Origin of the sequence: Streptomyces sp. NPDC051172 (assembly GCF_040682555.1) — a bacterium.
In the GTDB taxonomy this organism is placed as follows: Bacteria; Actinomycetota; Actinomycetes; order Streptomycetales; family Streptomycetaceae; genus Streptomyces.
Genome location: NZ_JBFBBE010000026.1, coordinates 1 through 110,256, shown reverse-complemented (window position 1 = coordinate 110,256; position 110,256 = coordinate 1). Strand labels below are relative to the sequence as shown.

Annotated in this window: 65 protein-coding genes and 2 pseudogenes; 35 read left to right on the top strand and 32 right to left on the bottom strand. The window is 72.2% G+C overall.

All coding sequences use genetic code 11. The annotated features are described in order from the left end of the window. Positions 1 to 222 precede the first annotated feature (222 nt). On the top strand, positions 223 to 2,028 hold the full coding sequence (locus AB0N07_RS18250) for an ABC transporter ATP-binding protein (protein WP_365836082.1): 1,806 nt from the start codon (positions 223 to 225) through the stop codon (positions 2,026 to 2,028). Further along, complete coding sequence (locus AB0N07_RS18245; RefSeq protein ID WP_365836079.1) at positions 2,025 to 3,806, top strand: ABC transporter ATP-binding protein; 1,782 nt, start codon at positions 2,025 to 2,027, stop codon at positions 3,804 to 3,806. The genes AB0N07_RS18250 and AB0N07_RS18245 overlap by 4 nt, the downstream gene beginning before the upstream one ends. 46 nt (positions 3,807 to 3,852) lie before the next feature. On the opposite strand, the gene AB0N07_RS18240 is transcribed toward AB0N07_RS18245, so the two are convergent. Next, the gene (locus AB0N07_RS18240) at positions 3,853 to 4,362 is read right to left on the bottom strand and encodes a hypothetical protein (protein ID WP_365836077.1); all 510 of its coding nucleotides are present in this window, start codon (positions 4,360 to 4,362) and stop codon (positions 3,853 to 3,855) included. Between the two features lie 114 nt (positions 4,363 to 4,476). Between AB0N07_RS18240 and AB0N07_RS18235 the strand changes: the two genes are divergently transcribed. From AB0N07_RS18235 to AB0N07_RS18215, 5 genes are all read left to right on the top strand, one after another. Next, positions 4,477 to 5,076: a sigma-70 family RNA polymerase sigma factor gene (locus tag AB0N07_RS18235; RefSeq protein ID WP_365836075.1), complete on the top strand. Its 600-nt coding sequence runs from the start codon at positions 4,477 to 4,479 to the stop codon at positions 5,074 to 5,076. Further along, positions 5,063 to 5,707: a hypothetical protein gene (locus AB0N07_RS18230; protein ID WP_365836073.1), complete on the top strand. Its 645-nt coding sequence runs from the start codon at positions 5,063 to 5,065 to the stop codon at positions 5,705 to 5,707. Before AB0N07_RS18235 ends, AB0N07_RS18230 begins: the two co-directional genes overlap by 14 nt. A 245-nt stretch (positions 5,708 to 5,952) precedes the next feature. Continuing rightward, positions 5,953 to 6,423: a DUF5709 domain-containing protein gene (locus AB0N07_RS18225; RefSeq protein WP_365836070.1), complete on the top strand. Its 471-nt coding sequence runs from the start codon at positions 5,953 to 5,955 to the stop codon at positions 6,421 to 6,423. A 29-nt stretch (positions 6,424 to 6,452) separates the two neighbouring features. Further along, complete coding sequence (locus tag AB0N07_RS18220) at positions 6,453 to 6,707, top strand: type B 50S ribosomal protein L31 (RefSeq protein WP_115914243.1); 255 nt, start codon at positions 6,453 to 6,455, stop codon at positions 6,705 to 6,707. A 97-nt stretch (positions 6,708 to 6,804) separates the two neighbouring features. Further along, positions 6,805 to 7,284: a carboxymuconolactone decarboxylase family protein gene (locus AB0N07_RS18215; RefSeq protein ID WP_365836068.1), complete on the top strand. Its 480-nt coding sequence runs from the start codon at positions 6,805 to 6,807 to the stop codon at positions 7,282 to 7,284. Positions 7,285 to 7,346: 62 nt separating this feature from the next. Here AB0N07_RS18215 and AB0N07_RS18210 read toward each other — a convergent pair whose 3' ends face one another. Further along, positions 7,347 to 8,141, bottom strand: coding sequence for a metal-dependent hydrolase (locus AB0N07_RS18210; protein ID WP_365836066.1), 795 nt, complete (start codon positions 8,139 to 8,141; stop codon positions 7,347 to 7,349). Between the two features lie 145 nt (positions 8,142 to 8,286). Between AB0N07_RS18210 and AB0N07_RS18205 the strand changes: the two genes are divergently transcribed. After that, positions 8,287 to 10,800, top strand: coding sequence for a DUF3516 domain-containing protein (locus tag AB0N07_RS18205; RefSeq protein ID WP_365836064.1), 2,514 nt, complete (start codon positions 8,287 to 8,289; stop codon positions 10,798 to 10,800). Between the two features lie 31 nt (positions 10,801 to 10,831). Then, positions 10,832 to 11,698: an acyl-CoA thioesterase II gene (locus tag AB0N07_RS18200; RefSeq protein WP_099926902.1), complete on the top strand. Its 867-nt coding sequence runs from the start codon at positions 10,832 to 10,834 to the stop codon at positions 11,696 to 11,698. A gap of 364 nt (positions 11,699 to 12,062) precedes the next feature. Here AB0N07_RS18200 and AB0N07_RS18195 read toward each other — a convergent pair. Continuing rightward, positions 12,063 to 12,848, bottom strand: a pseudogene (locus AB0N07_RS18195) (DUF6397 family protein); the annotation flags it as partial. 126 nt (positions 12,849 to 12,974) lie between these two features. Further along, positions 12,975 to 13,388 (bottom strand): roadblock/LC7 domain-containing protein, encoded by a 414-nt coding sequence (locus tag AB0N07_RS18190; RefSeq protein WP_344398966.1) that lies wholly within the window; start codon positions 13,386 to 13,388, stop codon positions 12,975 to 12,977. 93 nt (positions 13,389 to 13,481) lie between these two features. Between AB0N07_RS18190 and AB0N07_RS18185 the strand changes: the two genes are divergently transcribed. Beyond that, a complete protein-coding gene (locus tag AB0N07_RS18185; protein ID WP_365836061.1) occupies positions 13,482 to 13,910 on the top strand; it encodes a PPOX class F420-dependent oxidoreductase in 429 nt (142 codons plus the stop codon). 23 nt (positions 13,911 to 13,933) lie between these two features. On the opposite strand, the gene AB0N07_RS18180 is transcribed toward AB0N07_RS18185, so the two are convergent. The 5 genes from AB0N07_RS18180 to AB0N07_RS18160 all read right to left on the bottom strand — a co-directional run bounded on the left by AB0N07_RS18180 (position 13,934) and on the right by AB0N07_RS18160 (position 18,816). Then, entirely contained in the window at positions 13,934 to 14,539 is a 606-nt protein-coding gene (locus tag AB0N07_RS18180; protein WP_365836059.1) for an ATP/GTP-binding protein, read from the bottom strand. A gap of 63 nt (positions 14,540 to 14,602) precedes the next feature. Beyond that, positions 14,603 to 15,016, bottom strand: coding sequence for a DUF742 domain-containing protein (locus AB0N07_RS18175; RefSeq protein ID WP_365836057.1), 414 nt, complete (start codon positions 15,014 to 15,016; stop codon positions 14,603 to 14,605). A gap of 34 nt (positions 15,017 to 15,050) precedes the next feature. After that, on the bottom strand, positions 15,051 to 15,476 hold the full coding sequence (locus tag AB0N07_RS18170; protein ID WP_365836055.1) for a roadblock/LC7 domain-containing protein: 426 nt from the start codon (positions 15,474 to 15,476) through the stop codon (positions 15,051 to 15,053). After that, the gene (locus tag AB0N07_RS18165) at positions 15,473 to 17,995 is read right to left on the bottom strand and encodes a nitrate- and nitrite sensing domain-containing protein (protein WP_365836053.1); all 2,523 of its coding nucleotides are present in this window, start codon (positions 17,993 to 17,995) and stop codon (positions 15,473 to 15,475) included. Before AB0N07_RS18165 ends, AB0N07_RS18170 begins: the two co-directional genes overlap by 4 nt. A gap of 44 nt (positions 17,996 to 18,039) precedes the next feature. Then, positions 18,040 to 18,816, bottom strand: coding sequence for an MHYT domain-containing protein (locus tag AB0N07_RS18160; RefSeq protein ID WP_365836050.1), 777 nt, complete (start codon positions 18,814 to 18,816; stop codon positions 18,040 to 18,042). A gap of 152 nt (positions 18,817 to 18,968) precedes the next feature. Here AB0N07_RS18160 and AB0N07_RS18155 point away from each other — a divergent pair, with 152 nt between their 5' ends. Continuing rightward, entirely contained in the window at positions 18,969 to 19,568 is a 600-nt protein-coding gene (locus tag AB0N07_RS18155; protein WP_365836048.1) for a methyltransferase domain-containing protein, read from the top strand. Positions 19,569 to 19,571: 3 nt separating this feature from the next. Here the strand turns inward: AB0N07_RS18155 and AB0N07_RS18150 are convergent, their stop codons facing one another. After that, entirely contained in the window at positions 19,572 to 20,327 is a 756-nt protein-coding gene (locus AB0N07_RS18150) for an alpha/beta hydrolase (RefSeq protein WP_365836046.1), read from the bottom strand. Between the two features lie 123 nt (positions 20,328 to 20,450). Here AB0N07_RS18150 and AB0N07_RS18145 point away from each other — a divergent pair, with 123 nt between their 5' ends. Then, on the top strand, positions 20,451 to 20,975 hold the full coding sequence (locus AB0N07_RS18145; protein ID WP_365836043.1) for a PadR family transcriptional regulator: 525 nt from the start codon (positions 20,451 to 20,453) through the stop codon (positions 20,973 to 20,975). Here AB0N07_RS18145 and AB0N07_RS18140 read toward each other — a convergent pair. Next, positions 20,961 to 21,857: an oxygenase MpaB family protein gene (locus AB0N07_RS18140; RefSeq protein ID WP_365836084.1), complete on the bottom strand. Its 897-nt coding sequence runs from the start codon at positions 21,855 to 21,857 to the stop codon at positions 20,961 to 20,963. The two genes, AB0N07_RS18145 and AB0N07_RS18140, sit on opposite strands and share 15 nt — an antisense overlap. A gap of 99 nt (positions 21,858 to 21,956) precedes the next feature. Here AB0N07_RS18140 and AB0N07_RS18135 point away from each other — a divergent pair, with 99 nt between their 5' ends. From AB0N07_RS18135 to AB0N07_RS18125, 3 genes are all read left to right on the top strand, one after another. Further along, a complete protein-coding gene (locus tag AB0N07_RS18135; protein ID WP_365836042.1) occupies positions 21,957 to 22,253 on the top strand; it encodes a hypothetical protein in 297 nt (98 codons plus the stop codon). A 136-nt stretch (positions 22,254 to 22,389) separates the two neighbouring features. Next, positions 22,390 to 23,232: a hypothetical protein gene (locus AB0N07_RS18130; RefSeq protein ID WP_365836040.1), complete on the top strand. Its 843-nt coding sequence runs from the start codon at positions 22,390 to 22,392 to the stop codon at positions 23,230 to 23,232. Between the two features lie 420 nt (positions 23,233 to 23,652). Continuing rightward, on the top strand, positions 23,653 to 25,044 hold the full coding sequence (locus AB0N07_RS18125; RefSeq protein ID WP_365836038.1) for a tannase/feruloyl esterase family alpha/beta hydrolase: 1,392 nt from the start codon (positions 23,653 to 23,655) through the stop codon (positions 25,042 to 25,044). A 4-nt stretch (positions 25,045 to 25,048) separates the two neighbouring features. Here the strand turns inward: AB0N07_RS18125 and AB0N07_RS18120 are convergent, their stop codons facing one another. Then, positions 25,049 to 25,231 (bottom strand): hypothetical protein, encoded by a 183-nt coding sequence (locus tag AB0N07_RS18120; RefSeq protein ID WP_030931554.1) that lies wholly within the window; start codon positions 25,229 to 25,231, stop codon positions 25,049 to 25,051. 131 nt (positions 25,232 to 25,362) lie between these two features. Beyond that, a complete protein-coding gene (locus AB0N07_RS18115; protein WP_365836036.1) occupies positions 25,363 to 26,418 on the bottom strand; it encodes an acyl-CoA desaturase in 1,056 nt (351 codons plus the stop codon). 242 nt (positions 26,419 to 26,660) lie between these two features. Between AB0N07_RS18115 and AB0N07_RS18110 the strand changes: the two genes are divergently transcribed. From AB0N07_RS18110 to AB0N07_RS18100, 3 genes are all read left to right on the top strand, one after another. Further along, positions 26,661 to 29,528, top strand: coding sequence for a DEAD/DEAH box helicase (locus tag AB0N07_RS18110; RefSeq protein WP_365836034.1), 2,868 nt, complete (start codon positions 26,661 to 26,663; stop codon positions 29,526 to 29,528). After that, on the top strand, positions 29,525 to 30,859 hold the full coding sequence (locus tag AB0N07_RS18105) for an SWF or SNF family helicase (RefSeq protein WP_365836032.1): 1,335 nt from the start codon (positions 29,525 to 29,527) through the stop codon (positions 30,857 to 30,859). The genes AB0N07_RS18110 and AB0N07_RS18105 overlap by 4 nt, the downstream gene beginning before the upstream one ends. 135 nt (positions 30,860 to 30,994) lie before the next feature. Next, complete coding sequence (locus AB0N07_RS18100) at positions 30,995 to 32,350, top strand: esterase-like activity of phytase family protein (protein WP_365836029.1); 1,356 nt, start codon at positions 30,995 to 30,997, stop codon at positions 32,348 to 32,350. 80 nt (positions 32,351 to 32,430) lie between these two features. Here the strand turns inward: AB0N07_RS18100 and AB0N07_RS18095 are convergent, their stop codons facing one another. The 4 genes and pseudogenes from AB0N07_RS18095 to AB0N07_RS18080 all read right to left on the bottom strand — a co-directional run bounded on the left by AB0N07_RS18095 (position 32,431) and on the right by AB0N07_RS18080 (position 37,109). Next, a complete protein-coding gene (locus AB0N07_RS18095) occupies positions 32,431 to 34,155 on the bottom strand; it encodes an acyl-CoA dehydrogenase family protein (RefSeq protein WP_365836026.1) in 1,725 nt (574 codons plus the stop codon). A gap of 135 nt (positions 34,156 to 34,290) precedes the next feature. Then, complete coding sequence (locus tag AB0N07_RS18090; protein WP_365836024.1) at positions 34,291 to 34,860, bottom strand: PadR family transcriptional regulator; 570 nt, start codon at positions 34,858 to 34,860, stop codon at positions 34,291 to 34,293. A 226-nt stretch (positions 34,861 to 35,086) separates the two neighbouring features. After that, a pseudogene (locus AB0N07_RS18085) lies at positions 35,087 to 35,541 on the bottom strand (IS5/IS1182 family transposase); the annotation flags it as partial. A gap of 98 nt (positions 35,542 to 35,639) precedes the next feature. Next, positions 35,640 to 37,109: an MDR family MFS transporter gene (locus AB0N07_RS18080; RefSeq protein ID WP_365836022.1), complete on the bottom strand. Its 1,470-nt coding sequence runs from the start codon at positions 37,107 to 37,109 to the stop codon at positions 35,640 to 35,642. Positions 37,110 to 37,204: 95 nt separating this feature from the next. Between AB0N07_RS18080 and AB0N07_RS18075 the strand changes: the two genes are divergently transcribed. Then, a complete protein-coding gene (locus tag AB0N07_RS18075; protein ID WP_365836020.1) occupies positions 37,205 to 37,774 on the top strand; it encodes a TetR/AcrR family transcriptional regulator in 570 nt (189 codons plus the stop codon). 160 nt (positions 37,775 to 37,934) lie between these two features. On the opposite strand, the gene AB0N07_RS18070 is transcribed toward AB0N07_RS18075, so the two are convergent. From AB0N07_RS18070 to AB0N07_RS18060, 3 genes are all read right to left on the bottom strand, one after another. Next, positions 37,935 to 39,587, bottom strand: a complete 1,653-nt coding sequence (locus tag AB0N07_RS18070; RefSeq protein WP_365836018.1) for a hypothetical protein — start codon at positions 39,585 to 39,587, stop codon at positions 37,935 to 37,937. Positions 39,588 to 39,651: 64 nt separating this feature from the next. After that, positions 39,652 to 41,217, bottom strand: a complete 1,566-nt coding sequence (locus tag AB0N07_RS18065; RefSeq protein WP_365836016.1) for a protein kinase — start codon at positions 41,215 to 41,217, stop codon at positions 39,652 to 39,654. Then, on the bottom strand, positions 41,214 to 42,980 hold the full coding sequence (locus tag AB0N07_RS18060) for an FHA domain-containing protein (protein ID WP_365836014.1): 1,767 nt from the start codon (positions 42,978 to 42,980) through the stop codon (positions 41,214 to 41,216). Before AB0N07_RS18060 ends, AB0N07_RS18065 begins: the two co-directional genes overlap by 4 nt. 89 nt (positions 42,981 to 43,069) lie before the next feature. Here AB0N07_RS18060 and AB0N07_RS18055 point away from each other — a divergent pair, with 89 nt between their 5' ends. Together AB0N07_RS18055 and AB0N07_RS18050 are read left to right on the top strand one after the other, a co-directional pair. Then, the gene (locus AB0N07_RS18055; RefSeq protein WP_365836012.1) at positions 43,070 to 43,939 is read left to right on the top strand and encodes a hypothetical protein; all 870 of its coding nucleotides are present in this window, start codon (positions 43,070 to 43,072) and stop codon (positions 43,937 to 43,939) included. A 93-nt stretch (positions 43,940 to 44,032) separates the two neighbouring features. After that, positions 44,033 to 44,221: a hypothetical protein gene (locus tag AB0N07_RS18050; RefSeq protein WP_365836010.1), complete on the top strand. Its 189-nt coding sequence runs from the start codon at positions 44,033 to 44,035 to the stop codon at positions 44,219 to 44,221. A 424-nt stretch (positions 44,222 to 44,645) separates the two neighbouring features. Here the strand turns inward: AB0N07_RS18050 and AB0N07_RS18045 are convergent, their stop codons facing one another. From AB0N07_RS18045 to xylA, 4 genes are all read right to left on the bottom strand, one after another. After that, positions 44,646 to 45,176 (bottom strand): hypothetical protein, encoded by a 531-nt coding sequence (locus AB0N07_RS18045; RefSeq protein WP_365836008.1) that lies wholly within the window; start codon positions 45,174 to 45,176, stop codon positions 44,646 to 44,648. Positions 45,177 to 45,411: 235 nt separating this feature from the next. Continuing rightward, on the bottom strand, positions 45,412 to 45,732 hold the full coding sequence (locus tag AB0N07_RS18040; RefSeq protein WP_365836006.1) for a DUF6191 domain-containing protein: 321 nt from the start codon (positions 45,730 to 45,732) through the stop codon (positions 45,412 to 45,414). A gap of 105 nt (positions 45,733 to 45,837) precedes the next feature. Continuing rightward, on the bottom strand, positions 45,838 to 46,248 hold the full coding sequence (locus AB0N07_RS18035) for a hypothetical protein (RefSeq protein ID WP_365836004.1): 411 nt from the start codon (positions 46,246 to 46,248) through the stop codon (positions 45,838 to 45,840). 168 nt (positions 46,249 to 46,416) lie between these two features. Further along, entirely contained in the window at positions 46,417 to 47,583 is a 1,167-nt protein-coding gene (gene xylA, locus AB0N07_RS18030; protein ID WP_365836002.1) for a xylose isomerase, read from the bottom strand. A 195-nt stretch (positions 47,584 to 47,778) separates the two neighbouring features. On the opposite strand from xylA, the gene xylB reads away from it, so the two are divergent. From xylB to AB0N07_RS17960, 14 genes are all read left to right on the top strand, one after another. Further along, positions 47,779 to 49,221 (top strand): xylulokinase, encoded by a 1,443-nt coding sequence (gene xylB, locus AB0N07_RS18025; protein ID WP_365836000.1) that lies wholly within the window; start codon positions 47,779 to 47,781, stop codon positions 49,219 to 49,221. Between the two features lie 10 nt (positions 49,222 to 49,231). Then, complete coding sequence (locus AB0N07_RS18020) at positions 49,232 to 50,440, top strand: ROK family transcriptional regulator (RefSeq protein WP_365835998.1); 1,209 nt, start codon at positions 49,232 to 49,234, stop codon at positions 50,438 to 50,440. 122 nt (positions 50,441 to 50,562) lie between these two features. Then, the gene (locus AB0N07_RS18015; RefSeq protein WP_365835996.1) at positions 50,563 to 51,105 is read left to right on the top strand and encodes an FABP family protein; all 543 of its coding nucleotides are present in this window, start codon (positions 50,563 to 50,565) and stop codon (positions 51,103 to 51,105) included. Between the two features lie 180 nt (positions 51,106 to 51,285). After that, positions 51,286 to 52,776 (top strand): APC family permease, encoded by a 1,491-nt coding sequence (locus AB0N07_RS18010; RefSeq protein WP_365835994.1) that lies wholly within the window; start codon positions 51,286 to 51,288, stop codon positions 52,774 to 52,776. Further along, positions 52,773 to 53,786 (top strand): acetamidase/formamidase family protein, encoded by a 1,014-nt coding sequence (locus AB0N07_RS18005; RefSeq protein ID WP_365835992.1) that lies wholly within the window; start codon positions 52,773 to 52,775, stop codon positions 53,784 to 53,786. The genes AB0N07_RS18010 and AB0N07_RS18005 overlap by 4 nt, the downstream gene beginning before the upstream one ends. Before the next feature lie 30 nt (positions 53,787 to 53,816). Further along, on the top strand, positions 53,817 to 54,416 hold the full coding sequence (locus AB0N07_RS18000; protein WP_365835990.1) for an N-acetylmuramoyl-L-alanine amidase: 600 nt from the start codon (positions 53,817 to 53,819) through the stop codon (positions 54,414 to 54,416). A gap of 146 nt (positions 54,417 to 54,562) precedes the next feature. Beyond that, positions 54,563 to 55,858 (top strand): GAF domain-containing protein, encoded by a 1,296-nt coding sequence (locus tag AB0N07_RS17995; protein WP_365835988.1) that lies wholly within the window; start codon positions 54,563 to 54,565, stop codon positions 55,856 to 55,858. Between the two features lie 312 nt (positions 55,859 to 56,170). After that, entirely contained in the window at positions 56,171 to 57,694 is a 1,524-nt protein-coding gene (locus AB0N07_RS17990) for an aldehyde dehydrogenase family protein (RefSeq protein WP_365835986.1), read from the top strand. A gap of 142 nt (positions 57,695 to 57,836) precedes the next feature. After that, positions 57,837 to 58,949, top strand: a complete 1,113-nt coding sequence (locus AB0N07_RS17985) for an integrase core domain-containing protein (protein WP_365835984.1) — start codon at positions 57,837 to 57,839, stop codon at positions 58,947 to 58,949. 240 nt (positions 58,950 to 59,189) lie between these two features. Then, a complete protein-coding gene (locus AB0N07_RS17980; protein WP_365835982.1) occupies positions 59,190 to 59,648 on the top strand; it encodes a nitroreductase family deazaflavin-dependent oxidoreductase in 459 nt (152 codons plus the stop codon). 2 nt (positions 59,649 to 59,650) lie between these two features. Continuing rightward, positions 59,651 to 60,112: a cupin domain-containing protein gene (locus AB0N07_RS17975; protein WP_365835980.1), complete on the top strand. Its 462-nt coding sequence runs from the start codon at positions 59,651 to 59,653 to the stop codon at positions 60,110 to 60,112. A 55-nt stretch (positions 60,113 to 60,167) separates the two neighbouring features. Then, on the top strand, positions 60,168 to 61,121 hold the full coding sequence (locus AB0N07_RS17970) for an alpha/beta hydrolase (RefSeq protein ID WP_365835978.1): 954 nt from the start codon (positions 60,168 to 60,170) through the stop codon (positions 61,119 to 61,121). A gap of 46 nt (positions 61,122 to 61,167) precedes the next feature. Then, positions 61,168 to 62,796 carry a CocE/NonD family hydrolase gene (locus AB0N07_RS17965; RefSeq protein ID WP_365835976.1) on the top strand — a complete coding sequence of 543 codons (1,629 nt, stop codon included), beginning with the start codon at positions 61,168 to 61,170 and terminating at the stop codon, positions 62,794 to 62,796. A 105-nt stretch (positions 62,797 to 62,901) separates the two neighbouring features. Further along, positions 62,902 to 63,747 carry a helix-turn-helix transcriptional regulator gene (locus AB0N07_RS17960; RefSeq protein ID WP_365835974.1) on the top strand — a complete coding sequence of 282 codons (846 nt, stop codon included), beginning with the start codon at positions 62,902 to 62,904 and terminating at the stop codon, positions 63,745 to 63,747. Between the two features lie 905 nt (positions 63,748 to 64,652). Here the strand turns inward: AB0N07_RS17960 and AB0N07_RS17955 are convergent. The 8 genes from AB0N07_RS17955 to AB0N07_RS17920 form a co-directional block, all read right to left on the bottom strand. Continuing rightward, complete coding sequence (locus AB0N07_RS17955) at positions 64,653 to 65,159, bottom strand: GNAT family N-acetyltransferase (RefSeq protein WP_365835972.1); 507 nt, start codon at positions 65,157 to 65,159, stop codon at positions 64,653 to 64,655. A gap of 174 nt (positions 65,160 to 65,333) precedes the next feature. Continuing rightward, positions 65,334 to 65,537 (bottom strand): MbtH family NRPS accessory protein, encoded by a 204-nt coding sequence (locus AB0N07_RS17950; RefSeq protein WP_115912809.1) that lies wholly within the window; start codon positions 65,535 to 65,537, stop codon positions 65,334 to 65,336. A gap of 111 nt (positions 65,538 to 65,648) precedes the next feature. After that, complete coding sequence (locus AB0N07_RS17945; RefSeq protein WP_365835970.1) at positions 65,649 to 85,646, bottom strand: non-ribosomal peptide synthase/polyketide synthase; 19,998 nt, start codon at positions 85,644 to 85,646, stop codon at positions 65,649 to 65,651. 13 nt (positions 85,647 to 85,659) lie between these two features. Beyond that, positions 85,660 to 104,337 carry a non-ribosomal peptide synthase/polyketide synthase gene (locus AB0N07_RS17940; protein ID WP_365835968.1) on the bottom strand — a complete coding sequence of 6,226 codons (18,678 nt, stop codon included), beginning with the start codon at positions 104,335 to 104,337 and terminating at the stop codon, positions 85,660 to 85,662. A gap of 156 nt (positions 104,338 to 104,493) precedes the next feature. Then, positions 104,494 to 105,843, bottom strand: coding sequence for a serine hydrolase domain-containing protein (locus tag AB0N07_RS17935; protein WP_365835966.1), 1,350 nt, complete (start codon positions 105,841 to 105,843; stop codon positions 104,494 to 104,496). A gap of 101 nt (positions 105,844 to 105,944) precedes the next feature. Beyond that, on the bottom strand, positions 105,945 to 107,153 hold the full coding sequence (locus AB0N07_RS17930; protein WP_365835964.1) for a cytochrome P450: 1,209 nt from the start codon (positions 107,151 to 107,153) through the stop codon (positions 105,945 to 105,947). Between the two features lie 1,680 nt (positions 107,154 to 108,833). Further along, positions 108,834 to 109,571: a thioesterase domain-containing protein gene (locus tag AB0N07_RS17925; protein WP_365835962.1), complete on the bottom strand. Its 738-nt coding sequence runs from the start codon at positions 109,569 to 109,571 to the stop codon at positions 108,834 to 108,836. Positions 109,572 to 109,927: 356 nt separating this feature from the next. Next, positions 109,928 to 110,256 (bottom strand): hypothetical protein (locus tag AB0N07_RS17920; protein WP_365835960.1); only part of this gene is annotated, 329 nt, incomplete at its 5' end.

Genomic DNA, 110,256 nt, shown 5'->3' with positions numbered 1-110,256 from the left:
CCTGATCCACAAGACCGGCCCCGCCACCTACGCCCTCGCCTGCTGACCCGACACGCTCGACACCGACCAGAAGATCCTTAACTTCCCGGCCTTGCATTTTGTACGGCGCCACGGAAAACCGTTTGCCTCCGACCACGCTGCGACGCGAGCCTGTCACGGTTTGCTGCCGCCGTTCGCGGCTCCCCCCACCCCCTGACACGAGCCACTGGGACGTCAGTCGTCATGCAGATTCAAGACCTTCCGTATCCCGACCCGGGCGTGCCGGACGCACGCTCCGGTCCCCGATTCCTGTGGTGGCTGGGCCGCAATCAACTGGGCGGTCAGTTCAAGTCACTGGCCTGGGGCCTGCTGCACTTCGTGTCGGTCTCCGCGCTGCCGTTCTGCGTCGGCACGGCCATCCAGGCCGTCGTCGAACGCTCGGGCAGCCGACTGGCTCTCGCGGGCGCCCTGCTGGCGCTGGCGGGCCTCGGCACCGCACTCGGTGACACGTTCCTGCACCGGGCCGCGGTCACCAACTGGATCACGGCCGCCGCCCGCGTCCAGCAGCTGCTCGCCCGCAAGGCCGCGGTGCTGGGCTCGGCGCTGACGCGGCGCGTCGCGGCCGGCGAGGTCGTGGCCGTCTCCACCGGTGACGTCGAGAAGATCGGCTGGTTCGTGGAGGCCGTCTCCCGGTTCACCGCGGCAGCCCTCACCGTCGTGCTGGTCTGTGTCGCCCTGCTCGTGTACCAGCCGGCGCTCGGCGTGGTCGTCGCCGCGGGCCTGCCTCTGCTGGCGATCGCGGTGCTGCCGCTGCTGCCACGGGCGACGCGACGCGCAGACCTCCAGCGCGAGAAGGCGGGACGGGCCACCGAACTGGCCTCGGACACCGTCGCAGGACTGCGCGTGCTGCGCGGCATCGGCGGCGAGGAGCTGTTCCTCGACCGCTACCGCCGCGCCTCCCAGGAGGTCCGGCACGCGGCCGTGCGCAGCGCCCGCATGTGGTCCCTGATCTCCGCGATCCAGGTGCTGCTGCCGGGCCTGCTGATGGTCGTGGTCGTCTGGTACGGCGTGCACCTGGCCGGGCAGGGCCGCATCACCGTCGGCGAACTGGTCACCGTCTACAGCTCGGTGATGGTCCTGACGTATCCACTGCGCCACTTCGAAGAAATCGCCATGGCCTACTCCTTCTCGCGGCCCTCCGCCAAGCGGGCGGCGCGGGTGCTGTCGCTGGAACGGGCCACGGACACCGAGGGCTCACGCACGGACGATGTCCCCTCGGGGGACCTGTACGACCCGACGACGGGTCTGCTCGCCCCCGCGGGCCGGCTGACCGCGGTGGTGTGCGGCGACCCGGACGCGGCGGGCCTGCTCGCCGAACGGCTGGGCGGACACCCCGCCGAGCAGGGCACCTCCGTCCTGCTGGGCGGCGTACCCCTCGACGAGCTGCCGCTGGGCACCGCGCGTGAGGCGGTGCTCGTCCAGGACAAGGATCCGGTCCTGCTGTCCGGTTCGCTGCGCGAGCTGCTCGACGTGCCCGCTTCCGGCCACGTCGGCGCGCGCGAGGCGCTGGCGGCCGCGCAGTGCGAGGACGTCCTGGAGGCGCTCTCCCAGGGGTCGTTGGACGCCGCGGACCCGATGGACACGCGGATCACCGAACGCGGGCGGTCGCTGTCCGGCGGACAGCGACAGCGGCTCGCGCTGGCCCGATCGCTGATCACGGACCCGGAGGTGCTCGTCCTGGACGAGCCGACCTCTGCTGTCGACTCGCACACCGAGGCACGGATCGCGGAAGGGGTGCGCGCCCTTCGCGAGGGGCGCACGACGGTGGTGTTCACCTCCTCGCCGCTGCTCCTTGATCGCGCGGACCGGGTCGTGCTCGTCCACGAGGGCCAGGTCGCCGCGGTCGGCGTGCACCGCGAACTGGTGCACACCGAACCCCGCTACCGGGCCGTGGTGACCCGGGAGACCGAGGAAGAGGCCGCCCCGAGCGGCGTACTCGAAGACGACGACGTTCTGAAGGAACTGGAAGAGATCGAGGAGACAGCATGATCGGCGTGGCGCCACCGGCGTACGACCCGGCGGCCCCGACGACGGCGCACACGCTGCCCGTCGGCGCCCCCGCGACCGTACGCGCCTATGTGGCCGAGCTGTTCCGCCGGCACCGCGGTGCCTTCCTGCTCCTGATCGCCGTCAACACCGCAGCCGTGCTCGCCTCGATGGCGGGCCCATGGCTGCTGGGCGACCTGGTCCAGCGGGTGTCGGACGGTGCACGGGAGCTTCATCTGCCGCTCACCGTCTCGCTGTTCGTCCTCGCGCTGCTCGTCCAGGCCGTCTTCGTGCGGCAGGTGCGGCTGCGCGGGGCGATGCTCGGCGAGCGGATGCTTGCCGATCTGCGCGAGGACTTCCTCGTACGATCGGTGGGGCTGCCGCCGGGCGTCCTGGAGCGGGCCGGCACGGGCGACCTGCTGTCCCGGATCACCACGGACATCGACCGGCTCGCCAACGCGATGCGCGAGGCTGTGCCGCAGCTGGCGATCGGCGTGGTGTGGGCGGTGCTGCTGCTCGGCGGTCTCGTCGTGACGGTGCCGCCGCTGGCGCCCGCCGTGCTGGTCGCCGTGCCGCTGCTGGTGGCCGGCTGCCGCTGGTACTTCAGACGGGCGCCGTCCGGCTACCGCTCGGAGGCCGCCGGGTACGCCGCCGTGGCCGCCGCCCTGGCGGAGACGGTCGATGCCGGGCGCACCGTGGAGGCCCACCGCCTCGGCGAGCGCCGGATCGAACTGTCCGAGCGCCGGGTGAAGGAATGGACTGCCTGGGAGAACTACACGCTCTGGCTGCGATCCGTGCTCTTCCCCGTCATCAACCTCACCCATGTGACGGTGCTCGCCTCGGTGCTGATGATCGGCGGCGTGTTCGTCCTGCAGGGCTGGATCGGGGTGGGCCAGCTGACGACGGGCGCGCTGATCGCGCAGATGCTCGTCGACCCGGTGAACCTGATCCTGCGCTGGTACGACGAGCTGCAGGTGGCCCAGGTGTCACTGGCCCGGCTGGTCGGCGTGCGGGACATCGAGCCCGACGCCGGTGAGGACTCGCTGGCCCCGGACGGCCGCGACGTGCACGCGGACCGGGTGCACTTCGGCTACCGCGAGGGCGTGGACGTGCTGCGCAAGGTGTCCCTCCAGGTCGCGCCCGGCACTCGGCTGGCGCTGGTCGGCCCCTCCGGCGCGGGCAAGTCCACACTGGGCAGGCTGCTCGCCGGCATCTACGCGCCGCGGGAGGGCCGCATCACCCTCGGCGGCGCCGAGCTGTCCCGGATGCCCGCCGAACGCGTCCGCTCCCATGTGGCCCTCGTCAACCAGGAGCACCACGTCTTCGTGGGCTCCCTGCGCGACAACCTCCTGCTGGCCCGGACTGACGCCGCGGACGTCGAGCTGTGGGCGGCGCTGGGCGCGGTCGACGCCGAGGGGTGGGCGCGTGCGCTGGACGACGGTCTGGACACCGAGGTCGGCTCGGGCGGGCTGGCGCTCACACCGGCGCAGGCCCAGCAGATCGCGTTGGCCCGGCTGGTGCTGGCGGACCCGCACACGCTGGTCCTGGACGAGGCGACCTCGCTGCTGGACCCGCGTGCGGCACGCCATCTGGAGCGCTCCCTCGCCCGCGTCCTCGACGGCCGCACGGTGGTCGCCATCGCCCACCGGCTGCACACCGCACACGACGCGGATGTGATCGCCGTCGTCGAGAACGGCCGCATCAGCGAGCTCGGCAGCCACGACGAGCTGGTCGCGGCGCAGGGGGCGTATGCGGCGCTGTGGCGGTCCTGGCACGGGTGAGCGTTCGGCCCGGTCGGAGGCTGCCGCACGGCGGCTCCCGACCGGGTCAGTACCCATATCCACCACCACCGCTGCTGCTCGGCGCCGGGACCGCCTTCTCTACAGCGGTGCCCTTGGCGTTCACGACGTACCAGACCTTGTCGATGCCCTGGCCCTTCAGATCGCCGGCCTTCCGATCCTTGGCGTAGTAGTACAACGGGTGCCCGGCATAGGTGACCTGGACCTTCCCCGACCCCTTCGTGTGGCCGATGAGGTTCGCTCCGACGCCTGCGCCCGCGTGCGGCTTGCCCTCCATGTGCGGCCACAGCTTCATGCACGCGGCGTCACAGTTCATCGAGTTGGTGTTCTTGCCGTCCTCGGTGAACAGGTACAGCGTGCGCCCGCTGCCGTCGACGAGGATGTCGCCGACCGGTGAGTGGCTCGCCTTGATGGCCGAGGTGTCCATGGTGGCCGCTGCCGTGCGGGCGCCGTGGGCGCTGCCGCCCCCTGCGCCGCAGCCGGCGAGCGCCAGACCCGCGAGTGCAATCCCCGCCACGGTGATCCTGCTTCGCCTCATGGCCTCTCCGTCCCTTCTGACAGAGGTTGTACGGGGTTGTACGGGCGGGCGATGTGGACGGATTGGGTGGGACTGCGGTCAATCCTTTCGATGCTTCCGTGCGTACATTTGAACGTGGAGCTGTTCCCGCGTGCCGACCGGGCCGACGACGCCTCGCTCGTCGCCGGATTCGCGCTGGGCGACGAACAGGCTGCGGTCGCCTTCGTGCGCCGCTTCCAGGACGCGGTCTACGGGCTGGCGCTGTCGGTGACCCGTGATCGGGTCCTCGCCGAGGACGTGAGCCAGGAGGTGTTCGTACGGGCCTGGCGGGCCGCGGGGAACTACGACCCCCGGCGGGCATCGGCGCTCACCTGGCTGCTGACCATCACCCGCAACGCCGCGATAGACGCCGTGCGGGCGCGGCGCTCCACTCCCGTCCTCGCCGGGACCCTGGAACGGCTCCTGGACGTGACCCTGCGCGCCGACAACAACGACGCCGACACGGAACGGCTGGCCCTGATCGCCCTGGAGAGCGAGCGTGCCCTCGACCGGCTGCGGGCCCTGCCGGTCGAGCAGGCCCGCGCGGTGGCGCTCGCCGTGCTCGGCGGCTGCACCGCCGCCGAAGTGGGCCGGCACGAGCACATCCCCCTGGGCACCGCCAAGACCCGCATCCGCACCGGCCTGCGCAGGCTGCGCGACGTGCTGAAGGAGGGAAGCCGCGATGGAGCACCCTGACGAGGACGAACTGACCGCACTGGCCCTCGGAACCCTCCCCGGCACACCGGCGCAGCTGCTGCGCCACCTCACCGTCTGCGCCACCTGCCGCACGGCCTACGACGACCTGTCAGCGGCCGTCGACGCGGTGCTGCCCGCGGCTCCTGCGGTCGCGGCCCCGCCCGGCTTCGATGCCCGGGTCCTCGACCGCCTGACACTGCGCCGCCCCTCCCCGGCCCGCCGGCGCCGCCGCACCCCGCTGCTGCTCGCCGCGGCAGCCGCGGCCGGACTGTGTCTGGGCACGGCCGGCACCGCACTCCTGCACCACGACTCGGCCCCGGCCCAGGTGTCCGCGAGCGACCACGGAGGCCTGCTGCTCACCGGCTCGGGGGCGCGGGTGGGCACCGTCGTTCCGAGCCGGGTCGGGACCGAGCGCGTCGTGGTCATGCAGATCACGGCCGGCCGACCCGGCACCCACTACACCTGCCGGCTCTTCCTCAAGGACGGTTCCACCCGCGACGCCGGCCAGTGGTGGATGCCGCCCTCCGGCCGGGCCACCTGGATCGCCTACGGGTCGGCTCGCGCCATCGACCGCGTCGATCTGGTGACGGACGACGGCCACATCTGGTCGTCGGCGGTGCTGCGCGGCTGACGTCGGCCCCGTCCCCGCGGCACACCGACACGCTTCCGCGGCCGCTTCCCCCTGCACCGCGTACCTCCTGCTGCCGTGCCGTTGCGCAGTTCCGAAAGGGGGTGGAAGTCTGGATATCGGCACCGGCTCGGGGAGCGCCCTGGGAACCGATGGTTCCTCGCGGGCGCAGCCTGTGCTCCGCGTCACGGCTCACTGATGCCCCGCGCGGTGAGCAACGGGCCCGTCCCCACCACCTGGAGGTACCCGTGAACAGCGCCGACGGATGGGGAGACGACGTCTACCAGCCCGACGGATCCGAGATCCAGGAGGACTCCGGGCTGCTCGACGTGGAGGACACCCTGGTCGACGACGGTGTCGACGACCCCCTCGACCGGGGCTGGTCCCCTCCGGACCGACCATGGGCGGTGGAGCGCCGCGATGTGACGGCGGCGGAGCGGCAGCGCGGGGAGACCTTGGACCAGCGGCTCGCCGAGGAACTGCCGGACCTCGTGATGCCCGACACCGACGGCATCGGCGACTGCGAGGGCACCGACGGCGAACTCCTGGACAACGAGGTCGGCGCCGTCCGCTCCGGCCGTCTCGTGGCACCGGACGAGGGCGCGCACGAGGACGAGGAGAGCGCCCTGGTCGCCCGGGACGTCGGCATCGACGGCGCAGCCGCCTCCGCCGAGGAGGCGGCCATGCACATCGTCGACGAGGACGCCCTGTCCGGCTGACCAGCCGCCGACCAGCCAAGGAGCACCGTATGCAGCAGGACAAGCACCCCGACTACCACCAGGTCGTCTTCCGCGACCGCGCCGCAGGCTACGCCTTCCTGACCCGGTCCACCGCGACCAGCGACCAGACCATCGAGTGGGACGACGGCGAGACATATCCGGTGGTGGACGTGGAGATCTCCTCCGAGAGCCACCCCTTCTACACCGGCAAGGCCCGGACCGTGGACACGGAGGGGCGCATCGCCCAGTTCGAGCGGCGCTACGGCGGCGGGAAGGACGCCTGAGGTCCGCGCGGACATTCATGACGCAGGGCGGTCACATCCGCCTTTCGGGATCCGTCAGTGCGACGGAGGCATCTCGAAGATTCCGGAGGGAAACGTCATGACCACGCAGCCGCGTCTGTCCGACCCCGTCAAGCTCGTCCCCGAGTTCGGTCCCGTCGCCGGGGCACTGTTCCAGGCCACCGGCAACGGCTCGGTACCACAGAGCACCATCAGCCTGGTGCAGCTGCGCGCCGGTCAGCTGGTCGGCAACACCTATCTGACCGTGATGCACAGCGGCAACCTGCGCAGGGCCGGCGAGTCCGAGGAGCGGATCACGGGTGTGGCGACCTGGACGGACGCCCCCTATTTCACCGACGCCGAGCGAGTTGCGCTGGCGCTGGTGGAGGCCGTTCTCACGCCGAATCCGCACGGTGAGCGCGTCTCGGACGACCTGTATGCCGAGGCGGCCAAGCACTATGACGAGACGGCGCTCACCACACTGACGATCGCGATCGGTCAGGTCTGCTTCTTCATCCCGCTCGCCGTGATTGGCAGGCCCCTGCCGGGTGTCTCCCCCGCGCAGCAGTGGAGGGACTGACTCCAAGCATGTGCAGGGGCGGGGCGACGGCAGGCGCGCCCCATCCCTGCGGGCCGGTTTCCTCAGATGAAGTTCAGCGCCGCCGCGCAGCCCACCCCGCCCAGCAGCATGAACACCGGCATCAGCACCTTGAGCTCGACCCAGCTGCCGGCCCGGAAACGCATGACCTTCGGCGGGCCGATCGGGTACCAGCGCTTGCGGCCCACCGGTATCGGCCACAGGATCGGGCAGCCGGAGACCGTCAGCGCGTCCCCGATGTCGTGGACTATCGCGCCCAGCACGATCGGCAGCCCCAGCCACAGGTACTGCTGGCCGGGCTGGGTGAACAGCCAGTCCGAGCCGTTGCCCGGCTTGTCCAGGATGCCGGCGAGGATCCAGGCACTGGTCGCGGCCAGCAGCCACACCAGCACGTCGGCGCTGGAGCCCCGGGTCGCCCTCCACAACAGGCCCTCGATGGCCAGCACCACATGGACGAAGAGAATGGCCAGCACCGCCCAGCGGCCACCGGTGACGGCGGCGACCGACGTACCCGCACCGATCAGGACCGCCCACAGCCAGGTATGGGTGAGCGTGCGGTGCCCGCCGGAGCGGCGAGGGTCGCCCTGCTTCTTCGTCGCCTTGTAGACGGCGTACGAGAGCTTGTCGACGATCTCGCACAGCCCGCGCGAGAGGGGGCCGAAGGCCCTGGAGATGGTGGCCGCCTTGTGGTCCAGGTCCGGAGCGAGAGCGGCTCCGGCGCAGATCAGAGCACCGACCAGGATGACCGGCCAGGGCATCGGGTGCCCGGCCGCCGCGGCCGCCGCACCGACGCCGAGCCAGGCGGCGGCCCCCGACAGTGAGTGTGCTGGTCCCATCATGGCCGTTGCCCGCCCCATTCCTCATGTGCCGCTGTCCAGTTGACCGGGTGCGCTGACGCTCCGTCGGCGACCCAGCGTACTGGTCGTGATCTTCCTGCTGACAACCGATTCCCCTATGGGGGAGGACGCCAGGCAAGATGGGTGCGTGACCCTCATCGATCAGCTGCCGCCGACCGCCGACCCCGACGCCCTCTACGAAGCCTTCGAGTCGTGGGCCCAGGAGCGAGGTCTCACCCTCTATCCCCATCAGGAGGAGGCGCTGATCGAGGTGGTCTCCGGTGCGAACGTGATCGTGTCCACGCCCACCGGCTCCGGCAAGAGCATGATCGCTGCGGGGGCGCACTTCGCCGCCCTGGCCCGGGACGAGGTCACGTTCTACACCGCTCCGATCAAGGCGCTTGTCTCGGAGAAGTTCTTCGAACTGTGCAAGATCTTCGGCACCGAGAACGTCGGCATGCTCACCGGCGACGCGTCCGTCAACTCGGACGCGCCCGTCATCTGCTGCACCGCAGAGGTCCTCGCCTCGATCGCGCTGCGCGACGGCAAGGGCGCGGACGTCGGCCAGGTCGTCATGGACGAGTTCCACTTCTATGCGGAGGGGGACCGCGGCTGGGCCTGGCAGATCCCGATCCTGGAGCTGCCCCAGGCACAGTTCGTCCTGATGTCGGCCACGCTCGGCGACGTCTCGATGTTCGAGAAGGACCTCACCCGGCGCACCGGCCGCCCCACGTCGGTGGTCCGCTCGGCGACCCGCCCGGTCCCGCTGTCCTACGAATACCGGCTCACCCCGCTCACGGAGACGCTGACCGAGCTGCTGGAGACCCGGCAGGCCCCGGTCTACATCGTGCACTTCACACAGGCGCAGGCCGTGGAGCGGGCGCAGGCCCTGATGAGCATCAACATGTCCACGCGGGAGGAGAAGGACCAGATCGCCGAGCTGATCGGCAACTTCCGCTTCACCACCAAGTTCGGCCGCAACCTCTCCCGGTACGTGCGGCACGGCATCGGCGTCCACCATGCCGGCATGCTGCCCAAGTACCGGCGCCTGGTGGAGAAGCTCGCACAGGCCGGTCTGCTGAAGGTGATCTGCGGTACGGACACGCTCGGTGTGGGCGTCAATGTGCCCATTCGCACGGTGCTGTTCACGGCGCTGACCAAGTACGACGGCAACCGTGTGCGCACGCTGCGCGCCCGTGAGTTCCACCAGATCGCCGGCCGGGCCGGTCGGGCGGGTTTCGACACGGCGGGCTTTGTCGTCGCGCAGGCCCCCGAGCATGTCGTGGAGAACGAGAAGGCGCTCGCCAAGGCGGGCGACGACCCGAAGAAGCGCCGCAAGGTCGTCCGCAAGAAGGCGCCGGAGGGCTTCGTCGGGTGGACGGAGAACACCTTCGAGAAGCTCATCGCCTCCGATCCGGAGCCGCTGACCTCCCGCTTCCGGGTCACGCACACGATGCTGCTGTCGGTGATCGCCCGTCCGGGCAACGCCTTCGAGGCGATGCGGCATCTGCTGGAGGACAACCACGAGCCGCGCAAGCAGCAACTGCGGCACATCCGGCGGGCCATCGCCATCTACCGCTCGCTGCTGGACGGCGGCATCGTCGAAAAGCTCGACGAACCGGACGCCACCGGCCGCATTGTCCGCCTCACCGTGGACCTGCAGCAGGACTTCGCGCTCAACCAGCCGCTGTCCACTTTCGCGCTCGCCGCGTTCGAACTCCTCGACCCCGAGTCGCCGTCCTACGCCCTGGACATGGTGTCCGTCGTCGAGTCGACGCTGGACGATCCGCGGCAAATCCTCGTCGCCCAGCAGAACAAGGCCAAGGGCGAGGCCGTGGCCGCGATGAAGGCGGACGGCGTCGAGTACGAGGAGCGCATGGAGCGCCTCCAGGACATCAGCTACCCCAAGCCCCTGGAGGAGCTGCTCTTCCACGCCTACAACACCTACCGCAAGAGCCACCCGTGGGTGGGCGACCATCCGCTGTCGCCGAAGTCCGTCATCCGGGACATGTACGAACGGGCCATGTCCTTCACGGAGTTGGTGTCCTTCTACGAGCTGGCCCGCACCGAGGGCATCGTGCTGCGCTACCTCGCCAGCGCCTACAAGACCCTCGACCACAACATCCCCGACGATCTCAAGTCCGAGGACCTGCAGGACCTCATCGAGTGGCTCGGCGAGATGGTCCGCCAGGTCGACTCCAGCCTGCTGGACGAGTGGGAACAGCTCGCCAATCCGGAGGAGATGACCGCCGAGGAGGCCCAGGAGAAGGCCGACGAGGTCAAGCCGGTCACCTCCAACGCCCGCGCCTTCCGGGTCCTGGTCCGCAACGCCATGTTCCGCCGCGTGGAGCTCGCCGCTCTCGACCAGGTCGAGGAGCTGGGCGAACTGGATGCCGACTCCGGCTGGGACGCCGACGCATGGGGCGAGGCGATGGACAAGTACTGGGACGAGTACGAAGACCTGGGCACCGGCCCGGACGCCCGCGGCCCCAAGCTGCTGCTCATCGAGGAGGAGCCGGAGCACGGTCTGTGGCGCGTTCGCCAGATCTTCGCCGACCCGAACGGCGATCATGACTGGGGCATCAGCGCGGAGGTCGACCTCGCGGCCTCCGACGCCGAGGGCCGGGCGGTCGTCCGCGTCACCGACGTCGGCCAGCTGTGAGCCAAGTCGTGAGCCAAGGAGAATCCCACGCATGACGAACCCGGCGGAGAGACTGGTCGACCTGCTCGACCTGGAGCAGATCGAGGTCAACATCTTCCGTGGCCTGAGCCCGCAGGAGTCCCTGCAGCGGGTCTTCGGCGGCCAGGTGGCGGGACAGGCGCTGGTTGCCGCCGCCCGCACCACGGACGGCGAGCGTCCGGTGCACTCGCTGCACGCGTACTTCCTGCGCCCGGGCCGGCCGGGGGTGCCGATCGTGTACCAGGTCGAACGGGTGCGGGACGGCAGATCTTTTACCACCCGCCGGGTCACCGCGGTGCAGCAGGGCCGCACGATCTTCAATCTCACCGCCTCCTTTCACAAGCCTGAGGAAGGTTCCTTCGAGCACCAGCTGCCGCCGGCCCGCAAGGTCCCGGACCCGGAGTCTTTGCCGACGGTCACCGAGGAGATCCGGGAGCATCTGGGTGCGCTGCCCGAGCGCTACGAGCGGATGGCGCGCCGTCAGCCGTTCGACATCCGCTATGTGGACCGGCTGCGCTGGACCGTGGCGGAGGCCAAGGACGCCGAGCCGCGCAGCGCGGTGTGGATGCGCGCGGTCGGGCCGTTGGGCGACGATCCGGTCGTGCACACCTGCGCGCTGACCTACGCCAGCGACATGACCCTCCTGGACGCCGTCCGCATCCCGGTCGAGCCCCTGTGGGGCCCGCGGAGCTTCGACATCGCCTCGCTGGATCACGCCATGTGGTTCCACCGGCCGTTTCGCGCGGACGAGTGGTTCCTCTACGACCAGGAGTCGCCGATCGCAACGGGCGGCCGCGGCCTGGCACGCGGGCGGATCTACGACGTCGAGGGCCGGCTGCTGGTGTCGGTGGTCCAGGAAGGTCTGTTCCGGGCGCTGTAACTCACGCGGTTCTGCGGCGCAGCCAGCCCAGCAGGCCGTGTGAGCGTCCCGCGCTCCCGGGCGGGTCCTGTTCCACGGTCGTCAAGGGCATGGGCGAGGCCTGCGCATCCGCCGCCGAGGGCACGGGTGGGTCCGGTGCCACCGCAGTGGACGGCATGGATGAGTCGTGTGGCACAGCCGTCCACGGCACGGGTGCGTTGTGTGCCGCGGCCATGGAGGGCGAGGGCGCGGTATATGCCCCAGCCGTCGACGGCACGGGCGGGGCGTGTGCCACGGCCGTCGACGGCACGGGCGGCTTGTGTTCCGCGGTCGTCGGCAGTGCGGGTCGTTCCTGTGGCCGTGCTTCCGCCCGCCTCGGCCGGGAAGTTGGGCGCGGCGCCGGCTGAAGTGCGCGCGCATGGCTGACTGCCTGTGCGAGATCGGCCCGCAGCCAGTCGATCTCGTCCGGGTCCTGTGCCATGGTGAGGCTCTCGGCCAGGTGCGCGGCGGGCGAACCCGGTGCGCCGTGTGCCTGTGTCCTGGGCCGGAACCGGTTCAGGTGGACCCGCTCGTAGGGGTCCTGGACGATTTCCGCGATCTGGACGGCGTCGAGGAGGGAGGCCACGGCCGCCGCGCACGCCCAGGGATGGTTGTCGGCCCGCCGCAGCAGGAATCCGAGGTGTCGCGAGCGCCAGTTGCGGGGTCGCAGATCAAGCCCCTCCATGAGCTGCTTCCGCGCGCCGGAGGGCGTTCGGCCCTGCAGCAGCGGTGCGTTGTTCTCGTCGGCCGCGAACTGCCGTAGCTCCTCGGCCGGATAGAGCCAGACCACGGCCCGGTACCGGTTGAGATAGAACTTGACGGGCTTGACCACGCCGAGCCGGGCCAGCCGCGTGAACTTCCCGGGCGTCACCTGCAGAAGGGCCGCTCCTTCCTTCGTGCCCACGGTTTCGACGCGTTGCTTCAGAGTCTCGGGGAAGCCGTCCACGGCCTGCAGTCGGTCGATCTCCGTGCGGGTGACCCGTCGGCCGCCGCCCCCTTCGTCAGGCACGGTGCGGATGCATCCGAGGTCCACGGCGAGGTCGAACTCGCCTCGCCTGAGCCCCAGTTCGCGTGCCGCGCGGCTCGGCGTGCAGGAGGTGCTGTGCGGTTGTGTGACGGTGTTGCCTGACATGGCCCATCTCCCCCGTGAAGTCTGTGGCTCGCGCCGTTCGCGCGGCCTCGGAAAAAACCGTAGCCGCTTCGGCGGATCTCATGGCGAGCCTGTGGATAACTCCACGGGAGAGGGAAAATACGCAGGTCAGGCCTCTGTGGTCGGGGTCCGCTCGGGCTGCCTGGCCTCCACACCGAGGTGTTCGCCGACTCGGTTGACCAGCAGGGTCATCTCGTAGGCGATCTGGCCGATGTCGGCCTCCGCGCCGCTGAGCACGCACAGGCAGCTGCTGGCGCCGGCGGCGGTCACGAACAGCACCGCGTCGTCGAACTCGACCATCGTCTGGCGCACTCTGCCTGCGCCGAAATGGCGTCCCGAGCCCTTGGCCAGGCTGTGCAGTCCGGACGAGACGGCGGCAAGATGCTCGGCGTCCTCGCGCCGCAGCCCCGTACTCGCTCCCGTCACCAGGCCGTCGTTGGACAGGACCAGTGCGTGCCGCACATGTTCGACGCGCTCGGTCAGGTCGTCCAACAGCCAGCCAAGTCCCTGGTTCTGCACCATGATCCGGTCTCCCCGCGTGATGACTCCCCCTGGCCGGAGGATCTCCTGGCCAGCCTTCACCACGACCGCGGCGCGGGCAAGGAGGATAGGGGCATGGCGCAGAAGATGACCGACAAGGAATGGCGGGACTTCGTCTCGCACGGCACCCGCACCGGAAAGCTGGCGACCGTCCGGGCCGACGGCAGTCCGCACGTGACCCCGATCTGGTTCGTGCTCGACGGGGACGACGTGGTGTTCAACACCGCGAGCACCAGCGTGAAGGGACGCAATGTCGTGCGTGACGGCCGGGTCGCGCTGTGCGTGGACGACGACCGGCCACCCTTCGACTTCGTCGTCCTGCAGGGCCGTGCCCGGATTTCGGAGGACCTCGACGAGCTCAGGCAGTGGGCCGCCCGCATCGGGGCGCGCTACATGGGCGAGGAGCGCGCCGAGGAGTTCGGGGCCCGCAACGGGGTGCCGGGGGAACTCCTCGTCCGGGTCACGGTCGACAAGGTGCTGGCGGAGAAGGCCGTCGCGAGCTGAGCGGGCCCGGCCGGGAGTGCCCGTCAGCCGACCGAGTCGAGGAGCCGGGCGGTGTGCATCCGCCCGGCGTACTCGACGAGCCGGATCAGTACTTCCTTCCCCGAGTCGCGGTCACGGGCGTCGCACAGCACCACCGGCGTTCCCTGGTCGAGGTCGAGGGCGCGGGAGACGTCCTGGGCGCCGTATGAGCGGGCGCCCGTGAAGCAGTTGACCGCGACCACGAACGGGATGTGCCGGTGCTCGAAGTAGTCCACCGCCGGGAAGCAGTCCTCCAGGCGCCGGGTGTCGGCGAGGACCACGGCACCCAGGGCTCCTTGCGACAGTTCGTCCCACAGGAACCAGAAGCGGTCCTGGCCCGGTGTGCCGAAGAGGTACAGGGAGAGGCCGGACCTGATGGTGATGCGTCCGAAGTCCATGGCGACGGTCGTGGTGACCTTCTGGTCCACGCCGTCGGTGTTGTCCACCAACTGGCCTGCCTCGCTGAGCAGTTCCTCGGTGCGCAGCGGCCTGATCTCACTGACCGCGCCCACCAGGGTGGTCTTGCCCACGCCGAATCCACCGGCGACCAGGATCTTCAACGCCAGTGCGGCCGTCTCGCCGTCCTGCGCGTCGGAGTGCTCGGAGACCATCGATCACTTCTCTCGGGAGTACCGGGTTGCCCCGTACGGGACCGGGTGGTGGTGAACTGACATCTACAAGGCCCGTAGCCCTGCGATCACCTCGCGCAGAATCCGTTCGTCAGGAAGCTGCGCGGGCGGCACGGGACGGCTGACGGTGACGCAGCCGAGTTCCAACAGGTCGCCCAGGAGGACCCGGACCACGCCCACGGGCAGGTCGGCGCCCGCGGCTAGTTCGGCGACGGACTGGGTCTCGGTGCGGCACAGTTCGATCAGGGCCCGGTGTTCCGGCCCGAGCCCGGTGTCGTCGTCGACGCCGGGTGCGCCCGTGTCCAGGGTGACCAGGGCGATCAGGTCGAAGCGGACCCCGGTGGGGCCGGGCCTGGTGCGTCCTCCCGTCATGGCATACGGGCGGACGAGGGGCCCGGCCTCGCCGTCGTACCACTGGCTGCCCGGCTCGGGAGGGATGCCGGTGCTGTCCCCGTTCATGTGCGCGCGCCACCCTCGTGTCTCATCGGGCGGCCTACGGCCGCACAGCGACACGGGTCGGCGTGTACAGGTGCTCGCCGACGCGTTTGACCAGTCGTGCCATCTCGTAGGCGACCAGGCCGATGTCGGCGCTGACGGAGGTGAGTACGGCAAGGCAGGAGCCGTCGCCCGCTGCGGCCACGAACAGGAAGCCGTCGTCCATCTCCACCATGGTCTGGCGAACCCCGCCGGCGCCGAAGTGCCGTCCCGCGCCCTTGGCCAGGCTGTGGAAGCCGGAGGCCACGGCGGCGAGGTGTTCCGCGTCCTCGCGGCGCAGGTCGGACGAGGCGCCCACGGCGAGTCCGTCGTTGGAGAGCACCACGGCGTGCCGTACTTCGCTCACACGCAGCACCAAGTCGTCCAGCAGCCAGTCGAGTTCCCCGGATCGCCGGTCGGCCCTGGTGCTCGGGTCCTGGATCATGTGCGGTCTCCTTCGGTGCTGTCGCTGCGCGGTGTGGGATCCGGTCCCACGCCGCGGCCGGGTTGCCTGCCGCCGCCGCGTTTCCAGCCGTCGCGGTAGGCAGCCATGCGGTCCCGCACGGTCTCGGGGGTGCGCCTGTCGTCGCGGGCGGAGGCCGACGAGTGGGCGGGCTCCTCGGGGCGCTGTTCGCGCAGTTGGGGGGCGAGACTTGCCTGGCGTACGCGGCGGGGCAGGTCGTCGGACTCTTCCGTGTCCTGCGGGGGACGGTGCAGACGCAAGGTGGTGACTCCGGGGGGTGGGGTGTCGGGCGTCGTGTCCACCGCGGCCGGCGCGTGGGCCACCAGGGCGGGCCGCTCGGTCGTCGCCGGGACGGAGTCCTGGCGCGGGGCGCCGCCGGGCACGCGCGCGTACTCGCGTTCCGTCGGCCGCTGCGGGTCCGCGGCCTTGCCGGGTGAACGTTCCGCCGCGCCGCCGTGCAGCAGGGCCGTGGGCAGCAGGACGACCGCGGTGGTGCCGCCGTAGGGGGAGGTGCGCAGGTGCACCTTGATGCCGTGGCGGGCCGCGAGCCTGCTGACCACGAAGAGGCCCAGCCGGTCGCTGTCGAACAGGTCGAGGGCCTCGGACTGTTCGATCCGGCGGTTGGCCTCGGTGAGGGTCTCCGCGCCCATGCCCAGGCCGCGGTCCTCGACCTCGATGACGTAGCCGTTGCCGACGGGTTCGCCGACTATGCGCACGCGCGTGTGGGGTGGGGAGAACTGGGCCGCGTTCTCGACGACCTCGGCCAGGAGGTGGGTGAGGTCGGCGACGGCCGAGCCGACGACGGCCGCCTCGGGGAGCTGTCGCACCTCCACGCGCGCGTAGTCCTCGACTTCGGACACGGCCGCGCGCACCACGTTGGTCAGGGAGACCGGCATGCGCCAGGCCCGGCCGGGTGCCGCTCCGGAGAGGATGATCAGGCTCTCGGCGTGGCGCCGCATGCGGGTGGTGAGGTGGTCGAGGCGGAAGAGGTCGCTGAGCTCGTTCGGGTCGTCGGAGCGGCGCTCCATGCTGTCGAGGAGGCTCAGTTGGCGGTGGACGAGGACCTGGCTGCGGCGGGCGAGGTTGACGAAGACCCCGGAGATGCCGCTGGCGAGTTCGGCGCGCTCGACGGCGGCGCGCAGGGCGGCGCGGTGGACCGTGCCGAGAGCCTCGGCGACCTGTCCCGTCTCGTCCTCGGCGGGCGGGCCCGGTGGGGCCTCGGCCTGGATGTCGATCTCCTCGCCGGCACGCAGTTTCCGCATGGCTTCGGGGAGGTTGCGGCGGGCGATCTCCAGGGCGCTGTTGCGCAGGCTGACCAGCTCGACGACGAGGCCGCGTCCGATGCGGACCGAGATGACGAGCGAGGCGGCCACCGCGGCAAGGCCGAGGAGCACGGCAGCGCCGGCCGGCGTGAGCAGGCCGCGGGTGAACGGGTCGGCGCGGTGCGCGACGCTGCTCCCGGCGTCCTGTTCGATGGTTCGCATGCCGTCCTGCACGCGCGCGTGCGCAGTGTCCCAGGCGGCTTCGGGTGCCGCGGCGATCGCGCGCGCGCCCGGGGCGGCGGTGAGGATCCGGTCCTCCGTGCGGCCCAGGGCGACGTAGTCATCGCCCTGGGCGAGGTTGCGCCAGGCGGTGCGCTCGGGACCGCTCAGATCGGCGACGGCGGCCTCGGTGAGCGTGCGGCGGGTGTCGACGGCGCCGGTGAACAGCCTCAGCCGCTCGCCGCTGAGTCCACGGGTCAGGCGGGCACCCGAGAGCATCGAGTCCTCCTGGGCCAACGCCTCGCCGGCGCGGGAGAATTCGAGCAGCACGCGCGCGTCGGAGCCCAGATCGGCGTCCTGGATGCCGGTGAGCGCGCCGCCCACCGCGAAGGCGCTGTTGATGGTCTTGGTGTACTGCCCGTACGTCATGGCCCAGTTCGCGCGGCGGTCGAGCACCGCGGTGCGCAAGGACCGCAGTTGTTCGGCGCCGGCGACGAAGGTCTTGAGCCGCTGGGCCACGCCGGAGGGCAGTTCCTCGCTGTCGGCGACGGTGTTGTGGCCCCCGAGACGCAGCGCTGCCACGGCCTGGTCGGTGCGGTCCGCGAGCTTTTCGTAGTCGTCGCTCCGTCCGGCTGAGGGGGCGGTCGCAGAGCGCACCGCGGCCGAGCGCTCGGTCTGCAGTGCGGCGACGGCCGTGGCGACCGGGGTGCGGATCTGGGAGTCGACGCGCTGCAACTGCCGTAGCCGGGCGACGTCCTGGGCGGTGCTGACGGTGGCGTACGCCCACAGGGCCAGCAGCGAGACGACCGGAACCATCAGCAGGCACACGATCTTGGCGCGGACGGTGCGTGGCCGTATCCGCCATCGGCTCCCGGGCGCGGGTGCGTCGGCCGGCGCCGCGCCGGCGGGCTCGTCCGGGACCTCGTCGGCGGGCGGGCCGGCGTGGGCGCGACGGCCGCGCACGGGAGGCGGTGGCGGCACCTCTGGGCTGGGGCTGGGGGTCCTACGGGGTGTACGCATGGCCTCCTCGCTCGGGAGTGGTACGGGGGCGGGCCGGGCCGTCGCTAGTGGGCGACAGCGCTCTCGACCGGCTGCTGGGCCGAGGCGGATGCCTCGCGCTCCCCGGTCGTCGGCGACAGCGCGACGAAGGCCGAGGTCAGGAACAGGTAGGAGCCGAGACCGACGGCGAGGGGGAAGATGAACTGCATCGCCGTGGCCCCGGGCAGCGTGTGGCCGGACGGTGTGACACGGACGCGTACCGCGAACATCGCGGTGTAGTGCATGCTGGTCACCGCGGCGCCCATGATCAGGGAGGCGACGGTGACGGCAATGGGCGACTTGATGTTGAGCCCCGCCCACAGGGCCGCCGTCGCCGCGACGACGGCGATCAGGACGGAGAGTGCGACGAGCGCCGGGTCGTAGCTGACGTGGCCGTGCAGCCGCACCGCGGCCATGCCCAGATAGTGCATGCTCGCGACGCCGACCCCGGTGGTGAGTCCGCCGAGGAAGAGCGCGCGGGTGCGGTCACGGCTGTAGCCGACGGCGAAGACGCCGGCCCAGACCACGATCATGGCGACGAGCAGGCTCAGGATGGTGAGCGGCACGTCGTAGCGGATGTCGGTGCCGCTGACGCCGAAGCCGAGCATGGCCACGAAGTGCATGGTCCAGATGCCGGTACCGATCGCGGAGGCCGCGGTGATCAGCCAGTTGCGGCGCGAGCGCCCGGTGGCGCCCAGCGCACGGACCGTGCACCGCAGTCCCAGCGCGGCACCTATACAGGCCATGACATACGACAGCACGGGGGTAAGCCAGCCGAAGGTGGCGTGGTCCAGGTGTCCCATGGCCCCGGGACGCTAGTCCTGACAGGGGCGCACAAAGGGCGCGCATTTCGAAAGCTGTTGGAATATGACACAGAGAGGTATCTGAACGATCGCGCCCTGCTCGAACGTGTGCGCAGCGGCGTCGTCCGTGTCGGTGAGGAATCATGCGGAAGATGAGCGACGACCACACACATGTCCAGGAATTCTTCGGCGCCCGCGCCGCCGACTGGGACAGCCGGTTCCCCGACGACGGTCCCGCCTACGCCGCCGCGGTCGCCGAGCTCGGGCTGCGCGAGGGCGACCGGGTGCTCGACGCGGGCTGCGGCACCGGGCGGGCCCTGACACCGCTGCGCGCCGCCGTGGGGTCCTCGGGAGTGGTCGTCGGGGCCGATCTGACCCCCGCCATGCTCCAGGCCGCCGCACGGGCCGGAAGGGGCAACGACGGGCAGCTGCTGCTCGCCGACGTCGCCGCACTGCCGCTGGGGTCCGAGGCACTGGACGCCGTGTTCGCCGCTGGGCTGATAGCCCATCTGCCCCAACCGTCCGAGAACCTACGGGAGTTGGCCCGCGTTGTTCGTCCTGGCGGCACACTGGCGCTGTTCCACCCCATCGGCCGGGCGGCCCTGGCGGCGCGCCAAGGCCGCGAGATCACTCCGGACTACCTGCGCGCGGAGCCCAACCTCCGTCCGCTGCTGGCCGGTTCGGGCTGGCGCATGACTTCCTACGTCGACGAGGACGCCCGATTTCTGGCGCTTGCCGTGCGGGAAGGCTGAGTCTCAGCAGCGGCCCGCGACGGCCGCTGCGAAAGCGTCGGGGTTGTCGAACATGACGTTGTGGCCCGCGCCTGCCACCGTCACCACCCGTACCCCCGTCGCCTCCAGGGTCTGCCTGCCCGCGAGTTCACCGCTGAGCTCGCCCTGCAGGTAGACGCGCTCGATCGGCAGTTGTTCGAGGATGTCGCGCATGACGGGCTCGGAGCCGCGCCGCAGGCCGACAGCCGAGCGGTGCAGTGCGCGCGGGTCGGCCAGCCGCATGGTCGCCGCCCAGAGGGGGCCGACGTTCGCCAGTACGCGCGCGTGGGCGCTGTCGACGAACGCGTCCTCCTCATGGGCGGCGATGCCGCTGCTGCCCGCGGTGGGCGGCGGGAAGGCATCGAGGTTGGCCTCCGTGAGGACCAGCCGGGAGACCAGGTCCGGGCGCCGATGGGCGAGCACAATGGCGACGGCACCGCCCATGCTGTGCGCCACCAGCTCGGCCCCTGTCAGGCCCGCCGCGTCCAGGGCGGCGGCCAGTGCGTCGGCGTGCTCCTGGAGGGTGTAACCGAAGTGTTCCGGGCGGTCGCTGATGCCGTGGCCGGGCAGATCGACGAACAGGCTGCGCCGGCCGACGAGCTCGGGCCGGGACGCGATGTGCGCGTGGTACACGGCCGACATCGCACCCAAGCCGTGCACATACACGCGCGCGGGTTCCTCGCCCGGCGTCTCCGTCCAGCGGATGCAGCTTCCCTTGCCGTCGAACTCGGCCTGCTTCATTGCGTCCTCCCCCATGCACCACGGTCACGCTCGACTCGCCAAGAAGATACATCGCTATCGAGGTATAGCGGAGCCGATATATGAGGATGGCGATGTACAGCGCGTGTGCGCGAGAATGCGGGCATGCTGGAACTGGCCATCCTCGGATTCCTCTACGACGCCCCGCTGCACGGCTACGAGCTGCGCAAACGCATCACCGCGCTGACGGGCCATGTGAAGCCCGTCGCCGAGAGCACGCTGTACCCGGCGATCAAGCGCATGGAGAAGGCGGGTCTGCTGGCGCGCGCCACGGAACCCGGCGCCGTAGCCGCCCCACGTCACGTCCTGACGCTCACCGAGGACGGCAGAGGCGAGTTGCGCCGACGGCTCGCCGAGCCCGACCGGCGCGACATCACCGACGAGAACCGGTGGTTCACCGTGCTCGCTTTCCTGCGCCACCTCGACGACCCGGCGGCGCAGGCGGCCGTGCTCCGACGCAGGCTGGCCTTCCTTGAGGAACCGGCGAGCTTCTTCTACGACGGTGACCGGCCGCTGCGCGGCGAGGAACTGGACGACCCCTTCCGCCGCGGGCTGCTGATCATCGCGCGGGCGACGTCCCGGGCCGAACTCGCCTGGCTGCGGGAGACGATCGGGTCACTCGACGGCTGATCCGTTCACACGCCGCACGGGACATCCTCGTAGCCCGGGAACCGGCCGGGTGCCCAGTTCGTTCAGCTCGTAGCCGTTCGGGTAGCTCCTGACCTCCCAGTTCTGCCGCGCGTAGTGCGGCGCTCGCCGGGGCGGAAGGAGGCGCACGACGCGTCCGCGCGCCCGCACCGCGCGACGCACCAGTGCGCGGGTGGCGGCGTTCGGGGGCGGGTAGCGGAAGGCGCTCAGGAGGTCGTCGTCGAGCAGGGCGAGGGTCGAAGTGCGCAGGAAGGGGGCGAGCGGGCGTGGGTACCAGGAGGCCATCAGCGCGAGGGTGGCGTCGGAGACACGGCGCGCGTCCTCGTCCCAGTCGAAGTGGGCCTCTTCGTAGGCGTCGAGGCAGGCCTCGAACTCCTCGTAGGACTCGGGAATGTCTTTGATGCCCATGTACCGGCCCAGGGTGCGGTAGTGGACAGCGGCGGCGACGGTCTCATGGCGCGACAGCCGGCGCCATCCGTACGCGTCGATCCATCGCTTGGGCATGACGACGAAGGTGCACAGCACGTAGCGCATGTCGTCGTCGGCGATGTCGTAGCTGCGGTGCATCTGGTTGATGCGGCGGATCGCCGTGTCGGCCTGTGGGCTGCCGAAGCCGTGCTCCACGACGGCGTCGAGGAGCAGGGTGGTGTCGTCGTAGCGCTTCTGGGTCCGCCGGGTGAGTTCCGCTGTCTCGGCGAGCAGCCGTCCGATGCCGGGTACGGCGTAGGTGCGGTACAGAGCCAGTTCGAGGGACCGGGTGAAGTCCCACGGGAACTCGTAGGCCGCGCTGAGCCGGTAGATCTCGGAGGCGTCCTTGTGGGGGTCCATCCGTCGGATCTGTTCGAGCCGCTGGAAGCGCTTCACCGTAGCCTTGCCCTTCTGCCGCAGGAGGTCCAACTCTACGTTGAACAGCAGGAGATGAACGATCGGCCAGCGCAACCACGCACGGGGAAGGTGGTCAGCATGTGGGGCAGGGTGCGCAAGTCCTGTGCGAGATTCCTCAACACCGTTCGCGCGGACATCGACAACGGCCGGAACAAACGTACACACAATCTTTTCGAAGCCGCGGCCGCGTATGTCTCGGCATGCGCGGACGACGACCAGGACCGGATCGAGGAGGCGGCGGGCTGGGTGTCCCCGGAGGCGCTGTCCTTCGGGGTCAGCGAGCTGGCGTGCCGGGCTGTCATTGCGCTCGCGCGGGAGCGCGACGAGTCGCCGGGGACGGTGGCCCGCGCCCTTCTGGGCCTCCCGGCGGCCTGACGCGTCGGGTCAGGTGCGGTCGATTCGCCCCGTCCAGCCGGAAAACTGCAGCTCCGGGTGCGCTTGTGAGTCGTGACAAGCTGCTTCCGCTCGCACTAGGGTGCGCGCGATCGGATGAATCGATGGGGAGGCTGGGATGGCCGGGACGGACGAGGACGCCGTCGCCGCCGCGGACGATGCGCTTTATGTGCTCACGGCGGTACTTCTGACGCCGGCGAAGTTCCCGAGCGTGCTGGGCGACGACTATCCGGAAGCCTGCGCGGCGCTCGGCCTCGCGCCGCTCGCCGACGGATACGGCCTGGTGCTCGGCCAGGACGGTGACGGCGCCCGATGGACGGTCGTGGTCGACGACGTGTCTCTGGTCGCCGTCGCCATCGCGTCCTGGGACTGTGGGATGGAGTACGACCTGTCGCCGGACGAGCGCTCGGTCGTCGCCGCACTGCCGGGCTGGCCCCTGGCGGTCGCGGTGGCGGCCCCCGGCGTGCCGGAGCCGCACGATCCCGACCCCGAGGTCGCGGAAGGTCCGCCGTTGGCGCCGCCGGACACCAGCAGGTGGGGGCCGGCTCAGCGGCGCCTGGGTGCCGACGAGATCGCGCTGCAGTGGGCGGTGTGGCGCGAGCAGATCGACGACGCCGCCTTCCCGAGTGCGGACGGGGCGTCCGAGGACGCGGAGAAGGAGGATGCTCCGGCCGCGGCGGACGGTCGGCCGGGGCACGGCGGGGTCCGGCGGGTGCTCGCCGAGGCGCGCGCGTACGTGGACACTCCGCCGCCCCTCGGCCGCGTCCGTTCGTCCTTCGCCCCAGGTGACGCGCGGACCCTGCGTGCCGACGGTCCGGGCTGGTCGCTCGTCGCCCGGACCGACGACATCGCGTTCGTGCTGCTCGACGCGGAGCCCGGCGAGGTGCTGCCGGTCGGCCGCGGGCCGGAGCTGCCGGGGTTGCTGGAGGCGCTCGACAAGATGGCCGTGCGGCCCATTTGAGTCAACGCGGACCCGCGCCCCGCCCGCTGTTCCGGTGGCGCGCGGGTCCTGTTTCCAGGTGCTGACGGGCGCGTTGGCGTGTGTGCCTCGCACGGCAGGGCAGGGCAACCAGGGCCTTCGGGTGTGCGGGCGAGTTCCGCAGTGTCGGCCGGGCGGGAGGCAGTCGGGGCAGACTCTGCGACGGCACGGGCTCGATCGTCGGCACTCGCGATGAAGCGTACGCCGGGCCGTATTACGCCGATTTCCTTCCCTCGCACGGCACTTCACTCGCGGCCCCTGTACTGATCCGCTATGTCACGGGCGCGTTCCATGTGGTCCCGGCCCATGGATGCCGTCGAGGCCGGGCCGCACGCTGGGGCAGCCGTCGGCGCCCCTCCCCTTCGGGCGCCGTTTCCTGCCGTCCTGCCCCGGAGGTCCGTCATGCGTCCGTCCCGCGGTGTACCGCTCGCTGCCGCCGCCCTGGCGGCAGCAGCCCTCACCTGTCCGGCTCCCGCCCAGGCCACGGCGGTGAGCGGGGATCACTGTGCCCACCAGGAGCGTGTGCACGTGCCGGGCGCCGCCTTCCAGCAGAGCGCCTGCCTGCCCGACCTGACCACGACCGGGCTCGCCGGCACGCCGTACACCGACATGGCTGATCAGGCGGGACTGACGGCCAGGGCGACCCACACCCCGTCCGGGGTTCCGGGGGTGCAGATCGACGGCTACTTCCCGGACTCCTCGCACTTCAACACCACCCACGGCTGGCGGCACGACGCGCAGTTCGTGATCCGGTTGCCCGACCGCTGGAACGGCGGCCTGGTGGTCACCGGCGCTCCCGGCACGCGCAGGCAGTACGCGACGGACACGGCGATCTCCGACCAGGTGCTCGCCCAGGGGTACGCGTACGCGGCGACCGACAAGGGCAACAGCGGTGCCGACTTCTACCGCGACGGATCCCGGCCCGGTGACGCGGTCGCCGAGTGGAACGCGCGGACCACTCAGCTCACCCGGGCCGCCAGGCGGGCGGTGGCCCGGCGATACGGGCGCGCCCCGCGCCGCACGTACATGACCGGCATCTCCAACGGCGGCTACCTCACCCGCTGGCAGTTGGAGAACCACCCGGAGCTGTACGACGGCGGCGTGGACTGGGAGGGCGCGCTGTGGACCGCGCACGGCCCGAGCCTGCTCACCTCGCTGCCGACGGCGGTGGCACGGATGCAGGGCTCGGCGCGGGACGAGGACCTGTACGCGGTGGGCTTCGCGCGTGGCTCGGAGTTTCTGTGGCCATATCACGAGAAGGCGTACTGGGGCGTCACGCAGAAGATCTACCGCGCCGAGTTCGACCCGACGTACGATCCCGGCTGCCCCGGCCCGTCCGCCGGCAGCACCGCGGAGCAGATCCTGTCGCCCTGCCCCGCCGACGCGGTGTACGACTATGCGTCGCGCCCCGCGTCCGTCCATCGTGCCGTGGCCCGCGTGGCACTCACGGGACGGATCGGCCGGCCGCTGATCACGCTGCACGGCGACCTGGACGCGCTGCTGCCCAAGGCCGCCGACTCGGACGTGTACGCGCGCATGGTGGCCGCGCGCGGACGGGATGCGCTGCACCGCTACTACACGATCCAGGGCGGCACGCACGTCGACGGGTTGTACGACACCTATCCGGAACGGCTGCGGCCGATCCTGCCCTGCTACCGCTCGGCGTTCGACGCGTTGGTCTCCTGGGTGGAGACGGGCGCACAGCCGCCCGCGGACCATACCGTCGCACGGCCCGCGGACGGCGATGTGGTCGACTCCTGCGCGCTGGCCGACCGGGCCGATCCCGTGCGGTAGTGCTTCAGCGGCCGAGCTCCTTGCGGGTGATGCGGCGCAGCCTGCGCCGCTGCGAGGGGTCCAGCGTGAGGTATGCGGCGGTCGGGATTCCGAGGACGATCAGGACCACCGCCCAGAAGGGCAGCCAGATCCACAGGAAGAGCCCGAGCGCCACACCTCCTATGGCGATCTTCGCGTTGTTCGACATGTACGTCGCCTCCTTCGCGGCCTGTGCCGCTCTCTGTCCTGAAAACGGGCCCGCGCCTCCCACGGTTCCGGACCACGACCCTGAGACGCCCCTGAGGTGCGACCCCGACGCGCCCCTGAGAACACTCTGCGTCATTCCGCCCTGAGAGGCGCCCCCACTGCATGCAGGTGACGCAGGGCCTGCCGGTAGGAGTCGACGAGTCCGGTCTCCGCATAGGGAATGCCCAACTCCTGGCAGTGGGCGCGTACCAGGGGCTGGGCGAGCCGGAGGTGGGGGCGGGGCATGCTGGGGAAGAGGTGGTGCTCGATCTGGTAGTTCAGGCCGCCGAGGAACCAGTCGGTCAGGATGCCGCCGCGGATGTTGCGCGAGGTGAGGACCTGCCGGTGCAGATGGCCCCAGCGCTCGCCGTTCGGGTCGGGCATCTCCATGCCCTTGTGGTTGGGGGCGAAGGCCAGCCCCAGGTGCAGTCCGAACAGCGCCTGGTGCAGGGCGGCGAACGCAAGGGCCTTGCCCGGGGAGAGCGAGGTGAGCAGCAGGGTCGCGTAGGCGGCGACATGGGTCACCAGCAGCAGCCCCTCCACGGCGCGCTCCCGGGGTGTCTGCCGGCGCAGGTCCTGGAAGCCGTGGACCTTCAGGGCAACGCCTTCGAGGAGGGTGAGGGGGAAGAAGAGCCAGGCCTGGTTGCGGGTCAGCCAGCGGCGGAAGCCCGAGCGCTGCTCGGCCTGTGCGCCGGTGAAGACGAGGACGTCGGCGACGACGTCCGGGTCCTTGTCGATGTGGTTCGGGTTGGCGTGGTGGCGGTTGTGCTTGTCGTTCCACCAGGCATAGCTCATGCCGAGGAGCAGGTTGCCGTGGACCAGACCGATGACCCGGGCCGCCGACTTGCCGGCGGTTGTCTGGGAGTGGCCCGCGTCGTGGCCGATGAAGGCCGTGCGGGCGCCGAACACGGCGAGCAGCGGTGCCAGGAGCAGCGACCACCAGGAATCGCCGGTCAGGACGATGCCCGTGACGATGCCGGCGAGCGCGAGTGCGTTGGTGGCGATGGCGAGCGCGTACCAGGTGCGGCGCCGTTGCAGGAGTCCCTGGTCCCGGACCATGCGCAGAAGGGGCGCGAACTCGCTTCCGGCGGGCGGTGCGTCGCGCGTTCCCCGAAGGGGCTCGGCGACAGCTGTGGTGGGCTCGGGCATGTGCGGTCTCCGGCTCTCTCGGGCAACGGGCTGACCTGAGGAAACGTACGAAGCGACGACCTGTTGCGACCATGACGCCACCACCCGGGTACGGGCGGGGGTCAGCCGGTGGTGCACCGGGGGGCTGACAACACTGCAGGATCGGGCCGGCCGGCGGTCCGGCTGTGCCCCGGTGGCCCGCCGAATGCTGTACCCTCGGCGACCCCGACCCGGTAGTCAAATTTGAGGAATACGGCTTCGCTGTGCAGAGGATCCCTGCGGCACCACCGTCCGAGATCTCCGAACTGGCCCGCTGCTGCGCCGTTTTCGTGCCCGGTGACCCGGCCCGCACCGGCCGGGTCGCCTTCTGGCGACCCGACGGCAGCGCCCCTCCGCCTCACGCGGCCGGGTCCGCCCAGGATCTGGGCCTGGTCCGCCCGGGCGGCGACGGCGTCGAGCCGGTGCAGGTTCCCGCCGTCCTGCTGCCGGTGCGGGTAGCGCTTCCGGTCCTCACGCGCGCGCGTACCGATGCGCACGCACACCGGGGGGCAGTCTTCTGGGGCTCGGCAGCGGTGCTGGCCCTCCAACTCCTCGCCCGGGGACTGCTGTTGCCCGGTCTGTCACCCGGCGACCACGACGTCTGGCGCGTCGGCCCCCTGGCCCTGGACGACGTCGACCGCATCCGCGGGCTGGCCGCCGCGATGCCGCCCGAGGCGCACGCCGTCCCGCTGGGCGGCTCCGGGCCGCTTCGGCTGCCCACCCCGGAGGGGCTGCTGCGTGCCTTCCTGGACGCGGTGGCCGACACGCTCCCGCGCTCTCCCGCGGCCTTCCTGGTGACGGGCGGGTCTGCCTACGCGGCACAGGCACCGCAGCACATGCCCGGGCAGCGGGCGTGGGCCGCCGATGTCGCCGCGGGCCACGACGCGGGCGTACGGCTCTCGCTGCGGATCGAAGTGCCCGGCCTTGCCGAGCTGACGCAGGAGGATGCCGCGGTGCCCTTCCGGGCCGTGCTGCAGGTACACAGCGTCAGTGATCCGGCGCTGGTGGCGGACGCTTCCGAGGTGTGGGGCGCATCCGGAGACGGGGACCGGGGTTTCGGTCCGCGCGCGCGGATGGACGCCCTGCTCGCGCTGCGCCGGGCGGCTCGGTCCTGGCCGCCGCTGACGCCCCTGCTGTCGGCGAGTGTGCCGGACACCGTCGAACTCGCCGACGAGGAGGTCACCGAACTGCTCGGACCGGGCGCCCGGGACCTCGCCGCCGCCGGAGTCGACGTGCACTGGCCGAAGGAACTGGCCCGGACGCTGACGGCCCGCGCGGTCATCGGCCCGCCGGACGAGGAGCCGGTGGCCGGACGGGGCGCCTCGGACCCGCCGTCATTCCTGTCCGCCGACGCGCTGCTCGCCTTCAACTGGCGGTTCGCCCTGGGCGAGGAGCAGCTCACGCGCGCTGAGCTGGACCGGCTCGCCGAGGCCGGCCGGCCCGTCGTGCGTCTGCGCGGCCAATGGGTCCTCGTCGACCCCCGGGAGGCGCGCCGCGCCCGCGCCCAGCAGGACCGCAAGATCACACCCATCGACGCGCTCGAAGCCGCACTGACGGGCTCGACGGAGGTCGACGGCCTCCGGGTCGACGTACAGCCCACGGGATGGCTGGCGGCCCTGCGGGAGCGGCTCGCGGCCCCGGAGGCGCAGGAGCCGGTCGCGCAGCCCGCCGCTCTCGCGGCCACCCTGCGGGGCTACCAGCGCCGGGGCCTCGGCTGGCTGGCCCGGATGACGTCCCTGGGTCTGGGCTGCTGTCTGGCCGACGACATGGGACTCGGCAAGACGATCACGCTGATCGCGCTGCATCTGCACCGGCAGTGCGAGGCGCCCACGGCCGGCCCCACCCTCGTGGTGTGTCCGACGTCGCTGATGGGCAACTGGCAGCGCGAGATCGAGAGGTTCGCGCCCGATACGCCCGTGCGGCGCTTCCACGGCGCGCGGCGCAGCCTGGACGCGGTGGCCGACGGGGAGTTCGTGCTCACCACGTACGGGACGATGCGCCTGGACGCGCGTCGGCTCGGCGAGACGGCGTGGGGCATGGTCGTGGCGGACGAGGCGCAGCATGTGAAGAACCCGTACTCCGCGACCGCACGGGAGCTGCGTTCCATCGGTGCACGCGCACGCGTGGCGCTCACCGGGACCCCTGTGGAGAACAATCTCTCCGAGCTGTGGGCGATCCTCGACTGGACGACCCCCGGGCTGCTGGGCCGGCTCGGCACCTTCCGCACACGGTACGCGCAGGCCGTCGAGGGCGGCCGGGACCCGGCAGCCGCGGAGCGGCTCGCCCGTCTCGTACGGCCGTTCCTGCTGCGCCGCCGCAAGTTGGATCCGGGGATCGCGCCGGAGCTGCCGCCGAAGACCGAGACCGACCGTGCGGTGGCCCTGACCAAGGAGCAGGCGGGTCTGTACGAGGCGGTGGTGCGCGAGACGCTCGCGGAGATCTCCGCGGCCGACAGCATGGAGCGGCGCGGTCTGATCGTGAAGCTGCTGACGGGGCTGAAGCAGATCTGCAACCATCCGGCGCAGTTCCTCAAGGAGGAGCGGCCGCGGATCGCCGGTCGTTCGGGGAAGCTGGAGCTGCTGGACGAATTGCTCGACACCATCCTCTCCGAGGGGGCGAGCGTTCTGGTCTTCACGCAGTACGTGCGCATGGCGCGCATCATCGAACGGCACCTGACGGCCCGTGGCGTCATTTCGCAGTTCCTGCACGGCGGGACGCCCGTCGCCGAACGCGAGGCGATGGTGCGGCGCTTCCAGGACGGTGAAGTGCCCGTCTTCCTGCTGTCGTTGAAGGCCGCGGGCACCGGGCTGAACCTGACGCGGGCCGAACACGTCGTGCACTACGACCGCTGGTGGAACCCCGCCGTCGAGGCGCAGGCCACCGACCGTGCGTACCGCATCGGTCAGACCCGGCCCGTGCAGGTCCACAAGCTGATCGCGGAGGGGACCATCGAGGACCGCATCGCCGACATGCTCGGCCGCAAGCGGGAGCTGGCCGACGCGGTGCTGGGCGGCTCCGGCGAGACAGCGCTCACGGAGCTGACGGACGCGGAGCTGGCCGATCTGGTGGAACTGCGAGGGGGCACCCGATGAACCGGCACGACCAGGACACGGAGCGTACGTTCGCCGCGCTGCCGCCCGCGCACGGGTGGGGGTTTGCGCACACCTGGTGGGGCCAGGCCTGGCTCAAAGCCCTGGAGGACACAGCGCTCGACTCCCAACAGCTCAAGGCGGGCCGCAGACTGGCGCGCGCGGGGTGTGTGGGCGCGGTGTCCGTACGTCCGGGACGTATCACGGCAGTGGTCCAGAGCCGCAGTGGCACGCCTCACCGGGCCGACGTCCTGCTGGAGGAGCTGGACGGCGAACAGTGGGACCGGTTCCTGGACATGACGGTCGAGCGGGCCGGACATGTCGCGGCGCTGCTGGACCGCGAGATGCCGCCGCATCTGGTCGAGGACGCGGCGGCCGCGGGCGTCGAACTGCTGCCGGGCATAGGCGATCTGGAGCCGGAGTGCGACTGCGGCGCCTGGGACCACTGCGGGCACACCGCGGCCCTGTGCTACCAGGTGGCGCGGCTGCTGGACCAGGATCCCTACGTGCTGCTGCTGATCCGCGGCCGGGGCGAACGGGCCCTGCTGGACGACCTCCAGACCCGCAGCACCACACCCCCGGAGGACTCGGCCGAACCGGAGGGAGTGGACGCCGCCGAGGCGTACAGGACGGGCAACATCCTGCCGCCCCTGCCCACCCCGCCGGAGCTGCCCACGGAACCCGGTGTACCGCCGTCCCTGGACACCGAGACCCCGCCCGGGCCGGGCGTGGACCCGGCCGCCTTGGAGTGTCTGGCCGCGCGAACCGCCGCAGAGGCACATCGCCTGCTCGCCGAGGCTCTCCGTCCCGGCACCGAACAACACGCCTTGGAGGAGGAGTTGACCCTCGCGCAGGATGCGGTCCGTCTCGCCGCAGGAGTCGCTGAGACGGCTGTGGTGGACCGGCTGGCCGAGGGGTCCGGACGCGAGCGGCAGGGGCTGGCGCGCGCCACGCGCGCGTGGCGCCTCGGAGGGGTGGCCGCGCTGTCCGTGCTGGAGGAGGAGTGGACCGTCTCGGGCGATGCTCTCGCACGCGCGCGTGCCGCCCTGGAGTCCGCCTGGGACGAGGACGAGCGACCGTCGCTGCGGGCGAGCGGCAACAGGTGGACGGTTGTCGGCGCACCGGCCCAACTGCGTCTGGGGCGGGACGGGCGTTGGTGGCCGTATCGCAAGGAGCGGGGCCGCTGGGTGCCCGCCGGAGCGGCTTGCCAGGATCCGGCGACGGCTCTGGCCTCGGCGGAGCCGGACGCCGGGGAGGAGCCCGCCCAAGAGGCCCGGCAGTCGGCTGGACGGTGGATCGCGCAGCCCGGCCCCGCGGACCTGCACCTGGCGTAGCCGACGCTGGGCGGCCTTCGCGCCCGGCTCTGCGCGGTCGCAACCGATGCCCTGCGTTCACCCGACGGTCGCAGGCCTTTCGCTGGAGTGCCCAAATCTGGCCGTTGTCAACGAACTTGCCCCTCAGGAGGTCCGATGTCCCCGCACGCCACCGGCCGGCCCGGCGTCCGACGCTCCGTCGCGGCAGGCGTTCCGCTTGTCGTGCTCGCGGCCCTTGTGACGGCCTGTCCGCCCGCCAGTGCGGACTCGGCGTCGGGGAGTGCACATGTCGTGCGTACGGCGACGCTCGGAGAGATTCCGCTGGGCGCGTTCAGCAACACCCTGCTGCCCGGGGCGGTGGACGACGACCGGGGCATCGACCTCGGCGGGATCGGTAGCGACATCTGTCCGGCGGGCCGCAAGGGCGAGTTCTGGACGGTCACCGACCGCGGGCCCAACGGCCGGATCAAGGTGGCCGGTACGAAGCGCCGTACGTTCCCGGTTCCGGGCTTCGATCCGGCGATCGTGAAGATCCGGGTGGCCGGCGACACCGTGAAGGTGCTGGACGCGATACCGATCACCACCGCCTCCGGGAAGGCCGTCACGGGGCTGCCGAACCAGGCCGGGCGCGACGAGGCGCCCTACTCCTACGACGCCAAGTCGGCGCTGTCGTACAACCCGAACGGGCTGGACACGGAGGGCATCGTGCGGGCCGGGGACGGGAGTTTCTGGCTCGTCGACGAATACGGTCCGAGCCTTGTCCATGTCTCCGCGCGCGGGAAGGTGCTCACGCGCTACGTGCCCAAGGGGCTGAACCTCACCGGTACCGACTACCCGGTGGTGGAGGCACTGCCCGCGATCCTGCTGCACCGGAAGATCAACCGCGGTTTCGAGGGGCTGGCCCAGCTGCCCGGCGGTGACCTGGTGATGGCCCTGCAGAGCCCGCTGTCCCTGCCGGACACGGGTGCCGGTGAGGCGTCGCGCAGCACGCGTCTGTTGCGTTTCTCGCCGAAGGAGAAGGCCGTCACCGCGGAGTACGCGTACCGCTTCGATCCGGTGAACGTGGTGGACCCGAGCGAGAACGACACCTCCGAGCTGAAGATCTCGTCGGTGGTCGCCGTGGGCGGCGATCGGCTGCTGGTGGAGGAGCGCACCGACAAGGCCGCGCGGTTGCAGCTGGTGAAGCTGGGGCGAGGAGCGAACATCCTCGGCGGTGCCTACGACGACGACACGACGTCTCCGTCCCTGGAACAGCTCGACGACCCGGCGGCCTCCGGCGTTCCGGTGCTCGACAAGCAGTTGGTCGTCGACCTCGGAACGGTCCCGGGGGTGCCCGGGAAAATCGAGGGCATCGCGCGCGTGGATCACGACATGCTCGTCCTGATCAACGACAACGACTTCGGTATGACGGACGGCGCGGGCGCGTTCGACGCACAGGGACGGCTGGTGGACAGCGGCATCGAGACCACAGTGACGTACGTACGGCTGGACCAGGTTCAGCCTCGCATCTGACCTGCGGTGGGACTGACCCCCTGTCGACCGGTGGCCGGGGCCGGGCGGCCCGGCCACCGGTGTCGATTCGCAGGGCGCGTCTACGGGGCCATCTCGTACGCGCCGGACAGCGCCTCGACCCGCTGCCAGACCCGCTCCGTGCGTGCCTCGTCGACGGCGGGCCGCCGGATCGAACCGAGCGCCCACTCCTGCTGCTGTTCGGTCGCCGAGTCCTTGCCGTGCAGTTCGACGGCGTGCGTGGAGAAGTCCCGTACGAGGACCGCGAAGAGTTCGTCGAGCACGTCCTCGTCGAGGCCGGGGAGGGCGGCCTGCTCCAGGACGAGCTGTCCGTGCACGACGAGGGCGAAGAGCTGACCGACCGCGAGGAGGAGGTCGAGGTCCCGGCTCTGCTCCGCGTCGGGTGCGGCCGTGGCGACGAACTCGCAGAGTGCGTCGGCCTGTTCGCGGAAGCGGGTCACATTGGGCAGGTGTGCGTACGTGTCGAAAGCGGGCCGCCAGTCGTGGAAGCGCACCGAGCCCAGGCCGCGGGCCGGTCCCTGCCGGAAGAGGAAGTCGTCGTCGGCCGCGTCGAGGCGGGTCGGTACGGCGGGGTGGTCGACCGGGTCGAGGAGGTGGTTGCGCAGGAACTTCAGGATCAGCGCCAGGTTGACGTGGACCGTGCCCTCCAGCTTCGGAAGGCCGCGGATCTCCACGGCCGCCTGGGCGAAGTAGTTGTCCTTCTCGAAGCCCTTGGCCGCGATGACGTCCCACATCAGGTCGATGACCTTCTCACCCTCCGTGGTCACCTTCATCTTCGTCATGGGGTTGAAGAGGAGGTAGCGGCGGTCGTCCGGGCCGGCGGAGCGGAAGTAGTCGACAGCGCGGTCGCTGAACAGCTTCATGCCGACGAGCCTGACGTACGCGTCGGTCAACTCGCGCCGCACATGCGGGAAGGCGGTGACGGGGCGGCCGTAGAGGATGCGGTTGTGGGCGTGGGTGACGGCCTCGTACATCGCGTGCTCGCAGATGCCGATCGAGGCGGTGCACAGGTTGAACTTGCCGACGTTGACGGTGTTGAGTGCGGCGTCGAAGGCGGCGCGGCCGGTGTGCAGGACGTCCTCGGCCGCTACGGGGTAGTCCTCCAGGCGGAACTCGCTGACGAACTTCGAGGAGTCGACGACGTTCTTGACCAGGTGATAGGCCGGGTGACGGCTGTCGGCGGCGAAGAACACATAGCCGTCGGGGCCCTCGACGTCGGTGCGGCGGCCGAAGACGGAGACGAGTCCGGCTGCGTTGCCGTTGCCGATGTAGTACTTGGAGCCGGTCGCGCGGAAGCCGCCGTCGCCGTCGGGCTCGAGCAGCATGTCGGTGGAGTAGATGTCGGCGCCGTGGGCCTTCTCGGACAGGCCGAAGGCGAACACCTCTCCCTGGGCGAGGAGTTCGGCGGCGCGGGCGCGGGCTGCGGCGTTGTCGCTCTGCCAGACCGGGCCGAGGCCGAGGATCGTGACCTGCCAGGCGTACCAGTAGTCCAGGCCGTAGAAGCCCAGGATCTCGTTGAGCGCGGCGATCCGGCCGGTGTCCCACCGCTTGTCGGCTTCCTCCTCCCCCGCGGCGGACGACGGCGTCAGGAAGGTGGCGAAGAGGTTCTCCTTCGCTGCGAAGGAGAGGAAGTCGCCGAGCCAGGCGCGCGTCCGGTAGTCCTCGATCAGCCGCCTCTTCCCGCGCTCCTCGAACCAGTCGACGGTGGCACGCAGCAAGCGGCGCGTCTCGGGGTCGAAGTGCGCGGGGTCGTACGTGCGCGGGTTGAACAGCAGCTGGTCGGCCATGCGATGACGCCTTTCGGCTGGTGGACGGGCGGAAGCGGGAAGTCTGACGGCTGGACGGATCGGATCGGACCAGACCGGTTCGGGAGATCAGGAGGAGCGGGGGATCCGGAGGATCGGCGGCGGGAACGGCGACGGTCAGCGGGCGGGACCGAATCGGGCCAGCGTGGCGAGCACGTCGTCCAGCCAGTCGATCATCATTCGCTCGTACGCGATGCCACCGCGCAGGACGACGTGCTGGAGCTCCCGCTCCGCGTCGAGCGGCGCACCAGGACCTGCCGTGCTCGATTCGGGCGTGAAGTCGCGCGCCTCTCCTGCGAGATAGTGCGCCAGCCGGTCCTGGTGCGCCTGCCGGTGCCGCTCCACCTCGCGGATCAGGGCGGCCGGGTCGTCGAAGGCGGCGCCGCGGATCTTCACGGCGAGGTCGTGGCGGACGCTGTCCGGTTCGATCGGATCCTGCAGCCAGGAGGAGAGCGCGGCCCGGCCGAGGTCGGCGACGGAGTACTCCTTCTTGTCCGGCCGGCCCTGCTGCGGGACGTCCCGGACGTCGACCCAGCCGTCGTTCTCCATGCGCTTGAGCACGCGGTAGATCTGTTGGTGGGTCGCGGTCCAGAAGTAGCCGATGGACCGCTCGAAGCGCCGGGCCAGCTCGTAGCCGGATCCTGGCTTCTCCAGAAGCGACACCAAGATCGCGTGTTCGAGCGCCATGCCACCGATCTTGCTATGCAACTCGTTGCATAGCAAGCCTCCCCCGCGCCGATGCGACGCGGCTCACGCCGACAACATGCCCAAGGACACACGCCTCGAGGTCAGGCGCATCAAGACCGACCGGCAAATAAATGGATCACTTGAGACGGCGTGTGGTGGGGCGGCCAGGTAGAGGCAGAACCCACGAGACATCCTCGGGCAGGGGGACGATCCGCGCGATGGCGGCTTCGAGGGTCGGCCCGAGGAGAAGCGAGTCGTGGTGGTTTGCCCCGGCGGCGACCGGGCCGAGCGGGATGCCGTGGACCTCGGTAGCGATCGAGCGCTTGAGGCCCTGCTTCCCGCGATCGGCCGGGGAACGGCCCGCACGTTCGCCGCCGCACGAGGCCCTGGTGACGCAGCCGTCGACGGATATCTCGGACGGCTCCAGGCCGATCATGCGGTCGTAAGGCTGGAGCGAAGCGCTCATTGAGTGGTGCGGTCCGAGCATCCGGGGCCGGTGAGACGCTCGTCGCCCGGGCCGTGGACCAGCGCGAGCACCACATGCTCGAACACGGTCCGGTCGCGGACCCTTCGGCGGTGGCAGCCGAGCGGGTGGTTCGGGGCGAACTCCGGCCGTGTGGGCAGTAGTTCGGCAAATTGGTCCCAGTTGGGTTCGAACAGGCAAGACGGCAGGGCGGGCACGGCCGTCCTTCTTGATCACTGAGAAGCGATCCCAAACCGAGGGTCACGGCTGGCCCTCGAACTTTCGCGTACATCAGGCTCGGCGGTGACGAGGTCGCTCAGACCTCGGCGGGTGGTGCGTCAGGAGTGGCGCCTTGGGGTTCGGGGTCGGCTCGGCGCGGCAGCAGGAGGCAGAGCGGCACCGCTGCGGCGGTGCACGCGGCAGCCCACCAGAAGGCGTCGCCGAATCCCGAGGCCAGGGCGGCCCGGGTGTGGGTGCCGGCGGTGGCGTGCTGCAGGATCATGACGAGGATCGCGGTGCCGATGGAGCCACCGATCTGCTGGGCGACGCGGCTGATGCTGGAGGCGGCCGGGATCTCCTGGCGTCGCAGTCCGACGAACGCGCCCCCCATCAAGGCGATCATGGCCGCGCCCAGCCCGAGGCCACGGACGAACAGCACGGCCATCAGCATGGTGTTGTCCGTGGCGGCAGTGACGAAGCCGAACGGCACGGTGGCTGCGCAGGTGACGGCGAAGGCGATGAGGGCGACCGGACGCGTCCCGGTGCGGTCCATGTACTTGCCGGCCAGCGAACGGGACAACAGGGTGCCCACACCCTGCGGGATGAGCAGCAGCGCGGCGCCCAGAGCGGATTCGCCGCGGACCTGCTGCCAGTACAGCGGCATGAGCAGCATGGCCCCGTAGAGGGCGGCTCCGGCCAGTAGCAGCAGCGCCGTGGACGAGGCCAGGGCCCGGTGGCGGAGCAGGCGGATGTCGAGCAGGGCGTCGGCTCCGCGCCGAAGGGCCCAGGCGAAGTAGCCGGCAAGCAGGACGACTCCAGCGAGCAGGGGCAGCCCGGCCTTGAGGCCGATGAACCAGTCGGGTCCGCCGAGCTGCGTCAGGCCGTAGATGACCGCGGCGATGCCGGGCGAGAGCAGCAGCACGCCCACGAGGTCCAGACGGCGGCCGGTCCCGGGGCGAGGCCCGTCTTTGGGCAGGTTGCGCCAGGCCAGGTAGCCGCCGACGAGGCAGAAGGGGATGTTGAACAGGAAGATCCAGCGCCAGTCGCCCAGGTGCAGGATGACGCCGCCGATCACCGGGCCGATGACCGGGCCAAGAGCGGTGGGCACGGTGATCAGCGACATGACCTTGCCGATGTTGCGGCCTCCGGCGGCCTGCATGGCCAGTGTGGCCATCAGCACCATCATGATGCCGCCGCCGATGCCCTGGAGAACGCGGAATGCGATCAGGCTCGGGGCGTTCCACGCCGCGGCGCACAGCATCGATCCGGCGAAGAACAGGCCCAGGGCGAGGATCCACAGCCGCTTGCCGCCCAGGACCGACTGGGCCCAGCCGACGGTCGGCATCGTGGCGGACAGGGCCAGCAGGTAGGCGGTGGTCACCCACTGGATGGTGGCAAGCGAGGTGTGCAGCTGCCCGGCGAGACTGTCGATGGCGACGCTCATGATCGTGGTGTCGAAGATGACGGCGAGCGCGCCGACGATCAACGTGTAGGTCAGGCGCCGCAAGGCCGGGTCGACCCGGTTGGAACCGGGGATGGGTGGTGACTGGGTACCGCTGGCGCTCATCGGACGCCCCCTTAAGATAAGGTTCTCTATCTTGCGGGACTCAGGTTAGGGCACTGCCCTAAGATAGGCAAATCTATCTAACTGGAGGAGAGACGATGCCCGAACGGCGCCGCGGAGCGGCCCTGGAGAATGCGCTGCTCGACGCGGCCTGGGACGAGCTCACGGCCACCGGCTACGCCAGGTTCACCATGGACGCCGTCGTCAAACGCGCCGGCACCAGCCCCCCGGTCCTCTACCGCCGCTGGCCCGACCGCGACGCACTCGTCCGGGCGACCCTCGTCCACATCCTGCACAAGAACGTCCTGGGCGTTCCCGACACCGGAAGCCTGCGCGAGGACGTTCTGACTCTCATGCGGGAGATCAACGCCACCCGCGTCCAGCTCGTCACCGTCATGAGCGTGTACCTGGCCGACTACCACCAGGCGACCGGGACCAGCCCCAGCGAACTGCTCGATCCCTCCGAGACCGGCCGCAAGCAAGCCATCGACACGATCTACCAGCGTGCCGTCGACCGCGGGGAAGTCAAGGCGGAGCACCTCACCGAACGCATCAAGACCCTGCCCTTCGACCTGCTTCGCCACGAGTTCCTGACGACCTTCACCGCCGTACCCGACCAGGTTCTCGAAGAGATCGTCGACACGCTCTTCCTCCCCCTGGTGCATTGACAAGGCGATTGACGCAGGAGGCTCATCTCCTGTGCACCGGCCGCGGAGCGATCATCCGAACACGCCTGGTGCACACGAAAGTTCGGGCGCCAGCCGTGTCTGTCGGTCTGGGAATCGCTTACGAGCGTAGAGAACGCCGGTCGGTCTGAGGTCAGACGCTTCATGGACAGACGTACGTGAAGCTCGCCTTCGCCTCCATCGGGACCGGCTGGTGCGTGATCCTCAGTCGGGCGGTCCCCCGGAAGCGGCCGGAACCGCGGACCGTCCAGCGAAGGTGCACCTTGACCCGGCGCACACCGCGATCGGCGGTGCGGACCAGCTCGCCCGAGTCCTGGCCGTCCGCACGCAGCCACCGGTAGGTGACGGGGCCGCCATGCCCGTCGGTGGTGACGACACCGATCAGGTCGGCCGTCTGACCGCAGTGCAACGGCCCGGTGGGGGCCTCGACCCGGACGGAGACGACCTCGGGAGCGGGGGCCGGGCGCAGCAGCAGCCAGAGCAGTACGGCGGCGATCGCGACGACGGCGCTGGTGACGATCCAGCCCCGTCGTCCGCGCCGTGAGCGGGAGACGACAGGAACCGCTGCCTCGGTCCGCCATCGGGCGCGCAGGACGTCCTGCTCTTCCACCGGGACGCCGGGCCCGAACCGGAGCAGGATCCCGCCGGAGTCCTCCCCTGCCTCCGCCGGAAGCGGGAGGCCACGGTTGCGCTTGCCGAGGACGGTCGCCTGGGTGTCCACGGCATGGGAACGGTGAGCGCGGCCGACCGAGGTGGGCTGGTCGGTGGCGGCTGAAGGGTGAGGGCCGGGGGCGGCCAGGGAGGTTCGCGGGTCCGGGACTGCGGCGGTGTGGGCGTGGGCCGCCGTCGAGGGTCGGCCGACGGTGGTGGCAGGGCGGGACGAGCAGTCGGGTGCGGGAGCGGGATTTTCGGGGGCGGTGGGGCGTGGGTCGGAGTCGGTTGCGTCCGGCGCCGGGTGAGGGTCCGTCCGCCGAGCCGGGTGGACAAGGGCCACTGTGACGGACGGTGCCGGTGCCTTCGGCGGCGCGAACTCGGGGGTCGACGCGGCCGCCGCCGTGCGGAGCGCCGTGCGGCGCAGGAAGTCCGCCGGGAGCGCCGCGCGTCCGTCGACCAGCGTGCCCCGGGCCGCCGCCAGCCCCTGCGACTCGGCGGTGGCGGCACAGCGAGCGAACAGGTCGGCCGCGGGGGTTTCGGGCTGCGTCCAGGCGTCGCCGAGAGTGCGGGCCAGGGCGGCCCAGGCAGCGGTGGCGACTGTTGTCCGGCGGTCGGCCTGCGGTCCGTCGCCCGACTCCGGTACGGCGGCCGCGTCGCCCAGCACCGCGCCCAGCTCCGCCTCGGCCAGCAGGGCGACACCGTCCGGAGCGATCACGACGGTGTCGGGGCCGATTGGGCCGTGGGACAGGCCTGCGGCGCACAGGGCGAGGAGGGTCTGCGCGGTCTCGTTGAGGATGCCGGCCGCGCTGCCCGCGTCCGGACGGGGGCCGCCTGCCGACGACAGGACGTCGGCCAGGGTGGGGGCCGGCGGCCGGGCCGTGAGCAGCCACACCTCACCGGCCTCGGCCACGAGGTCGACCGTGCCGAGCAGCCCGGGCAGCCTGAGCTTCGCCGTGGCGAGCACCGCGGCCGCGAGGCGCTCGCGTGTGCCCTCGGGAGCCAGCAGGGCGCGGTCGATGCGCAGCGCGCCGAGGGTGCACTCGCCGGACCGGGCGGGGAGCAGGGCGTACCAGGTGCCGTGGCGTGTGTCCCGTGACCAGCCGGACAGGGGCCGTCCGGCCACTGTGGTGGCTGTCGTCATGTCGATCCGTTCTCGTCGCGGCGGGGAGTGGCTCGCGGTTCTCTTGGGTGTCTCTGAAGTCTGGTCAGCACGGTGGTGCGTCCAGGGAGGCCGTCTGGGGACCGTTCGCGGCCGCCGGGTCGCTGCTGAGCGAGACCTCCCAGGTGCCCCGGCACGGGTGATTGGAGAAATCGGCCTGGAAGGTCAGGTCGTACCGCGTGCTTCCGGACAGGGTCCGGGACTGGGAGCCGTACGGGTCGGCGGGTGTGTCGACGTAGTAGTTCGCGGTGACAGTCAGCGGACCGGTGCCCGTCGTCTCGACCGTCACCGCCGCGATGAGTGTGCCGGGTGTCGGTCCACGCTGCCAGGAGCCGATGGTGAGGGTGACCGCGCCGGGGGTGGCCGGGCCGGGGGACTCGGTGGTCGGTGTCCCGGCCGGTGTGATCGTCTGCTTGGACGGCGTGGGCGAGGACGACGGGCTGTCCGACGGCATAGTGGTGGGCGAGGTGTCGGCCGTGGGCGGGGCGCTGCTCGCTGAAGTGAACGGGGAAGGGGAAGTGCCGGGTGCTGGGGGCGAGTTGACCGGTGCCGGCGTCGAACTCGCCACCGTCGTCGACGTCTCGTGCGGGCGGCCCGTCGCGTACGTGGCTCCGCCCGCCACGACCACCAGCGCGGCCGCCCCACCGGTCACCGCCTTCCATCCCCCGCGCTTCAGCCGGTCCAGCAGGGTCAGCGCACTGGCCGACCCCTCAAGGGTCGCGGTTGCGGTGAAGGGGAACATCAGGGCGAGCAGCGCGGTGAGTTCGGCCAGCCGGCGGCGGCCGCGTTCCTCCCAGTCGGCGCCGTAGCCCTCCGCAGCGGACCGTTCCAGGTCGGCGAGGAACCTCTCGACGCCGGGCCGGTCCGCCGGGTCCTTCGCCAGCCCCGAGCGCAGCAGCGCACGCACAGGTGCAGGTACGTCGTCCAGCGGGGCCGGTGCGCGCAGGTGCTGCAGGCGCAGAGCGGTCATGTCGTCCCCGGGGAACGGCCGCCGGCCGGTCAGGCACTCGAAGAACACCACGGACGCCGCGTAGACATCGGCCGCCGGACCGGCCGGCTCGCCGTTCCACTGCTCCGGCGCCATATAAGCGGGCGTGCCCTCTGCCTCGGTCTCCCGGCCGCTGCGCACCGCAATGCCGAAGTCGGCGAGCGCGCTGGTGCCGTCGGCGCGGACCAGGACGTTCTCCGGTTTGTAGTCGCGGTGCACGACCCCGGCCGTGTGGGCCGCGCCCAGCCCCAGCAGCGAGCCCTTGAGCAGGACGAGCGCGCCCTCGGTGCCGGTCGACCCCTGTCGGCGCAGCAGCCGGCGCAGGCTGACGCCGTCCACCGCCTCCATCACGATCGCGGCTCCGGCGCGTGCCTCGACGTACTCGTACAGCCGCACCACACACGGGTGCCGGAGCTCGCCGAGCAGCCGGGCCTCGGCTCGGAAGCGGGCCAGGAACTCCCGATCCGCGCGCAGGCGTTCACTCAGGTACTTGACGGCGACGGGGACGCCGGTCGCGGTGTGCCGGGCGAGGACGACCCGGCCGCCGGATCCCTCGCCGAGCGTCCGCACGGCCGCGTATCCGGGTACGGCCCAGCCGCCCTCGGTGTGCGTGTCCTGGGTCATGCGGTCCCCTCCGCCGGCGCAAGGAGCCCGGCCCCCTGCGGTACGTGCTTCGCGTCCCGCCTGCGCCGTACGCGGCGCAGCAGCCAGCGGGCGGGCGCGGACCACACCGGGAAGGCGACCAGAGCGACCACGGTCGCCTCGATCACCGTGGTCCACGGCTCGGGCAGGCGACCGTCCAGCAGGTCGCCGATGCGGGAGCGCCAGGCCAGCAGGGCGAGGCCGAGGAAGCCGTAGGTGCCCACGACGACCGCGAGCCCGTAGGCGGCCAGGCCGGCCTGACGGGGGCCGGGCCGGTTGCCCGCGCGCAGGTCGCGCCACAGGCCCGTGCGGAAGTAGGCGCTCGCCTCCTCGCGCAGCCGGGGCACCCGCAGGGCGTCGGTCAGCGCCTGGTAACCGTCCAGCGGCATCAGCGGGTTGAAGTTGTAGAGGGTGTTCAGGTAGAGGCCGAAGGCCAGGTGGTAGAGGACGGCCGAGGCCGGTCCCGTGGGCAGCAGGGCGGCGCCCGTGGCGCACCAGCCGGCCAGCGCCGCTGTGGACAGCGGCCCGGAAAGGGCCACCACGACCCGTGACCAACGGGACCCGAACCACATGTCGCTGGTGTCCACGAACGCGAACGGCATGCCCATCATCAGCAGGAACCCGCCGCGTCTGACCTTCCGGCCGTACGACTTCACGGCCAGCGCGTGCGTGAGCTCGTGGACGAGCAGCGCGCTCACGTATCCGGCGGCCAGCAGGACCGGGCCCCATACGCCCGCCCCGCCGAAGTCCAGCAGATGGTGCCGGCCCTGCGCGGCGACGAACGCCACGAGGCCGCCGGTCACCGACAGCCAGGCGAGCAACACACCGGTCCGGGTGAACAGTCGCCAGCCGAAAGCCTGGTAGAGCCGGGTCACCAACCGGTCGAGGCCGGGGACGGACACCTCCAGCTTCAGCAGCGCCCGGTATACGGCCCCCGCCACCCGCCGCCAGCCCTTCGGCCGCTCCTCCTCCGGCCGTCCCGGCAGGCCGCGCAGCAGCCCGGCGTCCGCGAACGCGGCAAGCGCGGACTCGATGCGGGGCAGGGCGAGTTCGCCGTAGCGGTCGGCGTAGGCGAACAGCAGATCCCGTACGGTGTTCTCGCCGTCGACGGTGTGCCACAGGAAGACCTGGCGCTCGTCCAGTTCCAGATAGCGGCCGGTACGGGTGCTGCTGAGCACCCAGCGGGGTGCGCCGTGTTCGGTGGGTATCTGCTTGAGGGCCCAGCCGGAGCGGCGGCGGGGGCGCGCGGTGAGCGGACCGTTCGCCTCGGGGGCCTCCTCCTGCCCGGCCTCTCCGGCGGTGGGCGAATGGGTCAGCTGGGTGCCGACGACCATCGTGCGCGAGCCGATCCGGGTGTTGCGAGGCTGCTCGAACACCAGGCGTACGTCGCCCACGGACAATTCGGTGCCGTCGGCGAGGCCGGCCGAGCCGCCGTGAAGGTCGACGCCGCCGACGGCGGTGCCGTTGAAGGAGTCCAGGTCCTCGATCCGGAAGCCCTCAGCGGTGCGGACGATGCGGGCGTGGCGGCGCGAGACGCTGGTGTCCGAGAGAACCACGTCGTTGTCCTCGCCCCGGCCCAGCGTGGTGACCGGGCCGGTCAGCGCGACGGGCAGCGTGGGGTCGTCCAGGCCGCGCAGCTGTGGTGCGGCGAACGAGGTCGGTGCGACACCCCGGCGCGGGGTGCCGCAGTGCAGGCAGTACGGGAAGTCGCGCCGCACGTGGACGCGGCAGACACGGCAGAGCATGCGGTGGCTCAGTCTGCGCCGGAACCGCTGAGGAACGTACCGCCGTTGAAGCCTTCTTCGCCTTCCGCGGCGGGGCCGGAAACCGGCAGGTGCGTGGCGGCGTTTCCGAGGCCGTAGGCGGGCAGGCCGCCCTGGACGATGATGTGATCACCGCTGCCACCCTCGCCCGAGACGGGCAGGCCACCCTGGACGATGATGCGGTTACCACCGCCGGGCTCACCGACACCGCCGGGACGCCGACCGACGTTCTCCTGACTGCCTCCGCCGTTTCCGTCGCACCCACCGTCACCACCGCCGTGGCCACTGCCGCCGCTGGGACGATCGGTGTTCTCCGGGTCACCACCACCCTCACCACCACCCCCACCCTCGCCACCACCGTGACCACCACCACCGCTGGGACGATCGGTGTTCTCCGGGTCACCACCACCCTCACCACCACCGCCGCCCTCGCCACCACCGTGACCACCACCGCTGGGACGATCGGTGTTCTCCGGGTCACCACCACCCTCACCACCACCCCCACCCTCGCCACCTTCGCCGCCGTCACGGTCGTAGATGCCACCGTGGCCGAAGTGACCGGCGTCCCCGCCGCCTTCCCCGCCGAAGCCGCCATGGCCCCCGAAATCACCGAACCCACCGGAACCGACACCGCCGTCACCGAAGCCGCCATCGCCAAGGCCGTGGGTGCCAAGACCTCCATCGCCGAACCCGCCATCGGCACCGCCGCCGAACCCGCCGAAGCCCCCGGCCCCGGCCCCGGAGTCACCGAAGCCCCCGTCGGCGCCACCGCCGGCATGCTCGCCGAAGTCGCCGAAGTCACCGAAGTTGCCGACCTGGCCCAGCTCGCCTGCCACTTCGCCCGGCGACCGGTCCAGCAGGGAGCCGCCGAGCAGGCTGTGGGTGCCGGTGGCGGCCGTGTCCAGGCCGGCGGAGCCCTCCTGGCCCTCGGCGGGACCTGACAGGTCGTAGCCCTGCTCGGGGAATGCCGGGACACTGGCATCGTGGTCACCGGAGACCTGCTCCGCCGGGATGGCGTGGGTCGTGGAGGCCTCATGCGTCACCGCGGCCTGGTGGTCGGACGGGACGGCGTGGTCGGCCGTGATGTCGTGATGCGCCAGCGCGTGCGCCGCGCTTCCGAAGAACAGGGACGACTTGGACAGCCGTGGGTCGAGAGCAGCCGGTCCCCCGTCAGTGGCGGACTCGACGCGGAGGGAGCGGAGTTCGGCGACCTGGGCGGGTGACAGGCCGAGTCTTCGCCCCACCTCACCGGTGTCGCCGTCGAGTTCGGCGCGGAAGGCCGGGTCGACGGCCAGGCGGGTCAGGGCAGCGCGATATGCGTCGTTGGTCATGGTTCGGTCTCCGTCGGTCTGCGGGCATTGATGCCGATGGCGACGGAGCCGAGGATCCCCCCTGGCCGGCGGCAACTGCCATTTCCGGCCATCCCCGCCGATACCTGCAGGAGACGTTATAGAGCCTTGGCATGGACGGCACAAGTGCAGCGACCAGGGCGATTGAAGGTGCCGGGCACTCCGACCGCGCCGGTCACCCACCCATCAGATATGGCCACCGACCCCCCGGCCTACCGACGAAATGGCGAACAGTCTGAGGTCCTGGCCGAACTCCACGACGCCGGAGCGTCTCGGCCTGGCCAAAGGCGCCGTAGCGTTACATCTTCTGGCAGGCCTTGGCTTTGAAGTCCGACGCGGAGACGGTGATTGCGGATTCGCCACCGTTGCCGGAGATGCCGGCGTAGCGGACCCGGCCCGGGGTGAGCCGCTCCCGGTCGGCCGGGGTGAAGGAGATACTGCTCGCTGACCACGAGTTGTCCTTGGTCCAGCCGTACAGCGCGTAGGTGGTCTTGGCGGTGAGCGGAGCGAGGGATCCGGTGGTGGTCCAGCCGGCGGCGGGAGCATCGAGGGTCCAGGTGGCGAGGCCTGGCGCGAGGGGGCGGTCGGCGGTCCATGAGCCCACCGTCACCTGCTTGCTGACGTCATCGCCGTCCACATAGAGGGTCGCGCCGTCGATCTGATGTCCGCAGACCATCATGACGCCCAGCAGATGGCCGTCGGCGGTCACGGAGATGCCGGCGACGACGTCGGAGGAAACGGTGCATCCCGAGGCTGCGGCCAGGGCCACGCCGACCGCGTCGGCGCCCACGAAGCGCCGCAACACCGGACGTGAAGTGGTCGACCCCATGCTTGGCCCCCTGACCGGGATGGTCAATGGCGGACGGTGCCCGGCTGCCGCGTCGCCATCCATCCGTCGCGGGCTCGTTGTTGCCTTGTAGTCGCTCGCGCCGACTCGGCCCGGTCACGGCATCGGCGTCCCGACACCTTCGCTCATCGGTCGGCGCGCCGGCCACGCCGGCGCGAGTCACCGGGCGCAGGTGGATCGCCGAGGAGACGTTTCCCAGATGTCGTCGGCGGCACTCCTACCGCCCGGGGCTCGGCATCCGTACGACCGCCGTCCCCGCGGTCAGATCCACCGTCGTCCTGTTCGGCGGAGCCCCGTCATCCTCGTTGTCCGGCAAGACCATCGACGACTGCCGTTCCTTCAGCTCGTGCTGCTTGCCCGGAGAAAGGCTCGCATGCAGTTGTTCGAATCCGGTCGCTGATATCTGCCCCTGACGTGCACTGTTCCGCCATGGCAGCACTCCGGCACGACCCGCGCGCATGAGCAACTGGTCGACGAAGGCCAGCATGGTCAGCACGATGACCAGCCCGGGCAAGGTCATGAAGAAGACGAATTGCACGTCCCCGGTATCCGGGTCGAGCCGCGGACAGTCATCCCCTGAACTCGCCTTCGCCGCTTGGCCGTTGACATCGCATGCTGTCTTCTCAGGGCGCCCGACCTCATGTCACGGCAGGGCGAGGCCTCCCAGGGAGGGGATCAGCGATTGGAGGTCGCTCGGGACACTGCTCGGCAGCTCGCTGGGCAGCTTCGACGGGAGCCCGCTGGGCAGCCTGCTCGGCAGTTCCGTCGGGATGCCCAGGGACGGCGACGAGGTGCGACCGGAGCTCACGCTTGTGTCGTTGGGTGATTTCTCGTCGGGCGAGTGGTGGCGGCCGGAGGCCATCAGGACGACGACGACCACTGTGGCGAGTGCCGCGAGGGCGACCAGGAGGGCAAAGAGCGGTTTGCGCCGCCGCCCGGGTGGTGGGGGCGGCTGCCAGTCGGCGTAGGTCGGAGGTGGTCCGAACCCGCCGCCCGGTGGCGGGGTGTCACCCGGCGGTCCGGGCGGTTGAGGCGGTACCGGCGGTATGGCCATACCGTCCAGAGTCGCCGCACATCGGGCAGGCGGCGACCCCCGCACGGAAGTTGATACGGCCCCATGCCGTGGACCGCACGGTTCCGGGGCATTCCGCGCGGAGATCGCTCGGGCACGCGCGCGTGCGCGTGCGGATCAAGCACGCACGCGCGCGCATACGCGTGCCGTTCAGCCGCGAGCCCCCAGCAGATGGTCCATGGCCAGCTGGTCGAGGTGCTCGAAGGCCATCCCGCGCGCGACGGTCGCCTCGACGTCGAACTCCTCGAAGGCGCTGCGGTCGGCGAGCAGGGCCTCGAGGCCGTCGGCGGCGGTCGGCTGGGCGAGCTGGTCCAGACGCGAGGCACGCAGGGCCTCCTGGACCTCCGGGTCGGCGCGGAAGGCGGCCGCGCGCTCCTTGAGGATCAGGTAGTTGCGCATGCAGCCGGCCGCCGAGGCCCACACGCCGTCGAGGTCCTCGGTCCGCGGCGGCTTGAAGTCGAAGTGCTTCGGGCCGGCGTAACCGGCGCTCTCCAGCAGGTCGACCAGCCAGAACGCGGCACGCAGGTCACCGGCGCCGAAGCGCAGGTCCTGGTCGTACTTGATGCCGGACTGGCCGTTGAGGTCGATGTGGAAGAGCTTGCCCGCCCACAGGGCCTGTGCGATGCCGTGCGGGAAGTTCAGTCCGGCCATCTGCTCGTGGCCGACCTCGGGGTTGACGCCGTACAGCTCCGGGCGCTCCAGGCGCTCGATGAAGGCGAGGGCGTGGCCGACGGTGGGCAGCAGGATGTCGCCGCGGGGCTCGTTCGGCTTGGGCTCGATGGCGAACTTCAGGTCGTAGCCCTGGGAGGTGACGTACTCGCCGAGGAGGTCGAAGGCCTCCTTCATGCGGTCGAGGGCGACGCGTACGTCCTTGGCGGCGCCGGACTCGGCGCCCTCGCGGCCGCCCCAGGCGACGTACGTCTTCGCGCCGAGCTCGGCCGCGAGGTCGATGTTGCGGATGGTCTTGCGCAGGGCGTAGCGACGCACCTCCCGGTCGTTCGCTGTGAACGCACCGTCCTTGAAGACGGGGTGCGTGAAGAGATTGGTGGTGGCCATCGGCACGGTCATGCCGGTCGTGTCGAGGGCCTGACGGAAGCGCTTGATGTGCGACTCGCGCTCGGTGTCGGAGGACCCGAAGGGGATCAGGTCGTCGTCGTGGAAGGTGACGCCGTACGCGCCGAGCTCGCTCAGGCGCTGCACCGTCTCGACCGGGTCGAGGGCACGCCGCGTGGCGTCGCCGAACGGGTCCCTTCCCTGCCAGCCGACGGTCCACAGGCCGAAGGTGAACCTGTCCTCGGGGGTGGGCTGGTAGCTCATGCCGCGGCTCCTTGCTCGTTTGCGACCGTTGCCTTACGACTATTTCGTCATGGCGGTTTACAAATTAGTATGCGGACGCATCCCTGGGAAGGGACAAGATGTCCCCGAAGGGGTGAGGTTCCGGGTCGCCATGGCCCGGGAACCCTCGAACCAGCAGGTCAGAGCCCGCAGAGCCGCGGAAAAAGGGAGAGCCCGATGTCAGCAGCCGAGGGTCCGCTCGTCGTCGGCGTGGACACGTCCACCCAGTCCACCAAGGCGCTCGTCGTCGACGCGGCCACCGGCCAGGTCGTCGCGAGCGGCCAGGCACCGCACACCGTCTCCTCCGGGGCCGGCCGCGAGAGTGACCCGCGCCAGTGGTGGGACGCCCTGTGCCAGGCCCTCGAACAGTGCGGCGACGCTGCACACGAGGCCGCCGCGGTCTCGATCGGCGGACAGCAGCACGGCCTGGTCACACTGGACGAGCGGGGCGAGCCGGTGCGCCCGGCGCTGCTGTGGAACGACGTGCGCTCGGCGCCGCAGGCCCGCCGCCTGGTCGAGGAGCTCGGCGGCCCGAAGGCCTGGGCGGAGCGCACCGGAAGCGTTCCCGGCCCGTCCTTCACGGTCACCAAGTGGGCCTGGCTCGCCGAGAACGAGCCGGAGGCGGTCCGCGCCACCAGGGCGGTGCGCCTGCCCCACGACTACCTCACCGAGCGGCTGACCGGGCAGGGCACGACCGACCGCGGCGATGTCTCCGGCACCGGCTGGTGGGCTTCGGGGACGGAGTCCTACGACGAGGAGACCCTTGCGCACGTGGGGCTCGATCCCGCGCTGCTGCCCCGGGTGGTCCGGCCCGGCGAGGTGGCCGGCACCGTGCGCGACAGCCACGACCTGCCGTTCTCCAAGGGCACCCTGGTCGCTCCGGGGACGGGTGACAACGCCGCCGCGGCGCTCGGCCTTGGGCTGCTTCCCGGTACCGCGGTGCTCAGCCTGGGCACGTCGGGCACGGTGTACGCGGTCTCCAAGCGGCGCCCGGCCGACCCGACCGGCACGGTGGCGGGCTTCGCCGACGCCCACGGAGACTGGCTGCCGCTGGCCTGCACCCTGAACTGCACGCTCGCCGTAGACCGCGTCGCGACGCTGCTGGGCCTGGACCGCGAGGCCGTCGAGCCGACCACCGCCGTCACGCTCCTGCCCTATCTGGACGGCGAGCGCACCCCCAACCTTCCCGGCGCCTCGGGTCTGCTGCACGGACTGCGGCACGACACCACCGGCAGCCAGCTCCTCCAGGCCGCCTACGACGGCGCAGTGCATTCCTTGCTCGGCGCACTCGACCTGGTCCTCGACGAGGACGCGGACCGCTCGGTCCCGCTGCTGCTGATCGGGGGCGGTGCCCGGGGCGCGGCCTGGCAGCAGACCGTACGCCGCCTGTCGGGCCGCCCGGTCCAGGTGCCCCAGGCCAAGGAGCTGGTGGCGCTGGGCGCTGCGGCGCAGGCGGCGGGCCTGCTGACCGGGGAGGATCCGGCCGCGGTCGCCCGGCGTTGGAACACCGCCGCGGGCCCGGTGCTGGAGGCCGTGGAGCGGGACGAGGCGACGTTGGCGAGGATCGCCGGGGTACTCTCCGACGCGGCCCCGCTGCTGGAGCGGAGCACCGACAGCTGAGGACGGGGGCATGACCGCACCGCTGTACGAGGCCCACCCGGCCGGCCCGGGGCGGGTGCTGCCCGACACCCAGCAGGGCATGCGCCGCCGCAACCTGGCCCGGGTGATGCACGCCGTCAGCGTCGAGGGACCGCTCTCCCGTGCCGCCGTGGCCTCGCACATCGGGCTGACCCGGGCCGCGGTTTCCACCCTCGTCGACGAGCTCATACGCACCGGGCTGCTCGAGGAGCTGGGCCCCGAGCGGCCCGGACGGGTGGGCCGTCCCGGCTCGGCGCTCGCCGTCAGCGGGCAGGGTCCCGCCGGCATCGGCGCCGAGATCGGTGTGGACCACCTCGCGGTCTGCGCGGTCGACCTGCGCGGACAGGTACGCGCGCGTGCCGTGCGGCACGGCGCGAACCGCGGCCGCTTGCCCGAGCCGGTGGTCGAGGAACTCACCGGGCTGGTACGTCGGGTGGTCGCCGAGGCGGAGGGCGAGGGGCTGTGGCCCGCGGGGCTCGCGGTGGCCGTGCCGGGCCTGGTGGCTCGCGACGCGCGCACCGTCGTACGCGCCCCGAACCTGGACTGGCACGACACCGACATCGGGGCGCTGCTGCCCGCCGACATCCCGCTGACCGTCGACAACGAGGCGAACTTCGGTGCGCTCGCCGAACTCTGGCTCGGTGAGCGCACCCCGCACGACTTCCTGCATGTGTCGGCGGAGATCGGTATCGGCGCGGCGGTCGTCGTGGCCGGGGGGCTGCTGCGGGGAACGCGTGGTTTCGCGGGCGAGTTGGGACATGTGCCGGTGCAGCCGGAGGGCCCCTGGTGCCCGTGCGGTGGGCGCGGCTGTCTGGAGCAGTACGCCGGTGAGGAGGCGGTGCTGCGCGCGGCGGGCCTGGAGCCGGGCGAGGACCGTGTCGGACTGCTGGCGGGCCGGGCCGCCGAGGGCGACGAGGCGGTACGAGGTGCGCTGCGCGACGCGGGCAGGGCGCTGGGCATCGCGCTGACCGGGGCGGTCAATCTGCTGGACCCGGAGAGCGTGGTGCTGGGCGGCGCCCTGGCCGGGCTCGCCCCGTGGCTGCTGCCGTCGCTGGAGGCCGAGTTGGACCGACGCACCGCGGGCCCGGCGTGTCCGGTGTCCGTGTCGCGGCTGGGCCCGGAAGGGCCGCTTCTCGGGGCGGCGCACTCGGTGGTGCGGGCGGTGCTGGACGACCCCGCAGTGGTGGCCGAACGGACCTGATCGCGGCACCCGCAGCGGTGGCTTGACGGGTCGGATCCGGCGCCCGCGCAGTTGTTCCGGATCAGCACCCGATTCCCGCCCTAGGCTTTCCCCGGCACCGGCCCGACCCGAGGAGCGCAACCGTGTTCGACCCCGCAGCTGAGCACCCGTACCCCGACAGCCACCGGTCGGACGCACCGCCCGCACCGCATCCGCTCCTCGCGCCCGTCCTCGGCCTCCTGGGCACGTGGCGGGGCCGGGGCGAGGGCGGTTACCCGACGCTCGACGGGGACTTCGCGTACGGGCAGGAGGTCGTCTTCAGCCATGACGGGCGGCCTTTCCTCCGCTATGAGGCCCGGGCGTGGCTGCTCGATGCCGAGGACGCGCCGCTGCGTCCGGCGGCCCGGGAGGGCGGCTGGTGGCGGCTTCAGCCCGACGGCCGGGTGGAGGCGCTGATCACCCAGCCCACGGGGATCGCGGAGATCGCCGTCGGCCAGGCGGGCAAGGGCTCGGTGGACCTCTCCACCCACAACGTGGCCCTCACCCCCACGGCGAAGGAGGTCACCGCCACCCGCCGCCGCTACACCCTCGCCGACGACGCCACCCTCACCTTCGCCTTCGACCTCGCGGCTGTCGGCCGGCCGTTGCAGCACCATCTCTCGGCAAGCCTGCGGCGTACGCGGTAGATCGCTTCAGCCGTCGGCTTCACCCGTACGGGTGGCCGGGTTTTCCACATTCGCGCCGTCGTCCACCGAAGCACGCTGCGCCCTTCTGCCCAACTCGTAAGCGCCGTACCGTGATTCACGCGAGGCACTCCCGAAGGTCGGGCGGTGTCGGGCAAGGCGGCGTGGATTAGGGGGATTCACATGTCGGGGGATGTGGCGGCGGTCGCAGGTCTCAGGCGCGACGCGATCGGGCTGCGCGAGGTGCTGTTCCAGAGCATCACGGCCATGGCGCCGGCCGCAGCCGTCGCCGCGTCCATTCCGTCGGGTGCGGCCTTCGCCGGCGGGAGTCTGCCGCTGGCCGTGCTGATCGCGCTGGTGGCCTGTCTGTTCACCGCCTCCTGCGTGGCCGAGCTGGCGCGTGAGCTCCCGGCGGCGGGCTCGGTGTCGACGTATGCGGCGCAGGGCCTGCATCCGGCGGTCGGCTTCCTCGTCGGCTGGGGCTATGTGTTCGTGGAGGCGCTGGTGCCGCCGCTGCTGCTTCTGCAGCTAGGCTTCACCACCGCGGGCACACTGCACCAGGAGTGGTCCTCGTATCCGGCGGACCTGTGGTGGCCTTGGGCGCTCGCGGGTGCGGCGATCATCGCGGCCGCGGGGTACTTCGGGGTGCGTGCCTCGGCCCGCTTCGGCACCGTCCTGGGCATCTTCGAGGTCCTGGTCTTCCTCGTGTTCGCCGTCTGGCTGATCGGCAAGGCAGGAGAGCACAACACCCTTTCCGTGTTCGGCACTTCGCACACGGCCGAGGGCTATCAAGGGGTCAGCGGGGTCTTTGCCGGGTCGGTGTACACAGTGCTGGCCTTCGCCGGGTTCGAGGCCGCGGCGCCGCTCGCCGAGGAGACGCGCAACCCGCGCCGAACCATGCACCGGGCAGTGCTCGGTGCGGCGCTCGGGATCGGCCTGTTCTACGTGGTCACGACCTACGCCATGACGGTGTACTTCGGACCGGACCGGTTCGCGAAGTTCGGGGCCTCCGGCGCTGCGTCCTGGGAGGGTGTGGCACGGACGTCCTTCGGCCTGTTCTGGGTGCTGGTGTTCCTGGCCGTGGTGAACTCGACGATCGCCAACGCCAACGCGTGCGCCAACGTCTCCACCCGGACCGCCTACGCCCTGGCCCGCATCCGCGTCCTGCCCCGCCTTCTCGCCGCGCTCCACCCCAGATACCGCTCCCCCGTCGTCGGAATCACCGTGCAGAGCGTGGTGGCGGTCGGTGCCGTGCTGGGGCTCGGCTTCGGATATGACCCGGTGACGGCCTTCCTGCTGCTCGCCACAGTGATCGTCACGGTCGTGATCGGCGTCTACATCGTCGTCAACCTCGCCTGCGCCGGCTATTTCCTGCGCCGCAGACGGGAGTTGCTCAAACCGGTACGGCATCTGCTGCTGCCGCTGCTCGGCATCGCCGCGTTCGTACCCGCGCTGCTGACCGCGGCGGGCCTGCCCGCCTTCGACTTCGTCACCGAGCTGACCGCACCGGTGTCCTACGCCGGACCGATCGTCGCCGTGTGGATGGCTGCCGGCGTCGTGGTGCTGCTGGTGCTGATGCGGCGCCATCCCGAGCGGATATCCGAGACCGCCCGCGTCCACCTCGACGACCCCTCACCCACCGATCCTGCGCAGAACGGAGCAGCACGCCGATGAGCGACCCCCGCATCCTGACCGTCCGGCCCGAGCCGGGCGAGTACGCCTGGACGTTCGGCGGCGCACCGCCCGTGGCACGCATCGCGCCCGGCACCGTCCTCGACCTGTACACCGAGGACTGCTTCGCCGGGCGGGTGCGCTCCGAGAAGGACCTGGTCTCCGAGGTGTGCGAGTTCCCCTTCCTCAATCCGCAGACCGGACCGTTCTACGTCGAGGGCGCCCAACCGGGCGACACCATCGCCGTGCACTTCGTGTCCGTGGAACCGGCCCGCGACTGGGCCGCGTCGACCACGGTCCCGCTGTTCGGCGCGCTCACCTCCACGCACACCACGGCGACACTCCAGCCGCCGCTGCCGGAGACAGTGTGGATCTGGCAGCTCGACCGCGCCCGCCGCACGGCGCTGTTCCGGGCGCACGACAGTGACATCGAGGCCGAGCTGCCCATGGACCCGATGCACGGCACCGTGGGCGTGGCCCCCGCCAACCTCGAGGTCCGTTCGGCCCTGGTGCCCGATGCGCACGGCGGCAACATGGACACGCCCGAGATGAGGGCCGGCGTCACCTGCTACCTCGGGGTGAATGTGGAGGGCGCGCTGCTTAGCCTAGGCGACGGGCATGCGCGGCAGGGCGAGGGCGAGACCTGCGGGGTCGCCGTGGAGTGCGCGATGAACACCATCGTGATCGTGGAACTGCTCAAGGACCTCGCCACTCCCTGGCCGCGCATCGAGTCGGACACGCACATCATCTCGACGGGCTCGGCCCGCCCGCTGGAGGACGCGTTCCGGATATCGCAGCTCGACCTGGTGCAGTGGTTGGTGCGCGACTACGGCTTCAGCGAGCTGGACGCCTACCAGTTCGCGACGCAGGCGGTCGAGTCGCCGCTGGCCAATGTGTGCGACACCAACTACACGTGCGTGGCCAAGATCCGCAAACAGTGGCTGCCCGCGCGCGAGACTCATCGCGGCGTGCACGCGCAGCTGCGCGAGATCGCGACGACTGTGCGGGGCTGAGCCTCCCCACTGATCGAAAGGCACGGCTTCATGGAAAGGGCAGGACCGAGCACATCGAGAAGGTGGTTCCTGAAGGGCGCCGCCCTGGCCGCCGTCCCGTACGCGTTACTTCCCGACGCGCGGGCCGGGGCGCAGGACCAGGCCGTCGACTACCCGGGCGCGGAGTGGCAGCCGGCGAGCAGGTCCAACTACACGGCATCGGACCGTCCCGCGTCCTATCCCCTCGACAGCGTGATCATCCATGTCACGCAGGAGACGTACGCCAAGACGCTCGCCATCTTCCAGAACCCGGAGAAGAAGGTGACTGCGCACTACCTGGTGCGCTCGGCGGACGGGCATGTGGCGCAGTGCGTACGCGAGGCCGACATCGCCTGGCACGCGGGCGACTGGGACCACAACACGCGCAGCATCGGCATCGAACACGAGGGCTGGGTGGGCCGGCCCGCATACTTCACCGACGCCCTGTACGAACAGTCGGCCAAGCTCACCGCGGCGATCTGCACCAAGTACGGCATCCCGAAGGACCGGGACCACATCATCGGGCACTACGAGGTGCCGGGGACCGACCACACCGACCCCGGACGCCACTGGGACTGGAGGCGCTACATAAGGCTTGTCGGCGTCGGCTGACCGCGACGGGAGGCGGTTGGCCCCGTCGGGAAGGCTGTCGGCCCGGTGGGCGGTCCGTCATTCGGGTGACCTGGTCGAAACGGTTGTCGGCGCGCGCACCGGGAGTGACGATGTCCTCAGCCGCATCACCTCTCGGGGAGGCCCAGTTGACCGATCCGTGGGTGGCCCTGGAGCCGGGGGCCGACCCTGCCGAGCACGCACGGATGCTGCGTCGCGCGCACGAGACGTTCACCGAGGCGGGCACGGTGACGCGTCCGGTGCGTTCGGTGGTGGCCGAGTCGTGGCGGCGCTCCGCCCGTGCCGGCGTGGGGCCCGACGGCACGGCGAGCGTGGAGCTGGTGGACGGAGACCTCGGCGCCTACCGGGCCGAGCATCCGCTGGCGCGGGTGATGCCCCTGTTCCGTGAACTGATGGGGACGTTCGCGGCCGACGGGGAGCATCTGCTCGCGGTGTGCGACGCCAGCGGCAGGCTGCTGTGGGTCGAGGGTCATCCGGCCACCCGGCGCAGTGCGGGGCGGATGAACTTCGTGCCGGGTGCCCGCTGGGCGGAGACGGCGATGGGCACCAACGCGCCGGGGACCGCGGTCGCCGTCGACCGGCCGGTGCAGGTCTTCGCGGCCGAGCACTTCATCCGGCAGGTGCAGCCCTGGACGTGCGCGGCGGCTCCGGTGCACGATCCGCGCACCGGGCGGGTGCTCGGCGCCGTGGACATCACCGGCGGTGACGGTCTCGCGCATCCGCACAGCCTGGGCTTCGTCCAGGCGGTCGCGCGTGCCGCCGAGTCACAGCTGGCGCTGCTCACCCCGGAGCGGCCCGCCACCGACACGCCCGAGTTGACGGCGCTGGGCCGGGACGAGGCGCACCTTCTCACCGGCGGGCGCAGGATCAGGCTCAGCCGTCGGCACAGCGAGATCCTCGTCCTGCTGGCCCGGCATCCGGAGGGGCTGACCGGCGACGAGCTGCTGTGCGCGCTGTACGAGGACGAGTCGGTGACGCCGGTGACGCTGCGCGCCGAACTGGCGCGGCTGCGCAGGGTGCTGGGCCCAGGGCTGCTGGCCTCGCGCCCGTACCGGCTGACCGTGCCCGTCGAGTGCGACGTGTCCGTCGTCGAGCGGCGGCTGGAGACCGGAGCGGTCACGGCGGCCGCGACGGCGTACGCGGGTCCGCTGCTGCCAGGCTCCCAGGCCCCGGCGGTGGTGCGGCTCAGGCACCGACTCGCCGACGCCCTGCGTACGGCACTGATCGCCCGCCGCGACCCCGACCTGCTGGCCGACTGGGCGCACGCACCGTGGGGCGAGGACGATCTCGATGTGTGGCGTGCTCTCGCCACGGTCCGGCCGACGGCGACGGTCCGGGCCCGACTGGCCGCGCTGGAGGCCGAGTTGACCTCACCGGCCACCTGGCCCGGAACCACCGGCCGCCGGGCAACCACGGCGACGTAGCGCCGCCGACGCCCGCCCCTGATCGCCCCCGAGCCGCACTGAACGCGCCGGAGGACAACCGACCGCACCAGCCACCGGCCCCGGCACGACCGGCCACCGGGAACACACCGCAACCCAGCGCCGCCGGCGCACGACCCTGATCATCCGCCGCGCTCCGGCAGCCATCCCGGCGCGGCGGTCGGGAAGCCGTACCGGCGTGGGCCCCGCGTGGGTTCCCGGCGCTCTCGGCAACGTAGTTGCAACGTCGCTGTCCCTAGTCTCCCGGCGGGAGCTGCCCAACGGCGGGCAGCGCTTCGAGGGAGGCAGAGCAGTATGACCCGTTACGCGGCGCCCGGCACCGAGGGCGCGATCGTCTCCTATCAGGCGCGCTACGACCACTTCATCGGGGGCGAGTACGTGCCGCCGGCCCGCGGACAGTACTTCGAGAACCCGTCGCCGGTGAACGGGCAGCCGTTCACGGAGGTCGCGCGCGGCACGGCGGAGGACGTGGAGCGGGCGCTGGACGCTGCGCACGCGGCCGCTCCCGGGTGGGGCCGCACGTCGGTGACCGAGCGATCCGACATCCTGCTGAAGATCGCCGACCGGATGGCGGCCAACCTCGAGAAGCTGGCCGTCGCCGAGAGCTGGGAGAACGGCAAGGCGGTGCGTGAGACGCTGGCCGCCGACATCCCCCTTGCCATCGACCACTTCCGCTACTTCGCGGGCGCGATCCGTGCGCAGGAGGGCTCGCTCGGCGAGGTCGACGACGACACCGTGGCGTACCACTTCCACGAGCCGCTCGGCGTCGTCGCGCAGATCATCCCGTGGAACTTCCCGATCCTGATGGCGGTGTGGAAGCTCGCACCGGCCCTCGCCGCGGGCAACGCGGTCGTCATCAAGCCCGCCGAGCAGACCCCGGCGTCCATCCACTACTGGATGAGCCTGATCGCGGACCTGTTGCCGCCGGGCGTGGTGAACATCGTCAACGGCTTCGGCGTGGAGGCGGGCAAGCCGCTCGCGTCGAGCCCGCGGGTGGCGAAGGTGGCGTTCACCGGTGAGACCACGACGGGGCGGCTGATCATGCAGTACGCCTCGGAGAACATCAAGCCGGTCACCCTGGAGCTCGGCGGCAAGTCGCCCAACATCTTCTTCGACGACGTCTGGGCGCACGACGACGACTTCCGGGACAAGGCCCTGGAGGGCTTCACCATGTTCGCGCTCAACCAGGGCGAGGTGTGCACCTGCCCGTCCCGGGCGCTCGTGCAGCGCGGCAACTACGCCGAGTTCCTCGAAGCGGCGGTCGCCCGCACCGAGCTGATCAAGCCCGGCCACCCCCTCGACACCGACACGATGATCGGCGCCCAGGCCTCCAACGACCAGCTGGAGAAGATCCTCTCCTACCTCGACATCGGCCGCCAGGAGGGCGCCCGCGTCCTCACGGGCGGTGAACGCATCGAGTACGACGGCGAGCTGAAGGGCGGCTACTACGTCCAGCCCACCATCTTCGAGGGTGACAACCGCATGCGGATCTTCCAGGAGGAGATCTTCGGCCCGGTGGTCTCCGTGACGTCCTTCGACGACTTCGACGACGCCATCAAGATCGCCAACGACACGCTGTACGGCCTCGGTGCGGGCGTGTGGACGCGGGACATCAACACCGCGTACCGGGCAGGCCGGGCGATCCAGGCGGGCCGCGTCTGGACGAACTGCTACCACGCCTATCCGGCGCACGCGGCCTTCGGCGGCTACAAGCAGTCCGGGATCGGGCGCGAGACGCACAAGATGATGCTGGAGCACTACCAGCAGACCAAGAACCTCCTGGTGTCGTACAGCCCGAAGAAGCTGGGCTTCTTCTAAACGCACGAAAAAAGGCGCCTGACCTGGGCCTTTGCCCGTCAGGCGCCTTTCCCTCGACCCTGTCCCGCTCGGAAACACGATTCTGGACGCCATCTGCAAGCTTCTCCGACCAGAGCCCGCACAGCACTGGGACGATCCTTCGATGGTGCTGTCGATCGTCACCGCGCTCGTCCGGCACCTGGTCATGGTGCCCACCGCAGTGCTGCGCAGCCGCGTGGCCAAGGACGCGGAGGTGTTGGCGCTCCGGCACGAGAACGCCGTGCTGCGCCGTCAGGTCGCGCGCGTCAGGTACGAGCTGGCCGATCGGATCTGGCTGGCCGCGCTGTCGCGATTGGTCCCTCGCGAGCGGTGGCGCGAGGCCTTCGCGGTCACTCCGACCACGCTGTTGCGCTGGCACCGGGAACTCCTCAAGCGCAAATGGACGTTCGCCCAGCACCGCGGTCGCCCCGGTCGCCCCTCCACCGCACCGAGCATCAAGCAGCTCATCGTGCGCCTGGCCCGCGAGAACAGCGCTTGGGGCCACCGCCGAATACAGGGCGAACTCGCCCGCCTCGGCTACTCGATCGCCCCATCCACGGTCTGGGAGATCCTGCACGCTGCCGGCATCGACCCGGCCCCGCAGCGATCCGGCCCGACTTGGCGCCAGTTCCTGTCCGCCCAGGCCCACGGCATCATCGCTGCCGACTTCCTGCACGTCGACACCGTCTCGCTCAAGCGCCTGTACACCCTGATCTTCATCAAGCACGGCACTCGCCGCGTGCACCTCGCCGGCGTCACCGCCCACCCCACGGCCGAGTGGACCACCCAGCAAGCAAGGAACCTCGCCATGACGATGGGGTGCCGGACGGACTCGCCACGCTTCCTGCTCCGGGACCGGGACACGAAGTACACCAGGTCCTTCGACGCCGTCTTCGAGGCAGACGACGTGGAGATCCTGCTCAGCCCACCCCGAGCACCCAGAGCGAACGCGATCTACGAGGGAGCCGTGGGCACCCTACGCCGCGAGATCCTCGACCGGATCCTCATCTACGACGAGGCTCACGCCCACGCAGTGCTCACCGCCTACATCAGGCACTATAACCAGCACCGCCCCCACCAGTCCCGACAGCAACTACCCCCGGGCAGCACCGAACCACCCGCCCCGGCCACCGTTACAAACCTCCAGACCCACCGCATCCGGCGACAACCCGCCCTCGGTGGCCTGATCAACGAATACCGCCATACTGCCTCGCATCGCCGCAGCACACAGGACTGAATCGCATTTCCGAGCGGCACACCCGAGGCCAGGACCGTCCTGGTCGGCCCGTCGGCCCCGAGGCGCCGAAACCGTCAGGTGGTACTGCTGGTCTCAGCCTCGCGTCTGGTGGCGTCGGGTTCCCGCAGAGGACCATGAAGATCCGAGCCCGGAGCCCCCCACCTGGGCAGGGCACGGGCACGGCACGCCGCGCGCTGCCCGGCTCGCAGACCGTCCACCCCCTCCCCCGCCGGAGAGACAATGGCTGACACAGCCGGATTCAACGAACGCAATATCGAGGAGTTCCGCGCGAACCATGGACAGTTGGGTGGGGGGTTCGCCGGGGCCCCGGTGCTGTTGTTGCACACCGTAGGGGCGCGCTCGGGCGTGGCCCGGGTGAATCCGATGATGTACCTGGCCGATCAGGGCCGTTATCTGGTCTTCGCCTCCAAGGCGGGCTCCGACCGTAATCCGGACTGGTACCACAACCTCCTCGCGCATCCCGAGGTCCGGGTCGAGGTGGGTGACGACGAAATCGCCGTACGAGCAGAGGAGTTGCGCGGCGCCGAACGCGACACCGCGTTCGCGGAGCAGGCCCGCCGTCACCCGGGCTTCGCCGCTTACCAGCGCAAGACGCGACGAGTGATCCCCGTCCTCGCGCTCATTCCCACCGGCGAGGGCACAGCGCCCGCCGATCGCACAGGACGGACATCGTCGTGAGCATGCCCTATCTCGCTCAGCCCGACCAGCAGCAGAAACTCGAATGGCTCGACGGAGGCCAGTTCGCCGTACTCCTGGACAGCGCGGCCACCGAGGGCCAGTTGACCGTCGGGCGGTTCAGCGTCGCCAAGGGCGAGGCGCCGCCCTACCACATGCACACCCGCGAGGACGAGATCTTCATGCTCATCAAGGGCACCGCGCTGCTGTGGTCGGACGACCAGGAGATGGAACTGTCGGAGGGCGGCATCGTCTACCTGCCCAGGAACGTCCCGCACGGCTACCGGATCACCTCGGACACCGCGGACCTGTTGATGATCTGCACTCCGGGCGGTATCGAGGGCATGTTCCGGCACGCCGGACGCGACCTGTCGGCCCCTCGGCCCGAAGGATTCGAGATCTCCAAGGACCGGATGGCCGAGGCCGCCGACCTGTACGGACAGATCGTCCTCGGCCCGCCGCGCTGAGCGCCGGCACCCCAACGCTCCCCCCGCGCATCCACCCCGTACGAAAGGCACCGCCATGTCCGGGCAACAACGCCGCGCCCTCGACGAGATGCTCCGCCACGCACCGCTCGACGTCGGAGGCGACGTGACCGAAGCGCGCGCCGTCTTCCACGAGATGATGACCTCGATACCGCTGCCTGCGGATGTCACGACCGCCCCCGGGCACCTCCGCGGCGTGCCCGTCATCACCGTCGACACACCCGGCAGCGATCCGTCCCGCGTGCTGCTGTACTTCCACGGCGGTGCGTACGCCATAGGTTCCGCGGCCGACGCGGCGGGCCTGGCCGCGGACGTGTCCCGGCGCTGCGGTGCCCGTGCCGTCTGCGTCGACTACCGGCTGGCCCCCGAGCACCCGTTCCCCGCTGCCGTCGAGGACGCGGTGGCCGCGTACCGCGCGCTGCTCGACCAGGCGATCCCCGCCGACCGGATCGCCTTCGTCGGCGAGTCCGCGGGCGGCGGCCTGACCGTCGCAACGCTGGTCGCGGCCAGGGAGGCGGGCCTGCCCCAGCCTGCGTCGGCCACGGTGTTCTCGCCCTGGGCCGACCTCACTGTGTCCGGCGCCAGCGCGACGGGCAAGGCCCGTCTGGACCCCGCGCTGACCCCGCAGGCCCTGCGTACCCGCGCCCGCGACTACCTCGCTCGGACGCCCGGCACCGAACCGCTGGCCAGCCCCGTCTTCGCCGACCTCGCGGGCCTGCCTCCGCTACTCATCCAAGTGGGCTCGCACGAGATCCTGCTGGACGACGCCGTACGACTGGCCGGACGCGCCGCCGACCACGACGTACCCGTCGCACTCCAGGTCTGGCCCCAAGTCCCCCACGTCTTCCAGGCGTTCGCCGCCCTGCTCGACGAAGCCGACGAGGCACTGGGCTCCGCCGCCGCCTTCACCCGGGCCCACTGGGCCCGTGCCGCGAAAGCCGCCGAAGGCACCGCACCCGACGCCACGCCGGACGCCGCGCTCCAGCCGTGACAGCGATCGCCCAGCACACCTCGCAAGAACCTGGAGCACCATCGTCATGGTCGATGTGAACGTGGAGCCCTTCGAGACCGAGGTTCGCACCCGCGCCGGAGATCTCGTCCGCGCCGACGTCTACCTTCCCGCCGACAGCGAGGGGCCGTTCCCGGTCGTCCTCGGCGCCTCCCCCTACCAGAAGGCACTGCGGCACCTGCCGCCGCACCCCGTGTTCCCGTTCATCGAGTACGGCCCCATCCAGCTCTACCTCGACCACGGCTACGCCTACGTCGCCATGGACGTGCCCGGCACCGGCCGCTCCGAGGGCACCTGGGACCCGGTGTCGCGCGGTGAGGGCGAGGCCATCCACGACATGATCGAGCACATCGCGGCCGAGGCATGGTCCACCGGCGCGATCGGCATGATCGGCATGTCCCACTACTGCTGGAGCCAGTGGAACGCCGCCCGCACCCGCCCGCCGCACCTGCGGACGATCGTCGCGTACGACGGCGCCACCGACATGTACCGCGACTGGATGTACCAAGGCGGCATACCGGTGCAGGGCTTCCTGAGCACCTGGCTCTTCGGCTCGGTGCTGGTCCAGCACCAGATCGACGGCATCGACTTCCGCATCGGCGACAAGCAGGACTTCGTCTACGACGTCCTCTCCCATCCCCTGGACGACGAGTGGCAGCGTCGCCGCTCACCGTTCTGGGAACTGCCAAAGATCGAGATACCCGTGTTCTCCATCGGAGTGTGGGGCAAGGCCGCGCTGCACCTGCGCGGCAACTTCTACGGGTTCGAACGCGTGCGAGGTCCCAGGAAACTGCTGGTGACCCACCCCGACAGCTTCGCCGCCGCGCAGCGGTACTACTTCGACGAGGACTTCCACCGCACCGAACTGCTGCCCTGGTACGACCACCATCTCAAGGGCGCCGACAACGGCGCGATGGACAAGCCCGACGTCCGCTTCTACGTCAACGGCGAGGACACCTACCGCTCGGCGTCCTCCTGGCCGCCCCCGGACGTGCGGACCAGCACCTTCCACCTCGCGGGCGAGCAGAGCGGTGCCGTCCGCTCCCTCAACGACGGGACGCTCACCGAGACCGGGCCGGCCTCGGACCGGGCGTCCACCTCCTGGTCGTACCCGGACCCGGAATGGATGGCCGGCGTCACGGTCTTCGACAAGAACGGCGTCCCCGACCATGTCGCACGCGTCAACACCTTCACCACCGCGCCCATGACCGAGGACCGTGAGTTCACCGGCCACGCCACGCTGACGCTGTACGCCTCCACGGACCAGGCCGACATGGTCGTCATCGTCAAGCTCTCCCTCATACCCGGCGACCCCGGAACCGGGTCGCCGATCAAGGTCAGCCAGGGCTGGCTGCGGGCCTCCCACCGTGCCGAGGACCCGGAACTCACCAGCGACATGCGCCCGTTCCACCTGCACAACGCCCTGGAGCCGGTGGAGCCCGGGAAGGTCTACGAACTCCACATCGAGATGCTGCCGCTGTCGTTCCTCGCCCGTGCGGGCGACCGCATCCGGCTGGAGATCACCAACCAGGACTCACTGATCACCGACGCCCCCATGACCCACTTCTACGGCCAGAAAGCCGGGACCGACACCTACCACCACGACCGGTCGCACCCCTCGGCGCTGCACCTGCACGAACGCCCGCGCCCCCGGTAGGGCCGTACCGGGGGCGCCGCCAGACCTCCCCGACCCTCCCCGGCTTTACCCAGAAGTGAGAAGGGAGGCCCTGTCCGGGCTGGGAATTCGAACGATGATGATCGCATGGCATCGACGAACCACTTCGGCGTCGCCCTGCGAGGCTGGCGGGAGCGCCTTTCGCCCCTGGCGAGCGGACTGGAGACCGACGCCGCCCGGCGCATTCCCGGTCTGCGTCGCGAGGAACTGGCCCGGCTGGCCGGTCTGTCGGTCGACTACGTGGTGCGGCTCGAACAGGGCCGCGCCCGCAATCCCTCCGCCCAGGTCGTCACCGCCCTGGCCAGGGCCCTGCGGCTGGACACGTCCGAGCGCGACCACCTGTTCCGCTGCGCCAGTCTCGCGCCGCCCGCCGGCGGCGGCGTACCGCTGCACGTGCCGCCGAGGGTGCATCGGCTCGTCCGGCAACTGAGCGATGCGCCGGTCGCGATCTACGCCGCCGACTGGACGCTGGTCAGCTGGAACCGGATGTGGACCACCACCGTGGGCGACCCCCGTACCTACGGCTGGGACCAGGGCAATCTCGTCGCCGGGATGTTCCGTTCCAGCGGCGGTCACCGGGTCGATTCCATCGCCGCCTGGCCGATACGCTCCTGGGCGGGCGACGAGGCCGAGGAGGAGTCCCTCGTGGCCGACCTGCGGGTCACGGCAGCGGTCTACCCCCACGACGCCCGTCTCACCGCACTCGTCGACCGGCTACTGCACACCAGCTCCCGCTTCGCCCGCCTGTGGTCCAACGGGACCGCAGGCCTCCACGGCGGCGACCGCAAGACCATCGAGCACCCCCTGGTCGGTGATCTGGCCCTCGACCTCGACGTACTCATGGTCCCTGGCTCCGACCTCCGTATCGTCACCTACTCGGCCGACAACGGAACCGACGACGCCGAGAAACTGGACCACCTGCGCAGTCCCTGACCCGGTGCACCATCGGCCGGGACGGCTCGGCCGCCCGGACACGGCCGCGCCGTCCCGGCCCCTGTACGGCCCCTGGGTCTTGGCATCGCCCCTCAGGGGAACCGCCCGGACTGCTACCGGCAACCTCGATCATCTGCCCTGCCGCAGGTCAGACGGGTTACAACTCCCCTGAGCACCGCCGGCCTCCTAAACTCGCGCGCAGCGGATTCAGTCCGTTCAGGCGAAGTTGACGATCCAACAGGACAAAATGAACGTTTCCGCAGTTCAGAGGCCTGCGCTGGTGGGGCGGGTGGGACTCGAACCCACGGCCGACGGATTATGAGTCCGCTGCTCGACTAACGGCGGGGTTCGCTTCCTTTACGCTCTTCGGCTGCCGACGACGTCCGGAGGTCCACTACTGGACCGAACGATGTCTTTGCTACGCCCCCTTCGAAGCTTGACTACCAGCGGCAGCTGCGTCGGTGAACGACGCGTATGGAGAAGGCCGAGAGGTAGCCCGGGTCACTCATCCGAGACCAAGATCCGGGCCATCCGCGGACCACGTTCTCACCCGCCCACCAGCACCGGACCGTCACCGCAGGTCAGCGAGGGGACTACTTGTGTACCACCAAGAGACCAAGAACCTGCTGGTTTCATACAGCCCGAAGAAGCTTGGGTTCTTCTAGAGCCTGAAGTCGGTTGCCTGGAGGCGTCGTTGTGCTCCAGGCAACCGCTGCTCGCGGCGAGAACGGGCCTGCCGACGTGCACGAGCTGCCGAAGACCGCGAAGAGGGTGCCGCGTGCGACCTCTGAGTCCTCGACTACATCGGCGAGACGCCTGTGGTCCTGGGCATCGCCGCGTGGCACCGGGGGCGATCCCCGGCCGGGGCACAGACTCCTGTTGATGCTCGGGGCGGACTCGGAGGGTCACACGGTGGTGGGGATGACGATCATCCGGGTCACCGACCCGTCCTCGCCGACCACGTCGCGCACGTCGCGGAAGCCCAACCGCCGGCACATGGTGAGGCTCGCCGTGTTCTCGGCGCCCACCATGCCGTAGGCCTCCTTCAGCCCGAGGTTGTCGGCGGCGTGACGCAGTAGGCCGCGTATGACCTCGGTGCCGAACCCCTGTCCCCAGTAGTCGGGGGCGAGGGCGACGATGAGTTCGTGCCCGTCGACGTTGCCGGTCTTCTTCACCTCCGCATGGCCGATGTACACGCCCTGACACCACACGCCCCACACGTCGAAGCGGTGCGTGGGGTACACGTCGGCGAGGATGGCCCTGAACAAGGCGCGCAGGTCGGCCTCGGGCACCTGGTCCTGCCCCATCCAACGGCACACCTCCTCTGTGCGCAGCAGGGCGACGAAGTGGTCCTCGTCCTCGGGACGGTAGGGCTTGAACTCCAGCCGTTCGGTACTCAGGGCAGGTGTCATCGACAAGTTCCTCCGGCGTGCGGCGGATGATGTGGCCCTGCCCCGCGGGGCGGGTCGGGGCAGGGCAGGTGCGGGCGGCGAGTGGTGCTCGGGCGGCGGGCCGTCCTTGGCGAGGGGGTGGTGTCCGCGGTCCCGTCGGTCGGACACCGTCCCGGAACGGTGAGCGCGGTGGCGTCAGGCCTGCGCGTTCTGCATCCGCTCGCGCAGGCTGCGCGGGCGCATGTCGGTCCATACCTCGTCGACGTAGGCGGAGCACTCCTCCTCGGTGCCCTCCTTGCCGACGGGCTGCCAGCCCGCGGGCACCGTCACGTCGACCGGCCAGAGGGAGTACTGGTCCTCGTCGTTGCGTAGCACCTGGTAGCGGGTGTTCTCGTCCATGTCGCGTGCTCCCGTCGTGGATGGATTCGTCCGGCCGACCGCCGTCGGCGGCCGGTCTGGCTGCAGACGCTCAAGGCGCTGGGGGTCCCCGCGCGCCGCAAGGGGGCGTGGTCACAGGCTCTCCCTGGCCTGCCGGGAGATGTGGCGCAGCGCTGCGGCGAACTCCGCGGCGACGCGCCGCACGGTCGCCGTGTCGTACGTGCCGGGACGGTGGTGCCAGGTGAAGGCGAGGCGGCCGTCCCGGACCGCGCCGACCACCTCCAGCGGGTGCGATCCGCTGTCCCGGGGGTCGTGGTCCTGGCCGAAGGAGCCGTGCTCGGCGCGCACCAGTCCACCGCCGGAGGCGGCGGGGCGGGCGTCCCACTGGCCGAGGTAGTTGAAGACCACCTGCCCGTGGGCCGCGGCGCCGAGCCGCTCGCGCACCTCGGGCGGCCCGAAGGTGCGCAGGGCTCCGAAGCCCAGTCCGTTGCCGGGCACGGAGCGCAGCTGACGGCGCACCGCTTTGACCAGGGCACGCCAGTTCCGGTCGGGACCGAGGTGGTCCGGTTCGGGCACCTGGAGGGCAACCGGGTGGATGGTGGTGAACCAGCCGACCGTCCTGGACAGATCCACGTCGTCGAGCAGGTCTTCGCGGCCGTGCCCTTCGAGGTCCAGGCGGACTCGGTCGCTTCCGGTCCAGCGCGCCAGCGCCAGGGCCAGGGCGGCCAGCAGAACGTCGTTGACGCGGGTGCGGTAGGCGGCCGGCGCGGCCCGCAGCAGTGCTGACGTGTCCTCCTCTCCCAGTTCGACGGTGAGCGTGCCTTCCTCCTGCGCCTGCGCGCCGGGCGCGGAGGCGATCGGCAGCCGGCCGGCGGTCACGGCCTCCTCCCAGTAGGGCAGTTCGTGGTCCAGGCCGCCGTCGGCGACGTGGGCGGCGAGTCTGCGTGCCCAGTCGCGGAAGGAGGTGGTGCGCTCCCCCAGGCTGACGGGTTCACCGCGTGCCGCCTGGCGGTAGGCGGCCTCCAGGTCGTCGGCGAGGATCCGCCAGGACACGGCGTCCACGACCAGGTGGTGCGCGATCAGGAGGAGGAAGGCCGAACCGTCGCCCTCTCCCGCGCCCGCAGCCGCCGTGGTTCCGCCCGCCCCCGCGCCGGTGAACAGCGCCGCCCTCAGCAGCGGGCCCCGGGCCAGGTCGAAGCCGCTGTGCAGGGCGTCGGCGGCCTTCTGCATGGCCGTGTCGGCCTCGTCGGCGGACAGGCCCGTCAGGTCGTGCCGGACGAGGGGCGCCTGGGTCTTTCCCGGCGGCGGGTTGAACTGGTGCCAGCCGTCGGAGTCCTTGGTGAAGCGCATGCGCAGCGCGTCATGGTGTTCCAGCAGGGCGTTCAGGGCGGCGGTGAGGGCGGCCGGGTCGGGCGCGCCGTCGAGTTCCAGCAGCGTCGACTGGTTGAAGTGGGTGTGGTCGGCGCGCGGTGTCGTCAGGAACCACTCCTGGATCGGGGTGAGAGGCACCGCGCCGGTCACCGGTCCGTCACCGGTGTGCTTGGGCGCGGTGCCGGCGACGGTGGCCAGTTCGGCGACGGTCTGGTGGGTGAACAGGTCCCTGGTGGCCAGGTGCAGGCCCTCGCGCCGCAGCCTGGATACCACCTGCATGCTCAGGATCGAGTCGCCGCCGAGGTGGAAGAAGTTGTCGTCCACGCCGATGTCCTCCACGCCGAGGACGTCGGTCCAGACCCGGGCGATGCGGTGCTCGGTGTCGGTCCGGGGTGCGGTGCGCGGGCCGGTGGCGGTGTGCGCGGGGCCGGGTGCGGGCAGGGCCCGCCGGTCCGTCTTGCCGTTGGGGGTCAGCGGCAGCCGCTCCAGCGGAACGTACACGGCCGGGACCATGTGCGGGGGCAGCAGCGTGGCCAGGTGCTCGCGCAGGGCGGCGACGGGCAGCCCGCCGACGTCACCGTCGGCGGGGACGACGTACGCCACCAGCCGCCCGGGACCTTTGGACGGTTGTCCGTCGGGGCCGTCGGCGCGTACGACGACCACCGCGTCGCGCACGTGCGGGCTGCGGCGCAACGCGCTCTGCGTCTCGCCCGGCTCGATCCGGAAGCCACGCAGTTTGATCTGGTCGTCCGCACGTCCGACGAAGCGCAGTTCGCCGTCGGCGCCCCAGCGCACCAGGTCACCGGTGCGGTACATCCGGTCGCCCGCCGCACCGAACGGGTCGGCGACGAACCGCCGGGCGGTCAGGCCCGGCCGGCCGAGGTAGCCGCGGGCCAGGCCCGGCCCCGCCACGTACAGTTCCCCGGTCACGCCGGGCGGAACGGGGCGCAGGGCCGCGTCCAGGACGTAGACGCGGGTGGCGCCGGCCGGGCGGCCGATCGGCGGGGCGTCGCCTCCTGGGCTCAGTGGGCCGGTCCAGGTGGCGACCACGGTGGCCTCGGTGGGCCCGTAGGAGTTGATCATCCGGCGGCCGGGCGCCCACCGTTCCACGAGGTCGGACGGGCACGCCTCGGCGCCCACGATCAGGGTGCGCAGGTGCGGCAGGGCTTTGGAGGTCTCCGGCTCCACGGTGGCCAGAGCGGCCGGCGGGACGAGGGTGTGGCTGATGCGGCGTTCGGCGAGTACCTGGGCCAGCCGCTCGCCGACCAGCGGTCCTTCCTCCCCCGTCACCAGGGCGGCACCGCTGAGCAGGGAGACGCACAGTTCGAGTACGGAGGCGTCGAAGCTGGGTGACGCGAACTGGAGCACCCGGTCGCCGGGGCCCGCCGCGTATCGCCGCGCGGCGGCTGTGGCGAAGCCCGCCAGGCCCCGGTGCGTCACCACGACTCCCTTCGGGGTCCCGGTGGAGCCGGAGGTGTAGATGACGTAGGCCGGATGGTCGGCGGTGAGGGCAGTGGTGCGGTCCGCGTCGGTGGGCGCGGTGTCCGGGCCGCCCACCGCCCAGACGTCCGCCGGGTCGGCGAGGACCACGCGGGCGCCCGCGTCACGCACCATGAACTCCCGCCGCTGCTCGGGATAGTCGGGGTCCACGGGCAGGAAGGCGCCGCCCGCCTTGGCGACGGCGAGCTGCGCCACCACCGTCTCGGCGGCTCGGGGCAGGGCCAGGGCGACGATCTCCTCGGGTCCGACCCCGCGGGCGATCAGCCGGTGGGCGAGCCGGTTGGCGGCGCGGTCCACGTCCGCGTACGACAACTGCCGTTCCCCGTCCACAAGAGCGACGGCGTCGGGTGTGCCGGTCACCTGCCGCTCGAACAGCTCCGGCAGTGTCGCCGCCGGTACCGGCCGGGCCGTGCCCCGGCCCCGGCCCCGCTCCAGGAGGGCCTTGAGTTCCTCGTCGGAGGCGAGCGGCAGGGCGCCGAGGGGGCGGTGCGGGTCGTCGGCCACGGCGGTCAGCAGCGTGGCGAGCTGGTCGGCCATGTGCCCGGCCGTGGCCGCGTCGAACAGGTCGGTGTTGTAGGTGAGCAGACCGTCCAGGGCGCCGGAGTCCGTCTCGGCGAACTCCAGGGTGAGGTCGAACGCGGCGTGCTCGAGCTCCGTCTCGACGGCGGCCACCTCAAGGCCCGGCAGGTCCAGGCCGGCCGCCGGGATGTTCTGCAGGACGACCATCACCTGGAAGAGCGGGGTGCGGCTGGTGTCGCGCACCGGTCGCACCTCGTCCACCACCTGCTCGAACGGCACCTCCTGGTGGGCGAAGGCGTCCAGTACGGTCCGCCGGACGTCGTCGAGGAACTCGGGGAAGGGACGGTCGGCGTCGACGTGCGAGCGCAGCACCAGGGTGTTGACGAAGAACCCGATCAGCTGCTGGATCTCGGCCTGTTCGCGGCCGGAGGTGACGGTGCCGACGGCGATGTCCCGGCCGCCGCTCAGCCGGGCGAGGAAGGTCTGGGCGGCGGCGACCAGGGTGGTGAAGAGGGTGGCTCCGCGGTCCCGGCCGACCTGCGCGAGACGGCGGGCGGTGCGGGGCGGCAGGGTCAGCCGGGCGGTCGCCCCGGACCGGGTGCGGACCGGCGGGCGCGGCCGGTCGGTGGGCAGCTCCAGCGGCTCGATGTTCGCCAACTGTGCTTTCCAGTAGGCCAGTTGTTGTTCACCGGCACTCGTGGTGCGCTGCCATTGCGCGTAGTCGGCGTACTGGACCGGCAGTGCCGGCAGAGGCCCGGTGGCCGGGTCGAGCTCGGCCCGGTACAGGTGGGCGAGGTCGCCGGTGAGGACGGCGGTCGACCAGCCGTCGGTGATGATGTGGTGCAGTGAGAGGGCCAGGACGTGGTCGTCGTCGGCCAGGCGTATCAGGCCGGTGCGCAGCAGCGGACCTTCACGCAGGTCGAACGGGCGAGCGCGGTCTGCCGCGAGCAGTTCCTCCAGGCGGGCCGTGCGGTCGTCCTCGGGCAGCCCGGACAGGTCGTCGAGTGGCAGCGGCACCGGGCGCGGCGGGTGGACGATCTGGACTCCCTGGCCGTCCACCGTGTCGAAGGTGGTGCGCAGCGACTCGTGCCGGGCCACCAGCTTGCCCAGGGCCGCCGTGAGGGCGCGGATGTCGAGCCGGCCGCGCAGGCGCAGTGCCAGGGCGGTGACGTACTCGGTGCCGCCGGGCGCGAACTCCTCCAGGAACCACAGGCGTTGCTGCGCGTACGACATCGGCGCCGCCGCTTCCCGGGCCACCGGCACGATCGCGGGAGCGGTCCCGTCGGCGGTCCGGTCGCCGGTGAGCAGCGCGGCGAGCGCGGCGGGCGTCGGGTGGGTGAACACCGCGCGTGGGGAGAGCGTGGTGCCGAACTCCTCGGCCAGGCGGGAGGCGAGGCGGATGCTGAGGATGGAGTCGCCGCCCAGCGCGAAGAAGTCGTCCTCCACGCCCGGGGGTGGTCCGCCGAGCACGTCCGCGAAGACGTCGACGGTACGGCGTTCGGCCCCGGTGCGCGGCACGCTGCCCTCGCCCTGTGCCGCGTCGGTGTCCGGCTCCGGTGCCGGGAGCGCTGCCTGGTCCACCTTGCCGTTGCCGCTCAGCGGGAGCTCCGCCAGCGCGACGAACGCGGAGGGCACCAGGTAGTCGGGAAGCGTGCGTCGTGCGTACGCGCGCAGCTCTTCGGGGTCGTCCCCGGCCGGGCCCACGACGTAGGCGACCAGGCGGCGGGCGCCGGGCCGGTCCTCGCGGGCCACCACGGCCACGTCCGCGACACCGGGGTGGGCCGCCAGCGCTGCCGCCGCCTCGCCGGGTTCCACCCGGAAACCGCGGATCTTCACCTGGTCGTCGGCGCGGCCGAGGAACTCGACGGTGCCGTCCGGGCGGCGCCGGGCCAGGTCTCCGGTGCGGTACATGCGGGCGCCGGGCGGCCCGGCGGGGTCCGCGAGGAAACGGCGGGCGGTCTCGCCGGGGCGGCCCAGGTAGCCGCGCGCCACGCCTTCGCCGGCCACGTACAGCTCGCCCGCGCAGCCCGGCGGAACGGGACGCATCCGCGCGTCCAGGACGTGGACGCGCTTGTCGTCGAGCGGCCGGCCGACGGGCACGGTCGCGGGTACGGCCGCCGCGTCCGTGAGGGCGTGGGAGGTGGCGAAGGTCGTGGTCTCGGTCGGGCCGTAGCCGTCCACCACGGTCAGGCCGGGGCAGGCGGCCAGCACCCGGCGTACGGCCGCCGCGGGGACCACGTCACCGCCGGTCCACACCTGGCGCAGGCCCGCGAAGCAGTCGGGCGCGTCCTGGGCCAGGAGGCGGAAGAGGCCCGCCGTCAGCCACAGGGCGGTCAGCCCGCTCTCGCCATGCGACGCCGTGCCACCGGTCAGCCGCCGCAGCAGGCCCGCCTCCACCGTCTCCCCGGGGGCCACGACCACGCAGCCACCGGTCAGCAGGGGCGCCCACACCTCGAAGGTGGCCGCGTCGAACGCGACCGGCGAGTGCAGCAGCACGCGGGCGCACACCCCGTCGGCGAATCGGCTGTCCGTGGCCAGCGAGACCACGTCGCGGTGGCGTACGGCCACCGCCTTCGGCAGTCCGGTGGAGCCGGATGTGAACATGACGTAGGCCGGCCGGTCCGGATCCGCCGGTACGGCTGCCGGGCCCGCCAGGGGGGCGTGGCGGGCCGCGGCGATGTCCTCGGCGGTGAGCCGGGCCCTGACGCCGGCCTGCGCGAGCATCGTCCGGCGCCGCTCCTCGGGGGCGCGGGCGTCGACCGGGACGTAGGCGCCGCCCGCTTTGAGGACCGCGAGCTGGGCGACGACGAGTTCGGCGCCGTGGTCCATGAGCAGGGCCACCCCGTCCTCGGCGGCCAGGCCGTCGGCGAGCAGGCGGGACGCCACCCGGTCGGACCAGTCGGCGAGTTCGCGGTAGGTCAGCGGCTGGTCGCCGTCGTCCAGCGCGAGGGCGTGCGGGGTGCGGCGGGCCTGGTCGGCGAACAGGTCCACCGGGCTGCTCGGCTGAGCCCGGCGGGCGGTGTTGTTCCACCCCGCCAGCAGCCGCCGGTCCTCGTCGGTGAGCGGTTCGAGGTCGTCCACGTCGCCGTCTAGGCCGTCGGCGAACCTCGTGAGCAGGGCGGCCAGGCGAGCCGTGGCCTGTTCCACCGTGGCGCGGTCGAAGAAGGCGGGATCGTAGGCCAGGTCGAAGCCGAGCCGGTCGGTCAGGTGGGCGCGCAGGCAGAGCGGGAAGGTGGTGGCGTCGTCGGCGCGTACCTCCGCCACGCCCACGCCCGTCCGGGCGGCGGCCGACTCGTCGACCGGGTAGTTCTCGAACACCACCATGCTGTCGAACAGGGCTTCCTTGGCGGGGACTTCGGACAGTGCCTGGATGCGGGCGAGGGCGAGGAAGTCGAAGCGCCGGTCCTCGCTCTGCCGCTCCTGGAGGCCGCGCAGCCAGGGCAGGACACCGCCGGCCCGGACGCTCACGCGGGTGGGCACGGTGTTGATGAACATGCCGATCATGGTGTCGACGCCGGGCAGTTCGGCGGGGCGGCCGGAGACGGTCGTGCCGAACACGACGTCGTCGCGCCCGGCGCAGCGGGCCAGCAGCAGCGCCCAGGCGGCCTGCACCACGGTGTTGACGGTGAGCCCGCCGCGGGCTGCCGTCTCCCGCAGCCGCTGGGACACCTGCTCGTCCAGCTCGTGGTGGACGGACTCGGCGGAGCGGGCCCGGTGGGCCTCGGCGGGGGTGCGGTCGTACGGCAGCGGGGTGCGCTCGGTGAAACCGGCGAGGGTGTCCGCCCAGTGGCGTTCGGCCGCGTTCTCGTCCTGCTCGCGCAGCCAGTGCAGGAAGTCCGCGAACTGCCGCCGCAGGGGCGGTGCTGTGTCGGGGCCGCCGGTGAGCGCGGCGTACCGCTCGCACACCTCGGTGAGCAGTTGGCCGGAGCTCCAGCCGTCCAGGATCAGGTGGTGGGAGGACCACAGCAGCAGGACCTCGTCGTCCGGCAGGGCCGCCAGCGTGATCCGGGTGAGCGGTGCGGCGGTCAGCTCCATGCCCGCCGCGCGGTCCTCGGCGAGCAGTCGCTCGGTCGCCTCCGCCCGCTGCTCGGCCGTCAATGCGCGCCAGTCGAGGTGGGTGACGGGCAGCTCCACCCGGTGGCGCACGACCTGCACGGGCTGCGGCAGGCCCTGCCAGTGGACGCTGGTGCGCAGGGCCGGGGTGCGGTCGGCGACCTGCTGCCAGGCCGCCGCGAATGCCGCGGGGTCGGCCACTCCGGTCAGCCGGACCGCCGTACGGTCGAAGTAGGCACCGGAGGTGTCGACGAGACCGTGGAAAAGCATGCCGGACTGCAGGGGCGTCAGCGGCAGGACGTCCGCCACGTGCCGTCCGTCACCCACCAGCCGGTCGAGCTGTTCCTGGCCCAGGCCGGCAAGGGGGAAGTCGGAGGGGGTGCGGCCGCCCGCGTCCGGGTCCGCGCAGTGCGCCACGATCTCGCGGAGCGCCGCGCACATCTCCTCGGCCAGCTCCCGCACCAGCGACTCGTCGTAGACGGCACTCGGGTACGTCCAGCCCAGTTCGAGCCGGCCTTCCTCGACCACGCCCGTGATGTCCAGCAGGTAGGAGCGGGTCTCGTCCGGGTCGGTGTCCCGGCCGGCCGGCCGGAGCACGGCGCGGTACAGACCCTCCTGCGTGCCGCTGCCCGCGTCCCAGCGGCCGTGGTAGTTGAAGCCGACCTGCGGCGGCGGGGCGTCGGCGAGCGGGCTGTCCGGCAGCAGGTGGCGCAGGGCGCCGTGGCTCAGGCCGCGCAGCGGCACCGCGCGCAGCTGCTCCTTGACCGACCGCAGGGTGGCGCGCCAGTCGGCGTCGGGCGCGACGGTCAGGGCGAGGGGGAACTCCGCGGTGAACCAGCCGACGGTCCGCGACAGGTCCAGGTCCTCGAACAGGTCCTCCCGGCCGTGCCCCTCCACCCCGACGAGGACGGTGTCGCGCTCGCACCAGCGGGCCAGGGTGCGGCCGAGGGCGCTGAGCAACACGTCGTTGACCTGGGTGCGGTAGACCTCGGGGACCTGGCGCAGCAGCGCCTCGGTCTCCTGCGGTGCCAGCGCCACGGTGACGGTGGCGGCGGTGCCGTGGGTGTTGGCGCCGGGCCGTCCTGCGGGCAGGGCGGCCGGGGCGGCGGCGGTGCGTTCCCAGTGGGCGAGGTCGGCGTCCAGGGCGCCGGAGCGCGTGTGCTGTTCCAGCCGCGCCGCCCACTGGCCGTACGCGGTGCCCACCGGGGGGAGGGCGACGGGCCGCCCGGCCGCGGCGGCGCGGTGGGCGGTCTCCAGGTCGGCGAGCAGGATGCGCCAGGACACCCCGTCGACGACCAGGTGGTGCACGGTGATCAGCAGCTGCGCGGGGCGGCGCGGGCCCCGGTCGAAGAGCAGGACACGTACGACCCGGCCCTCCACGGGAGCGAGCGAGGCCTGTGCGTCGTCCGCGGCGCGCTGCACCTCGGCCTCCAGCGCCGCGGCATCCAGGCCGGCCACGTCGTGACGCGTGAACACGCCGTCCGGCGCTTGCGGTAGCACCTCCTGGTGCCAGCCGTCACCGGTGTGCCGGAACCGGGTACGCAGGGCCGGATGGTGGCGCACGAGAGCGTCGGCCGCCTGTTCCAGCGCCGGCAGATCGGTGCCGGGGGCCAGTTCGAGGCGCTGGGTCATGGTGAAGCGCAGCGTGTCGCCGGGGCGGCGGTCGTCGAGGTACCAGCGCTGGATGGGTGTCAGCGGTGCCTCGGCGGGCGGCGCGTCGTCCGTACCGGCCTGTGCTGCGGGCGCCGACTCGCCGACACGGAGGGCGAGTTCGGCGATCGTCTGGTGGCGGAAGACGTCCTTCGTGGTCAGGGCGAGGCCTGCCCGGCGGGCGCGGGAGACGATCTGGATGCTGAGGATGGAGTCGCCGCCGAGCGTGAAGAAGTTGTCCCGGGCACCGATCCGTGCCACGCCCAGCACCTCGGCCCAGATGGCGGCCAGCCGCTCCTCGGTGCCGGGGCGGGGTGCCGTGTAGGGCGTCCCGCCGTCGGGCTGGACGGGCGGTGCGGGAAGTGCGCGGCGGTCGGTCTTGCCGCTGCTGGTGCGCGGGATCCGCGTCAGGGGCACGAACGAGGCGGGCACCATGTGGTCCGGCAGACTCCGCCGCAGCCGCACCCGTAGGGCGTCGGCGGAAGGGGGCCGTTCCCCGGCGGGCACCACGTACGCCACGAGCATGGTGCGCCCGGCGTGTTCGCGGGCGGTCACCGCGGCGTCGGTGACGTCCGGCAGGGCGAGCAGGGCGGCCTCCACCTCGCCGGGCTCGATGCGGAACCCGCGGATCTTGATCTGTTCGTCGGCCCGGCCCAGGAACTCCAGCTTCCCGGACGCGTCCCAGCGTGCGCGGTCGCCGGTGCGGTACATCCGCTCCCCCGGTGCCCCGAACGGGTCGGCGAGGAAACGGGCGGCGGTCAGGCCGGGCCGGTTCAGGTAGCCGCGGGCGACCTGCGCCCCGGCCAGGTACAGCTCGCCGGGGAAACCGGGCGGGACCGGGCGCAGCGCGCCGTCGAGGACGTAGGCGCGCAGGTTGCGGCCGGGGCGGCCGATGACGGGGCGTTCGGGGCGGTCGGCGCAGCGGCCGTAGACGGCGTCGACGGTGGTCTCCGTCGGGCCGTACATGTTGTACGCGGTGACACCGAAGCCGGCCCGGGCCGCGCACAGTTCGGCCCAGGTGTCGGGGCCGACGGCCTCGCCGCCGACCAGCAGCAGGCGGGGGTGGTGGCGGCCGGGGGCGAGGAGGCCTGCGGCGGTGAGTTCGCGGAGGAAGGACGGGGTGACGTTCACCAGGTCCAGTTCCCGCCGGTCGATCTGGGCGCAGAACGCCTCCGGGTCCAGGCGTACGTCCTCGTCGACGAGGTGGATCTCCTGGCCGAGGGCCAGCAGCAGCGGTCCCTCCCAGGAGGTGTCGAAGGAGAAGGAGGCGCTGAGGGCGGCCTTGAGCCGTCGCCCGTCGGCGGTGTGCGGGGCGACGAGTCCTTCCCGGTGGTCGTGGCAGAGGTTGACCAGGTGGCGGTGTTCCACGGTGACGCCTTTGGGGCGGCCGGTGGAGCCGGAGGTGTAGACGATGTAGGCGGCGTTGTCCGGGCGCAGTGGGGTGGTCCGGTCGGCGTCGGTGGGGGCGTGGGCGGGCAGCCGGTCCCAGGGCACCTCGCGCAGGGTGTCGGCCGTCAGGACCGTGTGCGGCGCGGCGTCGGCGAGGAGGAACGCGACGCGCTCCTCGGGCAGGTCGGGGTCGAGGCAGAGGAGGGTGCCCCCCGCCTTGAGGACGGCGAACAGGGCGACCAGGAGTTGCGAGGTGCGCGGCAGCCGCACGGCGATCACGCGTTCGGGGCCCGCGCCCAGGGCGATCAGGTGGTGGGCCAGCCGGTTGGCGCGCTCGTCGAGGGCGCCGAAGGTGAGCGTTTCGTCCCGGGTGACCAGGGCGGTGGCGTCCGGGGTGCGGGCCGCCTGTGCCTCGAAGAGGGCGGGGAAGGTGCTGTCCGCCGCGGGCAGGCGTCCGCCCTGCCACTCGTCGAGCACCTGCCGTCGTTCGGCGTCCGTGAGCAACGACAGGGCGCGGGCGGCCCGGTGCGGGTCCTCGGCCACCGCTTCCAGCAGCAACGTCAGTCGCCCGGCGAGGCGTTCGGCGGTGGCCGCGTCGAACAGGCCGGTGTCGTACTCCAGGTAGCCGGTGACGCCGCCATCGCTCTCCACGAAGTCGAAGGCGAGGTCGAAGGCGGCGTGCCGGACCGGCGGCAGGAGCGGTTCGACGTCCAGCCCCGGCAGGCCGGGCGCCTCGGCGCCCAGGTTGTGCAGCGCCACCATCACCTGGAACAGCGGGGTGCGGCTGGTGTCCCGCTCGGGCTGCAGGGCGTCCACCAGCTTCTCGAACGGCACCTCCTGGTGCGCGAACGCGTCCAGGACGGTGGTGCGGACCCGCCCCAGCAGTGCGCGGAACGACAGGCCGGGCTCCACCCGGTTGCGCAGCACCAGGGTGTTGACGAACATGCCGACCACGTCGTGGAGTTCGGGGTGCTCCCGGCCCGCCGTGACCGTGCCGACAGTGATGTCCTCCTGGTCCGCCCAGCGCGAGAGCAGGACCGTGCAGGCCGTCAGCAGGGTCATGTAGAGGGTGGCGTCGGCCTCGCGGCCCCGCTCGCGCAGCCGCTCGGTGAGCGCGGCGGGGAGGGTGAAGGTCACCAGCGCGCCTTCGCGCGTAGGGACGGCGGGCCGCGGCCGGTCGGTGGGCGGCTCCAGCGGGGTGATCCCGTCCAGCGTGTCCCGCCAGTAGGCGAGTTGCTTCTCCACGTGGTCGGTGCGGGCGCGCTGCCAGGTGGCGTGGTCGGTGTACCGGACAGGCAGGTGCGGCAGCCGGGGCGCCCGGCCCTCGAGGGCGGCCGCGTACAGCTCGCCCAGGTCCCGGCCGAGCACACCGACGGACCAGCCGTCGGTGACGATGTGGTGGACGGCCAGGACCAGCACGTGCTCGTCGCCGGCCAGGCGCGCGAGACGCGCCCGCAGCAGAGGTCCGGTGCTCAGGTCGAAGGGAACGGCGGCCTCGCGTTCCACGAGGGCGTCCAGCCCGTCGCGGGCGCCGGTGAGGTCGTCCAGCGGCAGGTCCACCGGGTGGGGCGGGTGCACGATCTGCCTCGCGTGACCGTCCCTTTCGGCGAAGGTGGTGCGCAGCGCCTCATGGCGGGCGACCAGGCCGTCGAGGGCGGCTCGCAGGGCGGCCTCGTCGAGCGGGCCGCGCAGGCGCAGCACGGACAGCGTCGTGTACTCGGTGCTGCCCGGTTCGAAGCGGTCGAGGAACCACAGCCGCTGCTGCGCGTACGACAGCGGTGCCGGGGTGCCGGGGTCCGCGACCGGGATGACGTCGGCCGGTGTGGTGCCGCTGTCCGCCGGGTCACCGAGTGCGGCGGCCAGGGCGGACACCGTCGGGTGGGTGAACAGCAGCCGGGGTGAGACGTCCGTGCCGAAGGCGGCGCGCAGCCGCGAGACGACCCGGACGGCGAGGATCGAGTCGCCGCCGAGGGCGAAGAAGTCGTCGTCGGCTCCGACCTCGCCGGTGTCGAGCACGTCCGCCCAGGCGGCGGCGACCGCCCGCTCGGCGGGGGTGCGCGGCGCGCTGTGCGCGGTGCCCGTGGCGAAGCCGTCCGGTCCGGGGGCCGGCAGTGCACGGCGGTCGAGCTTGCCGTTGACGGTCAGCGGCAGGGCCGCCAGCGGTACGTAGGCGGCGGGCACCATGTGCGCGGGCAGCAGCCGCTCCAGATGGCCGCGGAGTTCGGCGGCGGACGGCGGTTCGGCGCCGCCGCGGCCGACGACGTGGGCCACCAGCCGCCGGGTTCCGGAGGCGTCCTCGTAGACACCCACGGCCGCCTCACCCACCCCGGGGTGGGTGTGCACAGCCGCCTCGATCTCGCCGGGCTCGATGCGGTAGCCGCGGATCTTCACCTGCTGGTCGGCGCGGCCCAGGTACTCCAGCGTGCCGTCGGCCCGTCGGCGGGCCCGGTCGCCGGTGCGGTACATCCGCGTCCCGGGCGCGCCGAACGGGTCGGCGAGGAAACGCGTCGCGGTCAGGCCGGCTCTGTTCAGATAGCCGCGGGCCAGGCCCTCCCCCGCCACGTACAGCTCGCCCACCGCGCCGGACGGTACGGGGGCCAGAGCGTCGTCGAGGAGGTAGACCCTCAGGTCGGGGATGCCGGTGCCGATCGGACTCGCGGTGCCCGTGCGGGCCGTCGTGCGGTCCAGCGGCGCGTATGTGACGTGCACGGTGGTCTCGGTGATGCCGTACATGTTGACCAGGCGCGGCGCGGTGTCGTGGTGGCGGGTGTACCAGTCGGCGAGCCGGGCCACGTCCAGGGCCTCGCCGCCGAAGACCACCGTGCGCAGGGCGAGGCGTGCGCCGAGTTCGGGGTGCTCGGCGTCCGCGCGGGCCAGGGGGTAGAAGGCGGACGGGGTCTGGTTGAGGACGGTGACGCGTTCGTCGGCGAGCAGGCGCAGGAAGTCCTCCGGGGAGCGCGTGGTGTCGTCGGGGACGACGACGAGGCGGCCGCCGTGCAGCAGGGCTCCCCACAACTCCCAGACGGAGAAGTCGAAGGCGTAGGAGTGGAACAGCGTCCACACGTCCGTCTCGTCGAATCCGAACCAGTGGCGGGTGCGGGTGAACAGGCGGACGACGTTGGCGTGCGGGACGACCACGCCCTTGGGCCGGCCGGTGGAGCCGGAGGTGTAGATGGCGTAGGCGGGGCTCTCGGGCAGGGGGCGGCGGGCCGGGGCGGGGCCCGTGGAGGGGCGGCCGGCGAGGTCGGCCGGCACGCCGGGAGCGTCCAGGACCAGGAGCGGGACGGTGGTGCCGGGTGCGCGTCCGGCGGCCTCGGTGGTGGTCACCAGGGTGACCGGGGCGGCGTCGTCCAGCAGGTGGGCGATGCGTTCGGCGGGCAGCTTCGGGTCGATGGGCAGGTAGGCGGCGCCCGTCTTCAGCACGGCCAGGATCGCCACGACCAGGTCGGTGGAGCGGGGCAGGGCCAGTGCCACGAACCGTTCGGGTCCGGCGCCGGCCTCGGCCAGCCGGTGGGCGAGGCGGCCGGCCGCCGCGTCGAGCGTGGCGTAGTCGAGGCGGTCGGCGCCGCAGCTGACGGCGGTGGCACCGGGGGCGCGGGCGGCCTGGGCCTCGAAGAGGTCCACCAAGGTGTCCGCGGGGCGGCCCCGCTCGGTGCCGTTGACGTCGACCAGCATGCGCCGCCGTTCCCCGGCGGTCGTCCATGCCAGGGCACGCAGCGGCCGGCCGGGTGCCTGGGCGAACTCCGTGAGCAGCAGGCGCAGCCGGTCGGCGAGCGCCCGTACGGTGTCGGCGTCGAACAGGTGCGGGTCGTAGGCGAGGTCGTAGCCGAGCCGTTCGCCCTGGTAGGCGCGCAGCACCAGGGGGTAGTTGGTGGCGTCCCGGGAGGTGACGTCCACCAGGCGGATGCCGGAGCCGGAGGCGCGGGCCTCGTCGAAGGGGTAGTTCTCGAAGGCGACCATGCTGTGGAAGAGCGGGGTGCCGGACGGCACGTCGCTCAGGGCGGTGAGTTCGGCGAGGGAGGCGGCTGGGAAACGCCTCGACTCGGCCTGGCCGGCCTGGAGTTCGCGCAGCCACTCGACGGCCGTGCGGTGGCCCTCGACCCGGACGCGGGTGGGCACCGTGTTGATGAACATGCCCACCATCGACTCCACGCCCGGCAGTTCCTCGGGGCGTCCGGAGACGGTGGTGCCGAACACCACGTCCGGCTCGGCGCTGTAGCGGGCCAGCAGCAGCGCCCAGGCGCCCTGCACGACGGTGTTCACGGTCAGCCCGGCGTCGCGGGCGGTACGGGCCAGAGTCGCGGACACCGCGTCGGACAGTCCGGCCGTGTGGACGTCCGCCGACCGGGCCTCGTGCCCGCCGGTCGGGGGGCGGTCGAAGGGCAGCGGGGTGGGGGTGGCGAATCCGGCGAGGGCTTGCCGCCAGTGCGCCCGTGCGGCCTCGGCGTCCTGGCCGGCCAGCCAGCGCACGTAGTCGGCGAAGGGCCGGCGCACGGGCGGGCTCGGCTCGCTTCCGGCGGTGAGCGCCGCGTACTCCTCGCACACCTCCGTCAGCACCTGGGCCAGGCTCCAGCCGTCGAGTATGAGGTGGTGGGAGGTCCACAGCAGATGCAGTCGGGCTTCGGGCAGGCGGACGAGGGTGAGCCGCATCAGCGGGGCCGCGGCGAGGTCGATGCCGCGGGCGAGGTCGTCGGCGCGGAGCCGGGCGAAGCGGTCGGCGCGCTCCCCCTCGGGGACGTCCCGCCAGTCCAGCCGGGTGACCGGCACGCGGACGTCGCGGTGAACGACCTGGAGCGGCGCGGGCACGTCCTGCCACACCACCGAGGTCCGCAGCGCGGGCGTGCGGTCGGTGACCCGCTGCCAGGCCACGGCGAAGGCGTGCGGGTCGGCCACGCCGGCCAGGAGCAGGGCGGCCTGGTCCACGTACACGTCCTCGGCTCCGCCGACCAGGCGGTGGAAGAGCATGCCCTCCTGCAGCGGGGTGAGCGGAAGCAGGTCCTCCACCGTGCGGCCGTCGCCCACCAGCCGGTCCACGGCGGCCTGGTCCAGGCGGGCCAGGGGGAAGTCGGAGGGGGTGCGGCCGCCCGCGTCGGGGCGGGCACAGTGCTCGGCGATCGCGGCCAGCGCGGCCACCATGCCGTCCGCCAGGTTCCGCACGGTGTCCGTGTCGTGCGTGTGGTCGCTGTAGTGCCAGGTGATCTCCAGCTCGCCGTCGACGACGACGGCCGAGACGTCGAGCAGGTGGTCCAGGGGTTCGTCGGCCGCCATGTCCCTGCCGGGCACCTCGGCGGCCGGTGCGAAGTCCTCTCCGGGGCTCGCATCCCACTGCCCGTGGTAGTTGAAGCACACCGGGGGAAGCGGCACCTCTCGCAGGGCGCGGGCTGCCGGAGCGGGTGAGCCGAGGCGGGCCAGCGCCTCGTGGCTCAGTCCGCGCCGGGGCACGGCCCGCAGCCGCTCCTTCACGGCCTTCAGCGTGCCGCCCCAGTCGGGTGCGGAGGGCGGACCGGCCGGGGTGAGGGTGACGGGGTACTGGGTGGTGAACCAGCCCACCGTGCGGGACAGGTCCACGTCCTCGAAGAGCCGGTCCTCGCGCCCGTGGCCCTCCAGGGCGACGGTCACCCGCTCGGCGCCCGTCCAGTCGGTGAGGACCCGGCTCAGCGCGCTCAGCAGGACGTCGTTGACCTGCGTGCGGTAGGCGGCGGGCACCCGGCGGAGCAGCGCCTCGGTGGTGGCGCGGTCCACCCGGGTACGGACCGTGCGCACGGATCCGGCGAGCGCTGTCCCGGGGCGGTCCACGGGCAGTGGGGTCCGTGGCCCGGCGGCCTCGGCCGTCCAGTACGGCAGGTCGTCGTCGAGGTCACCGGCCCGCACCCGGCGGGACAGGTCCGCGGCCCAGTCGGTGAACGCCGAGGGGACGGGCTCCAGTTGCACCGGTTCACCCGCCGTCGCCTGCCGGTAGGCCAGCTCCAGGTCGGCGAGGAGGATGCGCCAGGAGACGCTGTCCACGGCCAGGTGGTGGGCGGTGAGGAAGAGCTGAGGTCGTTCACCGGGCGGTGGCAGCAGCAGCGCGGCGCGCAGGAGTGCACCCGTCTCCGGGTCCAGGGCCGCGCGGGCGGCGTCGGCGGCCCCGACACGGGCGGCCGGGAGGTCGGCGGCGCCGGTCAGGTCGTGGCGGGTCGTCAGCCCGGTGGCCGGGCCCTCGCCGGGGTGCTGCGACCAGGTGTCGCCGCGGCGGGCGAAGCGGGTGCGCAGGGCCGGGTGGTGGGCGGCCAGCGCGTCGACGGCGCGTTCCAGCGCGGGCTCGTCGATGTCGTACGGCAGGTCGACGAGCATCGACATGCTGAAGTGCCGCGGGCGGCCGTGCCGGTCGCTGTGCGTGGCGAAGTACCAGTCCTGGACCGGGGTCAGCGGGGCGGGCCCCTCCTGCCGCGTCCGGCGGGGCGCGGGCATCTCGGCGGTGCGCCGGGACGCCGCGGCGGCCAGGTCCGCGACGGTCTGGTGGCGGAAGACGTCCCGCGAGGTCAGGCGCAGGCCGGCGGCGCGGGCGCGGGAGACGGCCTGGATGCTGAGGATCGAGTCGCCGCCGAGTTCGAAGAAGTTGTCGGTGACGCCCACTCTCCCGACGCCCAGCACCTCCGCCCAGATCCCGGCCAGGGTCTCCTCGTCGGGGGTGCGCGGTGCGACGAACTCCCGCTCGCGCGGCTGCGCGTCGACGTCGGGGGCGGGCAGGGCACGGCGGTCCAGCTTGCCGCTGGTGGTCAGCGGCAGCGCGTCGAGGACGGTGAACGACGACGGCACCATGTGGTCGGGCAGGACCCGGCGGCAGGCCGCCCGCAGCTGTGCGGCGGCGGGCGGCTTCGCGCCCTGTCGGGGTACGACGTAGGCGGCCAGCCGCAGGTGGCCGTGCGTGTCCGCGACCGCGACGACCGCGGCGCCGGTGAGGTCCGGCAGGTCGAGCAGTGCCGCCTCCACCTCGCCCGGCTCGATGCGGTGGCCGCGCACCTTCACCTGGTCGTCGGTGCGCCCGAGGTAGTCGACGCGCCCGTCGGCGGTCCAGCGGGCCAGGTCGCCCGTGCGGTACATGCGGGTTCCGGGCGGACCGAACGGGTCGGCGAGGAAACGCGCGGCGGTCAGCCCGGGGCGACCCGCGTAGCCGCGGGCCAGCTGCTCGCCGGCCAGGTACAGCTCGCCGCCGACACCGGGCGGCACCGGCTGGAGGCGGTCGTCGAGGACGTAGGCGCGCACGTGGGGCAGCGGCCGGCCCACCAGCGGACGTCCCTCGCCCTCGATACGGCAGGCCAGGGCGTCGACCGTGCACTCGGTGGGTCCGTAGAAGTTGTACGAGGCCACGTCCCGGTGGCCGGCCAGCTCCCGCCACAGGTCGGGGCCGATCGCCTCGCCGCCGAGCATCAGCACGCGCGGGCGGTGCCGCGGGTCGGTGAGCAGTCCGGCGGGCAGCAGCTGGCGCAGGTAGGACGGGGTCAGGTCGAGGAAGTCGATGCGGTGCTCGACGACGTACTCCACCAGGGCGGCGGCATCGAGCCGGGTCGTCTCGTCGACCAGGTGCAGCGGGTGGCCGTCGGCCATCAGCAGCACGCCCTCCAGCGAGGTGTCGAAGGAGAACGACGCGGTCAGCGCCACTCGCAGCGGGCCTCCGCCCGCGTCGGCGACGAAGCCCGCACGGTGCGCCGCCAGCAGGTGGGTGAGCGAGCGGTGCGTCACGGCGACGCCTTTGGGGCGGCCGGTGGAGCCGGAGGTGTAGAGGACGTACGCGGTGGTGTCCGGGGCCGGAGGCACGACCGGGTCGGTGTCCGGCAGGGTCGCGGGCACCGCGCGCAGTGCGGCCTCGTCCAGTACCAGGGCGGGGCGGGCGTCGTCGAGCAGGAACCGGACGCGTTCCTCGGGCAGGGCGAGGTCGAGGGGCAGGTAGCCGGCGCCGGACTTCCACACGGCGAGCATCGCCACGATCATGTCCGCGGTGCGCGGCAGACGGAGCGCGACCAGCTGTTCGGGGCCGGCGCCCTGGGCGACGAGGTGGCGGGCCAGCCGGTTGGCGCGGGCGTTGAGGGTCGCGTAGTCGAGGCGGTCGTCCCCGGCGACCAGGGCGGTGGTGTGCGGGGTGCGGGCCGCCTGCCGGGCGAGGAGCTCCGGGTGGGTGGTGGTGGGGACGGGCGGCGCGGTGGCGTTCCACGTGTCCGTGACGCGCCGGGCCTCCCCCGGGGTGAGCAGGGGCAGTGTGCCCAGCGGGCGGTCCGGTGCGGTGGCCGCGCCCTGCAGGATGCGCAGCAGTTGGCCGGCCATCCGCTCGGCGGTGGCGGAGTCGAACAGGTCGGTGCGGTGCTCCAGGAGGCCGGTCAGCCCGTCCCCGTCGGGGACGAACTCCACGCTGAGGTCGAAGGTGGACGCCTGCCGGGGTACGGCGACCGGGGCGGTGGCCAGATCACGCAGGGCGGGTGCGGCAGGCGGGGCCGGGTGCAGCAGGACCATCACGTCGAACAGGGGGTTGCGGCCCGCCTCGCGCGTGGCGCCCACGGCCTCCACCAGCCGCTCGAACGGCGTGTCGCCGTGCGCGAAGGCGTCGTTGACGGTGGTTGCGGCGGCCCCGAGCAGGTCGCGGAAGGAGCCGGCGGTGTCCACGGGGGTGCGCAGGACGACGGTGTGGGCGAAGAAGCCGACGGCGCGTTCCAGGTCGGTGCGGGAGCGGCCCGGGGTCAGGGAGCCGACGGTGATGTCGTCCTGCCCGGACCAGCGGGCCAGCAGGGTCTGGCAGGCGGCGAGCAGGGACGTGAACAGAGTGGTGTGCTGCTCGGCCGCCAGCTCGCGCAGCCGTGCGGTGACGTCCACGGGCACGGTGAAGGTGTGCACGGCTCCCACCCCGGACTCCTCCCCGTCGCGGGGGCGGTCGAGCGGCAGCCGCGGCGGCACGGCTCCGGACAACTGCTCGGTCCAGTAGGCGAGTTCGCGCTCCAGGCGTGGGCCGGTGAGCTGTTCGCGCTGCCACGCGGCGAAGTCGGGGTACTGCGTCGCCACCGGCCCCGGCGTCGGGGCCGTGCCCCGGGACAGGGCGTCGTAGGCGGAGCACAGCTCCTCCAGCACGACACCCATCGACCAGCCGTCGGTGACTATGTGATGCGCCGTCAGCATGAGCGTGTGCGCGGTGTCCGACTCGCGCAGGAGCAGGGCGCGCAGGAGCGGACCGGTGCAAAGGTCGAAGGGACGCTCGTACTCGGCAAGCAGGGCGGCCTCCAGGGCGGACGACGGGGTGTCGGTCACCGGCAGCGGCACCGGGGCCGCCGGGCGCACCCTCTGCACCGGCCGGCCGTCGCTCTCCTCGAACGTGGTGCGCAGCGCCTCGTGCCGCTCGACGACGAGGTCCAGCGCGCGGCTGAGGGCGGTGTGGTCCAGCCGGCCCGTCAGGCGCAGCGCGACGGCGCTGTTGTAGCGGGCGTCGCCGGGCCGCAGCCGGTCCAGGAACCACAGCCGCTGCTGGGCGAAGGACAGCGGCAGCGGCCGGGAGCGGTCGGCGCGCGGGATGCCCGGGCGTGCGGCGCCCGGCGTGTTCCCGGCCCGGCCGGCGAGGCGGCGGCGCATCGCCTCCTGAAGGTCCGCAGGGAGGGCGTTGGTGCGGTCTCGCTTCGAAGACGTCATGGTCGTCCGGTCCTCACCGCTCGTCGTGATGGTTGTCGCCGCGCGCGGCGTCTTCGAGTTCGCTGAGCACCTGTTCCTCCACGAGATCGGCCAGGGCGGCGACCGTGCGCAGGACCAGGACGTCACGGGGCGTGAGCGTCACACCGAAGGCATCGTTGGCCCGCGAGGCGATGCGCAGGGCGCGCAGGGAGTCACCGCCCAGGTCGAAGTAGTCGTCCTCCGCGCCGACCGGCGTGTGCAGGGCCTCCTCCCAGAGGGCGGCCATCACCTCCTCGGTGGGGGTGCGGGGAGCAACGTGTTCCGTCGTCCGTGGCGCTTCCGGTGCGGGCGCGGGCAGGGCGGCCCGGTCGGTCTTGCCGTTCTCGGTGAGCGGGAAGCGCTCCAGCACCACATACGCCGAGGGCACCATCGGGCCGGGCAGGGTGGCGGCGGCCAGCTTGCGCAGTTCGGCGGCGGCGGGCGCCTCGGCACCGGGTGCGCGCAGCAGGTGGGCGACCAGGCGCGGCAGCCCCGGCTCGTCCTCCCGGATGCTCACCACGGCGTCCAGCACGGCCGGGTGGCGCACGAGCGTGGTCTCCACCTCGCCCGCCTCGATGCGGTGGCCGCGCAGCTTGAGCTGGCGGTCGGTGCGGCCCAGGTAGTGCAGTTCGCCGCGGGCGTCGCGTCGCACGAGGTCGCCGGTGCGGTACATGCGGGAGCCGGGCGGCCCGAACGGGTCGGCGGTGAACCGGGTCGCGGTCAGGCCTGGCCGGCCCAGATAGCCGCGGGCCAGCGCCGGTCCGCTCAGCCACAGTTCGCCCGTCACGCCGTCGGGGACCGGCCGCATCCGGGGGTCCAGGACGTAGGCGCCCGTGGCGGGCAGCGGGCGGCCGATGGGCGGAGCGCCGCCGTCCGCCTCCAGTGGACCGGACCAGGTGGCGACCACCGTGGCCTCGGTCGGCCCGTAGGAGTTGACCAGACGGTGGTGCGGGGCCCAGCGGGCGACCAGGTCGGCGCCGCACGCGTCGGCGCCGACGATCAGGGTCTTCAGGTCGGGCAGGGTGCCGGGGGTGTCCGGCGGCAGGGTGGCGAGCGCGGCCGGGGGCAGCAGGGTGTGGGTGATGCCCCCGGCGCGCAGCACGTCGGCGAGTTCCGCGCCGAGCAGCGGGCCGGGCCGCGGTACGACCAGGCGGGCGCCGTGCGGCAGGGACATGCACAGCTCCAGCACCGAGGCGTCGAAGCTGGGCGTGGCGAACGCCAGTACCCGGTCGCCCGGCACCACCTGGTAGTGCGCGGCCTCGGCGGCGGCGAAGCCCGCAAGGCCCCGGTGGGTGACCACCACGCCCTTGGGGGTGCCGGTGGACCCGGAGGTGTAGATGACGTAGGCCGGGTCGTCCAGGTCCAGCGGGCGGGTACGGTCGGCGTCGGTGGGCCGGTGGCCCGGTACGCCGTCCGGTGGCATCACGAGCAGGGCGGCCACCTCGGCGGCGTCGAGGGTGACGGCGGGCGCCGCGTCGCGCAGCATGAACGCGACCCGCTCGGCCGGGTAGTCGGGGTCCACCGGCACGAACGCGGCGCCGGTCTTGGCCACCGCCAGCTGGGCGAGGACCATGTCCGCCGAGCGCGGCAGGACCAGCGCGACCAGGGTGCCGGGGCCCGCGCCGCGTGCGATGAGCCGGTGTGCCAGGCGGTTGGCCCGCGTCTCCGTCTCGGCGAAGGTCAGCGACAGTCCGGGCGCGCTCAGGGCCGGCGCCGCCGGCCACCGGTCCACCGCAGCCTCGATCAGGGCGGCCAGGGTCGCCGGGGGCACCGGTGCGAGCTGCGGGCGGGCGGGGCCGCGCAGCAGCCGTGCCCGTTGCCCGGGCGGCAGGTTGTCGAGAGCGTCCAGGCGGTCGATGTCCTGGGCGGCCGCCAGTTCGCCCAGGGTGTGCAGGAGCTGACCGGCCAGGGAACGTGCGGTGGCCACGTCGAAGCAGCGTGGGTCGTAGCCGAGTTCGACGCCGAGCCGTTCACCCGGCGAGATCACCACGGTGAGCGGGTAGTTGGTGGCCTCGCGGGCGTCGAGGTCGCGTACGCGGACACCGTGGGCGCCGGCCGTGGCGTCCCCGACCGGGTAGTTCTCGAAGACCAGCAGGCTGTCGAACATCGGTGTGCCGGCGTCCAGTCCGCTCCATGCCTGCAGGTCGGTCAGGGGCACGTGGTCGAAGCGGCGGTCCTCGGCCCGGGCGGCCTGCGTGTCCCGCAGCCAGGCGTCGAGGGACGCGCCGCCGTCCACGGTGGCCCGCGCGGGCAGGGTGGTGATGAACAGGCCGGTGACGGTGTCGGCGCCGGGCAGGTCGGCGGGCCGCCCGGAGACGGTGGTGCCGAAGCACACCTCCCGCTCTCCGCTCCACCGCGACAGCAGCAGCGCCCAGGCGCCCTGCGCCACGGTGTTGAGGGTCAGGCGGTTGCGGCGGGCGAAGTCCTCCAGCCGTTTGGTCTCCTCCGCTCCCAGCCACCGGGACAGCCACGTGTCGGAGCGGGTGGCGGAGCTCTGGGCCGGCCTGCGGTCGTAGGGCAGTGGGGTGGGGGCGGAGAGATCCGCGAGGACGCTCCTCCAGTGCTCCTCGGCCGGCGCGGTGTCCCGGGCGGCGAGCCAGGCGGCGTAGTCCGCGAACGGGCGGCGGTCCGGCAGCCGGGGGTCCTCGCCGCGGGCGAGCGCCGCGTGGGCGGCCATGACGTCCGCCAGGACGTGGAAGACGCTCCAGCCGTCCAGCAGCACGTGGTGGAAGGTCCACAGGACGCGTATCCGGTCCGGGCCGAGCCGGATCAGGGCGAGGCGCAGCAGCGGGGCGCGGTCCAGTGCCATGCCACGGGCCTTGTCCTCAGCCAGCAGCCGTTCCAGGGCCGTGTCGCGTTCGGCCGCGGTCAGGGCGCTCCAGTCGTGCTCGGTGACAGGCAGAACGGCGCCGCGGTGGACGGCCTGCAGCGGGACGGGGGCGCCGTGCAACACGACGGTGGTGCGCAGGACGGGGGTGCGGTCCACCACGTGCTGGAAGGCGGCGGCGAGCGGACCGGGGTCGCGCACCCCGTCCACGACGAACGTGATCTGCTCGACGTACATGCCCTGGCCGGGTTCGTCCAGCCCGTGCACGACCATGCCGGTCTGGGTGGGGGTGAGCGGGTAGAGGTCCACGATGTCGCGGCCGGCGCCCACCAGCCGGTCCACGGCCGTCTGGTCCAGCGGCGCCAGCGGGAAGTCCGACGGGGTACGGCCCCCCGCGCCTGGCTCGGCACAGTGCCGGATGATGCCGCGCAGCTCCTCGGCCATGTCGGCGGCCAGCTCGGCCACCGTCTCCCGCCGGTGCACCCCGCGCGAGTACGACCAGGTGAACTCCAGCCGCCTGTCCACGACCCGGCCGAGGACGTCGAGGAGGTGGGGCCGGTCCGCCGCCCGGTCGATGCCGCCGGCCAGTCCGGCGTACGGCGTGTGCAGCAGGCCGCCCGTGGTGGCGTTCCAGTCCTGCTGTCCCAGGTAGTTGAAGCCGACCTGCGGCAGCCCGGGGAGGCCGAGCCGGTCGCGGTCGGGGTGCAGGTGGCGCAGGGCGCCGTAGCCCAGTCCGCCCCGGGGCACGGCCCGCAGGCTCTCCTTGACGGACTTGAGCGCCGCCCCGGTGCCCGCGTCCCCGGGCACGTCCAGAACGACGGGGAACATGGTGGTGAACCAGCCGACGGTCCGGGCCAGGTCGACGTCGTCGAACAGGTCCTCCCGGCCGTGGCCCTCCAGCGCCACCGTGACCCGGTCCCGCCCGGTCCACCGGGCCAGGACCCGGCCCAGGGCGCACAAAAGGACGTCGTTGACGCGGGTGCGGTAGACGTCCGGCACGTCCTGGAGCAGCCGCCGGGTCTCCTCGCCGTCCAGGCTCGCCGTCACCGTCTCCTCGCAGGCGGCGGTGTTGGCTCCGGACAGGTCGGTCGGCACGGGCACCGGGTCGGCGGACAGGGCCTGCCAGTGGGCGAGTTCGTCGTCGAAGCCCCCGGACCGGGTGTGCGCTGTCAGCCGCTGCGCCCACGCCCGGAAGGAGGTGGTTTTCGGCCCGAGGTCCGCCCGCTCGCCGGCGCGCAGCGCCCGGTAGGCGGTGTCCAGGTCCTCAAGGAGGATCCGCCAGGAAACCGCGTCCACGACCAGGTGGTGGGCGGCCAGCAGCAGTACGGGCCGCCGTGCGGCGCCGGTCCGGCACAGCGCGGCCCTGAGCAGGGGTCCGGCGGCGAGGTCGAACCCGGCGCACAGGCGGTCGGCCAGTTCGCTCACGGACGTGTCCGTGCCTTCGGGCAGGTCGTGCACCTCCAGCGGCGGCGCCTGGCCCGGAGCGGTGCCGTGCTGCCGCCACCGCCCGTCGTCGGTCTGTTCGAACCGCAGGTGCAGCGCGTCGTGATGTTCCAGTACGAGGGCGAGTGCGGCCCGCAGCAACGCCTCGTCCGTGTCGGTGGCCAGGTGGAAGGAGACCGCCTGGGTCAGCCGCGCGGGGTCACCGGTGAGCGTGTCGAACAGCCAGTGCTGGACGGGGGTGAGCGGCACCTCCCCCACGACCGGGCCCTGTTCCGCTCCGGTCCGCGGGGCCGTGACCTCCTGGGCTGCGGCGGCCAGTTCGGCGATGGTCTGGTGCTGGAACAGGTGCCGGGGGGTCAGGGCGAGGCCGGCCCTGCGGGCGGCCGAGACGATCTGGATGCCGAGGACGGAGTCGCCGCCGAGCGCGAAGTAGTTGTCCTGCGCGCCCACGTCGGGCACGCCCAGCACCTGCGACCAGATCGCGGCGAGCGCCCGTTCCGCCTCGGTGCGCGGCGGGCGGTCACCCGTCCCGCCCGGCGCCGACCACACGGGGTCGGGCAGCGCGCGCCGGTCCAGCTTGCCGGTGGCCCCGAGCGGCAGCCGCTCCAGCGGCACGACGAGTGCGGGCACCAGGTGGTCGGGGAGCGTACGCGCGAGGAAGTCCCGCAGGCCGGCGGAGTCGGGCAGCCCGCCGCCGTCGGGGACGGCGTACGCCACCAGCCGTTTGTGGCCGTCGTGTTCGACGACGCGGGCGGCGGCCGCGGACACCTGGGGGTGCCGGGTCAGCGCGGCCTCGACCTCTCCGAGTTCGATGCGGAAGCCGCGGACCTTCACCTGGTCGTCCGAGCGGCCGAGGTACACCAGGTCGCCGTCGGCGGTCCACCGTACGACGTCTCCGGTGCGGTACATGCGGCTGCCGGGCGGCCCGAACGGGTCGGCGGGGAAGCGGGACGCGGTCAGCCCCGGCCGGTTGAGGTAGCCGCGGGCCACGCCGGTTCCGGCCAGGTACAGCTCGCCGGGCGCACCGGCGGGGACCGGGCGCAGCCGGGCGTCCAGGACGTAGGCGCGGGCTCCGCCGACGGGCCTGCCGATGGGCGGGACACGGTCGGGGTCGGCCGGGTCGCAGGTGAAGGCGGTGGCGTAGACGGTGGCCTCGGTGGGGCCGTAGATGTTCATCACCCGGCAGCCCGGAACCGCCGCGCGCACCTGGCTCACGGTCCGCACGGGCAGCGCCTCACCGGCGAGGACGACGGTGTCGGCGGTGACGCGGACGGTGTCCTCCGCCAGCAGCCGGCCCAGCGCGGAGGGCACCGCGCTGAGCACTCCCGCCCGCCACGGCCCGTCGCGCTCGGCGAGGGCCAGCAGGTCGCGGACGATCTGAACGCGGCCGCCGGCCAGCAGCGGCGAGAAGATCTCGAACACCGATACGTCGAAGTTGAGCGAGGTGGAGGCCACGACGTGTTCCAGGCCGCGCCCTCCGAACTCGCCTGCGGCCCAGTCGGTCAGCGCCAGCACCGACGCCTGGGCGACGACGACCCCCTTGGGCCGGCCGGTCGAGCCGGAGGTGTGGATGACGTAGGCGGGGTGGTCCGGCAACAGCCTTCCGCGCAGCTCCTCGTCGGCGATGTCGTCGCCGGGCAGGGCGGCCAGGCGCGCGGCACAGGCGGGGTCGTCGAGGGCGATCCGGGTGAACGGACCGTCCGGCAGCCGGCTGGACGTCTCCGCGCTCGTGACGACCGCTTCGGGCCGCACGTCGTCGAAGAGGAAGGCGATGCGCTCGCCCGGGTAGCCCGGGTCGACGGGAAGGTAGGCGGCGCCGCTCTTGAGAACCGCCAGCAGGGCCACGATCAGGTCCGGGGTGCGCGGCAGGGCGAGGGCGACGAACCGTTCGGGGCCGGCTCCGGCCTCGATGAGCAGCCGGGCCAACCGGTTGGCGCGTTCGTCGAGTTGCCGGTAGGTGAGCTGTTCGGTGGCGCCGAGCACGGCGACGGCGTCCGGGACGCGCGCGGCCTGCGCGCGGAACGCCTCGGCCAGGGTCCGGCGCGGTGCCTCGGCCCCCGGGCCGCCGAAGCGCTCCAGCAGACGACGGCTCTGCTCGCCGGACATCAGGGGCAGGTCGGCCAGGTCGCGGTCCGGGTCGGTGGCCATCTCCGTCAGCAGCGTGCGCAGGCTCGCGCCGAGGCCGTCGACGGTGGCGGCGTCGAAGGCGGCGGGATCGTAGTCGAGGGTGACGGCCAGGGTGTCGCCGGGCGCGACCACCACGCTGAGCGGGTAGTTGGTCGGCTCCACATCGCGTTCCTGCTCCATGGCCAGGCCGTGCCGGGCCAGGGCGTCCGCGTCGAACGGGTAGTTCTCGAAGACCACGATGCTGTCGAACAGCGGGGTGCCGCCCGGTACCTCGCTCCATGTCTGGAGCTGGGCGAGCGAGACGAAGTCGTGGCGCCGGGACTCCGACTGGGCGGCCTGGAGGTCGTCCAGCCAGTCCAGCAGACGGCGCCGCCCGTCGATCCGCACCCGGGTGGGCAGGGTGTTGATGAACACGCCCACCATCGAGGTCACGCCCGGCAGGTCGGCCGGCCGCCCGGAGACGGTGGTGCCGAACACCACGTCGTCCCCGCCCCCGTAACGGGACAGCAGCAGCGCCCAGGCGCCCTGGAGCACGGTGTTGACGGTCAGACCGGCCTCCTGGGCGGTCCGGCGCAGCCTCGCCGACACCTCTGCGTCGAGCGTCACCCGTACCGAGCCCGAGGAGGAGCTGCGGTGCGCCTCCGCCGGCCGCCGGTCGCGCGGCAGTTCGGTCGCCACGGGGAAACCGGACAGCGCCGTGCGCCAGTACCGTTCCGCCCGCTCGGTGTCCTGCCGGGCCAGCCAACCCAGGTAGTCGCTGAAGGGGGCACGGTCGGGCACCTGCGGGCGGCGGCCGGTGGCGAGCGCGGCGTACCGCTCGCACACCTCGTCGAAGACCTGGGCCGCGCTCCACCCGTCGAGCAGCAGATGGTGGAACGTCCACAGCATCCGCACCCGCTCGGGCGAGAGCCGGATCAGGGCCAGACGCATCAGCGGAGCCGTCTTCAGGTCGAGCCCGGCCTGCCGGTCCTCGTCGACCAGCCGGGCGAGCGCCGCCTCGCACCGCTCGGCGGACCACCCGGACCAGTCGTGCTGGGTGACCGGCACGGGCGCCCGACGCTGCACGGCCTGGAGGGGTTCGGCGGTCTCCTGCCACACCGGGCGGGTGCGCAGCATCGCGTTGGCGTCCACGGTCCGCTGCCACGCCTCGGCCAGGGCGTGCGGGTCACCGACGCCCGACAGCACCAGTTGGACCTGGTTGACGTAGGTGCGGCTGTCGGGGTCCATGAGGCTGTGGAACAGCATGCCCGCCTGCATCGGCGTCAGCGGATACAGGTCCTCGACGCTGCGGCCGTCGCCCACGACCCGGTCCACGGCCGCCTGGTCGATCCGGACCAGCGGGAAGTCCGACGGCGTACGGCCCCCCGCCCCGGGGGCGGCGCAGTGCGCGACGACCTCCTCCAGCGCCCGCAGCATGCCGGCCGCGAGGTGGCCGACGGTCTCCTCCCGGTGCAGGTGCCGGCTGTAGTGCCAGGTGACCTCCAGCTCGCCGTCCGCCACGCGGGCCACTACGTCCAGCAGGTGCGGGCGCACCGACTCGGGTGCCTCGGCGCCGTCCAGCCCGCCGGGTACGGAGCGCACCAGCGCGCCGCCCCGGGCCGACCAGTCGAACCGGCCCAGGTAGTTGAAGCTGACGGCCGGCATCGGCGCGTCGGCCAGCCGCTCGTCGCGCGCGAGCCGGCGCAGGGCGCCGTGTCCCAGACCCCGCCCGGGCACGGACCTCAGCTGCTCCTTGACGGATTTCAGGGCGGCGCCCCAGTCCCCGTCCGGGACGTCGAGGGCGACGGGGAAGAGGGTGGTGAACCAGCCGACGGTACGGGAGAGGTCGACGTCGTCGAAGAGCTGGTCCTCGCGGCCGTGCCCCTCCAGGCCCACGGCGACGGCACGCCGCCCGGTCCATCCGGAGAGCACCCTGCCGAGAGCGGTCAGCAGGACGTCGTCGACGCGCGTGCGGTAGCCGCCGGGCACCTTCCGCAGCAGGTCGTCGGTGTGGCGCCGGTCCAGGCGTACGGTCACCGCGGCCACGTCGGCCATGGTGTTGCCGCCGTCGCCGTCCACCGGCAGCGGTGCGGCGCAGTGCCGTGCCACCTCCAGCCAGTGCTCACGCTGCGCGGCGAAGCCGCCGGCCTCGGTGTGCGCGTGCAGGCGCCGCGCCCACTCCTGGACGGAGGTCGTCCGCTCCGGCAGGCGCACCGGCTCCCCGGCACGGGCTTGCGCGTAGGCGGTCTCCAGATCCTCCAGCAGGATGCGCCAAGAGACGCCGTCGACGACGAGGTGGTGCACGACCAGGAGGAGCCGGGCGCCGGTTCCGGTCCCCATCTCGGCACCGGTCCCGGTTTCGGTGCCGGTGCCGGCGCCGGTGAACAGGCGGGCCGTCAGCAGCGGTCCACTCGTCAGCCGGAAGGCGGCGTGCGCCTCGGCCGTGACGCGGGCCACGGTCTCCTCGGCCGCCGTCGCCGGCAGTCCGCTCAGGTCGCGGACCTGCAGCAACTCCGGAACCTCCTCGTCGGCTCCGGGGCACTCCTGGCGCCAGGAGCCGTCGGCGGACCGGACGAAACGGCAGCGCAGGGCGTCGTGGTGGGCGTACACGGCGGCGAGGGCGCGGCGCAGGGTGGCCGGGTCGACGTCGTCGGGTGTGTCCACGACCACGGACTGGTTGAAGAACTCCGGCCGCCGCGGCCCGGGATCGAGGAACCAGTGCTGGATCGGGGTGAGCGGGACCTCACCGCTCACCGGGCCGGTCCCCGCGACGGACACGGCGGTGCCGGTGGCCGCAGCGGCGGCCAGAGCGGCGACCGTGGGATGCCGGAACAGGTCCCTCGGGGTGAGCGTGAGGCCGGCGGCGCGGGCGCGGGAGACCACCTGGATGCTGAGGATCGAGTCGCCGCCCAGCATGAAGAAGTTGTCGTCGGCGCCGACCCGGTCCGCGCCGAGCAGCTCCGCCCAGATCCCGGCGAGGAGCCGCTCGGCCTCGGTACGCGGCGCGCGGTACTCGGCGTCGCCGGCCGCCGCCCAGTCGGGGGCGGGCAGCCGGCGTCGGTCCACCTTGCCGTTGGCGGTCAGGGGCAGCTCGGCGACCGTGACGAAGGCGGCGGGCACCATGTAGTCGGGCAGCTCGGCGACGACGTGCGCGCGCAGCTCCCCTGCGGACGGCACGGTGGCCGAGGGAGCGGGCACGAGGTGGGCGGCAAGCCGTTTGCGCCCGGTGTGCTCGTACACGGAGACCACCGCCTCGGCGACGGCCGGGTGAGCGGTGAGCCGGGCCTCTATCTCGGTGGGTTCGACCCGGAACCCGCGGATCTTGACCTGGTCGTCCGCACGGCCCACGAAGTGCAGTTCGCCGTCGGCGCTCCACCGCACGATGTCGCCGGTGCGGTACATCCGCCCGCCGGGCGGGCCGAACGGGTCGGCCAGGTAGCGCGCGGCGGTGGCGCCCGGACGTCCGGCGTAGCCACGGGCCAGTCCGGCGCCCGCGATGTACAACTCGCCCGGCACGCCAGGGGGTTGCGGTTGAAGGACGTCGTCCAGGACGTACACGCGGGTGTTGTCGAGCGGGCGCCCGATGGGCAGCACCGGTGCGAGCGGGTCACCGGCCCGGAAGACCCGCCGGGTCGCGAAGGTGGTGGTCTCGGTGGGTCCGTAGCCGTCGACCACGGTGAGGCCGGGGCAGGCGTCGAGGACGCGGCCCACCACGGCGCCCGGTACGGCCTCGCCGCCGGTCCACACCTCGCGGGCGCCGTGCAGGCAGGCGGGGTCCTCCTGGGCGAGCAGCCGGAACAGGCCCGCGGTCAGCCACAGGCAGCGCACGCCCCGCTCGGTGATCGCGCGGCGCACCACGGCGGCATCCACGTCGGCCGGCGGGGCCAGCACGGCCGTCCCGCCGCGCAGCAGCGGCACCCACACCTCGTAGGTGGCGGCGTCGAAGGCGTGCGGGGAGTGCACGAGGACCCGGTCGTGGCCGGTGAAGGCGCGGTCGAGGGCGAGCGCGGCCACGTCCCGCTGGCGTACCGCGACGCCCTTGGGGGTGCCGGTGGAACCGGAGGTGAACATCAGGTACTGGACGTTGTCGGGGTGGACCGGGCGGACGGCCGGGACGTCTGCCGCGCCGTCACCGTCCGCGTCGGGGAGTTCACCCGCCAGGAGGGCGTCCACGCGCAGGACGGTGCCGCCGGGCAGCGCCTCCCCCGCCGTCCGCTCCCACTCGACGTCGGTCAGCAGCAGACGCGCGCCCGCCTCGGCGAGCATCCTGCGCAGCCGCTCCCGCGGCGCCCTGCCGTCCAGCGGAACGTACACGCCCCCGGTCCGGACCAGGGCGAGCTGCACGACGACGAGATCGACCGAGCGCCCCGTCAGCACGCCCACCGGGACCTCGGCCGTCACGCCGAGTGCGGTCAGCCGGCCGGCCAGCCGGGCGGCCCGGGCGTCGAGCTCCCGGTAGGTGAGCCGTTCCTCGTCCACCTCCAGGGCCGAGGCGTCCGGTGCGCGGCGCACCTGCGCGGCGAACAGTTCCGCCACCGTGGCCTCGGGTGTGGCGGTGGCAGTGTCGTTCCACTCCTCGACCACCTGGCGACGGCGGGCCTCCGTGAGCAACGGCAGTCGGGCGGGCGCGAGTTCGGGGGCCGCGGCCATGCCCGCCAGCAGGACGGTGAGGTGCTCGACCATCCGCTCGACGGTGCCGGCGTCGAACAGCCGCGGGTCGTAGCCCAGCCGCAGTCCCAGTTCGGCACCCGGATAGGCGACGAGGCTCAACGGGTAGTTGGTGGTCTCGATGCCGTCCAGTGCGGTCAGCCGCAGTCCGTGAGCGGCGGCCAGGTCGTCGTCGACCGGGTAGTTCTCGAAGACGACGATGCTGTCGAACAGAGGGGCCCGCTCGGGAAGCAGGGTGAAGTCCCTCATCCGGGTGAGCGGTACGTGATCGAAGCGGCGGTCCTCGCTCTGGTCCTGCTGGAGGTCGCGCAGCCAGTCGAGCAGGGCCCTGTCGTGCGGCACCGTCACCCGCGTGGGCAGGGTCGTGATGAACAGGCCGGTCATGGAGTCGGCTCCGGGGAGCTCCGGGGGCCGCCCGGAGACGGTCGTGCCGAACACCACGTCGGGCCGGCGGGCCTGACGACTCAGCAGCAGCGCCCACGCCCCCTGCACCAGGGTGTTGAGGGTCAGCCCCGCCGTCCTGGCCAGCTCCTCCAGAGCCCGGGTGGTGAGCGCGTCCACGGTGCCGCGGACCGCCGCCGTGGACTCGGCGCGGTGATTCTCGCGTGGCTCGCGGTCGTAGGGCAGTGCGGTGGCCTCGGTCAGGTCGGCGAGGCGGCGCTGCCAGTGCCGGTCGGCCTCCGCCCCGTCCCGGTCGCGCAGCCAGGCCACGTAGTCGCGGAACGGGCGCCGGTCCGGCAGGGGCTCCCGGCCCGCCGAGGCGTGTCCGGCGAAGACGTCGGACAGCACCTGGAACAGGCTCCAGCCGTCCAGCAGCAGGTGGTGGAAGGACCACACGACGCGTACGGCGCTGTCGGAGATCCTGGCGAGCAACAGCCGCTGCAGCGGGGCCCGGGTCAGGTCGATGCCCTGTTCACGGTCCTGGTCCAGCAGGTGCCGCAGCCGCGTTTCGCGCTCCCGCTCGGTCAGGTCGCCCCAGTCCAGGTGGGTCACGGGCACGCGGGCGTGGCGCCGCACCACCAGCAGCGGCTCGGGCACGTCCTGCCAGCAAACGTGTCCGCGCAGCACGGGCGTGTGGTCCGTGACGCGCTGCCAGGCCGCCGCCAGCGCGGCCGGGTCCGACACGCCGTCCAGGTCGAAGGTCAGCTGCTGGAAGTAGACGCCCTCGTCGGCCTGGGAGAGCCCGTGGAAGAGCATGCCGGCCTGGGTGGGGGTGAGCGGGTGGACGTCCTCCACCGCGCCCGGGTCGTCCCCCACGATCCGGTCCACGCTCGCCTGGTCGAGGCGGGCCAGGGGGAAGTCCGACGGAGTGCGTCCGCCGCTGCCGGGCCGGACGGCGTGGCGCGCGATACCGGCCAGTGCGTCGGCGAAGCGTGCGGCCAGATCGGCGACGGTCGTCCTGGTGTGCAGGTCCTCGGAGTAGAACCAGGTGAACTCCAGCACGTCACCGTCCAGTCGGCCCACGACCTCCAGAGGGTGCGGACGTACCGCCGAGGGGTGGGCGTCCAGTTCGAGCGTGCGGAACGCTCCCGCGTACAGACCTCCGGTGTCCGGGAGGCCGAACCGGCCCAGGTAGTTGAAGCTGATCTGCGCCTGCGGCGCCCCGGGCAGGGCTCGCGGGCGGGTCAGGTACCGCAGGGCGTCGTGCCCGACCCCGTGCCGGGGTACCGCCCGCAGCTGCTCCTTGACCTGCTTGAGCACGGCGTCCCAGTCGGCGTCGGGCGGGACGGCGAGGGCGACGGGGTGGCGGGTGGTGAACCAGCCGACGGTACGGCTGGTGTCCACGTCGGCGAAGAGTTCCTCGCGGCCGTGGCCCTCGACGTCCACCAGCACCCGCTCGTGCCCGGTCCACGCGCACAGCACCCGGCCGAGCGCGCTCAGCAGTACGTCGTTGACCCGGGTGCGGTAGGTGTCCGGCAGGGTGCGCAGCAGGGCGGAGGTGTCCTCGGGGGTGAGGCGGACGGTCACCGAGCGCGCCGAGGCGTACGTGTTGTCGCCTTCTCCGTCGGCCGGGAGCACCGCCTGGGCGCCGGCGACGGCGTCGGTCCAGTACACGACCTCGTCGTCGAAGCCGCCGTCGGCCGCGTGGGCGGACAGGCGCCGGGCCCACAGCCGCACGGGTGAGGACTTCGGGGGCAACGCCGCCTGTACGTCTCGGCCTTCCCGGCGGGCGCGGTAGGCGCGGTCGAGGTCCTCCAGGAGCACGCGCCAGGAAACGCCGTCCACGACCAGGTGGTGAACGGCCAGGTGCAGCACGCGGGGCAGGCCGGGGCCGCGGTCGTGCAGCACCGCACGCAGCAGCGGGCCGTGGCGCAGGTCGAAGGGGCCGTGGTGCGGTGTGTCGGTGTCGGGGCCGGCGTGGCGGTCCAGACGAACGCGCGGTGCCCGGTCCTCGATGCGCCATGCGGCGCGGGGCGCCGCGTCCGGGTCGTCGAGGGCGTCGTCGGTGGCCGCTTCGCCGTTCTCCTCGGTGAGGAAGCGGGAGCGCAGCGCGTCGTGGTGGGCGACGAGGTCGTTGAGGGCCTCCTCCAGCGCCGCCGGGTCCACTGTCTCGGGAAGCTGGACGGACAAGGTCTGGGCGAAGACGCCCGCGCGCTCGGCCGCGCTGTCGAACAGCCAGCGCTGGATGGGCGTGAGCGGCGCGGGGCCGGTGGCGGGCACCGCGTCCGGGACGACGGGCCGTCGGTCGCCGGCCGCGTCGGCGCAACGGGCGAGGGCGGCGATCGTCTGGTGGCGGTACACGTCCCGGGAGGTCACCGTGAGGCCCGACTGGCGGGCCCGGGCCACCACCTGGATGCTGAGGATGGAGTCACCACCCAGCGTGAAGAAGTTGTCGTCCACCCCGACCCGGTCCACGCGCAGGATGTCCGCCCAGATCGCGGCGAGGGTGCGTTCGGTGGGCGTGCGCGGCTCGACGCGGTGCGGCCCGCTCCGTGCGGGCCGCGGGTCCGGCAGGCGGCCCCGGTCCAGCTTGCCGTTGGGGTTGAGGGGCAGGTCGGCCAGGACCAGGACGGCCGCCGGCACCATGTAGTCGGGCAGGGTGCGGCCGAGGGTCCGGCGCACCCCCTCCGGCTCCAGGTGCGCGTCCGGAGCGGGAACGACGTAGCCGACCAGACGACGGCGGCCGTCGCTCTCCCGGACGGTGGCCGCCGCCTCCGCCACACCGTCGACGCGGCGCAGCGCCTCCTCCACCTCGCCCAGTTCGATGCGGAAGCCGCGCACCTTGACCTGCTGGTCGGTGCGGCCCAGGTACTGCAGCTCGCCGTCGGTGGTCCACCGCACCAGGTCTCCGGTGCGGTACATGCGGTCCCCCGGCACGCCGAACGGGTCGGCCACGAACCGGGAGGCGGTCAGCCCCGGGCGTCCCAGGTAGCCGCGTGCCAGCCCCCCGCCGCCCAGGAAGAGCTCTCCCGTCACGCCGGGCGGCTGAGGACGCAGCAGGCGGTCCAGGACGTAGGCCCGGGTGGCGGCCACGGGCCTGCCGATCGGCGGGGCCTGATCCGGTGCCGTCGCGTCGGCGAACCACGCGGTGGCGTAGACCGTGGTCTCGGTGGGGCCGTAGATGTTGGCGATCTCGCAGTCCGGCAGGGCCCGCCGCAGGTCCTGCACGGTCTGTGCGGGAAGCGCCTCCCCTGCCAGGACGACGGTGTCCGCCGCGACGGCCGCGCCGCTCTCGGTGAACATGCGGGCGATCACCGACGGCACACCGCTGACCAGTCCGACCCGTCGGGGTTCGCCGGAGTCGGCGAGGGCCGGGAGGTCGGCGACCACCTCGATGCCGCCGCCCACGAGCAGCGGGCAGAGCATCTCGAAGACCGACACGTCGAAGTTCAGGGAGGTGGAGGCCACCACGTGGGCCAGTTGCCGGGGGCCGAAGCGCTCCCCCGCCCATTCCGCGAGGGCCGCGACACTGCGGTGGGTGACCACGACGCCCTTGGGACGTCCCGTCGAGCCCGAGGTGTAGATGACGTACGCGGGATGCTCGGGATCGAGGGGCCGCGCCCGCTCGGCGTCGGTGAGGTCGCCGTCGGCGACGGCGTCCTGGGCGAGGCAGTCCTCCAGGAGCAGCGCGGCGCAGTCCTCGGGCAGCGCGTCGGCGGTCTCGCGGGTGGCCACGACGAGAGCGGGAGCGGCGTCGCCGAGCATGAAGCGGATGCGCTCGACGGGGTAGCCGGGGTCCACCGGGAGGTAGCCCGCGCCTGCTTTGAGTACGGCCCACAGCACCGGCAACAGGTCCGCCGTCCGCGGCAGACACAGCGCCACCAGCGTCTCGGGACCGGCCCCGCGGGCGGCCAGCACTCGGGCGAGCCGGTTGGCGCGCCGGTTGACCTCGGCGTAGTCGAGGCGCTCGGAGCCGCAGACCACAGCGGTGCGCTCGGGTGTCCGTGCCACCTGTGCCTCGAACAGGGCGGGCAGTGTGCTGCCCGGGGCGCGGGCCGCGTCCGTGGCCCGCGGGTTCCACACCTCCAGCATGGTGCGCCGTTCGTCCTCCGACAGCAGGGCCAGCTCGCCCACCGTGCGGTGCGGCCCGTCCGCCATGCCCTCCAGCAGCCGGAGAAGGTGGCGGCTCATCCGGGCGACCGTCTCCGCCTCGAACAGGCCGGTGCTGTATTCGGCGGTGAGATCGCAACTGCCGTCGGTGCGCGGCGTGAACTCCAGCACCAGGTCGAACCGGGCCGCCGGGCGGGGCAGCGGGTGCTGCTCGAAGCGCACCCCTCCGGCCGGCGGCGGGTCGCTCAGGGCGGTCTGCTGCACCACGAGCACCTGCACCAGCGGGGTCCGGCTGGGATCCCGGGGCGGGGCGAGTTCCTCCACCACCCGGTCGAAAGGCACCGCGTCGTGGGCGAAGGCGTCCAGTACCGTCGCCCGCATGCTCTCCACGAACCGGTCGACGGTCGCGGCGTCGTCCACATCGCCGCGCAGCACCACGGTGTTGGCGAAGAACCCGGCCACGTCCTCCAGTTCGCGGCGTTCCCGCCCCGTGGTGACGGTGCCGAAGGCGACGTCCCGCTGGCCGGAGAACCGGGAGAACAGCACCGCCGCCGCCCCGGCGAACAGGGTGAAGACGGTCGTACCGCGCTCCCCCGCCAGGTGCCGCAGCCGTGCGACCAGCTCCGCCGGAAGGTGCTGCCGGTGCGCGGCGCCGGCCGTGGTGCGCACCGCGGGCCGGGGCCGGTCGGTGGGCAGCTCCAGTTGCGGCATGTCGGCCAGGTGCCGCTTCCAGTACGCGAGGTCCTCCGCTTGCCTGTCGTCGCCGCCCTGTCGACGCTCCCACACCGCGAAGTCCGGATACTGCACACCGAGTGCGGGCAGCCCGTCCGCCGTGCCGGACACCTCGGCCCGGTACAGCGCTGCCAGATCACGGGTCAGGATGCCCACGGACCAGCCGTCGGTGACGATGTGATGCTGGGCCAGTAACAGGAGATGGTCGTCGGCACCGCGGCGTACGAGCAGCGCCCTGGTGAGCGGGCCGGCAGCCAGGTCGAAGGGGTGCTCCAGCTCCTCGGTCAGCAGTCGTTCGGCGGCCTCCTCGCGCCGGGCGGCGGGCAGGTGCGTCACGTCGGCCGTGCGCAGCGGCAGGTCGCCGCGCGGGTGTACGCGTTGTACGCCGTGTCCGTCCTGCGTGGCGAAGGTGGTGCGCAGACTGTCGTGGCGGGCGGCCAGCCTGTCGAGGGCGCGGGCCAGCGCCGCGGTGTCGACGCCGCCGCGCAGCCTGAGCGCCGAGCCGGTGTTGTACTCGGTGCCGCCCGGGGTGAGGTCGTTCAGGAACCACAGGCGCCGCTGGGCGCTGGAGAGCGGGAGCGGCCGGTCGTGCGGGACGGCCGGGATCGGGTCCTCGCCCACCGCGTCGAAGGGGGCGCTGAGCAGTCGGGCGAGGGCCGCGACCGTGCGCGCGGTGAACACGTCCCGGATGGACAGGCGGGCGCCGAGTTCCTCGCGGATGCGGGCCAGGGCGCGGGCGGCGAGGACCGAGTCTCCGCCCAGGTCGAAGAAGTCGTCCTCGACGCCGACGGCGTCGGCCCCCAGGACGTCCGCCCAGACGCCGGCGAGCACACGCTCCCGCGCGGTGCGCGGCGCCACGTGTCGCCGGCCGACCGCGCGGACGGGCGCGGGCAGGGCACCCAGGTCGATCTTGTGCTGCGGGGTGAGCGGCAGGGTGTCGAGGACGACCACCACGGACGGCACCATGTGCGGTGGCAGGACGGCGGCGACGCTCTCCCTCAACTCCTCCGTGTCGAGGGTCTGTTCGGGGTCGGTGGGGGTGACGTATCCGACGAGTCGGCGCCGCCCGGGTTCGTCCTCGCGCACCACGGCCACGGCGTCGCGCACACCCGTCAGGCGCCGCAGCGCCGCCTCGATCTCGCCGGGCTCGATACGGAAGCCGCGCAGTTTCACCTGGCGGTCGAGCCGGCCCAGGTATTCCAGTTCGCCGTGCGCGTTCCAGCGTGCCCGGTCGCCGGTGCGGTAGAGCCGGGCGCCGGGCGGGCCGAAGGGGCTGGCGACGAACCGCCCGGCGGTGAGGCCGGGCCGATGGAGGTAGCCGCGGGCCACTCCCGCGCCGCCGACGAACAGTTCACCGTCGGCTCCGGGCGGCACCGGTCGCAGGGCCGCGTCCAGCACGTGCACCTCGGTGCCGGGGAGGGGGACGCCGATGGCCGGTGTGCCGGTGCCCGCGGCCAGGGGTCCGGTCCAGGACGCCACGATGGTCGTCTCGGTGGGCCCGTACGAGTTGATCATCCGCCGGCCCGGCGCCCAGCGGTCGACGAGTTCCGCCGGGCAGGCCTCCGCTCCCACGATCAGCGTCCGCAGGCGGCCCGCGTCGATCCGCGCCGGGTCGGGCAGGGTGGCGAGGGCGGCCGGCGGGATCAGCGCGTGGGTGATGCGGTGCTCGTTGACCACGGAGGCGAGTTCGTCGCCCAGCCAGGGGCCGTCCGGCGGTACGACGAGGGTGGCGCCGGACAGGACGGAGATGAACAGTTCCAGCACGGAAGCGTCGAAGCTGGGCGAGGAGAACTGCAGCACCCGGTCGCCCGGGCCCACGGCGTACTGCTCGGCGGCGCCCGCGGTGAAGGCGGAGATGCCCCGGTGGGTGACGGTCACGCCCTTGGGCGTTCCGGTCGAGCCCGAGGTGTAGATGACGTAGGCGGCGTGGTCGGCGTCCACCCGTGGGCGCGGTCTCGGGGTGTCTTCGGCGACTTCCATGGCGGTGCGTACGGCGGCCGGGTCGTCGAGGACCACGGCAGGTGCCGCGTCCCGCAGCATCAGCGCTCGCCGTTCGGCCGGGTACCGGGGGTCCACGGGCAGGAAGGCGGCGCCCGCCCGGGCCACGGCCAGCTCGGCGGCGATCAGCTCGAGGGAGCGCGGCAGGACCAGCGCGACCGTCCGCTCCGGTCCGGCCCCCCGCCGGGCGAGATCGGCGGCCAGCCGTCCGGTCCGCTCCGCCAGCTCCCGGTAGGACCACGTCCGTCGGCCGTCGGTGACCGCCTGCGCGTGCGGCGTACGGCTCACCCACGCCTCGAAGAGTTCGCCGAGCGGCCGGTGGGACACCGCCCCGTCTCCGGCTGCGGTGAGGTCGTCCGCCCGGGTGGAGGGGGACATCGGGTCGGGCGAGTTGTGCTTGTCCGTCATGGGAGTCCTCGAAGACGGTGACGATGCGGGGGCGCGCGGGCGCGGGGAGCCGCCCGAGCGCACCGGAGCCCCCGCGCTGGCCGCTCTTCGATGCGGGGAGAGGTGCGTCCGGATACGCCGGGACGGCTGGGGTGGGGCTGCGGGAACGGCTGCGGGTCAGGCGGTGCCGACGCGGCGGGCCGTGCGACCGGAGATCTGCACGCGGTCGACGCTTCCGTCGACGGGATCGCGGTGGAAGCGTCCACCGGGCTCCCTCCGGCCGGTGACCGGGTCGGCCAGGTCGCAGGTCAGATCCGGGTAGCAGATCAGCGGCAGCGGCAGGTCGCCGTCGATGGACAGCGCGGGCCGGCCTTCCGGGTCGAGGCTGATCCGGTACTCGGTCGTCCCGTTGCGGTAGGTCCCGGCGCATTCGGGGAAGGTGATGGGTCCGCCCCGGTCGGCGCGCGCGGGAGTGGTCGGCACACGCATGCCGGTGAGCCGGGTGAGGGTGTCGGCCAGGTCCCGCCACAGGGCGGTGGCGCCACCGGCGTTGCCGGTGAAGGCGACCACGACACCGCTGCGCGGCTCCGCGCGCAGGTGGCAGGAGGTGCCCTGGGCGTTCCCGTCGTGGCCGCACCACGATCGGCCGTCCTGCTGGTAGAGGGCGGCACCCAGGCCCCACGCGTCCGCCAGGGCGCCGGCCTCGGTTCCGGGCTCGGGGCGTCGCATCAGCGTGGCGACGGTGGGCGGGACGACGGTGGACCGGCCGATCAGGGCTCTGCCCAGCGCGATCAGGTCGTGGGCGCCGGCCATCAGGGCGCCGGCCGGGGCCTCGACGGGCGCCAGGTTCTGGCGGACCGGCCGCACGGCGCCTGTCGCGGTGTTGAGAGCGTGTCCGACGGCGGTCGGGCGACCGGGGGAAGGCTCGCCGAGGAAGGCGGGCGTGGTGCCCAGCGGCTCCAGGAGCAGGACGCGGACGGCTTCCTGCCAGGTCATGCCCGTCACGGCCTCGATCAGCCGTCCTGCCGCCACATGGCCGACGTTGGAGTAGGAGAAGTCCGTCCCGGGTGCGAACAGCGCGTTCTCGGCGGTGCACTCCGTCGACAGATAGCGGGAGGCAGTCATGCCCGCCGCGGTGTCCGAGTCGGGGCCGGTGGGCAGACCGGCCGTGTGGGAGAGGAGGTGACGCACGGTCACCTTGGGTAGGTCCCCGAACTCCGGCAGGATGTCGGCGACGGCCTCGTCGAGGTCGAGGTCCTCGTCGTCGACCAGCAGCATGACCGTGGCGGCCGTGTACGTTTTGGTGACACTCCCCAGCGGCACGGCCGTGTCGGCCGTGAACGCGGTGCCCCGGACGGCGTCGGCCGTCCCGGTGTGCACGCTGACGACCTCCGTCCCGGTGTCGACGGCCAGATGGGCGCCGGGTACGCGGTGGGTTCGCGCGAGGGTGTCGAGACTGTGCTGCAACGCCTGACGTAAGAGGGACGGTCGTGAGGCGGCGACTGAAGCGGCGGTGGGGTACGGCATGTGAAGGGGACTCCTGATGTCTGCGCATGGCCGTGACACGAGGGCCGATGGGGATGAGCGGTTCGGCCCGACGCGTCGGTGCGGGTGGGTGTCGGTGCGTGCTAACGCCTTACGACCTCGACCGGCAGATGACGTACGCCGACGATGACGGCCGGGTTCTGGAAGGTGACCTCGTCGTAGTCGGGGACACCCAGACTGGAGAAACGTTTAAGCAGCATCCGGAGCGCGATGCGCGCCTCCAGTCGGGCCAGGGGGGCGCCGAAGCAGAAGTGGATGCCGTGACCGAAGGTCAGGTGGGGATTGGGGTTCCGGGCCGGATCGAAGACGTCCGGCGCGCCGAAGCGGGCGGGATCACGGTTGGCGGCGCCCAGATGGGCCACCACCATCGTGCCCTCGGGAATCTCCTGATCCCCGATCACCACCGGGCGCGTGGTGCGCCGGCCGAGCTCCGCGAAGGGGGGCAGCCAGCGCAGCACTTCCTCGATGGCCTCCGGCAGCCGTCCGGTGTCGGCGCGCAACGAGCGGAGTGCGCCGGGGTGCCGGTCGAACGTGACGACAGCGTTGCCCAGGAGGGCCGTTGTGGTGATGTGGCCGGCGACCAGCAGCAGGGCGACGAAACCGACGATCTCCTGGTCTTCCAGACGGACGCCGTCCACTTCGGCGGCCACCAGTCGGCTGGTCAGATCGTCCCCCGGTCGCGCTCGGCACCTGCGGATATGGTGCAGGACGTAGCCGTTCATCTCTCGCACGGTCGGGGCGATGGCGTTCAGGGCCCGTTCCAGGTCGGCCATGCTGGGCGACTCGCCGAGTTCGTCACCCCCGAAGAGGGTGGCCGCCCACTCCTGGAAAAGCTTGTGGTCCTCGGCCGGGATACCGAGCAATTCGGCGATGACGATGATGGGCAACGGGTAGGCAAGGGCATCGACCAGATCGAACCGGTCGCAGTCGGCGATGTCGTCCAGCAACCGACCGCACACAGTTTCGATACGCGGTTCCAATCCCTTCACCATACGGGGAGTGAATGCCTGACTGACGAGCGTCCGGAGCTTGCGGTGCTCCGGTGGGTCCATGCCGACGAAATTGCCCTGCCGAAAGACCTCGAAGTCCTCCTGGGTGGGCGCGATGGACGAGAAGTCGGAGGAGTACGTCGTCGGGTCAGAGAGAATCCCGGCCACCGACGGGTAGTCCACCACCTGCCACGCGCCCTGCCGTTCGTCGTAATGGACCGGACCGCACGCACGTAAGGACTGCCATCGCTCGCCCAGTCTGTCGAAGGGCGAGTTCTTCTGGACCGATGGGTTGCCGGTCACCTTTTCTCCTTCGTGGGGAACGCGGGGACAGCGCATCCACAAGCGGTATGGGCGACGGTGAGCCGCGGACACGGGTCTTCCATGGGGCCTGGGTCGCTCCCGACAGGCAACCGGCTCTACCGGGGCAGCAAAGCGGCGGACACCTCGGAGCGGCGAGCAGCTGAAATTGCTGCGTCAAGCGTTTCGGAAACCGGCGCAGCTCCGGCCGATTCGAACAGCCATTTGCCGCACATTACCCGACACGCGCCTCACCACATACGCTGAGGACCACATCGACTCCATGCCGCCCTTTGGACGAACGGCAGTACTTGTGGTGCGTACCAAGCCGACATCACATATCTCCAGTGAACGCACCGCACAACTGCCGCGCGGTAGCTTCCGCTTGCCTCTATATATGGCGGGCCCTTGGGGTGGGCTCGACATCCCGACTCCATGCAAAGCTACGCATCCCCGCCGATCAGGGCAGGGCCATACGCACGACGAGCATCTTCGCCCCGGACGAACTCGGCGACAGTCTTCACGGTGGCTGAACCGAGAGCAACCCCCTCAAGTTGAAAAACGAGGTATATCGGCAAGCCCTCTCTCAGGGCACTCGGGCAGCCCGAACTAAACCCGTCGACGAGGCCCCGGCACGCGTGCCCCGGGAACAGATGGCTAAACAACCAAACATGTGGACCCTGCAATTCCCCTTGAGCGCACACCGCCCGCAACTCGCCTCACCTGCACGGAAATCGTTCGCCGCGGCCGCGCGAGCACGGCTGCAACGAAGCGGAACACCCGATTCGAGGACCGTTCACCGCTGGGAGGTGTTCCTCATGGAGCCCGGCGGCCGCCTACTGCCGCCACGGAAACACGGCCGAGACTCGACACTGCTTTCGGCCGAATCCCGTCGGGAGCGCGGGGGGCGCGCGGGGCGCACTTCTCTCGTGCGTGCGCGGGTACGCGCCCAGCCCGGCCTCCCTCGCGCGCCGGTACGGGAGTTGCGATCACGGCACCTGCCTGCCGGTTCACATCGTCGGAGCGCCGGGCCGAGCGTCCGGCGCCATCGATGCCGGGCGAAACCCACCCCGCGCCCACCCCCGCCGCACACACCTCGGCGAGGCGAGCCCCCGTCCGGATCGAGCTGACGGATGCGACGCGACGTGACAACCGGGGTATGTCCTCGGACATTCCGAGGGTCCGCAAGGAGCACTGACACGCGATGCGGTCCAGGGCAAGTGGGCAGCGAGCCATCACCGTGGTCTTTCGGTCGCACCCGCCGGATGTGCGCGGGCGTGCGCCACTCGGCGCCCGCACTCCTACCGTGGCGGGCGGTCCGACGGGTGACGGTGTCCGTCCTGCGGACCGGCATCCACAAGCGCGGGCCACCGTCCCCAGGAAAACGCGGACACCGGTGCCCTCGCCGAGGCCCCAAATCCCTGGCCCGCGGCTTCATCCACGACGACACCACCTTCGAGCCGGTCGTCCGCGCCATCGAGAAGGCTCCCGCTGGACGCCGTGCCCCCGGAGAACCGACCCCGGCCACCGCGGCAGAGGAAGGTGTCCGGGACGCGCACCAATTCGGCCCCACGTGCAGAGCCTTGACGAACCACTCTCCGCTACATGCCCAGGCCGGAACGAGGACACGGTTCCGCCGAGCTCGCGCGCGGCGGAGGACGCCGGTCGCCCCTCCCGGTCGAGTCATGGGGACGGCGCCATGACCGCGCATACGGCCCTGAGTACCTCGTCCTCCCGCTCCCGCAGGTAGTGGTGTCCCCCCGGGAACGTCCGGACCCGGACGCCGGCCGTCGTGGCGTCCGCCCAGGACGCCAGCCCAGCGACCGGACACGTCTCGTCGGCCTCACCACCGAACACCGTCATGGGCGCCTGCAGCGGCACCAGCGACTCCGGCCGGTAACGGTCCAGCAGGGCCAGGTCCGCCCGCAGCGGCGGAAGGATCACGGGCAGCAGCTCCGGGTGGTCGTACACCACGGCGTCCGGCCCACCAAGCCGCCGCATGGCCGCGACCAGCTCCTCGTCTCCCAGCCGGTGCCGGTGCTCCCCGTGGATCCGGTGCGGGGCGGGCCGCGCGGAGACGAAGACGTGGTCCATCACGAAGCCGTCCGCGCGCTCCAGCAGGCCGGCCAGCTCGTAGGACAGGCCGGTTCCCATGCTGTGCCCGAAAAGTGTCATGGGAAGGTCCAGCAACGGACGTAGTGTCTGCGCCAGTTGGTCGGCCATCTCGGTCATGTCCCCGATCGGTTCCTCGGCCAGCCGGTCCTGTCGGCCCGGGTACTGCACCGCGACGAGTTCAACCCCGGCCGGCAGCCGGCCGGCCCAGCCGGCGTAGGACCCGGCGGTCCCGCCCGCGTGCGGCAGGCAGACCAGACGGCTGACGACGGGCCCCTCCACCGGATGGCGGCGCAACCATTTGCCCATTGATCTCACTCCCCGGCGCGGGCGCTCAAGCGCAGCTTTTCGAGTGTCTCGTCGAACCGGTCGATGCCTTCGGCGACGGTCCATGGTGCACCGGCTCGTCGATCAACTGGTCGTCCACGGCCTTCGCTGACACCGCCTCTACCGACTCGACAGAGGCGGGATCGGTCACGTTCTCACTGGTCATCGATGCATCTTCCATGATCGGGAGTTACACCGAACGTCTTACAATTCCCCATGGACGCCCCGGCTATGCAGCGCTTATTCAGCGAGGGATTTGTCTGAGGCGCGAGCGGACTACTTACCGCAGCTCGCCACCCCACGGCACGCCGAAGCGGCACGAACTGAACCGGAGCCTGTCACGGGGAAGTCACCGCGGTGTCGTCCTTGGGACAGGGAAAGGTGTCGGGGGGAGTGCCCCACTTCGCAGGGTTCTGCCGGTCGGGCAGGACTCCGCAGCTGAGCAAGGTGGCTGTGATTCCGCTCGGTTGGGCGATCTCGCGGATGAACACCGCTTTGTCGGGCGGGTATTTGTTCTTGCCGTCCAGTTGCAGCACGCCGGATGCGCCGGGGTACTGGGACACGCCGTGGGCCAACGTCGCTTCCTTGCCGGGTGATCCTTTAGGATCCGGGGCTTGTGGCTCGTGATCATGTGGTGGGGGATGGCTTCCCGGAGCGGATACGGATC

Coding starts and splice junctions, on each gene's coding strand:
- AB0N07_RS18250 (WP_365836082.1), top strand. CDS start 223: ATGCAGATTCAAGACCTTCCGTATCCCGACCCGGGCGTGCCGGACGCA.
- AB0N07_RS18245 (WP_365836079.1), top strand. CDS start 2,025: ATGATCGGCGTGGCGCCACCGGCGTACGACCCGGCGGCCCCGACGACG.
- AB0N07_RS18240 (WP_365836077.1), bottom strand. CDS start 4,362: ATGAGGCGAAGCAGGATCACCGTGGCGGGGATTGCACTCGCGGGTCTG.
- AB0N07_RS18230 (WP_365836073.1), top strand. CDS start 5,063: ATGGAGCACCCTGACGAGGACGAACTGACCGCACTGGCCCTCGGAACC.
- AB0N07_RS18220 (WP_115914243.1), top strand. CDS start 6,453: ATGCAGCAGGACAAGCACCCCGACTACCACCAGGTCGTCTTCCGCGAC.
- AB0N07_RS18215 (WP_365836068.1), top strand. CDS start 6,805: ATGACCACGCAGCCGCGTCTGTCCGACCCCGTCAAGCTCGTCCCCGAG.
- AB0N07_RS18210 (WP_365836066.1), bottom strand. CDS start 8,141: ATGATGGGACCAGCACACTCACTGTCGGGGGCCGCCGCCTGGCTCGGC.
- AB0N07_RS18200 (WP_099926902.1), top strand. CDS start 10,832: ATGACGAACCCGGCGGAGAGACTGGTCGACCTGCTCGACCTGGAGCAG.
- AB0N07_RS18190 (WP_344398966.1), bottom strand. CDS start 13,388: ATGGTGCAGAACCAGGGACTTGGCTGGCTGTTGGACGACCTGACCGAG.
- AB0N07_RS18185 (WP_365836061.1), top strand. CDS start 13,482: ATGGCGCAGAAGATGACCGACAAGGAATGGCGGGACTTCGTCTCGCAC.
- AB0N07_RS18180 (WP_365836059.1), bottom strand. CDS start 14,539: ATGGTCTCCGAGCACTCCGACGCGCAGGACGGCGAGACGGCCGCACTG.
- AB0N07_RS18175 (WP_365836057.1), bottom strand. CDS start 15,016: ATGAACGGGGACAGCACCGGCATCCCTCCCGAGCCGGGCAGCCAGTGG.
- AB0N07_RS18170 (WP_365836055.1), bottom strand. CDS start 15,476: ATGATCCAGGACCCGAGCACCAGGGCCGACCGGCGATCCGGGGAACTC.
- AB0N07_RS18165 (WP_365836053.1), bottom strand. CDS start 17,995: ATGCGTACACCCCGTAGGACCCCCAGCCCCAGCCCAGAGGTGCCGCCA.
- AB0N07_RS18160 (WP_365836050.1), bottom strand. CDS start 18,816: ATGGGACACCTGGACCACGCCACCTTCGGCTGGCTTACCCCCGTGCTG.
- AB0N07_RS18155 (WP_365836048.1), top strand. CDS start 18,969: ATGAGCGACGACCACACACATGTCCAGGAATTCTTCGGCGCCCGCGCC.
- AB0N07_RS18150 (WP_365836046.1), bottom strand. CDS start 20,327: ATGAAGCAGGCCGAGTTCGACGGCAAGGGAAGCTGCATCCGCTGGACG.
- AB0N07_RS18145 (WP_365836043.1), top strand. CDS start 20,451: ATGCTGGAACTGGCCATCCTCGGATTCCTCTACGACGCCCCGCTGCAC.
- AB0N07_RS18135 (WP_365836042.1), top strand. CDS start 21,957: ATGTGGGGCAGGGTGCGCAAGTCCTGTGCGAGATTCCTCAACACCGTT.
- AB0N07_RS18130 (WP_365836040.1), top strand. CDS start 22,390: ATGGCCGGGACGGACGAGGACGCCGTCGCCGCCGCGGACGATGCGCTT.
- AB0N07_RS18125 (WP_365836038.1), top strand. CDS start 23,653: ATGCGTCCGTCCCGCGGTGTACCGCTCGCTGCCGCCGCCCTGGCGGCA.
- AB0N07_RS18120 (WP_030931554.1), bottom strand. CDS start 25,231: ATGTCGAACAACGCGAAGATCGCCATAGGAGGTGTGGCGCTCGGGCTC.
- AB0N07_RS18115 (WP_365836036.1), bottom strand. CDS start 26,418: ATGCCCGAGCCCACCACAGCTGTCGCCGAGCCCCTTCGGGGAACGCGC.
- AB0N07_RS18105 (WP_365836032.1), top strand. CDS start 29,525: ATGAACCGGCACGACCAGGACACGGAGCGTACGTTCGCCGCGCTGCCG.
- AB0N07_RS18100 (WP_365836029.1), top strand. CDS start 30,995: ATGTCCCCGCACGCCACCGGCCGGCCCGGCGTCCGACGCTCCGTCGCG.
- AB0N07_RS18095 (WP_365836026.1), bottom strand. CDS start 34,155: ATGGCCGACCAGCTGCTGTTCAACCCGCGCACGTACGACCCCGCGCAC.
- AB0N07_RS18090 (WP_365836024.1), bottom strand. CDS start 34,860: ATGGCGCTCGAACACGCGATCTTGGTGTCGCTTCTGGAGAAGCCAGGA.
- AB0N07_RS18080 (WP_365836022.1), bottom strand. CDS start 37,109: ATGAGCGCCAGCGGTACCCAGTCACCACCCATCCCCGGTTCCAACCGG.
- AB0N07_RS18075 (WP_365836020.1), top strand. CDS start 37,205: ATGCCCGAACGGCGCCGCGGAGCGGCCCTGGAGAATGCGCTGCTCGAC.
- AB0N07_RS18070 (WP_365836018.1), bottom strand. CDS start 39,587: ATGACGACAGCCACCACAGTGGCCGGACGGCCCCTGTCCGGCTGGTCA.
- AB0N07_RS18065 (WP_365836016.1), bottom strand. CDS start 41,217: ATGACCCAGGACACGCACACCGAGGGCGGCTGGGCCGTACCCGGATAC.
- AB0N07_RS18060 (WP_365836014.1), bottom strand. CDS start 42,980: ATGCTCTGCCGTGTCTGCCGCGTCCACGTGCGGCGCGACTTCCCGTAC.
- AB0N07_RS18050 (WP_365836010.1), top strand. CDS start 44,033: ATGCGTCACCGCGGCCTGGTGGTCGGACGGGACGGCGTGGTCGGCCGT.
- AB0N07_RS18045 (WP_365836008.1), bottom strand. CDS start 45,176: ATGGGGTCGACCACTTCACGTCCGGTGTTGCGGCGCTTCGTGGGCGCC.
- AB0N07_RS18035 (WP_365836004.1), bottom strand. CDS start 46,248: ATGGCCATACCGCCGGTACCGCCTCAACCGCCCGGACCGCCGGGTGAC.
- xylA (WP_365836002.1), bottom strand. CDS start 47,583: ATGAGCTACCAGCCCACCCCCGAGGACAGGTTCACCTTCGGCCTGTGG.
- xylB (WP_365836000.1), top strand. CDS start 47,779: ATGTCAGCAGCCGAGGGTCCGCTCGTCGTCGGCGTGGACACGTCCACC.
- AB0N07_RS18020 (WP_365835998.1), top strand. CDS start 49,232: ATGACCGCACCGCTGTACGAGGCCCACCCGGCCGGCCCGGGGCGGGTG.
- AB0N07_RS18010 (WP_365835994.1), top strand. CDS start 51,286: ATGTCGGGGGATGTGGCGGCGGTCGCAGGTCTCAGGCGCGACGCGATC.
- AB0N07_RS18005 (WP_365835992.1), top strand. CDS start 52,773: ATGAGCGACCCCCGCATCCTGACCGTCCGGCCCGAGCCGGGCGAGTAC.
- AB0N07_RS18000 (WP_365835990.1), top strand. CDS start 53,817: ATGGAAAGGGCAGGACCGAGCACATCGAGAAGGTGGTTCCTGAAGGGC.
- AB0N07_RS17990 (WP_365835986.1), top strand. CDS start 56,171: ATGACCCGTTACGCGGCGCCCGGCACCGAGGGCGCGATCGTCTCCTAT.
- AB0N07_RS17985 (WP_365835984.1), top strand. CDS start 57,837: ATGGTGCTGTCGATCGTCACCGCGCTCGTCCGGCACCTGGTCATGGTG.
- AB0N07_RS17980 (WP_365835982.1), top strand. CDS start 59,190: ATGGCTGACACAGCCGGATTCAACGAACGCAATATCGAGGAGTTCCGC.
- AB0N07_RS17975 (WP_365835980.1), top strand. CDS start 59,651: ATGCCCTATCTCGCTCAGCCCGACCAGCAGCAGAAACTCGAATGGCTC.
- AB0N07_RS17970 (WP_365835978.1), top strand. CDS start 60,168: ATGTCCGGGCAACAACGCCGCGCCCTCGACGAGATGCTCCGCCACGCA.
- AB0N07_RS17965 (WP_365835976.1), top strand. CDS start 61,168: ATGGTCGATGTGAACGTGGAGCCCTTCGAGACCGAGGTTCGCACCCGC.
- AB0N07_RS17960 (WP_365835974.1), top strand. CDS start 62,902: ATGGCATCGACGAACCACTTCGGCGTCGCCCTGCGAGGCTGGCGGGAG.
- AB0N07_RS17955 (WP_365835972.1), bottom strand. CDS start 65,159: ATGACACCTGCCCTGAGTACCGAACGGCTGGAGTTCAAGCCCTACCGT.
- AB0N07_RS17950 (WP_115912809.1), bottom strand. CDS start 65,537: ATGGACGAGAACACCCGCTACCAGGTGCTACGCAACGACGAGGACCAG.
- AB0N07_RS17945 (WP_365835970.1), bottom strand. CDS start 85,646: ATGACGTCTTCGAAGCGAGACCGCACCAACGCCCTCCCTGCGGACCTT.
- AB0N07_RS17940 (WP_365835968.1), bottom strand. CDS start 104,337: ATGACGGACAAGCACAACTCGCCCGACCCGATGTCCCCCTCCACCCGG.
- AB0N07_RS17935 (WP_365835966.1), bottom strand. CDS start 105,843: ATGCCGTACCCCACCGCCGCTTCAGTCGCCGCCTCACGACCGTCCCTC.
- AB0N07_RS17925 (WP_365835962.1), bottom strand. CDS start 109,571: ATGGGCAAATGGTTGCGCCGCCATCCGGTGGAGGGGCCCGTCGTCAGC.